We start from the raw sequence: 115,343 nt of genomic DNA, 5'->3' as shown, positions 1-115,343 counted from the left end.
AAACCGCCACTTTCTTGCCCTGTTAGCAGGGCGGATCAGCCAGGAAAGCCAGCATGACGCACAGCCACACTGCCGCCCACGAGCACCGCCACAGTCTGCCGCGCTATCGCCCGGCGCAACCTCGCGCCAATGCCCGCCAGCACATCGTGGTCATGCAATCTGCCGCCGCTTGCGCGCCCTTTGTCGGCGAACTGGAACAGCCGCAGGTCTTGAACGGTGAAAACCCGGACTTTGCCAGGCGCCTGCAACAGGTATTGGCCAGCGCGACGGTCGGCAGCCACCTGTACCTGATGGGCGACGAAGCCTTTATGTGGCGCATCCATGGCCTGGCACGCAACGCAGGCCTGGACGATCAAGAGATCGACTTCACCCAGACCCTTTTCGGCCCTCGCCAGGTGTATTGCGTGCACTGCGGGTTGACTCAGGCTGCCCCCGCAACAGCAGCGCTGACATGCCTTGGCTGCGAGGTGGAGCTGGAGATCCGCGAACACTTTTCCCGGCGCTTAGGCGCGTATATCGGCGTATGCCGCAACCCGGACCAGCCTTATGCCGGAGCCTGCGCATGAGCGCCGCCACGCTCAAGGTGCAGGTCAGCAGCGCCAGAATGCTCACCGAGGCCGTACGCGAATTAACCTTCACGCCTTGCGCAGGCAGCCTGCCCGGCTTCTCGCCCGGCAGCCATGTACAGGTTCATCTGCCACTGGCCCAAGGCACCTTGCGCAATGCGTATTCATTGACCAGCGACCCGGCCGACAACCGCCAGTACCGGATTGCTGTGCGCCTGCAAGAACACTCGCGGGGCGGCTCGCGTTTTTTGCATCAACAGGTTCAGGTCGGCGACACCCTGCAACTCTCGGCCCCGGCCAACCTGTTTGCCCTGCATTCCACCGCCAGCCTGCACATCCTGATCGCCGGGGGCATTGGCATCACCCCGTTCATGGCCTACATCGCGGCACTGGAACAGCAGCACGCTCATTTCGAACTGCATTACGTGTACCGCCCAGGCCAGAGCGATGCCTACCTCCAAGAGTTGCAACAACGCCTCGGCGCCCGCCTGCACTGCTACGCCAGTCGCCCCGACCTGAGCCAAATCCTGCGCGACCGGCCGCTGGGCAGCCATGTGTACAGCTGCGGCCCACAACCGTTGCTCGACGCCGTTCGCCAACAGATCCAAGCCCTTGGCTGGCCCGAAAACCGGGTGCACTGGGAGGCCTTCAGCGCGGCGCAGCCGGGTCAGCCTTTTGATGTGCAACTGCTGCGCAGCCAGCAACGGCTGCACGTCGGCGCCGAGCAAAGCCTGCTTGAAGCCCTGGAAGTCGCCGGGGTCAACGTGCCCAACCTGTGCCGTGGCGGCGTTTGCGGGCACTGCAAAACCCGTCACAGGGGCGGCGCAATCGAACACCGCGACAGTTTTTTGAGCCCCGCAGAGCAGACCGAATTCTTGATGCCTTGCGTCTCTCGCGCCAGCCATTGCGTTTCGCTGGACCTTTAGGAGGAGTCGACCATGACCACCCCATCAAGCCCCGTGCAGAGCTATCGCGACGACTTCAGCTTTCGCAACAGCCCTGCGGCCATCCGCCGTTTCCCCTTTCCCTTCACCGAAGACAGTTACCTGTACTCAGTGAATATCGAACCCGCCACCTCGCGTGATCCGGGCTCGATCTACCAGCACGCCTTCGACATCGACGAACACTACTGCTCCGAAATGGCTGAGCGGGCACTGGTGCTGGACAAAGACCCGCGTCGCTATCTGGTGCTGCCGCACATGCACGTGGCGGCTTGGGATGCGCTGCAATTGCTGATGGAAAACCTCGCCGCCGATTACCCGCACTGGTTTTCGTTGCGCTGCGACGGCAACCATTGGCATTGGCGCAACCGGTTACTGGACATCGACCAGCATTTTATTTTCGGTGACGCCAGCAGCCTGCCCTGCGAGCCGCTGGAATTTATCGGCCGCCAGGTACAAGGCGATTTCGCCCTGCTCGATCAGCGCGACAACGACCTGTTTATGGACGCAGGCATCGTCACCAGCCCGGCCGACTGGTCGCTGGCCTTCGACGCGGGCATGAGCTTCAAACAATGGCATTCGCCCGTGCCGATGGCGCACCAGATGGGCATCTTCGAACGGGCGCTGAAATACTTGCTCAACCTGCAAGCGGGCCAGCCGGTGCGGCGTCTGAACTGGACGCTGACGATCAAGCCGCGCCTGGATTCATCCCCCGAAACCTTTCACGAATGGGGCGCCGACCGCGGCCGCATCACCGCCGACAACGTCGGCCAGCAGGTGCACCTGCGCGTCGAGCTGCAAGTGATGCTGCGCCTGCCACGCAGCAACGCGGTGATGTTCAGCATTCGCACTTACCTCATCAGCCTGCAAGAACTGGTCACCCAGCCCGGCTGGGGTTGCCGCTTGCACCGGGTGCTACGCGACCTGCCCGACCCCATCGCTGACTACAAGGGCATGACCCGTTACCGCCAGACCCTGGTCGAGTGGCTCAGCCAATTCGACCCGCACGCCTGACCCGACCGACTCATTACCGACAAGGACCTTCACATGGCACATTCATGGCGTATTTCTGCACTGGCCGAGCGGCACCGCGCGCTCGGCTCGAACCTCGAAGACTGGAATGGCATGGGCACCGCCTGGACCTATGACAGCGACCTGGCCGATCACCACCAGGCGATCCGCACCCGCGCAGGGTTGATGGACGTGTCGGGGCTGAAAAAAGTCCACTACGTCGGCCCGCATGCCGAAAGCCTTTTGCAATGGGCCACCACTCGCGACATCGCCAAGCTCTATCCCGGCAAGTCGGTGTACGCCTCGATGCTCGACGAAGAAGGCAAGTTCGTCGATGACTGCATCGTTTACCGCACCGGGCCCAATGCGTTCATGGTGGTTCACGGCGCGGGCACCGGCTACGAAATGCTGGTGCGCTCAGCCCAAGGCCGACAAGTGGCGGTGTTGTTCGATGACGACCTGCACGACCTGTCGCTGCAAGGGCCATTGGCAGTCGATTTTCTCGCTGAGCACGTGCCCGGAATTCGCCAACTGCCGTACTTCCATCACCTGCAAACCCGCCTGTTTGACCGCCCGGTGATGATCTCGCGCACCGGCTACACCGGCGAACGCGGCTACGAAATCTTCTGCAAGGCTGTCGATGCGCCAGCGCTGTGGGACGCGATTCTGGAGCACGGCGCAGGCATGGGCATCATCCCGTGCGCCTTCACCGCGCTGGACTGGCTGCGGGTCGAAAGCTCGCTGATGTTCTTCCCCTACGACAACTCGCAGATGTACCCCTTCGCCGACCAAAAGGCCGGGGACACGTTGTGGGAGATGGGCCTGGAATTCACGGTCTCGCCGGACAAACGCGATTTTCGCGGCGCCGAAGAGCACTACCGCCTGCGCGGCAAAGAGCGTTTCAAAATTGCCGGCGTGTTGCTCGAAGGCGTCCGCCCGGCCGAAGCGGGCGACACCCTGTGGCAAGGCGACAAACAGGTCGGGGTGATCACCTGCGGCATGTACTCGCGCTTGACCAAACGCTCCATGGCCATTGCCCGCGTCAACGTTGCCTGCGCCACACCGGGGGTTGCCCTGCACGTGCGCGGCAGCCAGCAGAACGCGGCCGTGAGCCATGCCCTGCCCTTCGACGACCCGCAAAAAACCAAGCGCACGGCCAAAGGCTGAGCCGCCACCACGTTGAGTTACGGAGCCCTCGATGGACACCTCGACCGAACATTACATCCTCAAGATCAACTGCCCGGCGGCGTCCGGCATCGTCGCCGCGATCACCGACTGCCTGGCACGCCAGCAGTGCTACATCAGCGAATTGGCGCAGTTTGACGACGAATTCACCGGGCAGTTTTTCATGCGCGCGGTGTTCCGCTTCAACACCGGCGTGACCGGCGACATTGGTGCCCTGCGTGAGGGGCTGGGCGATCTGGCGGGCGGTTTCGACATGCACTGGCAATTGTTCTGCTCCAGCCAGCCGACCCGCGTGCTGCTGATGGTCAGCAAGTTCGACCACTGCCTGACCGACCTGCTGTACCGCCACCGCAAGGGCGAACTGGACATGCAGATCACCGCCGTGGTCTCCAACCACCTCGATCTGCGGGCCATGGCCGAACGCGAAGGCATTCGCTTCATCTACCTGCCGATCAACAAAGACAGCAAGGAACGCCAGGAAGCCGAGCTGATGCGCATCGTCGAAGACACCCAGACCGACCTGGTGGTGCTCGCGCGCTACATGCAGATTCTGTCCGACAACCTGTGTCGGCAACTGTCGGGCCGCGCGATCAACATCCACCACTCCTTCCTGCCCGGTTTCAAGGGCGCCAAGCCTTATCACCAGGCTTATGACCGGGGCGTCAAATTGATCGGCGCCACCGCCCACTACGTCACCAGCGACCTCGACGAAGGGCCGATCATCGAGCAGGAAATCCAGCGCGTTGACCACACCCACCTGCCCGACTCGCTGGTCGCCATCGGTCGCGACACCGAAACCGTGGCCCTTTCCAAAGCTTTGAAATACCACCTGGAACACCGGGTGTTCATCAACCAGGACAAGACAGTGATCTTTCGCTGAGCCCCTTTGAATGTGAGGCACGATCATGACTTTACGCGTGGCAATTATCGGCGCAGGCCCGTGCGGCATGGCCCAACTGCGAGCCTTTCAGTCGGCCCGTGACCAGGGCGCCGAGATCCCGGAACTGGTGTGTTTCGAGAAGCAAAGCGATTGGGGCGGCATGTGGAACTACACCTGGCGCACCGGTCTGGATGAAAACGGCGAGCCGGTGCACGGCAGCATGTACCGCTACCTGTGGTCGAACGGGCCGAAAGAATGCCTGGAATTCGCCGACTACACCTTTGAAGAGCATTTTGGCCGCCCTATCGCCTCTTACCCGCCACGTGAAGTGCTGTGGGATTACATCAAGGGCCGCGTCGAAAAAGCTGGGGTACGCGACTACATCCGTTTCAACAACGTGGTGCGCCAAGTCACCTTCGACGAAGCCAGCCAACGCTTCAACCTGTCCGCCTACGACTACAACAGCGACACCCTGACCTGCGAACCATTCGACTACGTGATCAACGCCTGCGGCCATTTTTCAACGCCCAAGGTCCCGTATTTCGAAGGTTTCGAGCAGTTCGCCGGGCGCATCCTGCACGCTCATGATTTTCGCGAAGCCCTGGAATTCAAAGGCAAGGACCTGCTGATTGTCGGCAGCAGCTACTCGGCCGAAGACATCGGTTCGCAATGCTACAAATACGGCGCGCGCAGCATCACCAGTTGCTACCGCAGCGCGCCCATGGGCTATGCCTGGCCGGACAACTGGGAAGAAAAACCCCAGCTGCAACGCCTGGAAAACAACCGCGCCTGGTTTGCCGATGGCAGCAGCAAGCACATCGATGCGGTGATTCTGTGCACGGGTTACAAGCATCACTTTCCCTTCTTGCCGGACGAACTGAGCCTCAAGACCGACAACCGGCTGTGGCCGATGAACCTCTACAAAGGCGTGTTCTGGGAGCCCAACCCGCGCCTCATCTACCTTGGCATGCAAGACCAGTGGTACTCGTTCAACATGTTCGACGCCCAGGCCTGGTACGCCCGCGACGTGATTCTGGGGCGCATTCAGTTGCCCGCGCACAGCGAAATGCTCGCTGACAGCCAGCAATGGCACGCCCGCGAACAAACCCTGGAAACCAACCAGCAGATGTTCGAATACCAGGGCGCCTACATCCAGCAATTGGTCGACGCCACCGACTACCCGAACTTCGACATCGCCGCGGTCAATCAAACCTTCCTGCACTGGAAGCACGACAAGGCCGAAAACATCATGGGTTATCGCGACAAGTCGTACCGCTCGCTGATGACCGGCACCCAATCGCCGCCTCACCACACGCCGTGGCTGCATGCGCTGGACGACTCCATGGCGGCCTATCTCGGCGAGCCATCTGCCGCCATCAAGTCAGTCGGCTGACTTTGGGAGCCTCTTGATGAAAGCACCGCGTATTTCCCGCCCCCATGAGCCCGGGCTCTTTGCCCGGGCCCCGAACCTGGAACGCTACCGCGTGGCAGGCGGGGGCCTGACCCTGATCGCCTTGCAACCCGGCGACAGCCTGCAAGTGATCGACCTTGAAGGCCTGCAACCCTGCGAACTGCTGGCGCTGGACACCCGTGGTCGCAGCGCTCTGACGGATTGGGGGCTGCAAGCCAGCGCCTCTGGCATCTACCTGCACACCCGTTTGCGCGAAGCCACGCTGCAAGCGCGGCGCATTGCTCAAGCGCTGGAGAAGCGCGGAGTTGATCCACAGAACCTGTCACACGCTGCCTTACTCTGGGGCGCGGACAGCCCGGCCGGGCACAACCGGTGCTTTATTGCCGACGCTGAACGGCTGGTGATCATCGCCGCCCCCGCAGAACCGACCGCCGTTGATCGCCAATACCGGCCCAGCGAACTGCGGGTAATCGTGACCCGGGCCACGCCTTCGGCTCTGTGGCTGCCTGCGCTGCCCGAGCCGCTGGGTGAACTGCTCGACGAATTCACCCTGCACCCCGGCACGGCGCACAGTTACACCGTCGCCAAGGGCCAGTACGTGCAAGTGCTGGACGTTGCCGGGCGCCAGTGCTCGGACTTCGTGGCCCTGGACCGCCGCGCGCTGGACCGTGGCCTGGAACTGGACCTCGACCAGACCGTGACCCGCACCCTCAATGGCAGCGCGTACCCGACGCCAGGGCTGTTTTCGAAGTTTTTCGACCGTCAGTTCCAACCCATGCTGCAAGTGGTGCAAGACACCGTGGGTCGCCACGACTCCTTCGCCCTGGCCTGCGCGGCACGCTACTACGAAACCCACGGCTATTTTGGGCACGACAACTGCAGCGACAACCTGAGCCGGGTACTTGCCCCGCATGGCGTTCAGCCACGCACCGGTTGGCCGGCGATCAACTTCTTCTTCAACACAGGGATCGATGCCCACCAGCACCTGACTCTGGACGAGCCGTGGTCGCGGCCCGGCGATTACGTGCTGCTGCGGGCCATGACCGACCTGGTATGCGGCAGCACCTCGTGCCCGGACGACATCGACCCGGCCAACGGCTGGAATCCGACCGACATTCATGTCCGCATCTACAGCGAAAAGGAGCGTTTTTCCATCGCCATGAGCACTCGAACCACGGCGGATGCCGACCCAATCCTGACCCGCGAATCTGCGTTCCACTCGCGTACCCGCGCCTTGACCAGCAGTTTTGTCGACTACCGCAACTGGTGGCTGCCCCTGCGTTATGACGGTTACGGCGCCATCGAGGAATACCTCGGTTGCCGCGAACGGGTCGCTGTGATGGACCTGACCGCCCTGCGCAAATTCGACATCCTCGGGCCCGACGCCGAAGCCCTGATGCAGTATTGCCTGACCCGCGACGTGCGGCGCCTGGCCATCGGCCAAGTGGTGTACTCAGCGATGTGCCACGAACACGGTGGCATGCTCGACGACGGCACCCTGCTGCGCCTGGGCCAGGACAATTTTCGCTGGATCTGCGGCGAAGACTACGCCGGGGTCTGGCTGCGCGAACAGGCACTCAAACTGGGCATGAAAGTCTGGATCAAGTCCGCCAGCGAACAGATCCACAACGTGGCGGTGCAAGGCCCCAAAAGCCGCGAACTGTTGCAACAGATGGTCTGGACCCCACCCGGCCAGCCGAGCCTCGAAACCCTGGGCTGGTTCCGCTTTCTGGTGGGGCGTCTGGACGGCTACGACGGCTGCCCGCTGATGATCTCGCGCACCGGCTACACCGGCGAATTGGGCTTTGAGGTCTGGTGCCAGCCCGAGGATGCCGAGCGCGTCTGGGACCGGATCTGGGGGCTGGGCCAGCCTTTGGGCATCGTGCCGCTGGGGCTCGAAGCGCTGGACATGCTGCGCATCGAAGCCGGTCTGATATTTGCCGGTTACGAATTCAGCGACCAGACCGACCCCTTTGAAGCCGGGATTGGCTTTTCGGTGCCGCTGAAAAGCAAAACCGATGACTTTATTGGCCGCGACGCCCTGTTGCGCCGCAGCGCCCACCCCACGCACAGGCTGGTGGGCCTGCAACTGAGCGGCAACGAAGGTGCCCACCACGGCGACCCGGTGTATCGCGGCCGGGCCCAGGTGGGCGTCGTCACCAGCGCCTGCCGCTCACCGTTGCTGGGCAGCAACATCGCCCTGTGCCGGGTCGACGTGGCATGTGCCCAAGCCGGAACTGAATTGGACGTTGGAAAAGTCGATGGCCTGCAGAAGCGCATCAGCGCCACGGTCAGCGCAGCGATCTTCTACGACCCGGACAAAAGCCGGGTTCGCAGCTGATCGACGCACATCACCCCACTTTGACTGCCCCCACTACCACGCAACTCAGACATGGGAATAAGAAGATGGAAGCGACTACGTTCGAGGCCGTACCGCAGGCCGCCCGTTCAGTGGGCAGCCTGCAGCGCAAAATCGATTGGCGGGGAGCGTTCTGGGTGGCCAGCGGCGTGCCCGCGCTGGTGCTGTTCACCATCGGCGCGATTGCCGCCACGGTGGGCAAACCGGCCTGGATTGTGTGGATCGTGTCGATCCTGTTCGGCTTTATCCAAGCCTTTACCTACGCCGAAATTGCCGGGCTGTTCCCGCACAAATCCGGCGGCGCCTCGGTCTACGGCGCCGTGGCCTGGGTGCGTTACAGCAAGCTGATCGCCCCGGTGTCGGTGTGGTGCAACTGGCTGGCCTGGTCGCCGGTACTGTCTATCGGTTCGGGGCTGGCAGCCGGTTACATCCTGACGGCGCTGTTTCCGGCCGATGCGCTGATCAACACCTGGCAACTGACCCTGCTGGACCTGGGCTGGGTCAAAAGTGGGCTGTCGCTGCGCATTAACGCCACGTTCGCCATTGGCCTGCTGATTCTGCTCACCGTGTTCGCCGTGCAGCATGGCGGCATTTTGCGCTCGGCACGCCTGACCCTGGTGCTGGGCGTGACGTCGCTGATCCCGCTGCTGCTGGTGGGCATCGTCCCGCTGTTTACCGGCGATGCCATGCAAGCCAATTTCTTCCCGCTGTTCCCGCTGGCCCACGACGCCGCCGGGCAAGTGATCGACGGCCCGTGGAACATGTCTGGCTGGACACTCATGGCTGGCGGGCTGTTCATGGCCGCCTGGTCGACCTACGGCTTTGAAACCGCGGTGTGCTACACCCGCGAATTCAAGGACCCGAAAAAAGACACCTTCAAGGCGATCTTCTACGCCGGTGTGTTGTGCATCTTCGTCTTCACCCTGGTGCCGCTGGCGTTTCAGGGCAGCCTCGGACTGGGGCAACTGGTGAGCCCGGCAGTCCTCGACGCCAGCGGCGCCGTGGTGACGCCCGCGGTCTACAGCGGCCTGCTCTCTCCGGCCATCTACAGCGGCATGGGCGTCGGCCAGGTCATGGCAGACAGCATCGGCGGTGGCAAGGTGGTAGCCAACATTGTGCTGATCATGCTGGTACTCGCGACCTTGCTGGCGATCATGACCTCCATGTCGGGCTCTTCGCGCACCCTGTACCAGGCCTCAGTCGACGGCTGGCTGCCCAAATACCTGGGCCGCACCAATGAACACGGCGCACCCACGGCGGCAATGTGGACCGACCTGTCGTTCAACCTGCTGCTGTTGCTGATGTCCGACTACGTGTTTGTGTTGGCGGCGTCCAACGTCAGCTACATCATCTTCAACTTTCTCAACCTCAATGCGGGCTGGATTCACCGCATGGACCGCCCCGACTGGGCCCGCCCGTACAAAGCGCCGACCATACTGCTGGCAGCCGGTGGCGTGTTGAGCTTCGTCAATCTGGCGTGCATGGGCCTGGGCGCCGACATCTGGGGCGCGGGCACCCTCATGACCGGGCTGCTGCTGGCGCTGCTGATCCTGCCGGTGTTTTGCTACCGCCACTACGTGCAAGACCACGGGCGCTTCCCCGAAGCGATGCTTAACGACCTGTACATCGAGGCCAACGAAGGACAAAAACGTGCGGGCTGGCTGCCCTACGCCACTTTGATCGCCGGTGTACTCGTGGTGTATGGCTGCCATCAACTGGCTGTCATCTGACCCTTGCTGCTGAATCATCGGGGCGTTGCCTCGATGATCAGGCCCTCTACCAGACCTCAGACAATGGTAAATCAATGAGCATTCAAGCCCGCGTTATAGACGGCAAAGCCCTGTCGGCCCAGGTACTCGACGAAGTACGAGAAGACGTGCACGCCCTAGCTGTGCAGCACATCTACCCGGCGCTGGCGGTGGTGTTGATCGGCCAGGACCCGGCCAGCGAAGTGTATGTGCGCAACAAGCTGCTGCGAGCCAAAGACGTGGGTATTCGCTCTCTGGAACACCGACTCCCCCAAGACATTAGCCAGCAACAGGTACTGCAACTGCTCGCCCGCCTCAACGCCGACCCCAGCGTCAACGGCATCCTGGTGCAACTGCCGCTGCCTGCGCACATCAACGAACAGGCAGTGATTCAGGCCATTGCACCGATCAAGGACGTCGACGGCTTTCACCGTGAAAATGTCGGCGGCCTGGTACAAGGCGGCGACGTACTCACACCCTGCACCCCCAGCGGCTGCATGCGCTTGCTGTATGAAACCTGCGGCGACCTGAGCGGGTTGCACGCCGTGGTCATTGGTCGTTCGAACATCGTTGGCAAACCCATGGCCAGCTTGTTGCTGCAGGCCAACTGCACGGTCAGCGTGGTGCACTCACGCAGCGTCGATGCCCCGGCCTTGTGCCGGATGGCGGACATCGTCGTCGCGGCGGTGGGCAAGCCGCAAATGATCGATGCCTGTTGGCTCAAACCGGGCGCGGTCGTGATCGACGTGGGGATTAATCGGATTGCCACCGCGTCGGGTCATCGGTTGGTGGGGGATGTTGATTATGAGAGTGCCAGCAGCGTGGCCAGCGCCATCACCCCGGTGCCGGGCGGTGTGGGGCCGATGACCATTGCTTACCTGCTCAAAAACACCCTGATCGCCAGCGAACGGCAACGCGCGCAACGCCCGATCAGCTACCCGACAGTAGGCTGAAACACCCTGCGCCCCGTAGCAGTTGCCGAGTAACGCGAGGCCACGTCCGATTGCGCAGCGATCGCAAAACCTGAGAACTGGGTCTGTCTGAATGGCCGCGCTAGGCGGTTTTACGACGACTGCGTCGCCGGACGTGGCCTCGCGTTACTCGGCAACTGCTACGGGTGTGTGGCGCGGCACAAGATCGTGGTTGCCTCTTATCACCCCAATCGTTTAAAAACAGGCGTTCCCGGCGAAAAGGAGTACCCTGCCGTCCGGCTTTTACTTCCCGCCCCAGGAACCCCTATGTTTCCCAACGCTGAACGCTATAACCATTCCACCGAATACGCGAACAAGCTGGTCGATCGCATCGGCCAAACCCCGGCCTGGATTGCCCAGCGCATCGGTGTCACCGAAAAGCGCATGCGTTATATCCTCGCCGGTTCGCGCACGATCAAAGGCGATACCACTGAAATTCTCATGAGTTACGCCGAGCAATTTTGTCTGGAATGTCTGGCCGCTGAAGCCAAAGCCGCGAAAGACCGCGCCCGCTCCAAGGCCGCGACGCCCGCCAGCGACGCTTAAAACAAGCCCATCTGGCCGCCCACCAGCGCACTGAAGTCGTCGTCGACGAACACCAGAATCGCGTCGGCCACCGGTTGTAGTTGACGCGTCAGGTAGTGGTCGTAATCCACGTCAGCCGTGCGGTTTTCCAGCGGCTGCGGGCCCGCCACGGTGATGACGTAGCTGATGCTGCCGCCATTCTGGTACTGGCGTGGCCGCCCCTGCTGGTCGTTGTATTCATCGGCCAGCCGCGCGGCCCGTACATGGGGCGGTACGTTGCGTTCGTAGTCGCTCAATTGGCGACGCAAGCGCTTGCGGTAGATCAGCAGTTCGTCATGCTCGCCCGCCAGGGTGCTGCGCACAAAGTCGCGCACATAGTCTTGATACGGCTCGCGATTGAAGATGCGCAGGTACAGCGCCTGCTGAAACTGTTGAGCCAGCGGCGACCAGTCGCTGCGCACGGTTTCCAGCCCCTTGTAGACCATCTCCCGATGCCCGTCCGTATGCACCACCAAACCTGCGTAGCGCTTTTTGCTGCCTTCTTCGGCGCCACGAATGGTCGGCATCAAGAACCGGTTGTAGTGGGTTTCAAACTGCAATTCCAGCGCGCTGGTGAGCCCGTACTCATCGCGCACGTGGGCTTGCCACCATTGATTGACGTGTTGCACCAGTTCGCGCCCGATACGCGAGGCGTCGGCCTCACTGTGTTCGCTGCGCAACCAGACAAACGTGGAGTCGGTGTCGCCATAGATCACGGTAAAACCCTGCGCTTCGATCAGCGCCCGGGTCTTGAGCATGATTTCGTGTCCACGCAGGGTGATTGACGAGGCCAGCCGGGTGTCGAAGAAACGGCAGCCGCTGGAGCCCAACACCCCATAAAACGCGTTCATGATGATTTTCAGGGCTTGGGACAACGGGGCGTTCGTCTCACGTTTGGCCACTTCTCGCCCGTTGGCAACCCGTTCGATGATGGCCGGCAGACAATGCCGAGTGCGTGAAAACCGCGCCCCGCGAAAACCTGGTACCGAATGTTCAGCGTCAGGCTGGCGCAGGCCTTCGACCAGCCCCAGCGGGTCGATGAGAAAGGTGCGAATGATCGACGGATAGAGGCTTTTGTAGTCGAGCACCAGCACCGATTCGTACAAGCCTGGCTGCGACTCCATGACAAAACCGCCGGGGCTGGCTTGTGGCGGTTTGTCTCCGAGGTTGGGCGCGACAAACCCCTGACGGTGCATCAGCGGCATGTACAAGTGGTAAAACGCCGCCACCGAGCCGCCGCTGCGATCCGCTTCCAGCCCCGTGACCGAGGCGCGCTCCAGCAAAAAGGTCAGCAGCTCAGTCTTTTCGAAGATGCGCGTCACCAACTCGCAGTCCTTGAGGTTGTAGCGCGCCAGTGCGGGCTTGTCCTCGACGAACATGCGGTTGATCTCGTCCATGCGCTGGTACGGGGTGCTGATGTCCTTGCCTTCGCCGAGCAAGGTCTGGGCGACGTTTTCCAGGCTGAACGAGGTAAACGACCACGTTGCTGAACGCAGCGATTCGATGCCGTCGATGATCAAACGCCCTGCGGCGCTGGCAAAGTAATGGTTTTTGCGGGTGCCGTGCTCGCGCCACTGCATTTCGCTGCCCCCGCGCCCCAGCAACAGCGGGATACCCAAGCGCCGGGCATGTTCATGCAAGACCCGCATGTCGAACTGCACCACGTTCCAGCCGATGATCGCATCGGGGTCGTGCACGGCCAGCCATTGGTTGAGGCGTTGCAACAACTCGCCACGGGTGGCGCAGAACTCAAGGTCGAAATCCACCGGTGTGTCGGCTTCGGTCGCCTTGCCAAGCATGTACACCTGACGCTTACCACAACCTTCAAGGGCGATGGAGTACAGGTCGCCCTGAGCACTGGTTTCAATGTCCAGCGACACCAGTTTCAAACGCGGCCGATAGTCAGGGTGCGGTTTCATCTGGGTGTTGAGCAGCAAGCCATCGGCCTGGGGCTGGCCGCTAAAGCTCACCGGCGCGGTGATGAAGCGCTCCATCAAAAAGCGCTCGGGAGGCCGGATGTCGGCCTCAAACACATCAACTCCGGCACGGCGCAGGCGCTGGGCGATGTCGATCAGTTGGGCATGTTGCCTACAGTAAAGACCGAGCACCGGACGCGACTGGAAATCGCACAGCGCCAAATCACGAAACTCGACGTTGCGCTCATCCTTCAATACCACTTGAGCTTGATCACGCTGTGCCACCGGGATAAACGCCACTGAAGTCTGGAGCGGCAGACGCACGTGCTGCGGCCCCTCGTCGGTGGCCAGCCACAGTTCAACTTCGACACCCGACGGTGTGTCACGCCAGTGCCGGGTCAGCACAAAGCCTGGTTTCAAACTCACTTAAGCCGCCTCAGCACGCAAACCGCCGGGTTACAGGCACGTCGCCAACATCGCCAGACGGCGCATCGCCGCGCTGTCAGCCGGCTGCTTGGCGTAATAGCTCAGGGCCGTGCCCGTGCCTTGTGGCACCAGATCGGCAAACGACTCGGCGCCGCGGGTATAAACGGTCAACTGGCCGGGTTTATCGGTGTTGATATACGCACTGGCGTCAACGCCGAACACGCTTTCGTCCTGCCATGAAAACTTGATGCACTCAGCCACCAGCGGGGCCTCTTTAGCCGACGTCAGAACCCGCGTCGGGCTCTTGCTGCGCGCATCATTCATCGCAGGTGATACACAGCCGGCCAGCAAGGCCAGGCTCATGGCGCCGATCAACATTCGCATGGGATGCTCCCTTCAAAAAAGTTGAGCACGATAGCACGCGGGTAGAGCAGATTCATTTTCATCCCGGCGCCCTCTCAAAAGGATTAATCACAGCCGTTCGTCACTCAACGGTAAACCACTGCACAGGCAGAGGATGTGCACTAGGCCACCAGCCCCAACACGTACGACAACCAGCATTAGAAACCCTTTTAAATCGCGTATTCGCTGACATCAGGTTCAGATTGAACAAGCCACTTCTTCAAGGCGCAAACCGAAAAAGGCGCTTTAAATGCACAAAAAACAACAGAAGCATTTATAAAACCTATTTTTTATAACCTTTTGGTTTGTTTTAGGTGATTGCGAGTCGAAATCTCAACTCGTATGATGTCCGTCAACTCAGAGCATCCCCCTTGGGTAATCAATACCCCCATAACAATAATGAAGGGCTAACCCCTGACGCTTCTAAGGACCCTGCCATGAATGCCGAGCACTCACACCACGCATCAAAAGCCCCGGTCGTCACCAGCCTGCAAGTGATTCCGGTCGCAGGCCATGACAGCATGCTGCTCAATCTCAGCGGCGCCCACGGCCCTTTCTTTACCCGCAACATCGTGATTCTCAAAGACAGCAGCGGCAATACCGGCGTCGGCGAAGTGCCGGGCGGCGAGCGTATCCGCGAAACCTTGGAAGACGCCCGCAGCTTGGTGGTGGGCCAGCCCATCGGCAACTACCAGAGCATTCTCAACCAGATGCGCACCACCTTCGCCGCCCGCGACGCAGCAGGCCGGGGCCTGCAAACCTTTGACCTGCGCATCACCATCCACGCAGTAACGGCGATGGAAGCCGCCTTGCTCGACCTGCTCGGTCAGTTCCTTGAAGTTCCAATCGCCGCCTTGCTCGGCGAAGGCCAGCAGCGCGACGCGGTGAAGATGCTGGGTTATCTGTTTTACATCGGCGACCGCCAGCAAACCGACCTGGCGTACCGCAGCGAGGCGGATGCCCATGACTGGTTCCGCTTGCGTCATGAAAAGGCCATGACCCCAGACGCCGTGGTGCGTCTAGCTGAAGCGGCGCAAGCCAAATATGGCTTTAACGACTTCAAGCTCAAGGGCGGCGTACTGCGTGGTGCCGAAGAAATTGAAGCAGTAACAGCCCTGGCTGAACGCTTCCCGAATGCCCGCATCACCCTGGACCCGAATGGCGCGTGGTCGCTGAAAGAGGCCATCGCCTTATGCCGCGACCAGCATCACGTATTGGCCTATGCCGAAGACCCGTGCGGCGCTGAAAACGGCTACTCGGGCCGCGAAGTGATGGCCGAATTCCGGCGCGCCACCGGCCTGCCGACCGCCACCAACATGATCGCCACCGACTGGCGCGAAATGGGCCATGCGATTCAATTGCAATCGGTCGACATCCCGCTGGCCGACCCGCACTTCTGGACCATGCAAGGCTCGGTCCGGGTCGCCCAGATGTGCCACGAGTGGGGCCTGACCTGGGGTTCGCACTCCAACAACCACTTTGATATTTCGCTGGCCATGTTCACCCAGGTGGCCGCCGCCGCGCCGGGCGAAATCACCGCCATTGATACGCACTGGATCTGGCAGGACGGCCAGCGCCTGACCCGCGAGCCGCTGCAAATTGTCGACGGTCACGTCAAGGTACCGGCCAAACCCGGCTTGGGTGTAGAGATTGATATGGACGCCGTGGCCAACGCCCACGAACTTTATAAAGGCATGGGGCTGGGCGCACGGGACGATAGCGTCGCCATGCAGTTCATGATTCCCGGCTGGAAATTCGACAACAAAAAACCCTGTCTGGTGCGCTGAGCTAACCCTTGCGCAGCACTCACGCTTATCTACAAGGACTGAATCAATGTCGACCGTAACAGGCCACAACTTTATCGCGGGCACCCGCAGCGCTGCGGGCACCACCACCCTTCAAAGCCTGGACGCCAGCACGGGTGAAGCGCTGCCGTTTCACTTTCATCAGGCCACATCCGAAGAAGTCGACCGCGCGGCCAATGCCGCCGATGAAGCCTTTGCTGCCTTTCGCCAACTGAGCCCTGAGCGCCGCGCAGAATTTCTGGATGCCATCGCGGATGAAATCGACCAACTGGGCGACGACTTTGTGGCCCTGGTATGCCGCGAAACCGCACTGCCTGCCGGGCGTATTCAAGGTGAACGTGGTCGCACCAGCGGCCAGATGCGTCTGTTCGCCAAAGTACTGCGTCGTGGGGACTTTTTAGGGGCCCGCATTGATCTGGCGCTGCCAGACCGCAAACCACTGCCACGCGTCGATCTGCGTCAATACCGCATTGGCGTAGGGCCGATTGCCGTGTTCGGCGCCAGTAACTTTCCGTTGGCGTTCTCGACAGCCGGTGGCGACACCGCTGCCGCGTTTGCCGCCGGTTGCCCGGTGGTGTTCAAGGCCCACAGCGGGCACATGGCAACGGCTGATCAAGTGGGCTGCGCGATTATCCGCGCCGCTGAAAAGACCGGCATGCCCAAGGGCGTGTTCAACATGATCTTCGGCGCTGGCGTCGGCGAGCCGCTGGTCAAGCATCCGGCCATCCAGGCCGTGGGCTTTACCGGGTCGCTGCACGGCGGTAACGCGCTGAGCAAAATGGCCGCCGAACGCGAACAGCCCATCCCGGTCTTTGCCGAGATGTCGAGCATCAACCCGGTCATCGTCTTGCCTCAAGCCCTGGCAGCGCGCGGCGCGGCCGTGGCCAAGGATCTGGCGGCCTCTGTCACCTTGGGTGGCGGTCAGTTCTGCACCAATCCCGGGCTGGTTATCGGGGTACGTTCGCCTGAGTTCTCGGTATTTGTCGAGCAGTTAACCCAGCACATGAGCGAACAGGCGCCGCAGACCCTGCTCAACGCTGGCGGGCTGCGCAATTACGCCAAGGGCATAGAGCACCTGATCAAGCACGCCGGTATTACCCACCTCACCGGTAACAGCCAGTCGGGCACGCAAGCACAGCCGCAACTGTTCAAGGCCGATGTCAGCTTGCTGCTGAACAAAGACCCGCTGCTGCAAGAAGAAGTCTTCGGCCCGGCAACCATCCTCATCGAAGTCGAAGATGACGCTCAGCTAAAAGCCGCATTGCTGGCCTTGCGCGGGCAACTGACCGCAACCCTGATCGGCGAACCAGCCGACCTTGCGCACTATCAATGGCTGGTGCCGATTCTTGAACAAAAGGTTGGGCGGATTCTGGTCAACGGCTACCCGACTGGCGTTGAGGTGTGTGACGCCATGGTGCACGGCGGCCCGTACCCGGCGACCTCGGACGCACGCGGCACGTCGGTGGGTTCGCTGGCCATTGATCGGTTCCTGCGCCCCGTGTGTTACCAGAACTACCCCGACGCCCTGTTACCCGAGGCGTTGCAGAACAGTAACCCGCTGGGCTTGCAGCGTTTGGTAAATGGCGAGTGGAGTTCGCAGGCGATTGATTGATCGCCCATAGGGACGAGGCTAATGCTTTGTGAGAGCAGTCTTTGGCAGCTCTCACAAGGACTCGCCAAAATAGGATCCAATCTCAAATTTCAGGCAAAAAAAAGCCCAAGTAGCTGATGGAAACTTGGGGCTTAAAAATGCATAAACCGTGGTAGGTGAACGCAGGGCGATAATATCCCAGTGTTACAACAGGTAACAAGAAATTTTGCATGTTTTTTTATGGACCCGTACTGATCCAGGTCATGTAAAGCGTCCTTTTGTACATGACGCTGAAATTCTGTAGCCGCTGACGCAGGCTGCGATAAGGCCCGAAGGACTTTCAATCCCGGGGTCGCTACGCAACCCATCACAGCCTGCGGCAGCGGCTACACAGCTCAACGCGAAAAGTTAGCCCGCAGTGCGTCCAGTCCGCCTTGATAAACGCCTTGAAACAGTGCTTGCGCCTCTGCCTCGCTGATCCCGGCCGGGGTAAAACGCCCGGACCAGGTCACACGCGAAGCATCACCGTGCGCTTCAACCAGCAAGGTGGCCAGGTAATCAGTCACCGGAAACGGGCCTTCGGTGATCGAATAGCAGTAGGTTTTACCGGCGTTATCGAACCCCTCAAGCCGCTCGACAATGACCGTGCCGTCCTCGGTCTGTAAGCGACGCAGACGACCACCCTCGCCCGCCTCGCTTTTGACAATCATCGGGAGCCAATCCGGCAGCGAATTGAAGCCACCCACCAATTGCCACACCTGATCGGCCGAAGCCGGAATATCAATAACCGCGGATGCCGATGCCATGCTTTATTCCTCTGTGAATGATCTGTCGTTGCCGGTTCACTGAAACCCGAACAATGCCCGAGGCGTAGCCACCTGCAACGGGTGCACTACCTTAGCGTATTCCCACACCAACCGCTCTAGACCATAGCTTTGCTGCTAAAGCGTTGCCGTAGAAGGCTCGCGAAAGCCTGGCAGCGCCGTATCGCGACTACGCCGGGACGACGCGATACTTTTGTTAAATCTGCCCTTGGAATTTTTACACACGCCCGGCAATCAATACTTTCTCTCGCCCCATGTTCACCGCTACCCTTACCGGCTCGCAGGCCCGAATACGCACAGGATTTCAATGGACACTTCTTCACACCCACTTGCCGCAGAGGCCGGACAGGAAAAAACCGGTAACGGCGGACGCGTTCAGGTCATCGACCGTTCGATTGTGCTGCTCAGAACGCTGGCCCGGCTCAAGCACGGTGCTTCCGCCCTGGACTTGGCCAAACTGACCGGCATTGATCGCACCACCATCCATCGCCTGCTGAAAACCCTGAACCACTGGAATCTGATCGAGTCGCAGGGCGGTACGTATCGGATCGGCGCTGAGTCGCTGATTTATTCGTCGGCTTATCTCAACCGCCTCAACCTGCGCAAGATCGCCCTGCCCTTTACCATTGAGTTGCAACGCGTGATCGGTGAACGGCAAGCGATTGTGTCGCTGTCAATTCCGGTGGGTGACGAGGTGGTGTTGATCGAACGGATGTGGACACCCTCCACGCCGCTGAATGTGATTGTCGATCTGGCAGATCAGTTTCCTATCGACGGCAGCCCCAGCGGGCGCGCCATTCTGGCGACTTACAGTGCAGAACAAGCCCGAAACCTGCTGGGTGAAGAACGCTGGCAACTGGTCGATCCCACACTGCAAAAAATCCGTGACGAACAAGACTTTGCCTTCGGCCACGAAGAGTTCAAACCCGGCTTGCACTCGGTTGCGTATCCGATTCGCCCCGCCAACGGTTGCGCGGTCGGCGCGCTGGTGATCGCCGGGCTGGACATGGAAGACCAAACCCATCCGGGCTCCGCACTGGCCAGCCATTTACGCCGCACATGCCAGAGCATTGCCGCGCAAATGGCCCCCAACTAAGCCGTCACTCGCTCAACCCAACTGCTCGAGCAGCCGGTTGAGCTGGATCTTGCCGTAGTGCGAACGCGGCAACGTGGCCACGAAATACACCTGACGCGGCACTTTGAAGCGCGACAGCAGTTGCTGACAATGGCTTTGCAGTTGCTCGCCACAGGCTTCAGTGCCGGGCTTGAGCACCACCGCCGCGCACACCCGCTCGCCCCACTCCAGATCCGCCAGACCAAAGACATGGGCATCCGCCACCTGCGGATGCGCCAACAGGCACTCGATGACTTCGCCCGGCTGGATGCTTTTACCCCCACTGCGGATGATTTCCTTGCTGCGGCCCATGACCTGCAAGTGGCCATCGGCGCGGATTCGCCCCAGGTCGCCGCTGCGCAACCAACCATCCTGCAGCACGTTGGCGCTCAACTCCGGCTGTTGCCAATAACCCGCCATCAGTTGCGGCCCGGCCAACATGATTTCGCCCATGCCCTGATCATCAGGGCGGTCAATGCGCAACCCGGCGGCAAACACCGGGCGCCCGACCAGCCCTTCGGCACTTTCACCGTTGCGTCGTAATTGCCCCATGTGTGCGGCCGACAAATAGCAGGTCCAGGGCGCTTCGGTCATGCCGTACAGCACACTCAAACGCGGGCCGAACAACTGGCAGGCATCGTCCAGCACCGACGGTGCAATGGCGGCGGCACCAATGTCGATGCTCTTCAAGGTGCTCAGGTCCGGCTCGGCCAGACTCGGCTCGCGCAGTACGCGCAACAACTGCGTTGGCACCAGCGAGCTGAATGCGGCCCGGTGTTGCTGCAACTGCGACACAAAGGTCGAGGCCTCAAAACGCTCGACCAGGGTCAGTTGCCCCCCGCTGAGCAGGTGCGCCAGCAGCGCAACCGCCGCAATCGGCCACAGCGGGCGCACGTTGAGCAACACATCGCCGGGCAACGCCGCACGGGCCATGACAATGTTTTGCAGCACCGCACACAGGCTGGCGTGGGTGTGCATCACCGCCTTGGGCGCTCCGGTGGTGCCGCCGGTGTAGTTCAGCGACGCCAGCCCCGTGCGCGCTTGTGCATCGCGCGCCGGTGCATCGGCCGGGCGCTGCACGCGGACTTCGTCCAGGGCTAAACAGACCACGCCCTGCTCGATCAGCGTTGCCGCGACACGGGAATGACCGGTACCAAACAGCAGCACACGTGCCCCGGCATCCTTGATCTGCGCCAACAACTCACTCGGTGCCAGCGACGGATCCAATGGCACGCGGACCCGTCCATGGGCCATGCAGCCGTAATCGGCCAGCAAATAATCCAGGCTGGTATCGGCTAACAGAGCGACCCGCTCGCCCTTCCCCACACCCAGCTCTTCCAGCCCGGCGCCGAAGTCATCAAGGGCATGATTGAGTTCGGCAAAGGTCAACTCACGCTGGCTGCGCAGGTCTTTGATCGCCAGCGCCTGCGGCCACTTGCAGGCCGCCTGGGTAAACAGTGTGCTGATGTCCATGTTCACCACCCACTGAGGACAATACGGCCATTGACCTGCCGGTTTTCGAGCAAGGCATGGGCCTGAGCCACTTCGGTAAAAGGCAGGACGCGGTCGATCAGAGGCCGTACTTGCCCGGCTGCGATCATCGCCAGCGCACTGCGCAAGTCTTCCAGGGTGGCGCTGCCAGACCCCAGCAGGCTCAAGCGGCGACCAATCAATAACCCCGGCGACACCGGCACTGTGCCGGGCTGCACATTGCCCAGCACCACCACGCGCCCCCCCATGGCCATGCTGCGCAGGGTGTCGTGCAAGGTGTGCCCCAGATTTTCCATGGCCACATCGACGCCTTGGCGCCCGGTCAGTTGCCAGACCGCCGCGCTGTAACCTTCGCTGCCCGCCACCACCACGTCATGGGCGCCCAACGAACGCAGAAATTCCACTTTGTCGGCGCTGCCGGTCACCGCAATCACCCGCGCCCCGAGCGAACGTGCCAGTTGCAACTGGTGGGCACCCAGGCCGCCGCTGGCGCCATTGATCAGTACCGTTTCGCCCGGTTTTAGCTGCGCCTGAGACACCAAAGCCCGCACGCTTGTGGCGATTGGGCAGCAGGCCAATGCGGCATCGGTATAGGCCAAACCGTCCGGCAATAACACGGCAGATGCCGCTGGCACGCGCAGAAACTCGGCATACGCGCCTTCGGTGTCGACCGAAGGCAAGCCCAATGCGCGGCACAGATCCTGGCGCCCACGCAGGCAGTCACGGCACTGGCCGCAGAAACGGCGCTGATAAATCACCACCCGGCTGCCGACCTTCAGGTGGTGCACCTGCGCGCCTACCTCGATGACTTCACCCGCCACTTCATGGCCCAGCACCACACCGGTGTGCGCCCCCGGCAACTTGCCCGCGCGGTGCATCAGGTCGTGATGGCAAACCCCCGCCGCCTCAATGCGCACCAGCACTTCATGAGCGTCGGGTTGCGGGGTCGGCACTGTCTCAAGCTGCAACTGCTCGGGGCCGCCGAAATCCTTTAGAACGATTGCTTTCATCTTTTATAACCATATGGAAGTACATAAGAATATGTTCATATAACAAACACATTGTTTGTATTGTGCACATGATTTAAGTTTTGCTCACTTTGACGCAGAGCTCAAGTGGCAATGCGTTTTCCTTTAAACGACCCTGAATCGAAGCCATGACTGTCGAGTACGAAATTGTTGAAGACGGCGTTTTACTGGTCACCCTCAACCGCCCGGAACGTTTGAACGCCCTGAACGGCGAGGCCAAGCTCGCGCTGGGACAGGTGTGGCAGCGCGCACAAGATGACCCGGCAGTGCGCGCCATCGTGCTGCGCGGCGCAGGTGAACGGGCGTTTTGCGCCGGTTCCGACCTCAAGGAAATTGCCGCCACCGGCGAGACCGTCAGCACCCAGGTGCTGGCCAACGCCCTGCCCGGTGTCGGTACGCCTTTGAGCAAACCGGTGGTCGCCGCGTTACAGGGACACACCTTGGGTCTGGGCATCAGCCTGGCGATCCATTGCGATTTTCGGATTGCCCGGCACGACACCCGCTTCAGCTTTCCAGAAGTGGGCCACGGCATGCTCTCGGGCTTCAGCACCATCACCCTGCCCAGCCTGATCGGTGAAGCGGCCGCGCTGGACATCATGCTCAGCGCCCGCCCGTTCGATGCCGCGCAGGCACTGCAACTGGGGCTGGTCAACGAAGTGGTCGACGATGCGATTGCCGCCGCGCTCGACCTGGCCCGTCGCCTGGCCGCCCATGACACGCGGGCCATGCAGTGGACCAAGCGCTTGTTGCTGGCCGACCGCAATAACCGCCTGCAACAGCACCTGGCCCAGATCGACGAAGCTCGAACCGATGTAATGCGACCTCACTGACAGTTCTGTTCTCAACACTTACTCGCCACCACGACCTGTCAGGAACACCCACCACCAGGAATGGAAGCGGGCGCCAATCATTGTTGGAGCCTCACCATGTTTCGCCCACAAAACAGTTTTCGCCCCAAGCTGAGCCTGCTCACTGTCGGGATTCTCGGCCTGTGCGCCAGCCACCACGCGCTTGCCGATGAGCCCACCACGCCCTCGCTGCAAACGGTGGTCGTGACCGGCGCCCGTGACGGCGGTCGCACCGTGGCCAAAAGCCTGGCACCGATTGACGTGATCAGCGCCGATGACCTGATGCGCTCCGGCAAACAGAACCTGCGCGATGCACTGGCCGCCGCCGTGCCGTCCTATACCAACGCGGCTGGCTTTACCGGCGGCACCGGCTTGTCGGTGAAATCCGCGACCCTGCGCGGGTTGGGCGGCAACCATGTACTGGTGCTGGTGAACGGCAAGCGCCGCCACACCACCTCGCTGATTTTCGTCCAGACTGCCGCCACGGCCAGCGGCCAGTCACCCACCGACCTGGACCTGATCCCGATTGCGGCGGTCGACCATATCGAAGTGCTGCGTGACGGCGCAGCGGCGCAATACGGCTCGGACGCCATCGCCGGGGTGATCAACATCATCCTCAAAAGCAACAGCTCAGGCGGCAGCGGTAGCGCCCTGTACGGCCAGTTCAAGGACCGGGTCGGCGGCAAGGGCAATTTCGGTGCTCGCGGCCAGGCCTCGGTCAACCAGGGTTTTGAACTGCCCAACGATGGCTTTTTCAGCCTGAGTGCCGACCTCGGTATTCAAGACAACTCCAACGTGGCTGGCGCGGTGCCAGACCGGACCCGCATCTACTTCCCGGTCAACGGCCAACCTGACCCACGGGAAAACGGCGAAAGCCGCTACCGCCAGATCATGGGTCAGCCGCGTTCGCAGACCTACAACCTTGGCTACAACATGGAGATGGCGCTCAACCCGGACTACACGTTGTATTCCTTCTCGACCGCCAGCCATCGCAACTCCGAAAGCTGGGGCACCTACCGCACCGCCAACTCGCCGCAGAACATTGCCTCGGTGTACCCCGACGGTTTCTCGCCACGCTTCGTGGTCGAAGAAGATGACTTCCAGACCGTGGTCGGCCTGCGCAACGACAACCTCCTGGGTTGGAAGTGGGACCTGAGCACCAGCTATGGCCAGGACAACGCGAATATCCGCAACGAGAAGTCGATCAACCCGTCTTACGGCCCGGACAGCCCGCGCAACATGGACGGCGGCAACCTGATTGCCAGCCAGTGGACCAACAACCTGGACCTGACCCGCGCGTTCGACACCGGCCTGTTCGACAAACCGCTGAACGTGTCGACCGGCCTTGAGTTTCGCCGTGAAGGCTTCGAAATCGAGGCGGGTGAACAGGCGTCTTATGGTGACGGCGGCTACGTGTTCCCGGTCGGCAGCCCGTTGGCAGGCCAGCGCCCCAACCCCGGCGCACCGGGCCTGACCGGTTTTACCCCGTCTGATGCGCACAACTACTCGCGCACCAACACCGCAGGCTACGTCGACTTCAGTCAGAGCCTGACCGAGAAGTGGGACGCCAGCGTGGCCGGTCGTTTTGAGCACTACAGCGACTTCGGCGACACCACCAGCGGCAAGTTCTCGACCCGCTATGCCTTCACTCCGCAATTTGCGATGCGCGGCACAGTCAGCAACGGCTTCCGTGCGCCCTCCTTGCAGCAGGAGTATTACTCCTCATCGCTGACCGCCTGGCGCACCAACACCCTCACCGGCCAGTTGGAACAGAACGTGACTCGCTACGTCACCGTTGACGATGCGGCCGGTCAGGCCTTGGGCGCCAAAGCGCTGAAGCCTGAAAAATCGATGAACTACAGCGTCGGTTTTGTCGCCACCCCGACCTCGGACTTGGACATCACCGTCGACCTGTACCAGATCGACATCAACAACCGCATCCTGCAAACCAGCAACCTGCAAGGCACCGCCGTGTCCAATCTGCTGGCGAGCAAAGGTCTGGACCCGAACCAGATCGTCTCGTACTTCGGCAACCTGGCGGACACCCGCACCCGGGGCATCGATCTGGTGGCTGACTACCGCTATGACTTCGGCCAATACGGCAAGGTCAAGTGGACCCTGCTCAGCAACCAGAGCTTGCAGACCGTGCGCAAGGTCAAGGAGCCCGCAGCCCTGGCGGGCACCGGCGTAACGGCCGTGGGCCGCGACAAGATCGGCAACCTGACCACCGCGTACCCGAAAAACGTCACCTCGCTGAACACCGCATGGCAGCTGGGCAACTTCGACGTCAACCTCAAAGAAACCCACTACACCAGCGTGACCGGCCTCAACCAGGTCTCACCTAGCCGCGATGAAAAAATCGATGCTGCCTTTATTACCAACCTGAGCGTGGGTTACTGGGTGAGCGATGCGGTGAAACTCACCGTGGGCGGCGAAAACATCTTCAACCGCCGTCCGCAACAGCTCAACGACGAAGCCAAGAAGTATTACTTCTCGCCGACCGATAACCCGACCTATAGCTGGTATTCACCCTATGGGCTGGACGGCGCGTACTACTTCGCCAAAGTCGACGTGAGCTGGTAATTGACCATGAGCCAGCCCATTGCCTCGCCCGTCACTCAACCCGTATCGCATGTGGCCGAGGGCTTCGATCATGCGCTGTACCGCAAGCTCGCCTGGCGGATCATGCCCTTTTTGTTTCTGTGTTTTGTGCTCAATTGGCTGGACCGGGTCAACATCGGCTTCGCCCACTTGCGCTTCAAAACCGACCTGAACATCAGTGATGCCACGTTCGGCATCATTGTCGGGGTGTTTTCCATCGGCTATTTGCTGTTCGAGATCCCCAGCAATTTGTTGCTGGAAAAGATCGGTGCGAAGAAGACCATGACCCGCATCATGATCCTCTGGGGGCTGGTCACCGTGGCCACCGCCTTCGCCCAGACACCCGCGCAGTTCTATGTACTGCGCGTGTTGCTGGGTGCAGCGGAAGCCGGGTTTTTCCCTGGGGTGATCCTGTACCTGACCTACTGGTTTCCAGCCAGTCACCGGGCACGGATCACTTCGCGGTTCATCATGGCGATTGCGGTGTGCGGGATCATCGGCGGGCCGCTGTCGACCTCGATCATGAGCCATTTCGATGCCGTGGCCGGGTTCCACGGCTGGCAGTGGCTGTTCGTGCTCACCGGTCTGCCGCCGATTCTGGCCGGCCTGTTTGCCTGGTACTGGCTCGACGATCGTCCGGCCGATGCACGCTGGCTCAGCCACGATGAAAAACAGCGCATCGAGCAGGCCCTGGCGGCAGAGCGCGGGCGCCGCCAACCCGGCGGCCATCAGCATTTTCTGGGGGCTCTCAAAGACCGCAAGGTCTGGTTTATCGTCCTGGCCTACTGCCTGACGATCATGAGTACCGGCAACGTCACCAACATTTGGGCGCCGTCGATCATCCGCGATTCGGGCATCAGCAGCCTGAGTCAGCTGGGGTTGCTGTCTGCCCTGCCCTACATCGTCGCGGTGGGGGTGATGTTGCTGGTGTGTCGCCACTCCGACCAACAGCAAGAGCGCCGCTGGCACTTCACCGTGCCCGGTCTTCTGGCCGCGCTGGCCATGCTGATTTTGCCGCAATGCCTGTCCAACTCCACGGCGACCGTCGCGGCCATGATCTTGATGACCACCGGCTACCTGAGCGCCACGGCGGTGTTCTGGACCATCCCCACGTACTACCTGTCGGATCGGGCAAAGGCGGCGGGCCTGGCCATGGTCAATTGCTGCGGGCAGATCAGCAGCCTGCTGACCCCGATCATGATCGGCCAGATCAAAACCTCGACCGGCGACATTCGCCTGGCCCTGTACATCGTGGCGGCCATGGTCGCCAGCGGGGCCTTGATCCTGTTCTTCGGCGTGCCGCGCACCGCGTTGCGCGACGCCTCTTCAACCTTGGAAAAAACACATGACTGACTACGTCGCCCTGGCCACCGAACTGGCTGCGCAGATCCAACCCGGCGCTGCGCAACGCGATGCCGAGCGCACCTTGCCCCATGAACACATCGAGCTGATCCGCCAATCGGGCCTGGGCGCAGCACGGGTGCCCGCCGAACTGGGCGGTGGAGACATCAGCCAAGTGGATGTCGCGCGGATTTTTATCACCTTGGCCAAGGCCGACCCGTGCGTGGCCCAGGCTATTTTTCCGCACTTCGCCACCGTCGAGCACCTGCGCCTGATCGCCAACCCTGAACAACAGACACGCTACCTGGGCGCCTTTGTCGACCGTCAGCTGTCATCCGGCGCCATTGCCGAGCGCAGCGGTACCTTCCGCGGCGAGATCCATACTCGGCTGGAACGTCGCGGCGAACAATTGATCCTCAACGGCAGCAAGTTTTACAGCACTGGCTGCCTGTTTGCCGACGTGCTGAAAATCCAGGCCGTGGACGAAGCCGGGGCGGCGCTGTACGTCATGCTCCCGGCCACGACGCCGGGCATCACCTTGCTCGATGACTGGGACGGCATGGGCCAACGCACCACGGCCAGCGGCAGCACCTTGCTGGAAAACGTGCAGGTGGCGCCCGAGCAAGTCATCCCCTTGAGCCCGTGGTATCAACGGCGCAATTACATTGGCGCCAGTGCACAGCTAATTCACTGCTCAATCGATATCGGAATTGGCCTGGCGGCGCTGGACGATGCCGTGCAGTGGGCCCGCAACGGCTCACGCCCGGTGCGTGAAAGCGGCGTGCAGCGGGCCAGCGATGATCCGTACATTTTGCACACCATCGGCGACCTCGCAGCCCGCATCCATGGCGCCGAAGCGCTGGTAGAAAAAGCCGCGGCCGCAGTCGATTTTGCGGCGCGCAGCCAATTGCAGGGTCTGCTGCAAGGCGATGAGCTGGAAGCGGTATTGGTGAAAGCGTCGATAGAAGTGGCCGAAGCCAAAATCGCCTCCACCCGTGCGGCGTTGCATGTGTGCGAGCGCCTGTATGAAGTCGGCGGCGCAGCAACCACCCAAAGCCTGCACAACTTCGACCGGCACTGGCGCAATGCGCGCACCCACACCACCCATGATTCACTGGCGTACAAATACAAGGCGATTGGCGAGTTCTTGCTGAATGGGCGTCATCCGCCGATTGCGTTTACTTATTAAAAATACTGGCTTGGGAGATTCAATGGTGTGCAGCAAGCCGATTTCGTAGCAGTTGCCGAGCCTGCGAGGCTACGTCCGGCTGCGCAGCAGTCGTAAAATCAAGCACTGCGGTGTGTCAGTTGAACCCTGCACTTAGGGTTTACGATCGCTTCGCAACCGGACGTAGCCTCGCAGGCTCGGCAACTGCTACGAGTTCGTGCGCCATAGGCTTTGCTGGGGTGAGCGATCTGGATTTCATAAAAGAGCGTCTCTACAGGTTGATCTCCAGTCGTTTAAGCCGCGAGGCCAGTGTGGTGGGTTTGATCCCCAGCAACTGCGCCGCACCCTCCTTGCCAAACAATTTGCCCTGGCAGGCCTGTAGCGCGGCCAAGGTGTTGTCACGTTCCAGGTTGCGCATTTGCTCATCAGTGAGAATGACCGGGGCCGCTGCCGTTGCACCGCGTGATGGGTGACTGGGCGTCAGGTCATCGGGCAGGTCGATCGTCAGGCGACCGTCCTGGGAGGTGATCAAGGCGCGCTCGATGACGTTTTGCAATTCGCGGATGTTGCCCGGCCACGCGTAGCGTTGCAGGCGTTCCATGTCCACCGCGCGCAGCCGCCGCCCCGGCAGGTTGAGGCGTTTGCCGATTTCCTTGATGAAATGCATGGCCAGCGGCGCAATGTCGATCGGCCGTTCACGCAGGGCCGGGGACTGCAACGGGAACACGTTCAGGCGAAAATACAGGTCTTCACGAAAGCGTTTGGCCTGCACTTCTTCGCGCAAGTTGCGATTGGTCGCCGCCACGATCCGCACATCCACCTTGCGCGTACGCTCTTCGCCGACCCGCTCGAATTGCCCTTCCTGAAGCACGCGCAACAGCTTGCTCTGCAAATCCAGAGGGATTTCGCCAATCTCGTCCAGAAACAGGGTGCCGCCGTCCGCCAATTCGAATCGACCCACCCGATCACGCACGGCGCCGGTGAACGCGCCACGTATATGCCCGAAAAACTCGCTCTCAAACAGCTCCGCCGGGATCGCCGCGCAGTTAACCCGAATCAGCGGGTGCGCATTGCGCTTGCTCGCCTGATGGATGGCGCGGGCAATCAACTCTTTACCGGTGCCCGACTCCCCGTGGATGAGCACGCTGGCATCGGTCGGCGCAACCACATCGATCTGTTTGATGATTTTGCGGATCGGTTCGCTTTGGCCGACGATCTCGCGGTAGTTGTGTTCGATGTGAATCTCTTCTTGCAGATAAGCGTTCTGCTCCTCAAGCCGAACCTTGAGCTGCTTGAGCTCGTCGAGCGCATTTTGCAGTTGCAGCTCGGTGGTACGCCGCTCAGTGATGTCGCGAAACACCACCACGGCGCCGACCACCCGGCTGTCCGCGATCACTGGCGTGCTGGTGAACTCCACCGGAAACGAACTGCCGTCGCGGCGCCAGAACAATTCCTGGTGACCTTCATGCACCACACCATCGCGAACCGCTCGATAAATCGGGCAGTCTTCAACCTCGTAATGAGAGCCATCAGGGTGGCTGTGATGGTGAATGCGGTGGATGTTTTTGCCGATCATTTCCTTGGCTTCCCACCCCAGCATGCGTGCCCCCGCCGGATTGACGAAGGTGGCCAGGCCTTGGTGATCAATGCTGTAGATGCCATCGCCCACGGCACTGAGCAGCAGTTGATTATCGCGTTCGGTTTCTTGAAACAGATTGAGGATATTGCGCCATTCGATCAAGCCGCCGCGCATGGCGCGCTCGGTCTGCGCCTGATCGCGCTGGTAGCGCTGACGGCTCTGCTCGCGCAGCACCAGAATGATCTGTAACTGCCCCTTGATGCTGAGCGTGGTGCCGGTGATGTCCAGTTCAATGCGCTCGCCGCTTTTGCAGTTGCAACTCAGCTCATTAGTCCAACCCTTGCCCTTCTCCAGCACCGCCTGACTGAACACCACCAGATCCGCCAGTTGATGACCGAACAGCTTGCTGACCGGCAGTTGCAACAGCTCCTGGCGGGTGTAGCCCAGCAGTTGGCACACAGCGATGTTGAGGTCGCCAAAACGGTCGCCGTAAGGGTCGAGCAAGGCAATGGCGTCCGCGCAATGCTCGAACACCATGTGCCGGGACGAATAAGCCAGGTCCGCCCAGCCGACTAAAGAATCGCCATCAGTCATTACGAGATCTCGCTCAAGCCCCTACGAATAATCGTAGTTCTACGGGAGTTCGTAATAATCAAACAGGCTCAGTTATCACCAAAAAAACCGGATCAGAATTACCGATTCTTTTAAATCAATCACTTAGCGTTTAATCCATTTAAAGATTAATTTCTGGCACGCGCTTCGCTCTAGTCCTCTTGCAACCGAGACGCCGAACCCGGCCCTCAATCACCGCACGATCACTGGAGATGACGATATGCCTAACGTGGACATTGCCCACTATCAAGACGGCGACTTTTTGGTCAACTACGAAGAGAAGGTCTTCGAAGACGTCAAGGCCGAACCGGGCGAAAAAGCCCTGTTGACCTTCCACACCATCGCTTTCGAAGGCTCGATCGGTCTGGTCAATCTTCTCCAGGCCAAACGCCTGCTGCGCAAAGGCTTTGAAACCAAAATTCTGCTGTACGGCCCCGGTGTACAACTGGGCGTGCAACGCGGCTTCCCGACCTTGGGGGCCGAAGCGTTCCCTGGGCATTTGGCCGTGAATAACCAGATCAAGGCCTTTATGTCAGAAGGCGGCGAAGTCTACGCCTGCCGCTTCGCCCTGCAGGCGTTGTATGGCCAAACCGAAAAGGCGCTGATCGAAGGCATTCGGCCTATCAACCCGCTGGACGTGATGGACCTGCGCCTGCTGATGCGCCGCGAGGGCGCCATGATCATCGACACCTGGACCGCCTGACCCACACCGCACGGGGGCTGCACTGCCAGCCCTCGCACCTGACCGGTTTGTCCCGCATCTATTGTTGAGGCTCTGATATGCCTGTAATACGCGCCGCCGCCGTGCAATTCAGCCCCGTGCTCTACTCGCGCCAGGCTACCGTCGACAAACTCTGCCGCCAGTTGCTGGCGCTGGGCCGCGAAGGCGTGCAGTTTGCAGTCTTCCCGGAAACCGTGGTGCCTTACTACCCCTATTTTTCCTTCGTGCAGCCGCCGTTCGCCATGGGCAAACAGCACCTCAAACTGCTCGAAGAGTCGGTCATCGTGCCCAGTGACGTCACCCGTCAAATCGGTGAAGCCTGCCGCGAAGCCAATATCGTGGCCTGCATCGGCGTTAACGAACGCGATGGCGGCACGATTTATAACGTCCAATTGCTGTTTGACGCTGACGGCACGCTGATCCAGCACCGCCGCAAAATCACCCCCACTTACCACGAGCGCATGGTCTGGGGTCAGGGCGACGGCTCGGGTCTGCGCGCCACCGACAGTGCCGTGGGCCGCATCGGCGCACTGGCCTGTTGGGAGCACTACAACCCGCTGGCCCGCTACGCGTTGATGGCCGACGGTGAACAGATCCACGCGGCGATGTTCCCAGGTTCTCTGGTGGGGCCGATTTTCGCCGAACAAATGGAAGTCACCATTCGCCACCACGCCTTGGAAAGCGGCTGCTTCGTTGTCAATGCCACCGCCTGGCTTGACGCACACCAACAAGCGCAAATCATGGCCGACACCGGTTGCGCCATCGAGCCGATCTCTGGCGGCTGCTTCAGCGCCATCGTCTCGCCAGAAGGCAAGCTCCTGGCGCACATGACTGAAGGCGAAGGCGTGATCATCGCCGACCTGGACTTTGCCTTGATCGACAAACGCAAACGTATGATGGATTCAGTCGGCCATTACAGCCGCCCCGAACTGCTCAGTTTATTGATCGACCGCCGCCCTGCCCTCCACGTGCATGAACGCCGCGAGGTGGCCGAGCATGAATAGCCCAGTGATGACCAGCCAACTGCTGGCCGAATTGCAATGCCACGGCGTTCGCTGGCAAGGCGCCGATGGCCTGAGCCGCAAGGGCGGCGCTGGGCCTTCGGACCACAAGGCGCTCAGCCTGGGCCTGCACACAGCAATGGTGCCGATGCTCAATCGCGCATCCCTCGACTCGCCTTACAGCGCGGTGCCTGACGCCACGGGCGAGCAGGCGTTGATCTTTCGTGAAGGCCTGCAAGTGGGCCACGTGCAACTGCCCGGCGTGCCGAATTTTTATGCCTTGAACACCGCTGACGGCACGCCCTACTGGAAGATCGCCACGCTGCACAGCAAAGACGTGCTGGCGACCACGGTTTTGCAGCACTGCATCCGCATGAACGAAGCCGCCACCGCGTGCCAGTTTTGCGCAATAGATCAGTCATTGGCGGCAGGCAAAACCATCGCTCGCAAACGTCCGGCGCAGTTGGCTGAAGTGGCCAAGGCGGCTGTGGAACTGGACGGCGTCAAACACATGGTGATGACCACCGGCACCCCGCAAACCCCAGACCGTGGGGCAGCGATTCTGTGCGAGTCAGCCGCCGCCGTGACTGGCGCTGTCGACCTGCCGATTCAGGCCCAGTGCGAACCCCCGGACGATGACATCTGGTTTGCCCGCCTCAAAGACAGCGGCGTGGTGTCGCTGGGCATGCACCTTGAGGCCGTCACCGACGCCGTGCGCCAGCGCATCATGCCGGGCAAGGCGCAAGTCCCGTTGCAGCGCTACTTCAGCGCCTTTGAGGCTGCGGTCAAAGTGTTCGGTCACGGCCAGGTCAGCACCTACATCCTCGCCGGGCTGGGCGACAGCGAAGAGGCTATTGCCCAGATCAGCGAGCAGGTGGCCGCGCTGGGCGTGTACCCGTTCGTGGTGCCCTTTGTGCCCATCGACGGCACGCCCCTGGCCCATCACGCCAAACCCGACAGCGCCTTTATGCAACGCCTGTACCCGCGCATCGGCGCCAGCTTGCGCCGCCACGGGCTGCATTCAGACAAGATCAACGCCGGCTGCGCCAAATGCGGCGCCTGCTCGGCCCTGAAAAACCACGAGTGACAGGAGCCCGATCATGGCTGAGCACGCTTTTGCCCTGACTGCCGACACCTTTGCTGACTTCCTGGCCGATGACCTGTTGGTTAAACCAGCGACCGAGGCGTGGGAACGCAGTGGCTACTACGCCTTGCGCCGCGCGGTATTTTCCGATGAACAACGCCTGATGGAACAGGACAAGGATGAGCGCGACTTTCAAGCCATCCCGATTGTCGCGGTGGCCCATCACTGCGGAATGCCGGAACAGGTGATCGGCGCCGTGCGCATCTACACCTGTGAGCCGGGCGTATGGTACGGCGGACGCCTGTGCGTCGAGCGCGCCTACCGCCGTCACGGCATGATCGGCAAGGCGCTGGTCAACGAAGCCGTGTCACGGGCCATCGATCTGGGCTGCCAGACCTTTCTGGCCACCGTGCAAACGTCTAACGAAAGCTATTTCCACAGCCTGCACTGGGTCAGCCTCGAACCGATCGAGTTGCTGGGCCAGCCCCATGTGCTGATGCAGGCACACCTGAGCCACTACCCGTTTATGCCGCGTCAAGTGGCCTTGTCGCGCCGCCGGGGCCTTCGCCATGAGCACTGACCTGCGCGCGATGCTCGAACGCCTGAAAAACACCCCGGCGATGCGCTCCAAACAAGCGATCCAGCACCCGGCCCGCACCTTGCACAATCAGGCCCGCACCCGCGATGCGCTGTACGCCTTGCCCGGTGACGACACGGCGGCCATTCGCTGCGGTGATCAATACCAGTTGCTGGCCATTGAAGGCATGCTCCCCGCCTTTGTCGAGCAAGCGCCATGGTTCGCCGGGTGGTCGGCGGTGATGGCCAACGTCAGCGACATCACCGCCATGGGCGGCCGCGCAACTGCCGTGGTCAATGCCTATTGGCACCATGACCTTGACGCTGCCGAACAGGTGCTGGCGGGCATTCGCGATGCGTGCCAGGCGTATGGGCTGATTCTGGCGGGCGGCCATACCAGCCAGGCCACCGACAACCCTGCCGCGCTGGCAGTGGCGATCACCGGTTGGGCACGCAGCCTGCTGTCGACCCTGCACGTCGAACCCGGTCAGTGCCTGGCCATGGCGGTCGATCTCAACGGTCAGTGGCATGGCAACGCGCCCTACTGGAAAGCCTTCGAAAATGTGCCGGGCGAACACCTGCGGGCCAAGCTGGAAGTCATCCCGCGTCTGGCCGAAGCCGGTCTGTTGCTGGCCGCCAAAGACATCAGTAATGCCGGGCTGCTGGGCACGCTGTTGATGCTGCTCGAACCCACCGGCTGCGGCGCGCAGCTTGATCTTCAGCACCTGCCGCACCCCGTCGATGCGCCTCTGGAACGTTGGCTGCAAGCCTTTCCCAGCTACGGCTTTTTACTGACGCTCAACCCTCAAGACTTGCCCGCCGTACAGGCCGCCTTTGCGCTGGAAGACCTGCACTGCACCGCCATCGGCCATATCGACAACAGCGCACGCCTGCACGTCAGCCTAGACCGGCAATGTCACGAATTCTGGAACCTGCACCAACAGCCTTTTACCGGCTTCAGCTACCCCGAGGAGCACTGACATGCTCGCCGTTACGATTCGCCTGCGCTGGCCAAACGGCCAGGAAACCCACACTTATTCACCCTCGACCACCCTTTATGAACACCTGGAGGCAGGCACGTCGTATCCCATGGCCGAGTTTTTGCGCCGTGCTGAAACAGGCCTGAACGCGGCCTCTGAACGGGTCAAGCAGGTCAAAGGTTTCTATTGCAGCTCCGCGATGGACAGCCTCGGCAACTTGCAACGCATGGCCCAAGGCTTCAGCGGTACCGAGGCCCGCGTTGAAGTGCTCGACATCAAGAACCAAGGCTCCGGCCAGGTCAGTTACGCCAGCTTCGGCGATCTATAAACCGCCCCTTCAATGAGGACCCCAGCATGACCCACTACAGCGCAATTATTGTCGGCGGCGGCCAGGCCGGACTGTCGGCCAGTTACTACTTGCAGCAATTGGACATCGACCATCTGGTGCTGGAAAAGCACACCCTGACCCACACCTGGCGCAACCAGCGCTGGGACGCGTTCTGTCTGGTCACACCCAACTGGCAATGCGCCCTGCCCGGCTACCCGTATGCCGGTGATGACCCGCACGGGTTCATGAAAAAGGACCAGATCATTGCCTACCTCGACGGTTTCATTGCCAAGGTCAATGCGCCGGTACGTGAAGGCGTCACGGTGCAACGCATGACCGCCCGCGCCGAAGGTGGCTACCAGCTCAACACCAGCGCAGGCGACTTCAGCGCCGATCAGGTGATTGTCGCCAGCGGCGGTTACCACACGCCGATCATTCCGCGCCTGGCCGAGCGCCTGCCGGTTGAAATCAAACAAATCCACTCAGAGCAATATCGCAATCCCCAAGCGCTGCCGCAGGGTGCGGTGTTGGTCGTAGGGTCGGGCCAGTCGGGCGCACAAATTGCCGAAGATTTGCACCTGGCCGGGCGCAACGTGTTTCTGGCGGTCGGTGATGCGCCGCGCTGTGCGCGCTTCTATCGCGGCAAGGACGTTGTCGATTGGCTGGCCGACATGGGTTACTACGACATTGGCGTCGATACCCACCCGCTGCGTGAAGGGGTACGCGACAACACCAACCACTACGTGACCGGACGCGACGGCGGGCGTGACATCGACCTGCGACGCTTCGCGCAAGAAGGCATGACGCTGTTTGGCCGCTTGCAGACGTTGCAGGGCAGCGTACTCAGCTTTGCCCCAGACCTGGCGGCCAACCTGGATGCCGCCGATGCGGTCTACAACCGAATCAATGCCAGCATCGACACGTTCATTGCCGAAAAAGGTATCGACGCGCCTGCCGGCGTGCACTACGAAGCCCTGTGGAGACTGGAACACGAAGTGACCGAGCTGGACCTTGCCGACTCAGGCATTACCAGCATCATCTGGTGCATCGGTTTTCAGCCCGACTTTAGCTGGGTCGATGTGCCGGTGTTCAATGGCCGCAGCTACCCGGGCCATCAACGCGGGGTCACCGCCCAAGCAGGCCTGTACTTTCTTGGCCTGCCGTGGCTGCACACCTGGGGTTCGGGGCGTTTCAGCGGTATTGCCCGAGATGCCGAATACGTGGCCGGGCAATTGGCTAGCCGGTCCAGACGCTGAAACACGTGTGGGAGCCTGGCTTGCCAGCGATGCAGACGATGCGGTTTTTCTGTTAAACCGCGCCTATACCCTCGCGGGCAAGCCCGCTCCCACAAAAATACGACCCATTATTTGAAGAAGTTGCTCGGTGTTTTACCGAACTGTTTTTTGAACATGGTGGTGAATGCACTTGGGCTGTCGTACCCCAGCGCCCCGGCGACATCGATGATTTTTTCACCGATGGCAATCCGCTCCAGCGCCAGCAGTAGCCGGGATTGCTGGCGCCATTGGCCAAACGTCATGCCGGTTTCCTTGTGAAACAGCCGCTGGATGGTTTTTTCATCCAGCGCCAGACGCGCGCTCCAGTGCGCAAGGGTTGAGCCGTCGCTCGGGTCGCGCTGCAACACGGCACAAATAGTCTGAATGCGCGGATCAAGCGGCTGCGGCAGGTGCAACGGCAAGACCGGCAGGATGGCCAGTTCGTCCAGAATCAGGTTCATGATCCGCTCGCCTCGCGACTGGATCTCGTAAGGCGCGGTGATCTCGATCGAGGCCTTGATCAACTCGCTCAGCAGCGCCGAAACACTCACCGCACGGGTCTCGATGGGCAACTGCGCCACCACGTCGGGCCGCACAAACACACTGCGCATTTTCAGCGGGCCCACGCAACGAATCGAATGCACCTGGCCACAGGGCATCCAGATCCCGCGACTCGGCGGCACGGTCCACTGGCTCATCGCCGAATGCACCACCATCACCCCTTCAATGGCATACAGCAACTGATGCTTGGTGTGCGAGTGAGGCGCGATCACCCAGTCAGCCGGGTAATCGGTCGCGCTGCTTCTGACTGGCCAGACCGCTTGATCGACCTCAAGCAGAAATTCTTTCAACGGTTTGATGGTGTTTCCCTTTTTGAGAGAGTGACTGCCCGAATTGCGCGAGACAGGCAATTTCGCGAAATCTAGGATAGCCGCTGCTTTGCTGCTGTGCACCCCAACGTCCCTGTTTCCCTGATCGGAAGAACGTCGATGTCAACCATAAGTACGACCCCTTCGGCCACCGCAAACCCCAGCCCCAGCGCTTCGGTGGCCAGTCAAACCAGCCCGCTGGTCATGCGCGTGATCGCTGCCTGCGCCTTTGCTCACCTGATCAACGACCTGATCCAGGCCGTGCTGCCCTCCATCTACCCGATGCTAAAAGCCAGCTACGGCTTGAGCTTCACGCAAATCGGCCTGATCACGCTGACCTTCCAGCTAACGGCATCCTTGCTGCAACCCGGCGTCGGCTACTACACCGACCGTCACCCCAAGCCCTGGCTGCTGCCCGCCGGAATGGTGTGCACCTTGATCGGGATTTTGATGCTGGCATTTGTCGGCACCTTTACTGCCATTCTGGTGGCCTCGGCCTTGGTGGGGATCGGCTCCTCGACCTTCCACCCCGAAACGTCGCGAGTGGCACGCCTGGCCTCTGGCGGGCGCTACGGCCTGGCACAATCGACGTTCCAGGTCGGCGGTAACGCCGGCAGCGCGTTTGGCCCGCTGCTGGCCGCGGCCATTGTCATCCCCTACGGTCAGGGCAACGTCGCATGGTTCGGCCTGTTTGCAGTGTTGGCCATCGGGATCCTGTACGGCTTGAGCCGCTGGTATCGCCAGCACCTCAACCTGTTCAAGCTCAAGCAAGGCACTGTGGCCACCCACGGCCTGTCCAAACAACGGGTAACGGCCGCACTGGTGGTGCTGGCCATGCTGGTGTTCTCCAAATACTTCTACATGACCAGTTTCACCAGCTACTTCACCTTCTTCCTGATCGAGAAATTCGACCTGTCGGTGGCCTCCTCCCAGCTCTACCTGTTCCTGTTCTTAGGTGCAGTGGCGGCGGGCACCTTCTTCGGCGGCCCGATTGGCGACAGAATCGGCCGTAAAGCCGTGATCTGGTTCTCGATCCTGGGCGCTGCGCCGTTCAGCCTCGCACTGCCGTATGTCGACCTGTTCTGGACCGGCATCCTGAGCATGATCATCGGCTTCATCCTGGCTTCCGCGTTCTCCGCCATCGTGGTGTATGCGCAAGAATTGGTGCCAGGCAATGTCGGCATGATCGCAGGTGTGTTCTTTGGCTTGATGTTCGGCTTCGGCGGCATCGGTGCTGCACTGCTGGGGCATCTGGCAGACATTCACGGCATTGAGTATGTGTACGCGCTGTGTTCGTACCTGCCGTTGCTGGGGGTTTTGACCATCTTGCTGCCGTCTACCAAAGGGGTTTGAAGCGTACATAACCCTCTGTAGGAGCGAGCTTGTCTCGCGATCTTTTAATCTTTAAAAACAAAAGATCACGAGACAAGCTCGCTCCTACAGCATCACTCGCCACTCATCCAGCAGGCTGTCGAACATGGCCTGCGCTGCCGCCGATAACTCATGTCCCGGTTTGGTCAGTACACCCATTGCCCGCTCCACGATCGGTTCGTGCAAGGTGATGCAATGCGCACCCAGTTCGCGCATCTGTTTGACGCACAAGGCCGGAACCACGCTCACCCCCAACCCGCTGGCGACCATGCGCCCGACGGTGGCCAGTTGATGACTCTCGAACTCCACCGGCAATTTCATGTGCCGCGCCTGTAGGTGCTCTTCCAGCAGCACGCGCACCGCAGACGGTCGTTGCAGGGTGATGAAGGGCTGTTCGAGCAGGGTTTTCCAGTCGATGATCGAACGCCCGGCCAGTTCGGAGTCGGCTGGCACCACGGCCACAAAACGGTCCATGTACAACGCCGTAAAGGTCAATGACGAACCTGGCGCCGGTTCAAACGCCACACCCAACTCCACCTGTCGCTCACGGACCATTTCCAGCACTTGCTCGTTGATGACGTCGTTAACCGTGACATTGAGCTTGGGATAGCGCACGCGAAAATTTTTGAGGATGGGCGGCAACAGGTTGCAGGCAAACGAGGGGATGGCCGCCAACGTCACGCGACCACGCTGCAACGTGAACAGTTGGCGCATTTCATCTTCGACGTTGTCCCAGTCAGCCACCAATCGCCGGGCCCGTGGCAGCAACGCATCCCCTTCAGGGGTCAGGGCGACGTTACGCGTGGTGCGAGTAAACAAGCGCCCGCCCAGGCCTTCTTCCAAGGCCTTGATGGTCAGGCTCAAGGCTGACTGCGATAAATGCAGGCGCTCGCACGCCACGGCGAAGCTCAGGCTTTGCGCTACCGCCAGAAAAGCGCGAATCTGTTTCACGGTCATGGGCGAGGTCTCCCGTTAAATTGTTTCGATTTATCTATCAATCAACCTTAAAAATCAACTTAACAAATCAATCCAGCGGAGTAACACTCGCTGCATACGGCTAACCACCACTCTCCAAGAATAAAAGAGGTGCATATGGCAGGTTTTGATAAACGCGTAGCGTCCTACGAGGAAGCGCTGGCAGGGCTTGAAGATGGCATGACCGTGATTTCAGGCGGCTTTGGCCTGTGCGGGATCCCGGAAAACCTGATCAACGAGATCAAGCGCAAAGGCACCCGCGACCTGACCGTGGTGTCGAACAACTGTGGCGTGGATGGATTTGGCCTGGGCATCCTGCTCGAAGACCGCCAGATCAGCAAAGTCGTCGCCTCGTATGTCGGTGAAAACGCGCTGTTCGAGAAGCAGTTGCTCAGCGGCGAAATTGAAGTCGTACTCACCCCGCAAGGCACGCTGGCCGAAAAAATGCGCGCTGGCGGGGCTGGCATCCCGGCGTTCTTTACCGCTACCGGCGTCGGTACCCCCGTGGCAGACGGCAAGGAAACCCGCGAATTCAAGGGCCGTACTTACCTGATGGAAGAGTCCATCACGGGCGACTTCGCCATCGTCAAAGGCTGGAAAGCCGACCATTTCGGCAACGTGATCTACCGCCACACCGCGCAGAATTTCAACCCGCTGGCGGCCACGGCGGGCAAGATCACCGTGGTTGAAGTCGAAGAAATTGTCGAACCCGGCGAGCTGGATCCGGCGCAGATCCATACCCCTGGCATCTACGTCGACCGGGTCATTTGCGGCACGTTTGAAAAACGTATCGAACAGCTCACTGAGCGCCCTTGATGATGGTGTGGGCAAGCCCACTCCCACAGGTAATACGTATCGCCCAAGCCTTAAGCTCTTGATTCAGAGCACGGAGAACAATAATGGCTCTTACCCGCGAACAAATGGCTCAGCGCGTCGCCCGCGAAATGCAAGACGGCTTCTATGTGAACCTCGGCATCGGCATTCCGACCCTGGTCGCCAACTACATTCCCGAAGGCATGGAAGTCATGCTGCAATCGGAAAACGGTCTGCTCGGCATGGGGCCTTTCCCGCGTGTGGGTGAGGCCGACGCCGACATGATCAACGCTGGCAAGCAAACCGTCACCGCCCGCACTGGCGCGTCGATTTTCTCTTCCGCCGAGTCATTCGCGATGATTCGCGGCGGCCACATCGACCTCACCGTGCTCGGCGCGTTTGAAGTCGATGTACACGGCAACATCGCCTCCTGGATGATCCCCGGCAAACTGGTCAAGGGCATGGGCGGCGCGATGGACCTGGTGGCCGGTGCCGAGAACATCATCGTCACCATGACCCATGCCTCCAAAGACGGCGAGTCGAAACTGCTGTCGCGTTGCAGCTTGCCGCTGACCGGCGCCGGGTGTATCAAGCGTGTGCTGACCGACCTGGCCTACCTGGAAATCCAGGACGGCGCGTTCATCCTCAAAGAGCGCGCGCCCGGCGTCAGCGTTGAAGAAATCGTCAGCAAGACTGCCGGCAAGTTGATCGTTCCGGACCACGTTCCGGAAATGCAATTCGCCTGAACCGCCACTTTTAAGGAGAAATGTGATGCAAGAAGTCGTCATTGTCGCCGCCACGCGCACTGCCGTTGGTAGTTTTCAGGGCTCGCTGGCCAATATTCCAGCCACTGAACTCGGCGCCGCCGTCATTCGTCAACTGCTGGAAAAAACCGGCCTCAAGGGCGAGCAGATTGATGAAGTGATCCTCGGTCAGGTGCTGACCGCAGGTTGCGGGCAAAACCCGGCACGTCAGGCCTCGATCCTCGCAGGCCTGCCCCACGCCGTACCCGCGCTGACCTTGAATAAACTGTGCGGTTCAGGCCTCAAAGCGTTGCATCTGGCGACCCAGGCGATTCGTTGCGGCGATGCCGAGGTGATCATCGCCGGTGGCATGGAAAGCATGAGCCTGGCGCCGTACGTGCTGCCCGCCGCCCGCACCGGTTTGCGCATGGGCAACGCCAAACTGCTCGACAGCATGCTGCACGACGGCCTGATGGACGCGTTCAACGACTACCACATGGGCATCACGGCCGAGAACCTGGTGGACAAGTACCATCTGACCCGTGAACAACAGGACACCTTCGCCTCCGCCTCGCAACAAAAAGCCATCGCAGCCATTGAATCCGGGCGTTTTGCTGACGAAATCACCCCGATCCTGATTCCTCAGCGCAAAGGCGACCCGGTAACGTTCAAGGTTGACGAACAGCCGCGTGACGGCATCACCGCCGAAGCCTTGAGCAAACTCAAGCCTGCGTTCAAAAAGGATGGCAGCGTCACGGCTGGCAACTCGTCCACCCTCAATGACGGCGCCGCTGCCGTGGTGCTGATGAGCGCCGACAAGGCCAAAGCCCTTGGCCTGCCTGTGCTGGCCCGGATCGCCGGTTACGCCAACGCCGGTGTCGACCCGGCAATCATGGGCATCGGCCCGGTCTCGGCAACCCGTACCTGCTTGAAAAAAGCCGGCTGGAGCCTCGACGACCTGGACCTGATCGAAGCCAACGAAGCCTTCGCTGCGCAAGCACTGGCGGTGAGCAAAGAGCTGGAATGGGACATGGACAAGGTCAACGTCAATGGCGGCGCCATTGCCTTGGGCCACCCGATTGGTGCGTCGGGTTGCCGCGTCCTGGTGACGTTGCTGCACGAAATGATCAAGCGTGACGCCAAAAAAGGCCTCGCCACCTTGTGCATCGGCGGCGGTCAAGGCGTGGCCCTGGCCATCGAGCGCGACTAAAAGGTTCCAACAGCTCGCGTGCGGATCCACGACATCGGCGCGCGAGCTGCTCCGAAAGCCCTACCCCGCATAACCGAACGCAGATACCTATCTACACAGCCTAATGGTCGGTAATCCTGACAATCAGCTCGCTGCCGATCCATCCAGCCAGCAGCTCACCGGCCCGGCCGATGCCCTCTTCTTCGCCCAGGCGCTCGACTAAAAACTCGCACAATCCGGCAAAACTGCCCTCTGCTTGCACGTGCAGCAGCGCCTGCCGTTCCAGTGCATCGACTTGACGCAGGCGCGAGGTGAACTGGCGACGCCACACTAGCAGCCCGCCAGCCTCGGCCAGCATCTGCGCTTCAGGCAGCGGGCTTTGCTGCCACAAGGCACACCAGATCGCCTCGGCGTTGGTGGTCAGCACGTGACTGCGCAGCGACGGCGTAAGTTGCAGCCGCGCCGTGTCCCAATCCACCGAGGCCAGTGCCTCCATGCGCACGGCCACGGCATCGGCACTGACAAACGCCTCACTCAGCGACCACTCAATCCATGCCAGTTCATGCACGTCCGGGTTGTGGGGGAACAGCTCGTTCAAGGTCTGATAAAAACCTTCGGGATAGGTGTCCAGCGTCCAGGCGTGTGGCGGGTGATGGTCGATATGGGTAATGCTGGCCCTCAAAAAGGCCTCATCGCCGAGCCAGCGGCGCAGGTTTGGAAATGCACCTTCAAGACACCCCACCAACTGTGCACGGTAGTTGTTCTGATACACCGCCAGACCCGCGGTGTTGTTGCCCAGCAACTGGGCGGACTCATCCGAGGCACCAACCAGCCAGGCCTGAAATGTGTGCTGCAAACGGGCAAGGTTCATGCTCGCACCTGCGAGCGATGGTTGGCCTCGCTGGCCCCGAGCGCACGGGCGATCGACAGCTCGTCCAGCAGGTCGGCCAAGGGCGGAATCTCATCATCGCGCTCAATCAGGGTGGCCACTGGGCCCAGCATCGCAATGGCCTTGGCGTACAAATGCCAGACGCCCGAACAAACTGGGCTGTCGTGGCTGTCGATCAACAATTGCGGCCCCTGACTGTGGCCCGCGAGGTGAATCTGGCGCACCCGTTCAGCTGGAATTCCGTCCAGAAACGCCAACGCATCAAAACCATGATTGCTGGCACTGACGAACACATTGTTGACGTCCAGCAACAGCTCGCAGCCAGTGCGGCGGGACATTTCGGCAATAAATTCCCACTCACTCATGGAGGCGTCAGCAAAGGCCAGATAACTGGACGGATTTTCAAACAACATCGTACGGCCCAACACCTCTTGGGCCCTGTCGATATTGGCGCACACCAGGTCCAGCGCTTCGTCGGTGTAAGGCAGCGGCAACAAATCGTGGGAATTGAATCCGCCCGTACGCGACCAGCTCAGGTGGTCGGACACAAACAGCGGCTCAATCTCGTCCACCAATGACTTGAGGCGCTTGAGGTACTCGCTGTCCAGGCCTTCGGCGGTGCCGATCGACATGGACACACCGTGCAACGCCACCGGGTGCCGCTCACGGATCTGGCGCAGGATATGCCGGGGCTGGCCGCCTGCAACCATAAAATTCTCGGAGATTACTTCAACAAAATCGACAGCGACCGACGTGTCGAGGAACGCGCTGTAATGCTCCTTGCGCAACCCCAGGCCATAGCCCGAAAAACGAGGAGTGGATGTCGCCATGTGATGTGCTCCAGTGCATCGCTATGTCGTTGAACGCATCCCCCTGTAGGAGCGAGCTTGTCTCGCGATCTTTTGATCTTTAAAAAAATCGAGAGACAAGCTCGCTCCTACACGGGATCGGGGTTACTTCGGCTCAGTCAGGGTGCCGCCAGCCTTCAGGCATTCGGACGGGGTTTTGACGATGACGCCCTGACCTTTACAGCTATTGAGGCCCTTGCAGTCATTTTTTGAGGTGGCGCACAAGCTTTCGCCCTTGCAGCTGTTAACGCCGTAGCAACGGCCAGGCTTTTCTTGCTGGTCAGAGGCGCTGGCCGCCGTGGCGAAGGACGCCGACGCCATGGCGATCAGGGCGGCAGCAGTGGCGAGGCTCAAGCGGGCTTTGATGGAAGTGCTCATGGTTGTAGCTCCTTAACGGGCATCAGGGGTGTGGATTATTTGATAACGGAAGCAGCGTCTTCGATGACCTTGGCCACAGCCTCGGGCTGGGAGATGTACGCCAGGTGGCTGCCTTTCAGTTCAGTGACGTTGGAACCGGCGCGCCGGTACATCCAGCGCTGCAAATCAGGGCTCAAGACACGGTCTTCGGTGGTGACCACGGCGAAGGTCGGCTTCTTGTGCCAGGCGGCATCCCAAAGGGTTCCGCCGAACAGAGCGGTGGTGGCAGGCACTTGCGAAGCCGCCATGAAATCGGTGCGATTGGTGGTCAAGTCAGCGGCAAAATCGTCGTGGAACTTGCTGCGATCAACAAACAAGTGGCCGTCACGGCTCTGCTTGATATCATTGCTCGGCTCAGGCATGGAACTCAGCAACTGGGACATGTTCTCGCCCACTTCGGGCTGCAAGGCCGAGACATAAACCAGCGCCCGGACCTTGTCGCGATCACCGGCAATCGAGATCACCCCTCCGCCGGAGCTGTGCCCCACCAGCACCACCGGCCCCACCTGTTGCTCAAGCACTTCGCGGGCTTCGGCCACATCGGCGGCGAGGCTTTCATGCCCCTGATGCACCACAGTCACCTTGTAGCCTTGGTGAATCAGGATGTCGTGCACCACTCGCCAGCCGGAGCCATCGACAAAGGAGCCGGGCACAATCACCACATTCTTGCCGGTGCCAGGCAACGGCTTGGCGGTGTCCGCCGCCGAAGCCAGCAAGGGAGCAGTCAGCGCCATGGCGATGACCAAACTAGAGAAAACACGCATAAAGACACTCCAGATCATTATTGTTAACGGATTAAACGCGACGGCGACGCAACAGGTTGTCCAGTGACCAAGCCCCGCCGCCGTAGGCCAGCAGCGGCAGCAACAATCCCGCCCAAGTCAAGTGGACCGGCCAGGCATCGGGGTAAACGAACACCTCAATCACCAGGGTCATGCCCAACAGCGCAGCGGCAGCCGGGCGGGTCAGCAGGCCCAATACCAGCAACAGCGGAAACACATGCTCGGCGTAAGCCGCCGCATGCGCCGCCCATTCCGGCGGGATCAAGGGCAAAGCGTATTCAGAGCGAAACAAGGTGTAGGTCGACTGTTTGAGCTGCAAAAAACCGGTGACTTTGGTACGGCCCGAGAGGAAAAACACCGAAGCGATACCGACACGGGCCACGAGCAACAGCAGCGCCTCAGGCAACAACCGCTTGAGCACCGCAGGGACCGAAGCAATCATGGGTGTTCCGTCAGGCTGCCGTAGCCTTTAGGGGTTTTGATCTGGGTGCAGGTGCCTTTGTCCACCAGGATCCAGGCGTTGCCTTGATAGTCGGCAGTGGCCGTACCGGCACACGATGTGCCTTTGCCAGCGGCGCAATCGTTGGCACCGGCCAGAGACACCCCGAAGCACTTCTCTTGAGGCTTGGCATCATCGGCCTGCGCAGAAGCAGCAAAGGCACCGAGGGACAACGCGAGGGTGGCGGCGAGAGCGGCGTAATGACGCTTCATTGTTAGATCTCCTGGCTTATCTGAATGTGCCCGCAGCGCACGTTCAGGTGAGTGATCACGTGCGCTATCGGGTAGACAGATTTAAAGCCAGGCGTGTATCGGGTCTGTGTCGCGGTCGAGCGTTAATTACCGAACGATGTATCAACGGGGGGCTGGTACACAATCGGATACATAAGCGCTGGATGTCAGCCTACGCTGGCGAGCGCCATGGGCCCTGAAAAACAGCACACCAACGTTGCATTTTGTTGACCAAAAATGAAAAAGACACCCCGTTGCAGGCGTTGATATAACCATGTTACATACGCGCACCACTTGCTATGGACAGCCCTGATGTTCGACTCGACCTCGACTCTAAAAGCCTTTGGCGCCAGCCTTTTATTGATGACCGGCGTGGTTCAGGCAGCACCGGTTATTTCTCAAGAACCCGATTGGGCCGTGGCTGTGCAAGTGCTGCTGTCTGCGGGCTTGTGTCAGAATCGGCTGGTCGAAGCCGACCGCGCTAAATGCTACAGAGACAACAGCCAGCAAGCCTGCCGATACGCCCCCGAAGGCGTCGAAAAAGAAAACTGCATTACCGAATACGCTTACAACCGAGTGCCGCAAAAAACCGGTATGCCTTCGCAAAAGCCACTCGTGATGTCGCCCTTCAAAACAGACGAAAATCAACTGAACAATGCTTCATCGGCAAAGGCCGGTTCGCTGCCGGTTGAGAGCGCCCCAGACGAGCTGGACTCGAAAATAAAGTTCTTCTTGCATGACAAAGAAAAATCTTCGGTTGTTCAGTAAACGCACTCAACACCCTTAAGGACTAGACATGTCATTGATTTCGCAGCGCGTAGAACTCGCCCGCAATGGTGCCAACGATAAAGTCATTTGCCGAATGGCATCCGGCTGGGCAGTGATGGGCGACGTGCAATTTCTGCCGGGTTACTGCCTGTTGTTGCCAGACCCGGTGGTTGCCAGCCTCAACGATTTGGACACACAAGCCCGCGCAACCTACCTGCTCGACATGGCCCGCATCGGTGATGCGGTGTTGCAGGCAACCGGGGCGCTGCGCATGAACTACGAAATCCTGGGTAATTCAGAGCCTGAATTGCATTGCCATATTTTTCCCCGCTACGCGTCGGAGCCCGAGCAAAAACGCAAGATGCCCGCCTGGTTTTATGACTGGAAAACAGCCGTTGCTTACGCCGAAGACACCCACGGGGATTTACGCAAGAAAATTGCTCAGTTACTGGCCACCCCTAGCGGGAACGCCTGATTAAAAAACAGATTGATTAGACCTTGGTGGGTTAACGCTAGATAACAATGTAATCGTTGTGCTGGGTCACACCGCCGTGCTCGCCTTCGACCAAATGAATGTAGCGCCCGCCTACCTGATCAATCGGCAAGCAGTCATCCACATCCATCAGTACATCGGTGTGGGATTGTTTCCAGTGCTTGAGCATGTGTTGCTGGCCCTTGGACTTGGCTTCTTTTTTGTCGCGGGCAACCACCAGCACATAATGATGTGCCTCGCCAAAGGCGTGCGGCTCATAGCCGCCAAGATTGATGAAGTACAAACGCGGCGTGCCTGGCGAAGGTGCCAGCGGGCTCAGTTCGACCTTCCAGCGTTCAACGCCGTCAACGCGCATCCATGAATCGATATGCAGGCCTGCAGAGTTGCCAAACCAGCCTTGTCGCAGCTGTGGATGGGCCGCTTCCAGGCTGTCAGCAATGGCAAAGACCACGTCATGGACTTCGATTTTGGCCCGGGGATGCTTGCCCCCCAGCATGACAACAAACAGCATTTCACCCCTCCAGACAGGCGCAACCAAGGCGCTATAGTACTTGGCTGCGCCAATCTATGGGAGTTGCCGCAGGGGGCTCAATCCAGAACGATCTCGTCTTTGATGGCCCAGGCTTGCTGCAACGGCGCCGGGTCGATCCAGCTATCGACATCGAAATCCTTGTCGATGAAACCTTCGGCCAGCAAGAAGTCTTTCTGGCGACGCAAGCCCTCGACGTAGATCGGCGACAGTTTAGGCTCGAACGACAGATGCAGTTTGTTGCCGAACGCCAGCAACACGCTGTCTGCGTCGGTGCCGGTTTCGGCGGCGATGGTCGTCACAACTTCTTGCGGATGGTCCTTGGCCCATTCGTAGGTCTTGAGCAGTACTGCCAGGTAGCGAACGACAATTTCCGGGGAGTCGATGAGGGTCTGGCGGTCGACGGTAATCGGTCGTGGCGAGCCGGCACTCAGGCGTAGCAGCGGGTCTTCTTGCTCGTTGATATTGATGATCGGGCGCAAGCCCTGAGCCAATGCCCGAGCACTGCCCGCGCCTTTGATAAAAATCGCGTCGACGGTGCCGTTGAGCAACGCCAACGTCGGGATGGCGTGATGGTCTTCGCGGGTTTTGGAGACTTCCTTGAGGTCCCATTCGGGCGCAGCAATATCGACAAACTCAACGCTGTCGCGGGGCACACCGCCCAATTGCAACGCGGTCAGCAAGCCACGCAAACCTTCGGCGCGGCCAACGTCTACCAAGTCACTGGCGGCCTTGCGCACCACACCAAGCTTGCGCCCGCGCAGGTCGGCAGCGGTCTGAATGTCGCTGTCGCCACGCACAAACACCTGTTGTTCTTCATCGACCCAGGTGATGCCGACCACCACTGTGTCCTGACCCAGGGCACGGGCCCAGATCGGCGGGACGTTACCGCCTTCGCGAAAGCTGCCCGCCAGGCTGTGACGGAAATGCGATTCACGGACCGCGCGGTCCTCGGAGGCGCGGATCGAGTCCAGCGTGATGCCCTGACGGGCAAACTCGTTCTGCAACCAGCGCTTGTGCTGAGCGATGCCCGACGTGGTTGGCACCGGGCAACGGGTGTACCAGATGGCGCTCGGCTGGGCGCTCGCGGGTGTTTCAGGCAATGCTTTGAGCAGTGCTTCAGACATGGTTCAACTCCTGAGTGGGTTCGCTCGGCGAAAGTGCCTGGCGATGAGCAAGCAAGTCCGACAGGCAGTCAGGTGGTTGTTGGAATCAGTTGTTCGGTGTCCGCTTTGGCGGCTCGCGGTGGTTTGGTGCGCACCAGGCTCAGTTCAACCACGGTGTCATGCAGGGCCAGTTTGGGTTTGGCCGGCTCGATGCGAATACCGTCGTGCAACGCCACGGTGCAGGCCAGTTTGACTTCACCGTCGATGCGCATCGCGCACAGCTTGCACAACCCGCGACGGCACGACAGCGAGTAACCCAGGTTGGGCTCAAACTCGCGCTGGGCGAACTGCAATGCGGTGCTGACCGAAGCGCCTTCCCAGCTATCGATACCCAAACCAAGGCCCGCCGGGGGCGGCAACTGGATGTCCAGCTGGCGAAATTCGCCATCACGAAACAAGGTCAGGTGCATCAGCATTCGGGGCTCCTCGGATAAACAGCGTTATGGTCGCGCCACCAGCGCAAACGTTACGGGTGTGGTATTGCGCTTTAATCCACCCGCTGCAAAATGCACCAATGAATGGCTCAACACGCCGCTATCGGCCTGTTTGTTGTCGTGACGCTGATGCGCGCCAATTGAATGATCACGCCCGACCGCCCCCAGCAAAGCCGACTCGATCACGCTAAATGCAGCCTGACACTCCAGCGCATCGCTCCAGTCACGGTTCCACATCCGGTCGCGGGTACGGCAGGCCAACTGTGGCAATACATTGCTTTTGAGCCCTGCCAATTGCGTCAGTCCTTGTTCCAGTGCACTCGCCGTGCGCACCGGCCCAAGGGCACGCTCGGCCAATTGCGCAAGGCTTTCCTTGAGTTCAAACGGCGCCACGCCCTTGCTGCGCTCAAAGGGCGCAACCGTCACTGCCAGTGCCGCATCCTGGTTATCTGCCCGGCGATCCAATGCCCGCCGCTGCCGTGCATCAGTCGCAGCCGCCTGGCCTGCGATGCGCCCTTGCACCAGCACTTGCGCACCCGCATTGCCAGACAAACGATTGGCGCCGTGCATGGCCCCGGTGACTTCGCCGCAGGCAAACAACCCCGGCACGCCGGTGGCCGTACCCGCATCGACCCGCACCCCGCCCAATGAAAAATGCGCAGCCGGGGCCACTTCGATGGCGTAGCCCTGCTTGATCCGCTCCACCAGCGGCGTCATGTCAAACCCTTCCCATTGCCACTCAGCACTGATCGAACGCGAGGTCGCCGGGAAGTTGTCGATGATGTCGTTGGGCAAGTGTTTCCACGACAGGTACACCCCGCCGTTCGGGCTCCCGCGTCCTTCATACACTTCCGTCGCGCACGCCGCCGAGACCATGTCGCGAGTGGCCAGCTCCATGCGTTTCGGGTCCCAGCGCGCCATAAAACGTTCGCCAAAGCGGTTCATCAGCCAGGCATGCACACCACTTTGCGGCCCCAAAATCCATGGGAACTGCAAGCCGCGCCAGATTGCCGGAGCGGCCAGGCAGCACGGCAAAAACTGCATCATTTCCATATCAATCAAGGTTGCGCCCGCTTCCACTGCCATCCGCTGCCCTTCCCCGGACAGCTCCTCAGGCGCCGTGCGCAAACTCCAGTTGGACGTCGCCCCGCCAGTGGCCAGTACCGTGCTGTGTCCATAAATACTGTCGACACTGCCCGTACGCCGGTCCAGGCCGAGCACACCGACCACTGCGCCTTCGCGCTTGAGTAATTGCGTGGACTGGAAGTCTTCGCGAAAGCTCACCCCCGCCTGCTGAGCGATACGGGTCAAGGCGCGCTGCATGTCGATGCCGCTGATGTGCACACCGCGCCCGCTGCTATGCCCCGGCGCACGCCGATTAACGCTGAACTTGATGCCCCAGTCGATCAGCCGCTGCATTTCGGCCCCGATGCCGGTGACCATGCTCTGCACCAACTGTTGGTCGTTAAGCCAGGAACCCGCGGCAATCGTGTCGTGCAAAAAGCGCTCCTCGGTGTCGCTGGCATCGGCCTCCACCCCAATTGCCCGCAAGCTCTCACCGGCAATGGAAACGCCGCCCCCCGAGGTGATGGTTGCGCCACTGCGGCCAACCAGCCCCTTGTTCACCACCAACACCGAAGCGCCAGCCTGACGAGCGTGAAATGCCGCCACCAAGCCTGCTGCTCCGCCGCCAAGTACGATGACGTCCCACGTCACCGCCGACTCAGCCATAAACCCATGCCTCAAGGTCGTAATCGTCATCGATAAAGCCTTCTGCGAGCAAAAATGCCTTAAACGAATCAATCGCCTGCAAGCCTTGAGCGTCAATCGAAGTGCTGAATTTGACATGCAGATCCGGGCCAAACGCGCCGTGTACGGCCTCCTCGGAAATACCGATTTCTTGCGCAACAAAGCGCCGGGTTTCATCAGGATTACGCGCCGCCCATTGCGCGGCCTCATCCACGGCATCCAGCAGCGACTGCACCAGGTCCGGGCGTTCGCGAGCGAGCGTGCCATCCACCGTCAGCAAGCGCGGCGTACCGTTATTGATACGGATTGCCGGGTCGGGATGGCTACCGGTCTCGCTGAGAATCACTGCACCGAACTGATGGGCCAGGCTCAAACCCTCGGCGCCCTTGACGAAAAACGCATCGATCTCGCCCTTGATCAATTGGCTGATTTCGTTGGCATACGGCAAGCGGCGCACCAGCTCTGGCGGATAACCCGGTGTGGTTGCGCCCAACTGCGGAGCGCGGGTGGCGACGTCGACAAACTGCACCGACTCCCGATCAATGCCAGCCACTTGCAAGGTTGAGAGCAACCCCTTGAGTGCGGTGGCACGCTGAAAATCAATAATGCCCGGTGGCTGACGCGGAACGCCCAGCCGCTTGCCCACTAGCTCTGCCACATTGCGCACGCCGGAAGACGGCAGGGTGATCACCGCCTGGAATTCGTCGATCCAGTTAATGCCGATCAACCGGGTATCGCGGCCGCTGGCACGGGCATGGATCGGCGGGATGTTGCCACCCTGGCGAAAGGACCAGGGTTGCGAGTGATCGAAGTGGCTCGCACGGACCTTTTCATCCGGCGAACTTTGCAGTGACTGAATGCCAACCGACTTCTGCGCCAGCGCAGACTCCAGAAAGCCTAATTTCACCGCGAGCCCCAAAGGGGTCGGCGTCGGGCAACGGGTGTACCACAGGTTCAGATCAGTCATAACAGTCCGCCATTCAATTAAAAAAAGACACAGAAGTTCGTATCGCCCACTAACCAAAGGCGACGTTCTTAACTATCAATAAGAGAATAATGGCGGACGTGGTCGCACGACATTGATTAAAGCGCTGCAACTTCTTATTGGCAGCCGTGGTTTAAAAAACGCCCCGTACGAGGTGTTGCGAGTGTAAAGGAAAGTTATTTAAGCCACATAGATCATTACGTTCTGAGTTTATGACTGCGCACTGATTGACAGGGACAAGTGCATTGCGCAGATTACGTCGCTTTTTACCCCACCTCTGGCCCGCAACCTATTCTGGATACAGCCGATTTATGTCTGCACTTTCGTTGTGGCTGAATAATTTTACGCCCCTGCAATCCGCGCATACCCGAACTTACCTTGCAGGCCAATCGGTCTCGATGATTGGTATCTGGTTACAGCAAACAGCAATGGCGTTGCTGGTGTATCAATTGTCGGGCGGCCAGGCGTTTGCGCTGGGGGTGAGCGCCTTGTGTTCGAGCCTGCCGATTTTGATGTTCAGCATGTTTACCGGCGCTCTGGCTGACCGTTATGACCGGCGCAAACTGCTGATCGGCTGTCATCTGGTGGAGATTGTACTGACGCTGGTGATTGCCTCAATGATCCAGGCCGGGCAGGCAGAACTGGTGCATATCTTCTTCTTTGCCTTTCTGATGGGTTGCGTCAACTCGGTGTATTTTCCGACCCAGCAGGCGTTTCTGTTTGACCTGGCGGGCATGGATAACATCCGCAAGCTGATCAGCATCAACTCGATGATCCTGAATGTCTGCCGAACCTTGGGGCCGACTCTGGCCGGTTACCTGGTGGCTCAGATCGGTATGTCGGCGGCTTTCTGGGCCAATGGCATGTCGTATTGGGTGGTGATTTTCTCGCTGATGTCGCTGCATGCGGTGCGTCAAGGGCGGCCAAATACCGGGCAGAAGGTTTCGCTGGGGGAAGCGGTGGCGCACATTCGGCATACCCTGACCTTGCGCAATATCTATATTTGTTGCGCGACCTTGACCATGTTTGGGCTCGGCAGCCTGGCGTTGTTGCCTGCGGTGGCCCATGGCGATCCACAATTGACCGGGCTGTTGCTGGGAGCGGCGGCGGCCGGGTCGCTGGTGTATGCGTTTTTTCTGTCGCCGGTGATCAGTCATATTCAGCGTATGGGCCTGACGTTGTCGCTGACCCTGGTATGGATGGGAAGTTGGCTGGTGGTTTCGGCGCTGACCGAGGTGCTTTATGTGCAGTTGCTGGCGTTGTTTATGTTTGGGCTGGCCACTTCGCAGGCGATGGTGACGTGTACCAGCATGGTGCAGATTTTGTCGCCGGTGGCGATGCGCGGCCGCTTGATGGGGCTGTTCAGTATTATCGGGTTTGGGTTGCAGCCGTTGGCGACGCTGGTGGCGGGGTTTATGGCTGATCGGGTGGGTGTGGCGACGACGATTGCTTTGTGGGGTTTGGTGGCGGTTACGATTGCGTGTGGGCTTTTGGTTCAATCGCAATGGCGGGGATGGACTTTGGTGAAGGGCTGAATGTGCCACTGCTACGGGGCGGCAGCGTTTTGTGTACATATCCATTTGATGCTTAACGGCCTTCTACGGGTTTCGCCCTTACGGCGAGGCACTTTTGTCAAACAGCCACAAAAGTCCCCAAAAAGGCCTTGCTCCCACGTACGGCCTTCGCTTCGCTCAGGTTCCCTGATCTTCGGTGGGAGACTCTATGGTGTATAGCAAGCCGATTTCGTAGCAGTTGCCGAGCACCGCGAGGCTACGTCCGATGGCGAAGCGATCGTAAACCCTACGTGCAGGGTACAACTGATACCCCGCGGTGCTTGATTTTACGACTGCTGCGCAGCCGGACGTAGCCTCGCGGTGCTCGGCAACTGCTACGAGATTTGCACGCGCCATAGATCTGTGGGAGTTGCCGGAGGCTGCGCTCTTTTGTCTTAAACCCGCGATTTACGCCCGGCAAACGGGTGGCTCGGATCGTTGTAGCCCGGTGTCGAGGAGTGCCCGGTGATGACGAGGTCGTCAATAAAGGCTTCGTCTTCAGCTGTAAACGCGTAGTTGAGCGCCGGGACGTAGTCGTTCCATTGTTCTTCGGTACGCGGCCCGGCAATGGCTGAGGTGATGAGTCTGTTGTTGAGTACCCACGCCAGCGCGAACTGCCCAGGGGTGATGCCACGTGCCTCGGCGTGGTCTTTGACGCGCTGCACCAAATTCAATGACTCTGGACGCCATTCGGTCTGGTGCAGGCGTTTGTCGTTACGACCCGCACGGGTGCCTTCGGACGGCGGCTGGCTCGGGTCGTATTTGGCAGTCAATACGCCACGTGCCAATGGGCTGTAGGACACAACGCCAATCCCGTAGTACTCGGCAGCCGGCAGGTGTTCGTTCTCGATCTGGCGGTTGGCCAGGTTGTACAGCGGCTGGCTGGCCGCCGGACGTTCGATGCCCAGCAAGTCGGCGTGGCGGCTGAATTCGGCCAGTTTCCAGCCGCGGTGGTTCGACAACCCATAAGAACGAATCTTGCCCGCGCGGATCAAATCCGACAGCGCCCGCAGGGTTTCTTCGACCGGGGTGGTGTGGTCTTCGCGGTGCAGGTAAAACAGGTCGATGTAGTCGGTATTGAGGCGCTTGAGGCTGGCATCGACGGACTGGATGACGTTGTGCCGCGAAGCACCCCGGTCATTCGGACCCAGCGCGCCAGGGTTGGGGTTGACGAATTTGGTCGACAACACCCATTGCGAACGACGCTCGGCGATCAGTCGGCCGACGGTTTCTTCCGAGGCGCCGCCGTTGTAGCCGTTGGCGGTGTCGATGAAGTTGATGCCTTGCTCATACGCCCGGTCGACGATACGTTTGGCCACGGCGGCGTCGGTCTGGCCGCCAAACATCATGGTGCCCAGGGTGATGGGCGAGACTTTGATGCCGTTGCGGCCCAGGTTGCGGTACTCGATAGCGCTCATGTTCACTCCCCTAATGGTCTTTTCATTGACTAGATCGCGAAACGCGACAACAGCATGGCCACTGGCAGGTCCTGCCAGGCCGAATTCGTGTAGGGCACCGACTCTTCGTCGCTGACCGGGTAACGCGGCACCGGCACCGAGCCGATGAGTTTTTTGGTGTAGTCGTGGCGGGCGTGTTTCCAGATTCCGTCATGGGCGCCCTCTTCGACAATTTTGCCGTCGTGCATCACCAGCACCCGGTCAGCCATGTACTTGACCACTGACAGATCGTGCGAGATGAACAGGTAGGACAAGCCGAATTCGTCTTTGAGATCTGCGAGCAGGTTAAGGATCTGCGCGCGCACCGAAACATCCAGCGAAGACACCGCTTCGTCGAGGATCACCAACGATGGGCGCAAGATCAACGCACGAGCAATGCCGATGCGCTGACGCTGGCCGCCGGAAAATTCGTGCGGGTACTTCCACACCGCCGCTAACGGCAAGCCGACCCGGGCGATGATTTCCAGAATGCGCTGGCTGCGCTGCTGCGCTTCTTTGATGCCGTGGTTTTTCAGGACCCCGTCGAGAATGCGGTACACGCTGTGTTTGGGGTTCAGTGAACCGTACGGGTCCTGAAAGACCATCTGCATAAAGGGTCGGTGACTGCGCAGCTGTTTCTCGCTCAATGCCGAAATATCGGTGCCATTGAGCAGGATTTCGCCGGAACTGGCGCGAATCAGGCCCAAGATGGTTTTGCTCAAGGTCGACTTGCCGCACCCGGACTCCCCTACCAACCCCAGGGTTTCACCCGGCTGAATCTGGAACGACACGTCATCGACCGCCGCCACCAGGCCCTGACGGGTTTTGTATTCGGTGCGCAGGTTGCGAACGTCCAAAATCGGCTGGTGTGCCGCGTCCAGTACCGGCTCATGGGCCTTGGCCGTGCGCGGATAACTGTGCAGTTCAAACTGGATAGCCCCGCCTTCACTGCGCCGCACGTTGATTTCCGGCAGCGAGGCGTTGGCGTAATGCGAATCGCTGTCCAGGCGCAGCGAGGCGCCCAGCAGGCCTTGTGTATAAGGATGCTGCGGCGCAGTGAAGATCGCTTCGGTGCTGCCACTTTCCACGATCAGGCCGTCGTACATCACTGCCACGCGATCGGCCCATTGCCCCACCACACCGAGGTCGTGGGTGATCAGCAGCAGGCCCATTGCGTACTCTTCGCTCAACTCCTTGAGCAATTGCAGGATGTGCGCCTGCACGGTCACGTCGAGCGCAGTGGTCGGCTCGTCCGCAATCAGTAATCGCGGCTTGCAGGCTACGGCAATGGCGATCATGACCCGCTGACGCTGGCCACCGGACAAGTTGTGCGCGAAGTCATCCAGACGCGCTTCTGCGTTAGGAATACGGACTTTCTTGAGCAATGCCAGCGACTCGGCACGGGCGTCCTTGCGCGACAGGCCGCGATGGCGGCGCAGCACTTCACCGATCTGTTCGCCAATGCTCAGCACCGGGTTCAGTGAGGTCATGGGGTCTTGAAAAACCATCGAAATATCGTTGCCGCGCAGGCTGCGCATCAACGGATCACTGATAGCGGACAGGTCCTGCCCATCAAAATCAACGCGCCCACTGAGTTCGGCGCGACCGCCCAGCAGGCGCATGATCGCCATGGCGGTGGTCGACTTTCCGCACCCCGACTCCCCCACCAACGCCAGGGTTTCCCCCCGAGCCACCTCAAAACTCACGCCTTTTACGGCGTGGTATTGGCCATAGTTGACCCGCAAGTCCGAGACGTTAAGCAATATGTGGCGATGATCATCGACGTTAACTACAGCATTCATGCGGTTCTCCCGCGCAGTCGTGGGTTCAAGGCACTGATCAAGGCGTCACCTACCAAATTGAGACTAAAAACCGTGATCACCAGCGCCAGCCCTGGAATAGCGGTGAGGTACAACGCGCTGCGCAACATGTCGCGACCGCTGCCAATCATGCTGCCCCAGCTGATGTTGTTCGGGTCGCCTACGCCTAAAAACGAAAGGGACGACTCGGTGAGGATCGCCGACGCGACGATCACCGAGGCGGTGATGATGATCGGCGGCAACGCATTGGGGAGCACTTCACGAAAGATGATCCACCCCGTGCTGTAGCCAACACTGCGCGCAGCCAGTACGAAGTCGGCACCCAGCAATGCCCGAAATTCGGCACGGACCAGTCGCGCAACCGTGTCCCAAGAGGTCAGACCGATGACCACCGCGATGATGCCTACGGTTGACTGGGTGATGGAGACCACGACCACGACCAGCAAAAACGAGGGCGTGGTCTGGAATATTTCGATCAACCACGTCAGCACCCGGTCGACCCGGCCGCCGAAATAACCTGCCAGCGCCCCGATCAGGGTGCCGATCAACACACTGACCAGCGCTGCCGTGATCCCCACCAGCAGTGAAACCCGTGCCCCATGCACGATGCCCGCCGCCAGATCACGTCCCAGTGCGTCGGTCCCCAAAGGGAATTCCCAGTCTTCACCGGGCGACAGCAGCGGCTGCCCGACCATGTCCAGCGGGTCACCGGGGTACCAATAGTTGGCGCTCAGGGCCATGAGCACAATAAACAGCAGCACCGACAGGCCCAGCACCGCACCCGGCGAATGCAATAACGCGCGAGCGACGGGCCAATGGCTGCGAGGCGCTTGCAGTAAATCGTCAGTGTGTACCTGCGGGCGCTGGCCGCCAGGCGCCCAGCGCCCCAGCAGCACACTGCCCAGCTGCTGACGCCAACCACTGAGCGTGGGGCGCGATAAGTCCAGCGACGTGCTTGGGGTATCAAGACTCATGCTTCAACCTCCCTTCAATCGGGCGGCGATGCGCGGGTCCAGCCGCATGTGCAACCAGTCCACCAGCAAATTGGCAATGATCACGATAAACGAGGACATCAACAGGATGCCCAGCAACACTTTGTATTCACGGGCTTGCACCGCTTCCAGGGTCAGGCGGCCGATGCCCGGCCAGCCGAATACGGTTTCAGCTACCGCCGCCCCGCCCAACAGCCCCCCCAAATGCGCGCCCGCCACGGTGGTCAGCGGCAGCAACGCATTGCGCAGCACATGGCGCCAGGTAATGCGCCACGGCGACAGGCCTTTAGCTCGGGCAGTGCGCACATAGTCCTGGGTCAGTACATCGAGGACCGACGCGCGAGTCAGACGGGCGTAAATAGCAACGAAGAAACTGGCCAAGGTCAGCGCGGGCAATATCGCGTACTGCAACTTGTCGACCCATTTGTCGATCCCGGTCAGGCCCGCGCCGATGGTGCCGTCGCCACCCGCAGGCAGCCAGTCGAGCTTGACTGCGAACAGGACAATGGCCATCAGCCCGATCCAGAAGCCGGGCGTCGAATACAGCACAAACACCACCGAAGACAGCAGCCGATCCGGCCACTTGCCTGCCCACAACGCCATGATCACGCCGAGGCTGACCCCCACGCCGACCGAGATGAACAGTGCCAGGCCCATCAGCAGCAAGGTGTTGGGCAAACGCTGGCTAATGACCTCAAGCACCGGGATGCCATAACGCGGCGAGTCCCCCAGGCTCAGTTGCGACAACTGGCCGATATAGTCACCAAACTGGGCCAGCGACGATTTGTCCAGACCGTATTGCTGACGCAGCAACTGGGTGGTTTCGGCCGTGGCCGACCCTGCTTCGGCAACCAGCGCGTCCACCGCATCACCGGGCACCATCTGCAGCAAAATAAAATTGAGAACAATCACCCCCGCGGCTGTCGGCAAGGCGCGAAACAAGGGCCCTCGAAACCCCGATTTCACGAGTCGGGTTAAACGCTGATAAAGAGTGCTGGTCAGCATTGAGTTCTCTGCAAAAACAATCAATTGAAAGGGGTGTTTATTTAACGGCCAACACTAATACAGCAAATCGCGCACGCTAACACCGACAAAAAAGTTCTAAACTTATTATCACGTCGGCTATTAAACCTGCACTTAACGTTATAACTAAGGGCCTTGAATATGATTAAAACTATCCGCTAGGCTCGCGTCACTGTTTTGAAACCAACAGAACAGCCCTTCATTGAACACATTCATAAAGTGCCTCTTTTAGTTCTAACCATAGAACTGAATGTCGTGCGTCTTCTTATTACTTGTTTTGCGAAAGGTGCTGCATGTCGATTTCCAGAAGGCTGTTTATCAAGGATTCCATCATTCTGACGGCGGGTGCCGGTCTGTTGAGCCAGGCATCCGGGGTATTCGCCGCCGTCGACGGCAAACAGACCCTTGTGGTGTCGCAATTCCCTGAACCTTCCATCCTGACCAACGCGCTGACCACCGATGGCACGATCTACACCGTGACCAGCAAGGTGTTCGACGGCCTGCTGTCGTATAACGCCCAGCGCCAGCCCGTGCCACGCCTGGCCACCGATTGGCAGGTCAGTGATGACGGCCTGGTCTACACCTTCAACCTGCGCCCCGGCGTGACCTGGCATGACGGCCAACCGTTCACCTCTGCGGACGTGGCGTTCACCCTGGAAAACATCTGGCGCACGTTCAACTCACGGGGCATCACCACCTTCGCCCCGGTCAGCACAGTTCAAACCCCGACGCCGTTGCAGGTGGTACTGACACTGTCGACCCCAGCCCCATACTTGCTCAGTGCGCTGTCGTCGACCGATGCCCAGGTATTGCCCAAGCATTTGTATGCCGACGGCAACCCGCTGACCAACCCGTACAACATCAAGCCCATCGGCACCGGGCCGTTCAAGTTCGAGCGCTGGGATCGCGGTGTGTCGATCAATCTGGTGCGCAACGAGCAGTATTGGGACGCGGGCAAGCCTCATCTGGACGCGTTGATCTTCCGTGTCATCCCCGACCTGACCGCCGCCTCGGCCGCCCTGGAAACCCAAGCCGTGCAACTGGCCTCGGTGGCCCTGAGCAACGTCAAGCGTCTGCGCGGCATCAGCCAGTTGCAGGTCAGTGAAATCAGCGCGCCCTACTCGCCCGGCCTGGTCGGCTTTGAGTTCAACCTGGAGAAACCGGTGTTCCAGGACGTGCGCGTGCGCCAGGCATTTGCGCACGCCATCGACCGCGACTTTGTGATCAAGAATATCTACTTCGGCTTTGCTCAACCGGCGTACAGCACCATTCCACCGGGCATGAGCGACTTCTACAACGACAACGTGCCGCGCTACCCTTTCGACCTGAAAAAAGCCGAAGCCCTGCTCGAAGAAGCCGGCCTTAAAAAAGACGCCAACGGCATTCGCCTGACGATTTTCAACGACCCCAACCCCGCCAGTGAAACCCTGCAAATCGCCCATTACCTGCGCAGCAATCTGGCCAAGATCGGGGTCAAGCTGGTGATCCGTTCGCAGGACTTCCCCGAATACGTGAACCGTGTCTACACCCGACGCGACTTTGACACCACCTTGATCACCGCTACAGCAGGCCCGGACCCGGTGATGGGCACGCAGCGTTTCTACCATTCAAGCAACTTCAAACCCGGCATCGCGTTCTCCAACGGCGCCCGCTATGCCAACAAACGGGTCGATGAACTGCTCGACCTGGGCCAGTCCGAGGTCGACCCGGTGAAACGCAAAGCCTGGTACGACGAATTCCAGCAGATCGTGCTGACGGACCTGCCGAAGATCCCCATCGTCTCGCCCACCGTGGTGGTGGTGACGCAGAAGCAACTGAAAGACTTTTTCAACTCATCAGAAGCGCTGTACGGCAACTTCGCCGATGCCCGTTATCAAGCGTAGCGCCGCGTAATTCCCCTAACAGAAACAAAAAGGACTGTTCCATGACCGATGCACTGCTCGACCTTCAACCGCCGGTGATTGCTCATATCATCCGCAGCGACCAGGAGGCCGTGGACGTCGCCGAACATCTGGCGGCCAGATTCAAGCTCAATGCCCAACGCCGCGATGTCGAACGCCTGTTGCCCTGGCAAGAGCTGGAAGACTGCGCACTGAGCGGGCTGCTGGCCATCCGTGTGCCCCGCGAGTACGGTGGCGCTTATGTTTCATACCTGACCCTGACCCGCGTGGTGGCCGCCATTGGCGAGGCCGACGCCTCCATCGGGCAACTGCTGCTAAGCATTATCCTGGCTTCCAGCGTGATCGAGGCGGTGGGCCGCGAAGAACAGAAACAGCTGTTTTTCGGCAAGATCCTGCAGGGCTATCGCTGGGGCAACGGACACGCCGAAGGTGGCAGCCTGCCCGCTGGCACCACACGCACCCGGATCACCCGCGAAGGCGATCATTACCGGGTCAACGGGTCCAAGGCCTACTCCACCGGCGCGCTGTTTTCACAGCTGATTTCCATTGGTTGTGTCGACGAGGACGGCCTGTCGAAAACCGCCGTGCTGGACCGCCATGCGCCAGGGCTGACGATCATTGATGACTGGGACGGTTTCGGCCAGCGCACCACCGCCAGCGGCACTTTGCTGCTGGACAACGTGCGGGTTGAACACAGCCACGTTTTGAACTCGGAACTGGGCAAGAGCACCGCCAATACCTATGGCATTCCCGATTTGTTTCACAGCGCGCTCGACTTGGGAATCGCCCGTGCCGCGTTCAAGGACACACTCGATTATGTCCGCGAACACGCCCGCCCTTACCTGCGCACCGGGGTCGAAGCCGTGTCGCAAGACCCGTATGTACTGGCCATCATCGGCGACCTGCACACCCGCATTCATGCCGGCGAAGCGGTGCTGGAACGCGCCGCCTTGACGTTCGACGAGGTGACCGCGGAACAGGGGCCAGGGCCATCAGAAAAAGTCTCTTCAGCGTTGGCGACGGCAAAAATCCTCACCACCGAAGCCGCACTGCTGGCCAGCAATACGTTGTTCCAGCTCGGTGGCGCCAGTTCAACGCGCCTCGAATACGGTTTCGACCGCCATTGGCGCAACGCCCGGACCCACACCGTGCACGACCCGGTGGCCTGGAAATTCAACCTGATCGGCAAGTATCACCTGCTGGGCTGATCACCCCGATTCCATCACTGACCCAGGAGACAACGCTCCCCCAAAACGTCTACCGATTTAAAGAGCGGCATCAGCCGCCACACTGCCCACACACTTGCCAGGCTTAAACCAGCCAGCGTCGACTCACTACTGCACACACTTAATAAAATGCAGAGGCAATACCAGGCAAACACACATGTCCACACTCCACTCCCGTCGTCATACCCTCGGTGTCGTATTCTCCATGGGCGCCGCCACTTTCGCCCCCATTGACACCGCCAAAGCAGAAACCGATTACGAAAAAGACCGACTGCAAACCGTGGTGGTGACCGGTTCGCGCGTCGAGACCACCGCCCTCAAAGCCTTGTCACCGGTGCAATTGATCAAAGGCGAAACCCTGCGTGAAACCGGCGCCACCGATCTGCGCCGCGCGCTGTCACTGGTCAGCCCGTCCTATATCAATATCAACAGCAACGGCGGTGCCCTGTCGAAGAACGTCGGCGGCTCATCGCTGCGCGGTTTGTCGGGTAATCAGGTACTGGTGCTGGTCAATGGCAAGCGACGCCACGGCACGTCGATGATCAACAACAGCGGGGGCGCGACACTGGGCTCCTCCGCCGCGGATCTGGGGTTGATCCCCCTGTCGGCGGTCGAGCGGGTTGAAGTGCTGACCGATGGCGCCGCTGCCCAATATGGCTCGGACGCCATCGCCGGGGTGATCAACGTGATCCTCAAATCGGCAGCCTCCGGCGGCTCGGCAGACGTGTCCTATGGCGAGTACAACCACGACGTGTCCAAAGTCGGCGGCTTGGGCGATGCGGGTGCCACCTACACCGGCGGCCTGAACTCGGGGTTCGCGCTGGGCGAAAACGGCGGTTTCCTGAACCTTAGCCTGTCGTACCTCAACACCGGCGACAGCCACACCGTTGGCCCATGGAAAGCCCCGACCCAAGCCATCTGGCAAATTTATGCGGCGCCCAACGATCCGCGTGAAGCCACCGCCAACCGCAACGTGCCGGAAAACTACGAGGTGGTGCCGATCCAGGAAAGCACCAGCTTCGCCTACAACCTCGGCTTGCCCCTGAACGACAACCTTGAGCTGTATTCCTTCGCCACCTACAGCCCGCGCAGGTCGGAGGCCAAAGGTTCGTTCCGTTCGGAAACCAACGCCACTTCCAACGTCATCACTACGCCCGGTGGCTACAGCTCACGTCTGCAAACCAAAGAAGAGGACATGCAGGTCAACCTCGGCATCAAAGCCGAAGACATCCTCGGTTGGCACTGGGACGCGGGCCTGAGCTACGGCCAGAACCGCGCCGACATCAACATTCTCAACACCACCAACCCGTCGTTCGGGGCCTTGCTACCCCTGCAAAACCTGCACGCAGGCGACCTTAAATTTGCCGAAAGCATCGCCTCACTGACGGCCCAGCGCGCCTTTGACACCGGCTTTTTTGCCGACCCGCTGAACGTCACGGTCGGTACCGAGTACCGTTACGACAGCCTGTCACTGGGCTCGGGCGAGTATTACTCGTATGCGGGCGGCGGCTTCCGTTACCCGGACGATTACCCGGCGGTCAACCTGCGCGGCAAACTGGCGGGGGCCGGTTCGGCGTTCCTGACCGGCTTCAGCCCGCAGTTTGAATTTGACGAATCGCGGCATAACACTGCGTTTTTCGTCGACTTCGCGCAGCAGATCACCGAGAAATGGGACAGCGGCCTGGCGGTGCGTTACGAGGACTACTCAGACTTCGGTTCGGCGGTCGCGGGCAAGTTTTCCAACCGCTACCAGTTCAACGACGTCATCGCCGCACGCGGCACATTGAGCAATGGTTTTCGTGCACCGTCTCTGGCCGAGCAAAACTACCAAAGTGCCACGGTACAACCGGTCAACGACCCGATCACCAACACCTCGTACATCTCGTATTACTACGACACCCTACGTCCCGACTCACCGGCAGCCAAGGCACTGGGCGCCAAGGAGCTCAAGCCGGAAAAATCCACCAACATCAGCTTCGGCCTGGTCTTTACCCCCACCGATCGCCTCTCGGCCTCGGTGGACGTGTACCAGATCAACATTCGTGACCGGATCTTCCTCACCGGCGCTTTCAACGGTTTCAACAACGCAGCGGTGGCCAAAGCACTGACCGACGCGGGCCTGACCAGCCAGCAGCAAGTGCGTTACTTCACCAACTTCGGTGATACCCAAACCCGTGGTGTCGAATTCAAGCTCGACTATGACATCGACTACGAACGCTATGGCAAGGCGCATTGGGGGCTGAGCTATGCGCGCAACAAAACTGAAGTCCAGCGCGTCAACGACCCGGCCGTGCTGAAAAATGCCGGACTCAGCCTGCTGGACCGCGAGCGCATCACCCTGCTCGAAGAAGCGCTGCCGCAAAACATTGCCCGTGCCTCGCTGGACTGGCAACTGGGCAAGTTCATAGTGCAACTGACCGAGCATTACTACTCGAAAACCCGCGCGGTGAACAACGTGCTCAATCGCGCTCAGGACTCCACCACCAGCGACTCGTTCATCACCGATGCGGCCGTCAGCTACCTGGTGACCGACAACCTGAAAGCCACCCTCGGCGCGAACAACGTGTTCAACAAACGCCCACCCAACCAACCTGACACGCTGGCCTCGACCATCAACCATGAAGACCCTTACGCCAACCGCAACACGCCTTATGGCATTGGCGGCGGCTTCTACTACGCGCGCCTGAGCTACGACTGGTAACCCTCCACCGTACGGCTCCCCACTGCGGGGAGCCTCACCTCAAAGGTTTTGCTCATGTTTAATCGACGCACGTTTCTCGGGTATTCGCTGGCCTCCACGGCGGCAGTCGGGTTGTTGGGGCAGCGCTTGAGTTACGGCAATACACCGGGCGGCACGCTGATCATCGCGCAGAACCCGGAGCCCACCGTTCTGACCACCGGCCTGACCACCGCGCCAGCGACGCAACTGATTTCACCGAAAATATTTGATGGCCTGCTGTACCTCAGCCCTACCAATGGTCCGCAACCGCAACTGGCCGAAAGCTGGAGCGTGAGCCCTGATGGCTTGCAGGTGACCTTCAAACTGCGCCCCGGTGTGCTGTGGCATGACGGTCAGCCGTTCACCTCTCAAGACGTGGCGTTTTCAGTGATGGAAGTCTGGAAAAAATACAGCTCGCGCGGGCGTTCGGCGTTTCCCAATGTGCAAAGCGTTGACACCCCGGACCCGCTGACAGCGGTGTGGAACCTGTCGCGGCCCACGCCTTATCTGCTCAGCGCCCTCAACGCCCGAGATTCTCAAGTGTTGCCGCGTCACCTCTACGCGGGCACCGACATCCTCAACAACCCGGCCAACATCGCCCCCATCGGCACCGGACCGTTTCGGGTCAAGGAATGGGTGCGCGGCAACTACCTGACCCTGGAGCGCAACCCTGCTTACTGGCAAGCAGGCAAACCGCTGCTCAACCACGTGATCTACCGCTTCATGTCCGACCCGTCTTCAGTGTCAGCGGCACTGGAAACCGGTTCTGTGCACGTGGCGTATGCCGACACCTTGTCCAACAGCGAAATCAAGCGTCTGAAAAATAATCCCGCGCTGAGCATTCATGATCGCCTCAACACCTACGGCGGCACCGGGATCATGGCGTTCGAGTTCAACCTGCAACGCCCGCAATTCCAGGACGTACGCGTGCGCCAGGCATTTGCGCATGCCATCGACAAAGATTTCATCCTCAAGCACATCCTGCTGGAGCAAGGCACCACCGCCGACTCACCGATCCCGAAAAACTTCCCGCAGTTCTACAGCGCCGACGTGCCGCACTACCCGTTCGACCTCAAGCGCGCGGCTGCGCTACTGGATGAAGCCGGGTTAAAGCCGGACCAGAATGGTATCCGCCTGCGAATCAAAAACGACCCCAACCCGTCGGCGGCCTACCAACAGACCGCGAATTTCCTGCGCAGCAGCTTTGCCAAAATTGGCGTGAAACTGGAGATCCGCAATCAGGACTACGCGCAATACATCGACCGCATCTATGGCCGTTACGACTTCGACACCACCCTGTCACCCGCCTCTACTGCGCCCGATCCGGCGATTGGCCTGCAACGCTTTTACTGGTCGAAGAACATTCAGTCGGGCGTTGCGTACTCCAACGCCACACACTATTCGAGCCCGCAGGTCGACGCGCTGCTGGAGCAGGCGCAAATCGATAACGACCCCAAACGCCGTTGGGAGCTGTACCACCAAGTGCAGCAAAAAGTGCTGGAAGACTTGCCGCGCATTCCGATTGTTTCCAGCGAGGATGCATTACTGGCAAGCATTGCCGTGCACAACCTGACCGACTCCACAGGGGGCGGGTTCATTGGCAATTTGAGTAATGTTTCAGTGGGTTAAATGCTGACGTTGTAGGAGCGAGCTTGCCTCGCGATCTTTTAAAAGATCAAAAGATCGCGAGGCAAGCTCGCTCCTACACTGGGGTTGTGGGTTAGCGGGGCACCAGTTGGCGCAAGGCATTGGCTTTGACCAGTAGCTCCAGCAATTGGCGTACGTCGCCGGGCGCTATGTGTGGCATTTGCTCGGCAAGGGTCTGAAGGTTGAAGGCGGTGGTACGTTGTTGTAACCATTGGATGGCAGTCAGCAGCGCAGCCGGAATTTCGCTGTCGAAGGTGATGCGTGAACGCCAGTCCTGATCCAGCGCACTCACTTGCAGGCGAATGCGCGATTGGGCACTGGCCACTGCGTTCAGGCGCGAACCGGGCACCCGCAACAAGTGGGTACTGTCCACCGGCGGCGCTGTACTCCAGCTCAGAATTGGCTGTTCAGCACCTTGGCTCAAGCGGGTCGCCAGTTCATTAAGCAACGGTTTTAAAGCGCTGCGGTGTGCCTGCGTTGAGCCATACAGCGGCAATCGCCAACGTACATCGCCGAGCAGCCAAGGCTGTAACCAGCCGAGCAAGGCCTCGGCCAGCACCTGCGGGCGTATGACAATGCTCAGTGATAGCGAGGGTTCCTGCGCTTCGGTGCGGTGCCAGGTGCCGCGCGGCAGGTACAGCACCGAGCCGGGTTGCAGGTCGAAGGCTTGAAACGTCGCGCCGTCGGGGTCAGGAAACCCCTTGCGCGCTTGTTCGTAGAGGTTTTCGACGGCCACCATGTCCGGGCCAAATTGCGCGCCGTAAGGCAACGGGATTTCGCTCATCGGCGCGACGTGGAAGGTTTTGCGCCCCAGTAGCTGAAGGGAGATGACGTCTTCGGCATCGTAATGGCACGACACGCCGTCATCTCCCGCCGAGGCAAATGCACTGAGCCGGGCACAGCCCGGTGCAACACCGAGTTCTCGTTCCAGTGCGCGCAAAAATTCCGTCGCGCCGTTCAGCACTGGCTCAACGTCCTGCAGAAAAACGGTGAGCCCCAATTGCAGCAAACTGGCGGCGTTGGCACGGCTGTCGAAGGTCTGCGGCGAACGCAAGCCGCGCCCAAACGACAGCGGCCCTCGGTAGGCATCTGCCAATTGATCAGGTTGTTGCAGCAAGGACTGGCAAAACAGCTCTGGCAGCCGGGTCAATGGGCCGTGCTGGACCCGGATTGTCGACGGCCAGGCTGCGCCCTGCTCCGTAAAACGCTGGGCGCCGAACAGCTGTTGCAGCAGGCTGGTTTCAGGCATGCCGGGCCACGGCTGCACGCACCAGCGGGATCACATCGCGGCCAAAGGTCAGGGTGTCGGGTACCGGGTCGAAACCGCGGATCAGGAATTTATCGACGCCCAGTTTGTGGTACTCCAACAAGGCGTCGGCCACTTGTTGCGGGGTGCCCACCAACGCTGTGGAGTTGCCGTGCGCGCCGGTGACGGCTGCAAATTCGGTCCATAAGCGTTGGTCCAGCACTGCGCCTTGAGCGGCTGCATCGCGCAAACGCTGTGAGCCAACGTTTTGGTGCAATGCGGGGGCGGCCGGGTATTTGGCTTTGGCGGCCGCCAACAGTTCACGGCTGCGGGCCCATGCGGCTTCTTCGGTATCGGCGACTAAGGGACGGAAAGCCAGAAGGAATTTGATCTGGTCTTCGCGCCCGTATTTGGCCGCTGCCTTGCGCACGTTGGCGATGGTTTCGGCGGTTTGCGCCAGGGACTCACCCCACAGCGCATAGACTTCGGCATGCTGGCCGGCCACGTCGAAGGCGGCTTGCGAGGAGCCGCCAAAGAAGATCGGAACTCCGTTGGTTTGCCAGGGTTTGACGGTGGAATGTGCGCCTTTGAAGCGGTAGTAATCACCCTGATGATCGAACGGGCGGTCGCTGTGCCAGACCTTTTTCACCACCGTCAGGTATTCGGCGGTGCGCGCGTAACGTTCGTCGTGGGCTAGGAAGTCGCCGTCGCGCTGTTGGTCTTCGTCGGTGCCGCCGCTGATGATGTGTACGGCCAGGCGGCCTTCGCTGAATTGGTCGAGGGTGGCCAGTTGCCTCGCGGCGACGGTCGGAGCGACGAAGCCTGGGCGGTGCGCGAGCATGACGCCCAGGCGTTCGGTGTTGTGCAGTACAAAGGCGGCGATTTGGCTGTTGTCGGGCCAGGTGGCGAAGCTGCCGATCAGCAGGCGGTCGAAGCCGTTGGCTTCGGCGGTGTGGGCGAGGTGCTTGATGTAGGTTTTGTCGATGATCGGGCCGGTGGCTTCGATGAGTTCTGCGCCGCTGCGGCTGCTGGTGTGGCCTATGAATTCGAGGCTCATGGTTTTCTCCTGGTTGGCATTGTTCTGGTTTTGTAGTCGCTGCCGAAGGCTGCGATCTGGCGCGTAGCGGCAGCGCTTTTCTGGATTTCTGTGTGCATATCCATTTGGTGCTTAACGGCTTTTTACGGGTTTCGCCCTTACGGCGAGGCACTTTTGTCAAACAGCCACAAAAGTTCCCAAAAAGGCCTTGCCCCTGCGTACGGCCTTCGCTTCGCGAAGGTTCCCTCGCTCCGGTCCCGCTCCGTGGGCACGCCGCGACGGGCCTTCCATGGCCCGGCGCGGCTCTCCCGGCATCCTTGCCGGTCGACCCACTCCGCGAAACCTACACTCGGCCTGCCGAAAGGGGCGGGTAGATCAAAAGCAAAAGCCAGATCAAAAGCAAAAGCCAGATCAAAAGCCTGCGCTATAGCCTTAGTCCTGCTTGTTTGAGTAAGGGCAGTATCCGTTCGCCAAAATGTGCCAGGTCGACGGCGAAGTCGTGGAAGTTGAGTTGTACGCCGTCGATGCCGGCGGCTTTGAGCGCTGTGAGTTGTTGGACGACTTGTTCGGGGGTGCCGATGATTTCGATGTTGCCGCCCAGTCCAAGTCCGGTGTTGCGGGTGCCTTCTGCTCGGCCGCGCCAGGCGTGGGCGTCGCTGGCGTAGGCGCTGGGGCTGCCGAATGCGCCGGGGACTTTGTTGCCGATGATGGCTTCGAGGTAGTCGCGGGTTTCTTGTTCGGTGTCGCGGCTGACGATGATCGGGTTGATGACGGTGCGTACTTCTCGACCAAACTGGCGTGCACGCGTTTTGATTTTCTGTATGTGGGCCGGGATGTCTTCGAGGGTCTCGCGGATGCCAGCGCCCGATGAGTTGGTGATGAATACGAGGTCGGATTGGCTGGCTGCAAAGTCGATGCCAGCCTCGGAACCGGTCGCGGTGACGAGTACCGGACGCCCGTACGCAGGTTTGGGGGTGATGTAGCCGTCTTTGATTTTCCAGCCGTGACGGCCTTCGTAGGTGAAGTTTTCGTTGCTGTTCCACAAGGTGTTGAGCACGTCAAACAGTTCGCCCGCCAATTGATAGCGCTCGTCGTGTTCGACTTGTGGACGGCCGAACATTTCATGCTCGATGGGTCGGTGGCCCGTGACGATGTTGATACCCCAACGGCCCTTGGCGATGTGGTCCAGGGTGGCGCCGTATTTGGCGAGGTGCAGCGGGTGCAACGGGCCGTACAGCACGTGAATGGTCGAGATCAGCAATATGCTGTGGGTGATGGCTGCCATGGCGCCGAGGGCGATGAAGGAGTCCAGCGAGGCTTCGCCGTCGTAGCCGCCCTTGGGCAGCCACTGGGTACGGCTAAAGGCCAGTTCAAAGCCCAGCGCTTCGGCTTGCTGGACGATTTTGGCGTTGTAATCAAACGTCCAGGTGTTGGACGTCGGGTGGTTGCTGACCCGAATGTCTTGCATGTTGAGGAACACCCCCAGCAGCAAGGGCTGTTTGAGCGCTTTGCTCAAGGGGCTGTCGGCAAAGTCTTGCGGTGCCGGGAAGGCAGCGCGCTCAAAGGTGTGATTGACGTGGGGCTGAGCCATTTCGATATCCTTCTCCAGGCGAAGTAAAGGCTGGCGCGCAGCCGCTGAAGAGCGGGCGCGCCAGGGCGCTTACCAGAAATAGTCGAGGCGTGCGTAGTAGTACGCGCCATCCACGCCGTAGGGTGAGTACCAGCTGTAGGCCGGGTCATCGACGGGCATGAAGTAGTAAAGCTTGGCTTGTTCGCTGAGTTGTTCTGGGCGTTTGTTGAAGATGTTCAAGCCACCCACCGAGACCTTGAACTGGTCGCTGATGTTGTAGGCCACGTCCAGGTCGGTGATGTAGGCCGGTTTGACCTTCTCATCTCGGTTGGCGTTGTAGTAGCTCTTGCCGGTGACAGCCGAGAAGCGCGACTCCTTGATCGCCACTTCAAAGTCGTCAATGAACCAGGTGTGCGACAGCGAGGTTTTGTTTTTCGGGAAGGCGCTGGTCAAGTTGCCCTGTTTGTCGCGCCCGAGCACTTCCACTCCGGTGCCCGCCAGCGAGTCCGGCTCGTTGATGCTGCGAATTTCTTGCAGGCTTTGGGTGCTGGTCAGGGTCCACTTGCCACGGCCATAGGGGCCATATTCAGCACGGTAATCCGCCACCAGGTCGATACCGCGGGTACGGGTGTCGGCGAGGTTGCCGTAGTAGGCGACGCTCTGGTTGGTACTCAACCCGGCCTGGGTCAGCAAGGCTGCAATGTTCGGATCATTGACCCCGCTCAGCGCGCTGGTCTGGAGGATGCGGTCCTTGATGTCGATCTGGTAGAGGTCGACGGTGATGTCGAGGTTCTTCAACGGCGTGGCGACAAAGCCAAGGCTGTAGTTAAGCGACTTTTCCGGCTTCAGGTCTTTGGAACCCAAGGCGACAGCTGCGGCTGAACCCGGCGGCGCATAAGTGGTGATGGTCTGACTGAGCACGCCAGTAATCGGGTTGGCGCTCCAGGCCGAGGTGCTGGATGAGAAGTGCTGCTGTTGCAACGATGGCGCACGGAAGCCGTTGTTGACCGCGCCGCGTATGGCAAAGGTCGGGGTCAGTTGATAACGGGTCGACAGCTTGCCGCTGGCGGTGTCGCCAACGTCACTGTAATGCTCGAAACGCCCGGCCACGCTCAGTTCCCAGTCACTCGTCAACTTCTGGGTGAAGTCCACATAGCCTGCGGTGTTGCTGCGATCCCAACTGCCGGCTGCCTCGGGGCTGAAGCCGCCCCACCCGGCCGACCCGGAACTCGGACGCTTGCCAGCGTTGGGCGAACCCGCCGGGTAGATGTAGCCGCCGTCCGCATAGGAGGCGTATTCACCCTTGCGGATCTGATAACTGTCGATCCGGTATTCAAGGCCGCTGGCCACGTGCAGCGGGCTGTCAAACCAGCCGGTGTCAAACGAACGGGTGATGTCGAGGTTGTTGGTCCACTGGCTGAAAATCGCTTCGCCGTTGTCGATGTCGGTCGGGCTGGCCGGACCAAACGAGGCGTTCAGCGAGTCGTCGTTGTGGTAGTGCACATCATTGCGGCCATAACTGGTCGAAGCGTCCCAGTCCCAGCCCAGTACATCTTTGCCTTTAAGGCCGAACACGCTTTGATAGTCGTCCTCGACTGAACGGAACTTGGGCAGGAAGCCATCCGGGTAGATCTCAGGAATGTTCTGCGCCGAGTTGGCCGTTCGATAGGTGCCAAAGCCGGTGGAGTCGCGATGGCTGAAGGTGGTGAACGAGTAGAAGTCCAGCGCGTCGTTGAGCGGCAGTTCCGCGTTATAGGCAAAGTTGTAGGTCTGGGCGCGCGGCTGGCCCATGATCTGCCGGTTGCGGCTTTCGCTGAATTCGCGCGGGTCGTCGCCCGAATAGATTTTGGTCCGGTCGGGAACCGCACCCGCGACGTTGCTGGTTTCCTGGATTTTGACGTCACCGCTGACGTTGAAAAAACCGTCGTTCGGCAGTTCAAACCCTTGGTTGAAGAGTGTTTGGCCGGTAGCGCCAAAGTTGCCCTTGTGCCCCACCCGCTCGCCGTATTGGCCGTATATCGCGCTGGCCTGGCCACCACTTTTATTGCTCTTGAGGATGATGTTGATCACCCCGGCGATGGCATCCGAGCCATACAACGCCGCCGCACCGTCACGCAGCACTTCGATGTGATCAACCGCGCTGACCGGGATCAGGTCAAGGTCGACCGGCGATTGACCGTTAGAGGTCGAAGACGACTGGTGAAAGATTTGCGCCGTGTTGTGCCGCCGCTTACCGTTGACCAACACCAATACCGAGTTGCCGCCCAGGCCGCGCAAGGTGGCCGATTTGACGGCAATCCCGGTGGCGCCGGTAAAACCCGCGTCGTTGGTATAGGAAGGCACTTGTGCGGCGAGGGCATCACGCAAATTCTGTTTGCCGGATCGGGCCAGGTCGTCAGCGCTGATCACATCAATCGGTGCCAGGCTTTGCGCTACGGTGCGCGATTCGGCCCGAGAACCGGTGACCACAACCGTTTCCAGTGAGTTGTCACTTTTGCCGCTGTGCTCGGTACTGCGCACGGGGTCATCGGCGAGCGCCGCTGTACTGCCGAACAATGACATGACACCGATGGACACCATCACACTGAGCGACGAACGAGGGGTATTTAAACGAACATTCATGAACTACCTGCAAACAATCAATTTATTGCTGGCGTGGTGGACGTTCCTGGCCATCTAACAAGGATTAGGAGATGCGGTACCTGGTAAGGGCGTGCGCGCTATTAACAACGGGCCATCACGAAGACAGCACTAATGGCTTACAGCAAGTACAACTTAAAACACCAGCCCTTCGCGAAGATGAGTGGTTGTTTCATTGATATAAAAGTCACCCACTACGCGGGTTTTGTGCAACAACGGATTATGATTCAAGACGGTTCTAATATTTCGCCAATGCCGGTCAAAGTTATATTTTCGCGACGTGGCCGAACCACCGCCTACTTCAAACATCACTTCAGCAGAGCGTAACGCCAGTTTGGCCACCACCACTTGCATTTGTGCATTGCTGATCGAGGCGTCGAGCAATTGTTGGTCCAGTGCCGGGTCGGCATTCAACAGGGCCTGAGAACTGTCATCGAGAATACGTGCCGTGTGGGCAATCAGCGCATCCACGGCGTAAACGTTGGCCGCGATTTCACCGACCACCTGCTGCACGAACTGATCGTCACGCGCCACCTCGGCCGGGCTGTGCATGGCGGCCCGCGCCTGTTTGCGCACATAACCCAGGGCGTCTTCACGGATATTGCGCACCACGCCCGCCGCACAGGCCGCCAAGTGCAATTGGCGCAAGGTTGAGCAATGACGGCCGACATCGGCGTTGTGGCTGCGGATTTTCAGTTCGCTGGCGAACACCTGCACGTTGTCCAGCAACACCCCGCCGCTGGCCGTCAGGCGCTGGCCCATGCCGTCCCAGTCGTCGAGTACGTTGATCCCGGCACGGCCAGCGGGCAGCAGCACAGAAATCATCTGGCCCTCGTCGTTGGTCGCTGAAAAGGACAGAAAATCCGAATAGGCAGAGCCGGTGGCGTACCATTTTTTACCGTTTAAACGGTAGTCATCACCCTCCCGGGTCAAACGCGTGAGGATAGTGCCCAGCGGCGCGCCGACTTCGGTGTGAGCCCCGGCAAACAGTTTGCCGTCGAGGATTTTGTTGACGTAATCGCGTTTCTCGGCGCTGTCCGGGCTGTGAATGACCGCTTCGGTGAAGTTGAAATGCGAGCGCAATGCATGGGCGACGTTGGGGTCGGCGCTGGCCAGCGCGGCGATCACTTCGATGTAGTCGCTGACACTGCCGCCCGGCCCGCCCAGAGCCTGTGGAATGCGCAAGGCACCCAATCCGGCTTCGCGGATCAAACGGAAGGCAGTAAACGGCAACTCACGTTCCAGGTCACGTTGCGAGGCGCCTTGGGCAATCTCTTCGACCAGGGCCGGAACCCGCCCCAACACGGTGTGCAGGCCTGCAGAAGAGCGGACATTAATAGTTTGATTAAGCGTCACACTTGCCTCAACTAACGAGCGTATTAAAGTGTTCTGCCCATTTAGAGCAGAGCTTATAACTTTTTGTATTTTACGGAACTTTACCCAAACCACGGGTTTGGCTGGAGGCCGACAGTAATCATCCCTCGCCCGTCCGTCAATCATTGCTACTTGGCTCGCGTATACCTTTTTTATCTATGCTTAGAAACGCAAAGCGCATAACAATAGAACTTTTTCATTTGTTGACAAAGGTTATAAGCACCCCGTTAATAGCGGCGCACTTAACGGGCTAACACAATGAAAATTCTTCGGGCATTAAACGCTGCATTCTGGCGTGCGCTGTTGCATACCTTGCCGACCCTGTTCGGTATTCTTTTAATCAACTTTCTATTACTGCAACTGGCGCCCGGCGATGCCGCCGATGTGATGGCCGGTGAATCGGGGTCGGCCACTCAGGAAAGCCTGGCAGCGCTGCGCAGTCAATTTGGGCTGGACCAGTCCATCGCATTGCAGTTGTGGCATTACCTGAGCAACCTCGCGCACTTTAATCTGGGGTACTCGCCGCGTTATGGCTCGTCGGTCGAAACCCTGATTTCCCAACGCCTGGGCACCACGTTGACCCTGATGCTGCTGGCGCTGTTTTTCTCGCTGCTGCTGGGCATTGCGCTGGGCATGTTGATGGCCCACTGGCAGGGTCGCTGGCCAGATCGCGTGTTGTCGGTGTGCTCGCAATTTTTCTATTCAGTGCCGGGGTTCTGGATCGGCCTGATGCTGATCGTGGTGTTCTCGGTCAAGCTCGGCTGGCTGCCCACCGGCGGCGCGGGCACCATTGGCGCCGACCTGCACGGCTGGCCGGCGCTGCTCGACACCTTGCGCTACATGGCCCTGCCAGCCAGTTCTCTGGCGCTGATCTATATCGCTATTTATGCGCGCCTGACCCGCGCCTCGATGCTCGAAGCCGGGGCCCAGGACTACGTGCGCACTGCCACGGCCAAGGGGCTTTCGCCGTGGGTCATTACCTTTAAACATGTGCTGCGCAACGCCTTGCTGCCGATCACCACCCTGGCAGGCCTGCACTTGGGCGGCATGCTCGGGGGCGCGGTGGTGATCGAAACCGTGTTCAGCCTGCCCGGCCTCGGGCGGCTGGCCTACGACGCCGTCATGGCCCGTGACTACAACGTGTTACTGGGCATTTTGCTGATCTCGTCCTTGCTGGTGATCGTCACCAATGTGCTGGTGGACGTGTTGCAAAGCTGGCTCGACCCGCGCATCAGGAGTCGTCGATGAGCACGCCACGCAGTGCGGCCCTGCGCCGCTTTATGCGCAACCCGACGGCGATGGGCGGGCTGCTTTTCCTGCTGATAATCGCCGCGCTCGCCTTGCTGGCCCCGCTGCTCTACCCCGGCGATCCGCTGGCGATGGAGGCTGACGCGCTGCTGTGGCCGGGTCAGGACTGGCACTACCCGCTGGGCACCGATGCGCTGGGCCGCGACTTGATGGCCGGGGTGGTGCATGGCGGGCGCGTGTCACTGCAAGTCGGGGTGCTCGCCAGTCTGTTCGGGGTGGTGCTGGGCCTGAGCATCGGCGCGCTGGCCGGTTACTTCGGCGGGCGTGTCGACTATGGCCTGCAACGCCTGATCGAGATTTTCCAGACCATGCCCAGCTTTGTATTGCTGGTGGCCTTGGTCGCAATTGCCCAACCCTCGGTGCCGACCCTGATTTTCGCCATCGGGATCATTTCCTGGCCCACCGTCGCCCGGCTGGTTCGCGCCGAAGTGCGCTCGATCCGTGAGCGCGAATACATCCTCGCGGCCCGCAGCGTCGGCTACACACACCTGCGCATCATCGTCTGCGAAGTACTGCCAAACATCCTGCCGACACTGATCGTGACCGCATCAATTATGGTCGCCTCGGCAGTGTTGATGGAGTCGGCGCTGTCGTTCATGGGCCTTGGCGACCCCAATCAGGTGAGCTGGGGCAGCATGATCGGCAGCGGGCGAGAACAAATCCGCACCGCTTGGTACCTGACCGCCATTCCCGGCCTGGCGATTTTCCTCACGGTGCTTGCATTCAACCTGCTGGGCGACGGCCTGACCGACGCCTTGAACCCCACACTGGCCCAAGGCCGACATTAACCCAGGAATTTATCCCATGGACTATCGCTATCTGGGCCGCAGCGCCCTCAAGGTTTCACCGCTGACATTGGGCAGCATGATGTTCGGCGGCCCGACCGATGAGACGACGTCGCAGCGCATCATCGCCAAGGCCCAGGATCAGGGCATCAATTTTATCGACACCGCCGACGTTTACCATGACGGCAAGTCCGAAGAGGTGGTGGGTCGGGCGATCCGCGACCAGCGCCAGCACTGGGTGCTGGCCACCAAGTTCGGCTATTCGCGCGCCGGGCGGCCTAACGTGGGCGGGCAATCGCGCAAGTGGATCATTCAATCGGTGGAAGACAGCCTGCGCCGCCTGGGCACCGACTACATCGACATTCTGTATTTCCACCACGCGACCTTCGACGCGCCGCTGGGTGAGGGCGTGCGTGCCATCGCCGACTTGATCAAGCAAGGCAAACTGCGGCATTTCGGGGTATCGAACTTCCGTGGCTGGCGCATTGCCGAAGTCGCGCAACTGGCCGACGAACTGGGCATTGACCGCCCGGTGGCCAGTCAGCCGCTGTACAACATCGTCAACCGCACCGCCGAAGCCGAGCAGATCCCGGCAGCCAACCATTTCGGCCTTGGTGTGGTCACCTACAGCCCGCTGGCCCGTGGCGTGCTGACGGGTAAATACCAGCCCGACGTAAAACCGGACGCCGACTCGCGGGTCGGGCGCAGCGACAAGCGCGTGCTCGAAACCGAATGGCGGCCGGAGTCGCTGGTGGTGGCTCAGCGCATTCAGGAACACCTGTCCGGGCGCGACATCACCCCGGCCGATTTCGCCCTGGCCTGGGTGCTCAACAACCGTCAGGTGACCTCGGCCATCGCCGGGCCGCGCACCGAAGCGCAGTGGGATGATTACCTGCGCGCGCTGAACGTGAAGATCACCGCCGAGGACGAAGCCTTCATCGACCAACTGGTCAGCCCCGGCCACACCTCAACGCTGGGCTTTACCGACCCGGGTCACCCGGTAGAAGGCCGAACCCCTCGTTAACCATTCATCTAAGAACTGCACACGCCCCCCCCTGTAGGAGCGAGCTTGCCTCGCGATCTTTTGATCGTTTAAAAGATCGCGAGGCAAGCTCGCTCCTACACGTTAAGTCTTGCCTGCGGACACTCCCATGACCCTGACCCGACGCCAGCTACTGGCTTACACCAGCGCCACCGCTGCCCTGCTGCAACTGACACCACGTTTTTCGTATGCCGACGACACGCCGGTACGTGGTGGCACGCTGAAACTGCACATCGCCATCGAGCCGCCAATTTTGGTCAACCTGACGCATACCGCAGGGGCCGCGGTGTATATCACCGGCAAGGTCACCGAAGGTTTGCTCAACTACGACATGGACCTCAAACCCCTGCCGCAGTTGGCCACCGCCTGGACTGTGAGTGAGGATGGCCTGGCCTACACCTTCAGCCTGCGCCAGGACGTGAAATGGCATGACGGCCAGGATTTCAGCGCCGATGACGTGGTGTTCTCGCTCAATACCCTGAAAAACTCGAACCCGCGTGGCCGGGCAACGTTCGCCAATGTGGCAAGCATTACGGCAATCAACCCGCATTTGGTGCAACTCACACTCAGCAAACCGGCGCCGTACCTGCTGACGGCGTTGGCTGCCTGCGAGTCGCCCATTGTCGCCAAGCACGTGTATGGCGAAGCCCGCCCCGAAACGCACCCCAACGCCAGCGCGCCGATTGGCACAGGGCCGTTTGTGTTCAAGGAATGGGTCCGTGGCAGCCATGTGATTCTTGAGCGCAACCCCAACTACTGGGATGCGCCCAAGCCTTATCTGGACCGAATCATCGTGCGCTTTATCGCCGACTCGGCAGCCACCGTGGCTGCGCTGGAAGCCGGAGAAATCGACATCTCCACCGGCGGCGTACCGCTCAGCGATATTGAGCGGATCAAGATCAATCCGCGCCTGAGCATCGAAGACCGTAGCGAGCCGTACATCAACGGCATCACCCGCGTTGAGTTCAACCTCGACAACCCGTACCTGAAACAGCACGCCGTGCGCGTTGCCATCGCTCACGCGATCAACCTCGAATTCATCCGCAAGACCATCTTTCTGGGCTATGGCCAGCCGCTGTACGGGCCGATCAGCCCGGACATGAAAAACTTCTACGCCCACGACCTGCCGCGCTATGCCTTTGACGTAGCCAAGGCCAACCAACTGCTCGACGACGCCGGTTTAGCCCGTGATGCCCAAGGCGTGCGCTTCAAACTGACCCTCGACCCGCTGCCTGGCCCGGAAACCTATCGACGCACCGCCGATTACATCAAACAGGCGCTGGCCAAGATCGGCATCCAGGTGACCTTGCGCTCCCAGGACTTTGCCACCTACGTCAAGCGCGTCTACACCGACCGCGACTTCGACTTCACCCTCAATGGCATGAGCAACCTGTTCGACCCCACCGTAGGCGTGCAGCGCCTGTACTGGTCGAAAAACTTCCAGCCCGGCGTGCCCTTCTCCAATGGCGCGCACTACAACAACCCGCAGGTCGATCAACTGCTCGAAGCGGCAGCGGTGGAAACCGACGTACAGAAGCGTTTCGCGCTGTTCGCCGAGTTCCAGAAAACCGTGGTTGAAGACTTGCCCGACTTGGGCATATCGACCTTGGTCAACCCGATTGTGTATGACAAACGGGTCAAGCAATTCTTCGTCGGGGCGCAGGGATTGGTAAGCAATGCGGCCGAGATTTTTATCGCATCATGACCCCGTAGTCGCTGACGAGGAACGAAGCGTTAAACGCCTTCTGTGGCGGGTTGCCCAGCGATGGTCTTGGGCTTTGCCGATTCTTGCCCCTGACGTAAACGCAACGCCGCCAGTGCAGCCACCACCAGCACCACGGCGATGACTTTCAAGCCATTCATGGCATTGCCGGTGCTCATTTCGATGGCGCCCATGACCGACGGCCCGACAAATCCGCCCAGCAACCCGCACGCGTTGACGAAGCCCAAGCCACCGGCCAATGCCACGCCTTTGAGCCGTGAAGCCGGATACAGAAAGATGATCGACTGCACCACAAAGAACATCACCGCCGACAGGCAGAAGCCCATCAGGCTGAACACCGGCCCGGACACCGCGGCAATGCCCAGCCCTGCGGCCATGGTCAGCAAACCTGCGACCAGCATGCTTCGGGCTCGCCGGGCGGTGGTTGCATAACGTGGCAAGAACACCGCGCCCACTGCCGCCGCTATCCACGGCAACGAGGTGAGTAACCCGACGCTCATGGTGCTCATTTCACCATATCGGCTGATGATGCTCGGCAGAAAGAAGATCACCGTATAGACCGTTATCTGATGGCAGAAGTAGACAAAAATGGCCAACAGGATTTGCGGCGTCAGGCACTGTTTAAACGAGTGGCCACTCTTGCCGGCGCCCTCCTCTGACTCCTGCGCGATGCGCTGCTCAATGCCCCGCGCCTCTTCGGCCGAGAGCCACGGCGCTTTGCTTGGACGGTCTGGCAATTTGCGCCATACGACCCACGCGAATGCGACAGCGGGCAGGCCTTCGAGCATGAACATCCACTGCCAGCCGTGCCAGCCCAGCATGCCGTCCATGCGCATCAAGGCTGCGCCCAGCGGACCGCCAATGATGTTGGCAAAACACACGCCCAGCAGAAAATATCCGGTCGCCCGCGCCCGCTGTTCACGGTTGAACCAATAGGTCAGGTACAGCATCACACCGGGGAACAAACCCGCTTCGGCAATGCCCAGCAACAGGCGCAAGACATAGAACGACGTCTCACCTTGGACAAACGCCATGGCCGCTGAAATCAAGCCCCAGGTCACCATGATCCGGGCAATCCAGAAGCGCGCTCCCACTTTGTGCATGATCAGGTTGCTGGGTATTTCCGACAGTGAATAGGTCAGGAAAAACAGCCCCGCTCCCAGGCCATAAGCCGCCGCCGAAATACCCAGGTCAACGTCCAATTGGTGCTTGGCCAGGGCAATGTTGGTGCGATCGAGAAAGCTCAATACATAAGCGGCAATCAACAACGGCATCAATTTGACGAACATCAGTTTGTTCAGCACCCGCTCATCGCGAGGTGCAGCTTGATTACGCATGGTGTTATCCCTTTTTTGTTGTTGTGCGGGATGGACATGGCCGCGCGATGGCGCGGCCTGCTCGCGATTTAGAAATTGACGTTGTAACGGCCCTTGAGATCGAGAATCTCGCGCGCTTCGTCCGGCGTGGCCACGCGCCCGCCCAAGGCTTCGATCACGGTGCGGATACGCCGTACCTGATCGGCATTGGACGTCGCAAGTTTGCCGGGGCCGTCCCACAGCGAATCTTCCAGCCCGACCCGGGCATTGCTGCCCATCGACAGGCCCATGGTTGCCAGTGGGATTTGCCCGCGCCCGGCACCGAGAATCGACCATACGTAGTCTTCGCCAAACAGGCGGTCAGCCGTGCGACGCATGTGCGCCAGGTCTTCTGGGTGGCCGCCAATCCCGCCCCGCAGACCAAAGACCGACTGGATGAACAGCGGCGGCTTGATCAGTCCGCGCTCCATGAAGTGGGCCGCGGTGTACAGGTGGCCAATGTCATAGCACTCGACTTCAAACCGGGTGCGGTTTGCGGCGCATGAATTGAGGATATGGGCAATGTCACGGAAGGTATTACGGAAGATTCGGTCGTCACTTTCTTCCAGATACGGGCGCTCCCACTCATGCTTGAACTCGGTAAAGCGGTTGAGCATTTCGTACAAGCCGAAGTTCATCGAACCCATGTTCAGCGAGGCCAGCTCCGGCTGAAATTGCAGCACCGGTTGCAGGCGTTCCTCGACGCCCATGGTCGGCGCGCCGCCGGTGGTGAGGTTGATCACCACGTCGCTGGCCGCCTTGATCTGCGGCAGAAACTCGGCAAATAGCGCCGGGTCCTGGCTGGGGCGGCCGTCGACAGGGTCACGGGCATGCAAGTGAACAATGGCGGCGCCAGCCTCGGCAGCCCCAATCGCGGCCTCGGCAATTTCTTGCGCAGTAACGGGCAAATAGGGCGACATCGAAGGCGTGTGAATAGCCCCGGTGACGGCGCAGGTGATGATGACAGGACGTTTTTTGGACATGACGATTCTCCGACTTTTATTCTTATGAAAAAAAATCCCGGGTGTTTCGGTGTGTGCGTCGTTGGCGACCAGCGCCAGTTGCTACGTCAGCGGCTTACAGGTACTCGACGTTACCGTCGACACTGATGGCCTGGCCGGTCACATTGCGTGCGGCAGGTGAACAGAGAAACAACGCCATGGCCGCCACGTCTTCGGCGCTGACCATACGTTTAAGGGAGATTTTGTTGAGGTATTGCTGGCGCATGTCGGCTTCTGGCACGCCGACCTGCTCGGCGCGGGCGCGGATCACGCCGTCCATGCGCGGCCCTTCGACAATGCCGGGCAACAGGGCGTTGACACGAATGTCACTTTCACCCAACTCCGATGCCAGCGACTTCATGAGGCCGACAATCGCCCATTTGGTGGCGGCATAAGGCGTGCGCCAGGCATAGCCGAGGCGGCCCGCCACCGAGGCGATATGCAGCAAATGAGCCTGTGGCGATTCTTTGAGCAACGGCACAGCATGGTGCGCGAAGCGATATTGCGCCGTGAGGTTGATCGTGATGGTGGCCTGCCAGTCAGCATCGCTGATGGCGTCAATACCCCCGGTAGGCCCAGCGATACCGGCGTTGTTGACCAGTACATCGAGGCCACCAAAATGCTCACGCTGAACCTTGAAGACCGCCTCGATTTGCGCCGCGTCACTGACATCGGCACGGGTCGCAACCGTGCCAGGGTATTTGTCGCGGAACGCCGTCAAGGCAGGCTCGCTCACATCACACACATGCACCTGAGCACCGGCCTCCAGATACGCTGCCGCCAACACCTCACCGATCCCGGCAGCCCCGCCAGAAATCAACACGCGCAAACCGGGATAAGGCTGCAACCGTTGTAAGACACTCATGCACGTTTTCCTCCAGAAACAGACGACCGCGAAGGGCCGTTCTTGACGAGCAGACGCGCCAGTGAATCGGCGGCCTGCATGATGTCATCGGTCACTGCGGCGCGAGCACCGGCGCCATCGCGGGCGGTCAACGCCTCGACGATGCGGGTGTGGGCTTCCATCGAGCGCTGCAAGTGAGCTTTATCGGGGGCGACCAGGGCAAAACAGGGGCCCATGTGCAGCCAGAAATTCTCCACGGCGGCCATGGTCAACTCGGCTCGGGCCACCGCATAAATGCGTCGGTGAAAAGCGAAGTTGGTCCACAGATAACGGGACACATCCACTTGATCTGCCGCAGCTTGCATTTGCTGGCACAGGTCGGAAATGTCAGCGAGGTCGTTTTTTTCCAGCAGCAGAACGGCCTTTTCTGCCAGCAACCCTTCGAGGGCAACCCGCGCATCACGAATTTCGCGCAGGCGGTCGACCGTCATCAGGCGCACTCGCAAACGCGAAGTCTCGGTGACTTCAAAGGCATTTTCGGCACTGAGGCGTTGCAGGGCTTCGCGCACTGGCATGGGACTGGAGCCGAGGGCTTCGGCCAGACCACGGATGGTCAGCTTTTGGCCTGGCTGAAAGCGACCACTCATCAAGGCTTCGCGGATTTGGCGGTACACCTGATCTTGCAGGGTATCGCGAGAAACCTGGCGCAAGGCTGGGAGCGGGACTGAGCCGTGTGTCATGAGTCAAACCTGTGTTGTCGTTCTTATGGGCCTCAATATGTGATCACAAATCAAATATGTCAAATAATTTCCCTACAAAGTTCACAGCGAATGCTTACGTGGAACACAGAAAAGACTTACTCGGACATCACCACCATGACTTCAGCATCGGCACCGTTTTCAGCCTCAGAGAGGTAGATATGACCGATGCCGCTGTTGAAATAGGCCGTCTCGCGCGCACCGATGCTGACTGATTCTCCGGTTTCAAACTGGATGCGCACACGCCCGGAAAGCACGAGCGCAAATTCTTGTCCGGAGTGGCGGATGTAGTCTTCGAACTGACTCATCTCGCGGGCAAATACCCTCACATACATCGGCGCCATGCTGCGCCCGGGAAAGTCCCCCGCCATGGGGTGGTAGTCGTAGTTGCCGGTGCTGTAACCCGCTGCGCTATCGAGTGCGGTGCTGACCACGGTGGGTTGCACCGCCTCGCCCTGCTCGCGGTCGGGGTTGAACAATTGGGCGATGTCTACGCCCAATACCCGGGCGGCGGCGGCCAGCTTTTCGTAGCTGACCGAGACTTGCGCCAATTCCATTTTCGATAAGGTCGAAAGCGCGACACCGGAACGCTCGGACAGTTGTTTGAGGGTCAATTTCTGGCTTTTTCGTATGGCCCGCAAACGAGCGCCAACCTGCGTACGGTCAATCAACGGATGGGAATGGCCTGGGGAGTTCGAGGCGGAAGGGACGTGATCAGCGCTCATGCGGACTCTCTATCGAGCGAAAGGAGGTGTCTGGAACGGTATCCAGATAAGGGCTGGAATATTACCTCACGCAGAAGGGTTGACTGTTAAATTCTCATATCCTACATTTCTCGCATATGAGAATTTAAAGACGCCTATCAGGGCGCTTCTCGATGGAGAGAGATCGGCATGCACGACAGCGAATGTTTTGACTACGTCATCATCGGCGGCGGTATTGCTGGAGCATCGCTGGCCTGGCGGCTCGCCGCACATGCCAGTGTTGCCGTGCTGGAACGCGAAACACAGCCGGGCTACCACTCCACCGGGCGCTCGGCAGCCATGTTTATGGAAGCCTACGGCACGCCGCAGATTCAGGCGTTGACCCGCGCCAGTCGCGCTTTCTACGAACAACCACCCGAGGGCTTCACAGAGCATGCGTTGCTGGCGCCGCGCGGTTGCCTGTATGTCGCCAGTCATGAGCAGCAGGCATTGCTCAAGCACACCTTTGAAGCCAGCCATGACCACGCCGCCAATCTGGCGTTGATTGATACCGAGCAGGCACTGGCACTGGTGCCTTGCCTGCGCCCGGACGTGATCGCGGGCGCCCTGCTCGAAACAGCCGCCCGCGATCTGGATGTGCACGCGCTGCACCAGGGTTTTCTGCGGGCCATGCGCCGCGCCGGTGGCGTGTTGCAGTGCAACGCTGAGTTGAGTTCGGCCACCCGCGAAGGCGGTTATTGGCAGGTGTTACTGACTGACGGGCACCAGTTGCGCGCACGCAATCTGGTCAACGCTGCCGGTGCGTGGGCCGATCAGGTCGCCCTGCAATGCGGTGTGCCGCCTGTTGGTTTGCAACCGTGTCGGCGTACGGCATTCACCTTCGACGGCCCGTCAGGCATGGATTTCTCGCAATGGCCCGCAGTGATCGGGATTGATGAACGCTTTTATTTCAAGCCGGACGCCGGTCAGTTGCTGGGCTCGCCTGCCAACGCCGACCCGGTCCCGGCGCACGATGTGATGCCCGAGGAACTGGACATCGCCACCGGGATTTATCACATCGAACACGCCACCACCTTGAGCATCCGCAGACCGCGTCATAGCTGGGCAGGTCTGCGCTCATTCGTCAGCGACGGCGACCTGGTGGTCGGCTGGGACAATCACCGCGAAGGTTTCTACTGGCTGGCTGCTCAAGGTGGCTACGGAATTCAGTCGGCCGCCGGGGTCTCGCAACTGGCCAGCGCGCAGTTGCTCGGCCAACCCTTGCCTGAAGCATTGCGCTGCCAGGGCGTCGAGCCTGAGCGGCTGAGCCCTGCCCGTTTGCGTTAATCCGATCACACCAAGAGGTTCTCCCATGTCTGAGCGTCTACAGCGTTACCCGAGCCACCTGCCCTACCCGTTTTCCAAAGCGATTCGGGTCGGCGATTTTCTGTTTCTGTCCGGGCAAGTGCCCATGAGCCCTGAAGGTGAAGTGGTACGCGGCGACATTCGCGTGCAGACCGAAGCCGTGATGACACGCATCAGCGAGACCTTGGCCGAATGCGGCGTGGGGTTTGATCAAGTGGTCAAGGCCACGGTGTGGCTGTCGGACATGCAACATTTCGCCGGTTTCAACGAGGTCTACTCACGTCACTTCAACAACGGTTTCCCGGTGCGCTCCACCGTTGGCGCCCAGCTCGCGCTGGGGGTTGATGTCGAAGTCGAAGTTCAGGCCTGGCTCGGCGCCAGCTGAACCAACGCGCCAACTATCAATGCGCTGCCCCGCAGGTCGCCGGTGAGCACCTGCTCCAAGCATAAAAATAAAGAGAGGGAAGTCGTCATGAAAGAAAGTCTGAAAATCGCCGGTGCGTTTGTGGGCGTGATAGTGGGTGCTGGTTTCGCTTCCGGTCGCGAGCTGTTGTTGATGTTTGTCGGGTTCGGCGTGTGGGGTCTGGTGGGCGCAGTCGTCAGTGCAGCACTCTTCACCTTTCTCGGTATGGCGCTGGCGGGCATGGGCAGCCGCTTGCACGCGACCTCGCACAAAGATGTGGTCTATGCACTGTGCGGACGCTTTCTGGGGTCCTTTGTCGACCTGATGATTACCTTCTTCATGTTTGCAGTCACGGTCGTCATGCTGGCGGGCGGCGGCGCCTTGCTGGAACAACAATTCGGCATTCCGGCGATTGCTGGCAGCGTGATCGTGACGCTGATCGTGGTCGCCGTGGTGTGCCTGGACGTGCACAAGGTCATCGGCATGATCGGCGCCGCCACGCCCTTTCTGATTCTCGCAGCCGTTGGCGTGGCGCTGTATGGCGTGGCCACCCGCGATCAAAGCTTCGATGATCTCAACCAACTGGCCAGCCAGCAGGCGTCCGGGGCCAGCCACTGGTTGCTGGGGGCCTTGTTGTACGTCTCGTACAACATCGTTGCCGGGGTGCCGATACTGGCGATCATGGGCGGCGCTGCCAAATCCGAAAAACAGGCCGTGCTGGGCGGCATCCTCGGTGGCGCAATACTGGGTTTGCTGATGCTGGTCATGAGCCTGGGGCTGCTTTCACGCCTGGACACGGTGGCCGATCTGCCGATGCCGATGCTGTCGATTGCCACTGAAGCCTCGCCGGTGCTGGGCCTGATCATGGCCGTGATCATTTTTTGCATGATCCTCAACACCGCCGTCGGCACGCTCTATTCCTTTTGTGCGCGCTTGCTGCCAGCGGGCACACGGACGTTCCGCATGGGCTCTGTCGCGGCCGGGGTCGTTGCCTTTATCGGCAGCCTGGTGGGGTTTATCAGCTTGGTGGGCCAGGTGTATCCGCTGTTCGGTTACCTGGGTTTCCTGCTGATTGGCGCCGTGGTGATTGGCTGGTTCCGAACGCGCCGACTCGTGACCGCCTGACTGTTTAGCCAGACCCGCAGCGGGCAGAAAACGCTTATTTTTTGCCCGCTGTTCTAAACAAAGGCAAGGCCAGAAACAGCAGCCCGCCGCCCAGAAGACTGGTGCCAAAACTGGCATGCCCGGCAACGATCATCCCCAGCCCCGCAACAACCCCTGCGCAACCGACGATTCGAATATTTTTATCTGGCGATTTCAATTCCATTCTTTAAGCACTCCCTTTGCGATTGCTGAACAGCCTAGCAAAACATGGCGCTGCCTCGCCAGAGCAGGTGCAGGCTGCAATCTTTTGGCCTTTGAAAGATAGCGCCTGCAAGCGCCAGGATGAGCCTAGCCGCCGACCACCTATACGTCACCCAGCTTTCAACCAGCTACGGCCCGGCGCGCCTGAGTGAGTTGTTCTATACCTCTTTCTATCTAAGTCCATGGCTAAGTTTGCCCGCTGAGAGTGACATTGCTAGCATGGCAACCGAATCGGCGTTCATTCTAAGTATTTTTTGCCTAATACCAGGATATGAAACACTCTTGCCATTTCCCATGAGTTCCGGATGAACCAATTTAAATGATGAATTCAGACGTTTCTCTCTAATTCTAACCAAGCCTTTAAAAATATCGCCATCACGAGTACCATTAGCTATTGAATTTAAATTACTAGACAACGCCATCAAGGCATTACTTGCTTCATCTATAGGCGTGTCGACCCCCACCCCCGCAAACCCCATATCTACATATAAAAAATCATGCGTTCCTTGATAGTGGGAAAGCTCATGAATAATCGTTGCTGCGGATTTTAGTACATGATCACCCTCTAGCCTTGCCATATTCATAAAAACTCTGCGCTCTGAATCTCCTGTATAAACAAAAGCTCGCACGACGGGCCTTGTTCCATATTTTTCAGCTTTTAGGGTTTTAGAGAGGGGTTTTACGAAGACAAACGACTCCATATCCGCATCATTCCGAATAGCCGTCAAATGGTCATCAACACCCTTATAAACACTTTCAAGATAAGCCATTGTTTCCGGGTCCTCCCCTGAGATAACACTATTCATTATTGTCATACTCTCGGGAGTTACATCAGCGCTGGCTGTATAAGCTCTCACTATATCAAGTGCTTCTTTAACGGCTATGTGCGCCAGTTCGACAGCGTTTATCGCACGCTCTGCGTAGGCCGGACTTATCTCTCTGAGTTTTACAAGTCCGCGGCTTGAAATTTTATAATTACATTTGGCAGCTTCTTCATACTCATCATTCACTCCCCAGCAGCAAAGTCCTGATAAGTCATAAAAACCCACTGGGTTATTTCGTACAAAACAGTACAGATTCAATCCATCAGCATCCCCTGACGGATCCGGATTAATCCACCGCTGCAACCACGGCGCGTAATAACGGAGTCCGTAATAATACAACCCGGTCGCATCCCGTTCTTTACCCGAGTATCGAATGACTTTGTAGCGGCCTTCAATTGCACTTTTCGCTGCCCACCAGGCCGTACCGCCGTAGGGGTAGTAACTTTCCTGACTTAACAACTCGCCGGCTTGATCCAGTTCCAGCGTGCTGCTGCCCAAATGGTCACTCAAGCTGTAACGCAATTGATCATTATCAATGCCTCTGCGACGGCCTGCCTCCCAGTGCAACAAACGCACGCCATTGCGCCCCGCTTGGGCGATCACTACGTGCAATCGCTCGCCTGTCGTGCGGGTGCGGATCTCAAGCCCCGGCAGATAAAGCACTTCACTGATGTGCTCGCCACCACGGGTTTTGGCGCGACGCACTTTGCGCGCACGCTGCCCGCCGCCGTCATAGACGTAGGTTTCACTGTCGTCGTCCCGGCCATCCGGCGCGTCGCGCTGCACTTGGGTGACTAGCTGCAACTGATTGCGACTGTCCCACTGCATAAGTTGACCCGGTACCAAGGCTTGTTGATTGCCGTTGGTATCAAAGGCGTTGGCAAAATCTATTGGTGAATCGTCCTTGAACAGGCTGCGATTGCTGCGTGTGTCGACGACCATTTCGCGGGTGTAAGCATTGCCAGCCCCTGCATCGTGCTTGAGTTGAGTCAGGTTGCCGCCGCTGTCGTAGCTATAGGTCTGGCTGTAATTGCGCCAACAGCTCTCATCTATCGCGCCAAAGATCTCCAGCCTTGGCAGGCTCGGGCCGATGGTCTGACTGGCGTTTTCACGACCGGTAGCGCGGGTTAATTGATAGAGCGTGTCATAGGCATACGTACTGACGGCCTGAATACGCTGCCCAGCAAACCATTGCACCGGCTGGGTCAGGTCTTCAATGTGCACGATATTGCCTACCGGATCGTACTGGTAGTTCAAGTCTTGCAGTGTTTTGCCCGTCGAGGTTTTGGCCTTCAGGTTTGATAGCAGGCCGCCCTGCGGGGAGTAATACGCCGTGGTAGTGACGTCATTGCCTGCCTGCTCAATTTCTACGTGGCCAAAAGCGTTGTAGGTCGTGCTTTTGAGTAGCGCGACGCCGTCAAGCCAGGACGCAAAGGGCTGGCCCGCAATATCAAACTCAAAACGCTGCACATGTTCAAGCGCATCGATTTGCTCGATGACCGCGCCCAGCGCATCGTGCCGCCAGTGGGTGGTGTACGGGTTGCCTTCCAGATCTTTTTCAGACTCAGGCCAGTGAGATGGCGTCAGCACTGCGCAGAATTGACGTGCCTCGCTCAGCGGCTGTCCGGTGAGTGCAAATGCCTCATGCCACAGACTGCCCGCCTGATCATCGTGTCGAAGCAGTTGCCCGCAGCGGTTGTGACGGGCGCTTTCCTCGTCGACGCCCGCATAGGTAAAACGCTCCACACACAGCGACAGCTCATGCTCAAACACACTCACCGGTCGCAGGTGTTCATCGTAGGCATAGCTGCGATGGGTATCGCGCCCATCCCAGCTCTCACGCAGCAGCCCGGCAGCGTCATGACACGCGAGTCGCCAGCCAGCATCCACACTCTCTGTCAACAGCACTTGGCCACTGAGGCTATAGCGTGTGGATTGGTTGGGTTGAGCCCCGGCTTCACTCTCACTCAGCTCAAGCAAACGCGGGTCCCATTGCTGAGCCAGTTGCCCCCGAGCATTGAACACTTGGCGCTGGACTCGCTCTGCGATAACCGCCTCAACTTCCCGTCGATGGTAGGCAATGCCACGCACAGACAAACCGCGTGGATCAAAGACCGTGAGTGAAGGTGTGTGTTGATGCAGGGAACTGGTCATGAGCAATCTTCAAAGTAAGAGGTAGGACTCGGTCGTTGAAAAAGGTCGCGTGCGATTTATGTATGAGCCAATTAATGGCGTAAAGCCAATCCTGTTTTGAATTTGACGAAGAGCGATGCGTCACTTCGCCGGCAGCTTGAGCTGTCTCAGTATAGGTGCACGAGTGGGTCAATAATGTGGCTACGAACCACGTGATGTGGTTTTGTCTCAGTTCATATGACTTGAAAAGGACCATTAATTACGCGTGGGGACGATCATCATTGTGCGTCGCTACACCTATCTCTTGCTGCTTGATTGCCCTAATCGCTGCAACTAGATTTAGTCGCATAACCGAGACAATAGTTTGTCCAAGGACGAAAATTTTCTGTCCAAATTGATTAATGACCGAAGCTCATACACATGGCCCGAACTCATCACCCCCGCTCCGGCGTTTCGGCTATTCCCAAATAGAAGGGACTGGCAGCCGTGTTAATAACATGACTAACCAAATGCAATACAAGAGCGACTACAGCTCAATCGAAGCCAGCACTGAAAATAACTGCCTGTACGGCAAACTCCAGTTCATTCGCCCTCTGGTCAATTACGAAGGCCAGGCAGTCGCCAAGCTTGAAGCGGCATTTCATGAAGCAGTGGATGACTACCTGCAAACCTGCCAGGAGCTCGGGCACAACCCGAAAATATCCTGCAAAGGCTCATTCAATATACGGGCTGGGCATGATCTGCACTTGGCCGCAGACTTAGGCTCTGTACGAAATGTATCTACGCTCGGTTATGCGGCGTTGAAAACAAGCTCGGAATGCTCATTTACAGCCCGTAAACTCCGCTTCCTCGCCTGTTTTCGCCTTGCCTGACCTTCACTCGAAAACAATTCGTACAAACCCTAGTAGTCAGTCGCAAGAACGTGACGTTCAATGACCTCACTCGTCAGGCGTTAGCGAGTACCTGGAGCGATGCACCTAGCCTCAGCACCACTCTGGGGGCGAGCAGGCTGTTTCTTGCCGCGCCTCTGAGAACGCCTTCAGCTGCGTGGATTCGTACGCCAGTGCCCCTAAAGGAACTGGATGCGCTGAAGGCAAAAAAATTCCGGCTCACTCGCATTGACAGTCTTGCAAACTATGACAGGCTTGCCTGCCCTGCTGCTTGACTCTTCCGGAGATTTTCCCGTTGGTTTCAATAAATGATTGGCTCAGTTTCACCTTTATTGCCCTGATCGTGACACTCACTCCCGGGCCTGCGGTCATCATGTCGCTGTCCAATTCCGTGAGCCATGGCCCGTGGCGCGCCATGATCGGCTCTCTTGGCAACGCGATCGGACTGCTGATTATTGCCTCGGCGACCAGTGCCGGACTGGGGGCGCTGCTGATAGCGTCGGCCACAGCTTTTCTAGTGCTGAAGGTCGCAGGTGCCAGCTATCTCATCTACTTGGGCGTTAAACAGTGGCGCAGCCGTAATCACGCTTTCGATAATGTGCGCTCAGCCCCCGCCGTTGACGTGTCGGCCTGGAAACTGTTCAGCAAAGGCTTTTCGGTGGCGATTACCAACCCCAAGGCGATTCTTTTCTTCGCCGCATTCCTGCCTCAGTTCATTCAGGGCGGCAACTCCAGCCTGAGCTACCTGACCGTTCTGATATTCACGTTTGCCGGTTGCTCGATTGTCGCGCACCTGTTTTACGCCTTGCTGGCCCAGACGCTCAAGGGCTACCTGTCGTCTCCAGCACGCGCAAAAGCACTTAACCGTTTGTTTGGGGTTTCGTTTATGGGGTTGGGCGTAAGTCTTTTGACGATCCGCGGCAAAGTCGCCTAAAGCCTGTTGTCTCTCCCTTCAAATCGCACTGCCGTTAAGCCATGAGCGACTGATCGTCAGTCGCTCATGGCTTAACAGGGTATTCGCCCGAATTATGGACGAACAGCCGTCACTTCGATTTCTACCAGATAGTTCGGATTAGCCAGCCCTGCGACCTGAAACGCAGAACGCGTCGGCAGTTTTGGTTGTGCCTGGGTGCCAAAGAACTGGGTATAGCCTTTCATAAAACCGGCAAAGTCCATCTTCCCGGTTTCAGGCGTGCCCACCAGATACACCTGCATTTTCACCACATCACCCATCGTCAGGTTGATGCTTTTCAACGTGGCCTCAATGTTCTTCAGCACGTTGACCGTTTGCACTTCGGTGTCGCCATAAGCGGCCAGGGTCTTGGGGTCGGCCTTGCTGTCGGCAATGGGCGGCACCACGCCACTGAGATTGACCACGGTCACACCCGGTGGAATTTCCACCGCCAGCGAGATCGGGAAATTCGAGTTCGGCAGCTTGTGGCGAATCACTTCAGCTGCGTTGACCTGAGTCGCCATCAAACCACCCAACAGAGAGGTCAATAGAACGGTGGTGATGATTTTTTTCGACATTGTTTATTCCTTTAGGGGTATGAAAATACAGAGTCCATTGTTGCTTGTTAGGCTTTGTACGACATGTTTCTACGCTCGGCTATGCGGCGTTGAAAACAGACTCGGAATGCTCATTTACAGCCCGTAAACTCTGCTTCCTCGCCTGTTTTCGCCTTGCCTGACCTTCGCTCGAAAACCTTTCGTACAGACCCTAGCGCCGGGTAACGGTTTTAACGTCTTCGACCGTCACCGTATCGGCGTATTGGTTACCAAAGTGAGTGCGCACATAGTTGACCACAGAGGCTATCTGCTGGTCATCCATGTACTTTTGGAAGCCCGGCATGCCGCCCTGCCCGGATGACACCATATAGACCGGATAGACCTTGGCCCCCAGCTTGGGGTTTGCGGCCAGAGCCGGATAAGCACCGGCTCCGTGAGAGCCCTGGCCGTCAGCCATATGGCAGCCCTGACACACCTGATTGAACAGGGCTTCGCCCGTCGCCTCGTCGAATTTACCTGAGGTTGAAAGTATCGGGGCGTCTGCCGCAAATACAGTGGCACTGCTCAGCAGGCTCAACAAAACGGCGGTGGTAATCGTGGTTCGCATGGCTAACTCCCTGTCAGGCTGCTTTCGCACTGGCGATGATGTGGGTATGCAGGCGCTTGATGGCGTCTTGAGACGACAGGATTGCGCCTTCCATCCAGGCTGGAATATAGGAAGCATGTTCACCCGCGAGCACAATTCGACCGTCAATCTGGCACAGGTTTTTGTAGTGCTGCTGGCGGGTTTCTGGCGTCCATAACCCATAGCAACCGTTAGTCCAGGGAACTCGGTGCCAACCGACAGCAATCCCGTTTTCAAATTCGCCAGGGTATTGCGGGTGAATCTGCGTGCCGTACTCAACGGCTTTCTGCACGCGCATTTGCGGGCTCATGGCCGTGAATTCGTAGGCATTCGGCCCCCAGATGTAAGCCCCGAGCAGAACCCCTTTGCCCTGTTTGCCATAGTCGGTGCTCGGGTAACTGATTTTGCTGATCGGCGTGTCGGTGTAAGTGATGCCGCCGTAGATGTGCTCGTCCTGCTCCCAGAAACGACGCTTGAATTGCAAACCGACCTTCACCGAGGACTCGTACGGCACCGCACGAATCGCAGTCATCATCGGGGCGCTGACATCGACCGGCAGTTGCCCAAGAATCGACAGCGGCAACGTGCACACGCACCAATCCGCCTGCTCTTGCTGCGCCCCGCCGCTGCCATCACTGTTTTGATACGTCACAGTCACGCCTTTGTCGTTTTGCTGGATGCGCGTGACCTTGGCGTTGTAATGAATCAGGTCATTGACCTGTTTCTGGAACGCCTGGGCAATCATGTCCATGCCACCAACCGGCTGGAAAATACTGCTCTGGAATTCGTATTCCTGGCCGCTGGCAATGCTTTGCCACAGATTGGAATCGAACAACGCCTTGCAATCGATAGGCTCTGACGGGACCGCCTCGGGCATCAGGCCGCCGCCATCATCCACTGCAAAACCGCGGCGAAGACTGGTCTCCAATGATTTTTTATAGGCATTGCCGGCATCCAGCGCCCCCCATTTGCGCATGACCTCCAGCAAGCGTTCGCGGTCTTCTTGTGTCAGCGCCTGATCAAGGCCGTGCTGATTGACCGCCTTGCTCAACAGCTCGGCAACGTGCCCCTGAAAGTCGGCCTGCACCTCGCGGTAACGTTGTGGCTTACCACCAAACGCCTTGGTGGAATGGACCATTGCGTTGTAGTTGACCTGAATGAAAGGCTCCAGCGCGACGCCGAATTTGTGACAGTAATCGAGCACGGCATGGTGATGGTAAGGAATGCGCCACGGCCCGGGGTTGAGGTACAAGCCTTTATCAAACTCACAGTGCTGAGTCGCACCGCCCAACTCGGTAAAACGATCCCCTCCGCGCAAGGTCCAGCAGCGCCCGCCGGGCTTGGCATTAAATTCCAGCACCTTGACCTGATACCCGGCCTTGCGCAGTTCGTAGGCAGCGGTCATGCCCGCAAGCCCAGCGCCCAGAATCAAGACCCGGGTGCCCTTGGGTGCACCGCTCAAGGCAAAGTTGCGCTCATAATTTGATTCAGCGGCAAAGCCCAACGAGCTCATTGCCTGATACATCGCAGCGGCTCCCGCTGTCACTCCGATCCAGTTCAATACCTTGCGACGGCTCACCACCATTGCTTTCTCTTGCATGATCAGTCCTTTGAATCGAAGGGAAATACGCAGTCCAACACTGATGAACAACCCCCCGTTAGAAGCGTCGCCCGATCACAGAGATGCCTGCGCCCGGTGATGAGCTAGAGCAAGCGGTATGCCATTAATTTAGAAAGGGGGAAAAAGCCAAACATGTAGGAATTTTCATAAAAATACGTATGCGAATGCCTCTGGCTGGATCATTCGCGACTATTTTGGTGCGCACACAATGCCCCATCTGCGGGCAGACGCTTGGCGTGTGAACCTGATGGGCGCAGGGTCAACGCCCACGAGAGCGCGCTTACGCCCAGCCCTCAAGTCGTAATGTGGCCCGTACCAGTCGCTGCTCCTCGTTTTCAATTTCCTTGAGGTTTTCGCAGATGCTCTGGATGTGCGCGATAGCCGCCTTGCGCGCCTGCTCCGGCAGGCGTCCGGTCACGGCGTTGTAAAGCCGCGCGTGTTGGCGATCAATTTGGCGCTTCTGCGGCTCGCGGTGGTAGAGGTTGTTGACCGAGGCAAACACTGTGTTGAGCAGCAAGTCGGTCAGCGAACGCAGGGTTTGCACCAACACCGGGTTGTGCGAGGCCTCGCAGATCGCCAGATGAAAGGCATGATCAAAACGGGCATGCTCACTCGCTTCCAGCGAACGGCTATGCGCATCGAGCAAGGCCTGATAACTGCGAGTGATCAGTACAAAATCGGCGTCAGTGCCGCGCAATGCGGCCAGACGCGCTGACTCCCCTTCCAGCAAGCTGCGAACTTCGAACAAATCATAGAGTGTGCGCGGCTGCGAGCTGAACAAGTGCATCAGTGGCGACGCGCCCGCATGGCCTGAAAGGTCGGCCACAAAGGACCCTTTGCCCTGCTCGGTATGGATGATGCCGCGAGCGCGCAGCAACTTGAGCCCCTCACGAAGGGCTGTGCGCGACACGCCGAGTTTTTCGGTCAGACGGCGTTCCGAGGGCAGCAATTGCCCGGTCTTGAGTACGCCATCGACGATCAGGCGCTCAATGCGTTCGCTCACCACGTCGGCCACTTGCGGCTGGCGAGTCGTTTGTACCTTTTGCATGCAGCTCTCCCACTGGTATGACCAGCCAGGCCACCAGAATCATGTCGACTCAGATGCAAACTCAAGCCTTTGTTTTATTGATTATTTTTATTTAAAACAAACAAACAGCGGGGCAAAAACTGGTTCGACCAGCCCAATAATCCATGGACAGTAGAACGCCTCAGGCCAATGATGCAAGTCAGCTGCATCCGGCAACGGACCTCTAATAAAAATAACTGAGCGTCGCCTACCGCCTATGAACATTCTCTACGACGAGCGCGTTGACGGGATTCTGCCCACTGTCGACAAAAGCGCCCTGCTACTGGCCCTGCAAACGCAGTTGCCTGACCTGAAAATCCTGCATGAACCCGAAGAGCTAAAGCCTTACGAGTGCGATGGCCTGTCGGCGTATCGCACCACGCCCATGCTGGTGGTGCTGCCGCATCACATCGACCACGTCCAGAGCGTGCTGCGACTGTGCCATGAACGTCAGGTGCCGGTGGTTGCACGGGGCGCGGGCACGGGCTTGTCCGGAGGGGCATTGCCGCTGGAAAAAGGCCTGCTGCTGGTGATGGCGCGCTTCAATAACATCATCAATATCGATCCGGCCGCACGCACCGCACGGGTTCAGCCGGGGGTGCGCAACCTGGCGATTTCCCAGGCCGCAGCGCCGCTGGGCCTGTATTACGCGCCAGACCCTTCCTCGCAGATTGCCTGTTCAATTGGCGGTAACGTGGCCGAAAACGCCGGGGGCGTGCACTGCCTGAAATACGGGCTGACCGTGCACAACGTGCTCAAGGTCGAGATTTTGACCGTCGACGGCGAACACCTGACCCTGGGCTCTGATGCCCTCGATTCGCCGGGGTTTGACCTGTTGGCGCTGTTCACCGGCTCTGAAGGCATGCTCGGAGTCATCACCGAGGTCACAGTCAAACTGCTGCCCAAGCCGCAAACCGCCAAGGTGCTGCTGGCGGCGTTTGATAGCGTCGAAAAGGCCGGGCGTGCGGTGGGCGACATTATTGGCGCCGGGATCATTCCGGGGGGCCTGGAGATGATGGACAACCTGGCGATTCGCGCCGCTGAAGACTTTATCCACGCCGGCTACCCGGTCGAGGCCGAAGCCATTTTGCTCTGCGAACTCGATGGTGTTGAAGCCGACGTGCACGACGACTGCGAGCGCGTACGCCAGGTGCTGCAACGGGCTGGTGCCACCGAAGTGCGCCAGGCCCGTGATGAAGCCGAACGCGTGCGTTTTTGGGCCGGGCGCAAGAATGCGTTTCCGGCGGTGGGTCGCCTCTCGCCGGATTATTACTGCATGGACGGCACCATTCCGCGCCGCGAACTGCCCGGCGTGCTGCGGGCGATCAGCGCCTTGTCCGCCGAATATGACTTGCGCGTGGCTAACGTTTTTCATGCGGGTGACGGCAACATGCACCCGCTGATCCTGTTCGATGCCAATCAACCCGGCGAGCTTGATCGCGCCGAAGCACTGGGCGGCAAGATCCTCGAATTGTGCGTCAAGGTCGGTGGCAGCATTACCGGCGAACACGGCGTGGGCCGCGAGAAAATCAATCAGATGTGCGCGCAGTTCAATCGCGATGAGTTGACGCTGTTTCATGCCGTCAAAGCCGCGTTCGACCCTAGCGGCCTGCTTAACCCCGGCAAAAATATCCCCACCCTGCACCGCTGCGCCGAGTTTGGCGCGATGCACGTGCACATGGGTCAGATGCCCTTCCCTGAACTGGAGCGTTTCTGATGCGCAACCCACTGGATAGGGATAACAGCCTAGCGCTGCTGGACCAGGTCAATCAGGCCCTGACAAACGCCACGCCACTGCGCATTCAGGGCGCCAACAGCAAGGCATTTCTGGGTCGCCCGATGCTGGGTGAAGTCCTCGACACTCGCGCCCATCGAGGCATTGTCAGCTACGACCCGACCGAGCTGGTGATCACCGCCCGTTGCGGCACGCCCTTGGCCGAGTTACACGACGTACTGGACGCGGCGCAGCAAATGCTGCCCTGCGAGCCGCCGTCCTTCGGGGCTGGCGCCACGGTCGGCGGCATGATCGCCAGCGGGCTGTCCGGGCCACGCCGCCCATGGGCCGGGGCCGTTCGCGATTACGTGTTGGGCACCCGCGTGATCACCGGCCACGGCAAGCATTTGCGGTTTGGCGGTGAAGTGATGAAAAACGTCGCGGGTTACGACCTGTCGCGCTTGATGGCCGCCAGTTATGGCGCGCTGGGCGTGATCACTGAAGTGTCGCTCAAAGTCCTGCCCAAACCGCGCCAGTGCTTGAGCATCAGTCTGGAGATCGACACTGATCGCGCCCTGCTGCGCCTTGCGCAATGGGGCCAGCAGCCGCTGCCGATCAGCGCTGCCTGCCACGACGGGCAGCGCCTGCACCTGCGGCTTGAGGGGGGCGAAAGCTCGGTGGCCGCCGCCCATGACCGACTGGGCGGCGAGTTGCTCGACGCTTCGTACTGGGCTGAGCTGAATGAGCAGCGCTTGAGTTTCTTTGAGGAGGGCCCGCCCCTTTGGCGCCTGTCCTTGCCCAACAACACCCCGCCTTTGTCGCTGCCCGGCCACCAATTGATTGATTGGGGCGGCGCCCAGCGCTGGCTCAAGTCCGACGCCGAAGCTGCCTTTATCCGTAGGGTCGTCGAAGAAGTCGGCGGGCACGTGACCTGCTACCGCCACGGCCTGATCGACAGTCCGTTCCAGCCATTGCCAGCAGCACTGATGCGCTACCACCGCACCCTGAAGCAACAACTCGACCCCAAGGGTATCTTCAACCCCGGGCGCCTGTACGCGGAGCTTTGAGCCATGCAAACCATCTTGAGCCAACAGGCCCGCCAACTGCCGCGCGCCGAAGAAGCCGAAAGTATCCTGCGCTCCTGCGTGCACTGCGGTTTTTGCAATGCCACCTGCCCGACTTACCAATTGCTGGGCGATGAACTGGACGGTCCGCGGGGCCGCATTTACCTGATCAAGCAAGTGCTGGAGGGCAACGAAGTCACCCAGAAAACCCAACAGCATCTGGATCGCTGCCTGTCGTGCCGCAACTGCGAAACCACCTGCCCTTCAGGCGTCGATTATCACAATTTGCTGGACATTGGCCGGGCGGTGGTCGATGCGGCGGTTGCCCGGCCCCTCGGCCAGCGCCTGTTACGCGAGGGGTTGCGCGCAGTGGTGCCCAGCCCCGGGCTGTTCAAAGGTTTGGTCGGCAGCGGCCAGATGCTCCGCGCCTTGCTGCCCAACACCTTGCAATCCAAATTGCCGCACGACGTGCCGCCCGCCAAGGCACGACCGACCCGCCGCCACGCCCGGCATGTGCTGATGCTTGAAGGCTGCGTGCAGCCGAGCCTGTCCCCCAACACCAACGCGGCGACCGCACGGGTGCTGGATCGACTGGGGATCAGCGTCACGCCAAGCCGCGAAGCCGGTTGTTGCGGCGCCGTGGATTATCACCTCGATGCGCAGGCCGCAGGCCTGAACCGCGCCCGCCGCAACATCGACGCTTGGTGGCCAAGCATTGAACAAGGCGCCGAAGCGATTGTGCAAACCGCCAGCGGCTGTGGCGCCTTTATCAAAGAATACGGGCACTTGCTCAATGCTGACCCGGCATATGCCGACAAGGCCAAAACGGTCAGTGCGCTGGCCAGGGATCTGGTTGAGGTGTTGCGCGACGAGCCGCTGGAAACACTCGGCGTCCACAGCAGCCAGCGGCTGGCGTTCCATTGCCCGTGCACCTTGCAGCACGCACAAAAACTGGGGGGCGCAGTGGAGTCGATTCTGACCCGCCTGGGATTTAGCCTCACCGCCGTTGCCGACAGCCATCTGTGCTGTGGCTCAGCAGGCACCTATTCATTGACCCAACCCGAACTGTCCCGACAATTGCGCGACAACAAGCTGAACGCGCTGGAAAACGGGCATCCTGACGTCATTATCACGGCCAATATCGGCTGCCAATCACACCTCAACAGTGCGGATCGAACCCCCGTGCAGCACTGGATCGAGCTGGTTGAAGCGGCATTACCCCACTAAAGACTGGAGAACCCCATGAAAAGCAAAGCCGTACTGAGCCAGACCGAAGTCCAGCACATCCTCGCCGCTGCTCGCGCCGAAGCCCAGAACAATCAGTGGGCCGTGAGCATCGCGATCGTCGATGACGGCGGCCACCCTTTGGCGCTTGAGCGACTCGATGGTTGCGCCCCGATCAGCGCCTACATCGCCACCGAAAAGGCCCGCACCTCGGCCCTGGGTCGGCGCGAGTCCAAGGGCTATGAAGAGATGGTCAATGGCGGCCGCCAGGCCTTTTTGTCGGCGCCGCTGCTGACCTCCCTGGAGGGCGGCGTTCCGATCATTTTCGACGGCCAGGTGATCGGCGCGATTGGCGTGTCTGGAGTGACCTCCGTACAGGATGCCCAAGTGGCCAAAGTTGGCGCGCAGAGCCTCAATTAAACAGAACGGATGGAGAGAAAAAGTGACTGATTTCGTTGACTGTCACGGCCTTAAGGTCGCCCCTGTGCTGCAACACTTCATAGACTCAGACGTGCTGCCCGGAACGGGCCTGGACGCGCAGCTGTTTTGGCGTGGCTTTGCCGAACTGGTACATGAACTGGCACCCCTCAACCGTGCATTGCTGGCTGAGCGTGATCGCCTGCAAGTCGAGCTCGACACCTGGCACCGCGCACATCCAGGGCCGGTGACCGACATGGCGGCCTATCGCACATTCCTGGCGGGCATCGGCTACCTGCAACCTCAGCCGGATCACGTCAAGGTCGACACCGATAACGTCGACACCGAAATCAGTGTGCAGGCCGGGCCGCAACTGGTGGTACCCGCCGTCAATGCCCGTTACGCACTGAATGCCGCCAACGCCCGCTGGGGTTCGTTGTACGACGCACTGTATGGCACCGATGCAATCCCTGACGATGACGGCGCCCAAGCGGGTCGCGCTTACAACCCGGTGCGCGGGGCCAGAGTCATCGCCTTTGCGCGGGCGCTTCTGGATCAGGCGTTCCCACTGAGCAAGGGTTCGCATGCCAATGCTGCGCGTTACCAGATCGAAGATAAAACCCTGTCCGTCATCCTCAAAGACGGTAGCCAGATTGGCCTGTCGGATGCCACGCAATACATCGGCTATCAAGGCCCGCTCGCCGACCCGACCGCAATTTTGCTGAAGAACAACGACCTGCACGTGGAGATACAGATTGATCGCCAAAGCGTGATTGGCCAGTCTGATGCGGCAGGCGTGAAAGACCTGCTGATCGAAGCGGCGCTCTCGACCATCATCGATTGCGAAGACTCGGTGGCCGCCGTAGACGCCGATGACAAGGTGCAGGTGTACCGCAACTGGCTGGGCTTGATGAAGGGCGACCTTCAGGAAGACCTGGTAAAAAATGGCAACACCATCACTCGACGCCTCAACCCGGATCGCGAGTACACCGCCGCAGACGGCACTTTGCTGAAGCTGCCTGGGCGTTCGCTGCTGTTTATTCGCAACGTCGGGCACCTGATGACCAACCCGGCGATTCTCGACAATCAGGGCCTGGAAATTCCCGAAGGCATTCTGGACGGCGTAGTGACCAGCCTGATCGCCGTGCATGACCTGCAACGTCGCGGCAACTCACGCACCGGCAGCGTGTACATCGTCAAACCAAAAATGCATGGCCCTGCTGAAGTCAGCTTTGCCGAGCAGTTGTTCAGTCGCATCGAAGACCTGCTGCACCTCGAACGTCACACCCTGAAAATGGGGATCATGGACGAAGAGCGGCGTACCAGCGTCAACCTTAAAGCCTGCATCGGCGCCGCGTCGTCGCGGGTTGCCTTCATCAACACCGGCTTCCTCGACCGCACCGGTGACGAGATGCACAGCGCCATGCAAGCGGGGCCGATGCTGCGCAAGGGCGACATGAAAAGCACGCCCTGGATCAACGCCTACGAGCGCAACAACGTACTGGTTGGTTTGGACTGCAACCTGCGCGGCCGGGCACAGATCGGCAAAGGCATGTGGGCCATGCCGGACCGGATGGCCGACATGCTGCAACAGAAAATCGCCCACCCCAAAGCCGGTGCGAACACCGCGTGGGTACCCTCACCGACCGCCGCGACCCTGCATGCGCTGCATTACCACCAGGTCTCGGTGCGCGACGTGCAGCAAACACTCGAACAGACCCGCTACGCGGACGTCAGCCCATCGCTGCTGGAAGGCTTGCTCAGCGTGCCGGTGGTGAGTGAGGCCGCATGGTCGGCGGATGAGGTTCGTCAAGAAGTCGAGAACAATACGCAAGGCCTGCTGGGGTATGTGGTGCGCTGGGTCGAACAAGGCATTGGCTGTTCCAAGGTGCCCGACATCCACAACGTGGGGCTGATGGAAGACCGCGCGACGTTGCGCATTTCCAGCCAGCACATTGCCAACTGGCTGCTGCACGGCGTGATCACCCGCGAGCAAACCGTAGAGATCCTGCAACGCATGGCACGGGTGGTCGACCAGCAAAACGCCGATGACCCGCACTATTCGCCCATGGCAGCGGACTTTGAACAGTCGGTTGCGTTTCAGGCGGCCTGTGCATTGGTGTTTGAAGGGGGCGCGCAGCCTAATGGGTATACCGAGCCGCTGCTGCATAAGTTTCGGCTGGCGTATAAGCCGTTGAACTAGGTTTTTCGCAGCGATTCAAGGCCTGTGGGAGTGGGCTTGCCAGCGATTGGGGGACGACGCGGCTCGTTGGCATATCCATTCGATGCGCAACGGCTTTCTACGGGTTCCGGCCTTACGCCGTGTCACTTTGCTAAGAGCGGCAAAGTAACCAAAACGCTCTTGCCCCTACCCCTCGGTGCCTCGCTCTGGCTCGGCATGCCCTCACCACAGGTATTGCTCCGTGGGCCCGCCGCGATCGGCCATCCCTGGCCGTGTCGCGGCTAACCCGGCGTCCTGCCGGGTTACCCACTGCGCAATACCTGCGTTCGGCCAGCGTGGTTTAAGGGGGCCCCTAAGATCAAAAAACAGATCAAAAGCCCGAACGCGCCTATAAGCTCTCAATACCCGCATCCACCGGCAGTACCACGCCTGTGATGCCACTGGCAGCTGATGAGCACAAGAAGTAGCCCGCCTCGGCCACTTCTTCGGCGCTGACCAGTCGCTTGAGTGCGTTGCGCTCGGCCATCGTTTGTAACGCTTGTTGTGTCGCTGTGTCGTGGTTCGGCTGGCGAGCCGCGACACGCCCCAGCAACGCCTGGGTCGCGACCGGGCCGGGGGCAATGGCGTTGACTCGTACCCCATGCGGTCCGAGGTCGCGGGCAGCAGCACGCATGATCCCGAGCACGGCGTGTTTGGAGGCGCTGTAGGCCATTTGCTGGCCATGGGCGAATCGGCCGTTGATCGATGACATCAACAACGCCACCCCACGACTGGCCTTCAGTGCTTGCGCACTCGCCGCCAAGGTGAACGCCACGCCACGCACGTTGATGGCTTGGGTTTTGTCCCACTCATCAACTGACAATGTTTGCGTGCTGCGCCACGGCGGCACCCACCCGGCATTGGCGATGCACACGTCAAGCCGTTCACTTTGCGCGAGGATGTGAGCCACCGCACGCTGCAAGTCTTCGGCGTTGGTGACGTCACAAGGGATGAAGTCCTGGGTGTTTTCATCCGCCGAGCCCGGCAGGTCGGCGCAGTACACGCGCGCACCCGCCTGTCGAAAGCGCTGGGCAAAGGCCATGCCCAGCCCACCCGTGCCGCCGGTGATCAGTACGACCTGTTCAGTCATGTCAGCACTCCGCAGTTCAGCCATTACTGGCACAGGAAAGGTCGGTAATCGATGTCCAGCGGTACCGGCTTGTCCTGCACCAGGCTGGCAATGATCCGCGCAATGATCGGCCCGGCCGTGAAGCCCATCCACGGGAAGAAGTTCATGAAGAATCCGGGTGAGCCCGGCACTTCACCCAAGATCGGTCGCCAGTCGTCGGTGCCGTTGACCACCGCTGCCCACGTGCGGATCACGCGCAGCGGGCCGAGCGCTGGCACGGTTTGCAGGGCCAGCGCCATGTTCTGCGCCAGTGAATCGGGGTCGGTCACGGGATGCCCACGCCCATGCCAGCGCGCAGGCCAACCACCGCCGATCAGCACCGAGCCGATAGCGTTCTGCTTGAGGGTGAGTTTTTCTCCGGCCGAGTACACCAGATGCGGGATAATTGGCCCGGTCTGCTCGGTCACTGCCACTTGGATCGCAAAACCCTGCACGTCGGTCTTGATGCCGAGCATCGCCGCAATGCGCCCGGCATCCGCACCGGCGGCATTGACGATGCGCCGCGCGATCAATTGCTCATCGGCCAGTTGCACGCGGTAATTGTGTTGGCCGCGTTCGACACCCAGCACTTCGCAATGACGGCGAAATTTAACCCCCAGGCGCTTGGCTGCATCGGCATAAGCCAAGGTGGCAATCAGCGGGCTGGCCTTGCCCTCGATGGGACAAAACGCGCCACCGAGCACGCGGTCCGACAAGTACGGTGCCAACTGACGCACCGCCGCCTGGTCGAGCAGGTTGATCTCCAGACCGTGCTCACGCTCCAGGCTGGCTTTGGCCTCTATTTCGCGCAATTGCTGCTCGCTGGTGGCCACCAGCAGGCCGCCTTTGGTCGAGACTTCGAGGTCGACACCCAGTTCGTTCGGCAACGCGTGCCACATGGCAATGGAGCGCGCCATCAGCGCGATGCTCGGCGCAAAACGCCGGGCCCACTCCGGGCCTTTATTGACGAACGGATCGTGAGGGATCTGTGCGTGCAAGCTGCCCGCATTCGAGCCCGATGCTTGGGTGTTGAGTTCTGAACGCTCCAATACCAGTACATCGACGCCATCTTTGGCCAGGTAATAGGCTGTGGCGCAACCGGCCAGGCCGCCGCCGATCACGATTACATCGGCCATGGGAAGTACTCCGAATCATCACTCATGTGGCCTTCACCTCAGTACGCGCCTGACGTCGAGCAAGAAAAAAACCATGTGACTGCGCCAGCAGCTCATGGGCATCGGGCACCTGCAATTGCAGGGCCGCGTGGTAGGCGAAGTTGGGATCATCCAGCAATGCCCGACCCAATGCCACCAGGTCCGCGGCGCCCTCTTCAATCACTTGATTGGCCTGATGCGCTTCGGTGATCAGCCCTACGGCCATGGTCGGGACACGCGCTTGCGCACGAATCTGCGCGGCATAGGGCACTTGATGCCCCGGCGTGGCGACGGTGGCTGAGCGTGCGACCGGGCCAAGAATCCCGCCCGCCGAACAATCCACCAAATCAACCCCTTCAGCCGCCAGCAACGCGGCCAGGCGTACCGTATCATCAATGCTGATCCCGCCCTCGCCGTCATCCACACACGAAGCGCGATACCACACTGGCATACTCGCGGGCACCACCGCCCGAACCCCGCGCACGACTTCCAGCGCCAGCCGCGCGCGGTTGGCAAAGCTGCCACCGTAGGCGTCGGTGCGCAGGTTGGCCAACGGCGAAAAAAACGAATGAATCAGATAACCGTGCGCACCGTGAATCTCGACGAAATCCAGCCCCGCCTCCACCGCACGTCGTGCACCCGCCGCGAAGCCTTCGATGACCCGTGCAATGTCATCGAGGCTGGCGACTTTAGGTGTCGGCCAGTCAACGGTGTGCGCCAATGCCGAAGGCGCGAGGATTTGCCACGCCGGATCCGGACTCTCATACGTCAAGGGTCCGTTGCCCAGCCATGGCACCGCCGAACTGGCTTTGCGCCCCGCATGGGCCAACTGCACGCCCAGCGGTACGCCGTGTTGGTGATAAAGCTCGGCGATGCGCCGCAGGCCAGCAATTTGCTCGTCACTCCAGATGCCCAGGCAGCCGGGGCTGATGCGCCCCTCGCGCACCACCGCCGTGGCCTCCAGCAGTGCACCGCCAACCCCGCCCAGCGCAAACCGGGCGTGATGGGCAAAGTGCCAATCGTTGATCAGGCCTTCAACAGCCTGGTACTGACACATGGGCGACACCACCAGACGATTGCGAAAATGCACCCCGCGAGATTCGAACGGCGTGAACAACGGTGGACGGCTCATCCTGGCTCCCTGTTTATTTGGCTGCCTGGGCGGCAACGTAGCTGTTGATGTCATCAATGATGCTGACGATCCGCGTACGACGCTCCACACCTTCCTGGCCGAGATCAGCGAACTGAGTCAACGGTGCACGCACATCCCCCACCGGATACCCCTGCGACGCCGCCAATGCCTTGGAGTAGCACTGATGGCCGTAGGTTGGGTGACCTTCGGCAATGATGTGATCGAAGCTGCTGATCATCGCTTGGATCTTGCTGGCCTCTTGCAATTTGCCTTCAACCAGCGCGTCCCAGAGGCGTGTCGAGGCGTGCGGGATGTAGTTGGCGTACGGGTTCACATAGCCCACCGCGCCGAGCAAAAAGCTCTCGACCGGGCGCTCGCCAGCAAACACATTCATCACCCCTTGCGTGCCTTCGACGATGTCGTAGATACGCCCGACATCCATGCTCGCTTCCTTGATGTAACGCACGTTGTCGAACGCCTTGGTCATGCGCGCCACCAGGGCGGCAGACATGTCGACATTGGTGGTCACCGGGTTGTTGTAGAGCATGATCGGCAGCGAGGTCGACTCGGAAATTGCCTTGTAGTAATTGAAGATTTCGTCTTCGGTCGGGGTGTAGTAATACGGCGGCGCAATCATGAAACCGTCAGCGCCCAACGCTTCGGCTTCACGGGTATAGCGCACGGCATTGGGCGTGTAGGCGTCCATGGTCCCGACGAGTACATCGATACGGCCGTTGACCAGTTTGACCGTGGTTTCGATGTACTGGGTGCGCTCGTCATCCGAGATGGTCAGGAACTCGCCCGTGGTGCCGAGAATGATGATGCCCGGCGAACCGGAGCTGATTTGCCATTCGATAAACGCGGCCAGTGCCTTGTAGTCGATCTGACTGCCATCAGCGGTAAAAGGCGTAACGGTTACGCCGTAGCTGCCGCGAAATTCTTTGCTCATGCTTGACTCCGATCTTCGTACGATTGTGCGCGGGCATGTTTTATGTTCGCGCTAATTGTCAATTAATGACGTTTTAACTGCCTAATCGAGCAGAAAAGCCTTATTCAAAACGACAGAACCCTGAACATCTGCGAACAGATGTTAGCATGGCGAACATTAGTTCGCGCTAGCGCTGATTTATTTTTTCCAGCGAACCCGCCAGCTCAGCAATGGTGACCGGCTTGACCGGTAAACGCGGGGCAAAACCGGATAGTTCGCCGCGTTGAGTTCCATTGAGGGCGCAGACTTTTTCATCGAGCGTCGCTGCGCAATAACGGCCTTGGCAACGCCCCATGCCGATCCGCGTATGGCGCTTGATTGCACCCACCGTGCTGATGCCGTCATCCAGCGCCTGTTGCAACGTGGCAAAACTGACTTCTTCACAGCGACACACCAAACAGCCTTGCTTCGTTTGCGTGTTGAGCGCGGGCGGTTTGGGATCGGCCTTGTACAGCGTCCACAAAGCTTTTTGAAACGCCCGCTGGCGCTTGAGTTCGGCCTCGGCTTCGCAGCCACTTTCGTGCAATTCGCCACTGGGCTGGAAGCCGCAAGCCATAGCGGCTTCCAGCCCCACGATGCGCCCTTCGGCCAGCGCGGCTTTGGCCCCGCCCAGCCCAGTGCAATCACCCAGCGCAAACACACCCTCGATATCGGTCTGGCCACGGCGGTCACGGCGAGTCACCAACTGGCGGCGCTGCTCGTCGTAATCGTGGCTGCACCCCAAGGCCCGCAACAGCTCATTGGCCGGTTCGAAGCCATACCCCAGACACACGCAATCGACGTCGAACACCTCCGGCAACAGTTGGCCGTCGGTGCCGCACACGTTGACGCGCAATGTGTCGCCCTGCGCCTCAATAGCGCTGACCACCGCCCGGTGGATCATTCGCCCCTTGGCGCGTTGCAATGCCCGCCGATACGCCAGTCCGTCAAGCATCAAGCCCGGCGCGGCAATCAGCATGCGCAACACACTGCCCAAGGTTGCCACGCCCGGCGCGGCCGCCGCTTCGACCACCGCCACCACCTGCGCCCCGCCCGCCTGCAACTCGGCAGCCAGTTGCAGGTTTAAAGGCCCATTCCCGGCGATCAATACACGCTTGCCCGGTAAACGCCGGGCCGTGCGCCATAAGGTTTGCGCCGCCCCCGTGGTCATGACCCCCGGCAAGGTCCAGCCCGGCACATGCCAGCCACGTTCATAAGCTCCGGTGGCAATCACCGTGCAACGCGGTTTCCAGCGCTGGGTGTGGCCGTTGATCGCCACCCCGTATTCACCGGGCTCAAAGGCCCCCCAGACCAACGCATCGCCGATCAACACCACACCCGCAGCCTTGACCTCGGCGATCAGGCTCGCGCCCTCTCGGTGCTGACGATCAGGCGCAGCGATGTCCGGGCCCATAACGCTGACCTGCTTGTAATACTGGCCCCCGGCAATGCTCCGCTCATCCAGCACCACCACGCTAGCCCCCGCTTGCCGCGCAGCCAGCGCCGCCGCCAGACCGCCCGGCCCGGCACCAATCACCAGAACATCCGGGGTGCGTACCGGGATCGGCTCGATCACCACCGTTTGCGCCACGTCCAGCGGCAACGGCGAGTTACCCACGCTGCGCTTGACGCTGATCGGCGCCACGACCTTGGTCATGCAGGCCCGCTGATTGGGCTGGCCATCGATCTCGACCAGGCATTCCTGGCACACCCCCATCCCACAAAAAATCCCCCGGCAGGCACCACTGCGGGTTTCCCGAAAATGCCGCACACCGCCAGCGATCAGCGCCGCCGCCAATGACTCGCCGTGACGGGCCGTGAACTCGGCGCCTTCGAAGGTGATCGCAATCTCTTTCATCCCGCGCCTCCTTAAACCCGTGTAACGCCTCAGTGGCGCAAGATCTTGCCGACGAATTCACGCGTGCGGGCTTCGACCGGGGCCTCGAAGATCTGCTTCGGCGTACCGATTTCGACGACCTGGCCCTTGTCCATCATCACGATGCGCGTCGACACCTCCCGCACGAAAGACATCTCGTGGGAAACCAGCAACATGGTGATCCCTTCTCTGGCCAGCGCGCGCACGGTGTCGAGCACTTCGTTGACCAGCTCCGGATCGAGTGCCGCCGTCACTTCGTCCAGCAACAGAATCTGCGGGCGCAGCGCCAGCGCTCGGGCAATCGCCACGCGCTGCTGCTGACCGCCAGACAACTCGTCCGGGTAGGCGTGGTATTTCTCGCCCAGACCGACCTTGGTCAGCAGTGCCTTGGCCTCGACTTCAACGTCGGCCAGCGGGCGCTTTTTGACCTTGGTCGGCGCCACCGTGACGTTGCGCAACACGTCCATGTTCTGGAACAGGTTGTATTGCTGAAAGACGATGGCCATTTTGTCCCGCGCTGCACGCAGGCTTTTTTTCGACACGTAATCGAGCGGCTCATCATCAATCAGCACCTGCCCGGAGGTGGGCGGCAGCAGGCCCATCAACACGCGCAGCAAGGTACTTTTGCCTGAACCGGACGGCCCGATCAGGCTAATGACTTCACCGCGATCGACTGACAAGTTGACGTTTTGCAGGACCGGAATGTGCGCGTACGCGCTCGACAGATTTACGACGTTTAGGTGAGCCAAGACGTTTCTCCAGATGAGCGCCCAGTCGACTGAGTGGGTAAGACAACGCGAAATAAGCAGCCAGGATCACGCCGTACACCAGGAACGGCGAATAGCCCCGATTCATCAATACTTTGCCGGCGAACGTCAGCTCGACGACCCCCATCTGCGACGCCAGTGAGGTGTCCTTGATGAACATCACCATGAAGGCGAACGCGGGCGGCAGAATGACTTTCCAGGACTGTGGCAACAGCACCATGAACAGCGTTCGGCTAAAGCCAAAGTTCATCACTTGCGCCGCTTCAAGCTGCTGGCGAGGCACCGATTCGAGCCCGGCCCGGATGATCTCCGAGAGGAACGCGGTCGCCACCAGGCAAACCGAAACGGTCGCAATCGCCGAGAGTGAAATGTTGGAGCCAAGGCCTTGCGAGGCGTACATCACGATAAACAGGATCACCAGAAACGGGATGCGCCGGAACACTTCGACATAGACCGTCACGACCAGTCGAAACAGCATCAGCCACTTGCTGGTGGTACTGCGGATGACCGTGATCGCAAAACCTGCGACTGCTCCGACGGAACAACCGATTACCGTCATCATCAGCGTACGGCCCATGGCTTCGAGAACGAAAACCAGGGTGTACCAGGTGAAGAATCGCGGAGCCTGGGAAATGATCAGATCGAACATCAGAACACCTTGATTTTTGCGCGAAACAGGTGACGGCCAACCAGCCCCAAGGCAATCGACGCAATAAAGGTCAATGCCACGTAGATCGCCGCCACCACCGAGAAGGTTTCAATGGTTCGCAGGTTGGCGGTCGAGATATTGATGGCCCGGCCAGTCAGTTCCTCGACCCCGAAAATGGCGCCGATGGAGCTGCCCAGCACCAGCCAGACAAAGAAGTTGCACAGCGGCGCGTAAATGGTCTTGGCAATGTGCGGCAAGATCACGTAACGCACGGTTTGCAACCCGGACATGCCCAGGGTCACGGCGGTTTCGATCTCGGCTTTGCGCACCGATTCGACCCCCGAACGCAGGATGTCAATCAGGTAGGCACCCGAGTTGAGCGTCAGGCCAATCAGCACGGCCGTCATCGGGTCCAGCACAATGCCGACATCCGGCAAGGCATAGAACAGGAAGAAGATCTGCACCAGTGCCGGGGTGTTGGTGAACAACGTGATGTAGACGCTGACGATGGAGCGCAGCAGGCGCCCGCCATGCAACTTGGCCATGGCACCCGCCAGACCGATCGCCGACCCGAGCCAGAACGAAATAAACGCGATTTCCAGCGTCAGTACCGCCCCGCCCAACAAGTAGGGGAGTTTCTCGATCACGTTGGAGAACTGAAAGGTGTAGTCCACGAGGCTATCCGTTTTTTTACGCCACCCCCTGTCCAACCATCAGGCTGCGCAGGGGGCTGACGGGAGTTAAAAGTACGGGTTGGCGTCCACAGGTTTGAGCATCGGTGAGCCGTATGCTTTCTGCCACGCGGTATTGACGAAGCCGTTGCTGTGCATCTCATAGAGCACGACGTTCAGGTAGTCGCGCAGCCCCGTGCTGTTTTTGGCCACCCCGATACAGTCGTAACCCACCGAAATCGGGTCCTTGAGGACACGCCAGTTAACATTGGGATAGTTCTTGGTGAAGTTCATGAAGAAGTCGATGTTCTCGACAATTGCATCGCCACGCCCCTGGGCCACTGCACGTACGGTGTCAGCAATGGTTTCGACCAACAGGACGTTGGCCTTGGGCAGCTCTTTTTTCAGGTAGTCGACTGACCAGTTGCCGCGCATGTTGACCAGCTTGACGTCCGGGTTATCAAGCTGCTTCCAGTTATCAACCTTGAGTTTGTCGGTGGTCAGCACCGCCATTGTTTCGGTGTGCAGCGGCACGGTGAAATCGATCAATTTGGCGCGCTCGGAGTTACGCGTCAGGGCGCCCAGCGAAATGTCGATACGGTCTGATTGCAAAAACGGCACACGCTGCGCGCTTTCGGTCGGCACAAACTCAGTCTTGACGTTGAGGTTGCGGGCAATTTCGTTGGCAGCGTCGATGTCGAAGCCCACCAGTTCGTTCTTGTCGTTGTAAGAACTCATCGGCGGGAAGTTCGGGTTAACCCCGACACGCAAGGTGCCGCTCTGGATGATTGCATCGAGGCTGCGTGCTTGCACGGCGCCGGACACGGCCGCCACAGCGACGGCCAGCGAGAGAATGACAGCTTTCATTTTAAGCATGTGAAACTCCTGAGTGGTTGACAGGCGACGCCAGCGCGGGCTGGAATCTCAATGTCTGACTTCATTGCATCTGTGTCAATAAATTTATTCTCCATACGAACAATTAACCGCATGGCGCACTTTAAGGATTCGATAAAAGCGATCAACGCACGTAACTGGCGCCGTTTACATCCAGCGTTGCACCACTCAGGTGCTTCGATCGGCCGCTGGCCAGGAACGCCACTAACGCTGCGATATCGTCGGGTGGCACCCATTCCCCCATGGCCAGTTGCGCAGTCACTTGCGCCTCACCTCCCTGGGTTTGGGCGAACGATTCAGACATCTGCGTGCGCACCACGCCTGGCGCCACGATATAAGCAACAATCCCCTGCTTGGCATAAGCACGCGCCACCGTCTGGGTCATCGAGCGCACGGCAGCCTTGGAAGCGGCGTAAGCGATGGTGTCGGGGTTAGTGACGCCGCGCTGCGCAGCCCAGCTGGAAATCGTGATCAGAATGCCCCCACCATTGGCCTGAAAATGCTTCACTGCGCGCCGGATCAGCCGTGCTGGCGCCAGCACATTAACGCTGAGGGTCTCCTCCCAGACGCCGTCCCAGGTTTGATCATCCACTGCGAACCCGCCGTGCCAGCGCATGATTGCCGCGTTATTGACGAAACCATCAATACGTCCCTGCCAGGCTTGCGCCTGATCCCACAGCTGCTCGACAGCGGCCAAGTCATGCAGGTCGGCCTGCAAAAACAGCTTGTTGGCTTGGGGCACAGTGGCGAGCGCCTGCTCAGCCCCGTTGCGGTCACCGCCGTAATGCGCAATAACGCGCGCGCCGGCCTCACCCAGGGCCGTCGCAATCGCTGCGCCGATACCTTTGGATGCGCCTGTCACAAGCAACGTCTTACCTTTAAGGTCAAACATTCGAGACTCCACGAAGTAGCCCTTGCATCGACAATGCCAACGCGCAGGCAAAAGTGCTTCTGGTCGAATTACCGACCGCCGAAATCCAGGTGAAATAACGCGCAGCCGTTACCGGCATGCAAACGTCGAGACAGGGCCCAAAGGGCGAGAGGAGGCGCAGACGCAAAGACCCGCGCAGGTGCAACGTTCATAAGTGCTACTCCATCGTTTAATGTTTTTTGTTATCGATGTGGCAGGTAACTTATCGCACAATTGTGCGCATTGCAAACTAGTGTTCGCAATGTTTTCGAAGGAATTTGTAACAGTACTTCAAGCGAAATGGCAGGCAAAAAAAATGCGCTCGATCCGTCGATCAGAGCGCAGCTTATTCAGTGGCGGCCCGGCAAAAACGCTAGCCTTGCAACGCCTGAGTAATATTTTTTGAAGCTTCCAGCAGCTCGGAAAGAATCCGTGTGCTCATGTCTTGCAGGGTCACACGCTCAGTGGGGCAAGGCACATTAAGTGCCGCCACCACCCGCCCCTCGCGATCACGAATCGGCACCGAGATGGAACGCAGGCTGATCTCCAGTTCTTGATCGACAATCGACCAGCCGCGCAAACGGGTTTCATTGATCAGCTCTCGCAGCTTCACCTTGGACGTCACGGTGTGCTGGGTGAATTTGGTCAACGTGGTCTTGTCCAGGTACTCCTGCAACTCGGCCTCTGGCAGTGCCGCGAGCAACACCCGCCCAGTCGAAACAGAATGCGCCGGTGAACGGCTGCCAATCGAAATGCTGATATTGACCACCCGCGTCGAGTTGGCCCGCGCCACGTAAATCACTCCATCACCATCCAGCACGGCAGCGAAGCAGGACTCCTGCAAGCGGTCGGACAAGGCGCTCATGATCGGCTGCGCGACATCCCAGATGTTCATCGAGGACAAGGCAGAAAAGCCGATCTCGAGGATCTTCGGCTTGAGGCTGAAATACTTGCCATCGGTCTCGGCATAGCCTTCGCGCACCAGGGTCAGCAGAAACCGCCGCGCAGTCGCCCGGCTCATGCCGCTGGCTTCAGCGACTTCGCTGAGCGTGCGGCGTGGCGTGTGCCGAGTGAAGGTCTTGATGACCTCAAGACCACGGGCAAAAGATCCCACGTAATCGCGATCACGGTTCTCTAAATCGTCGATCGGAGCGTCTGTATCGAGCATTTTTGACACCATTCCTTGAGAAAGTCTGTGCGACGTGCGCACAGAAGTTTAGGCCGGAATATATCAGCTCACCTGAGCAACGCATACGTATTTTAGTTCGGTGAACTCCTCGATGGCATGGTGCGACCCTTCACGGCCAATGCCCGATGACTTCACGCCGCCGAACGGAGCACCCTCATAAGAAGTGGCGCCGGTATTAACCCCGACAATCCCTACTTCCAGCGCCTCACTGACTCGCCACACACGCGCGTTATCTCGGGTAAAGAAATACGCCGCGAGGCCAAACTCAGTGTCATTGGCAGCCGCAATGACTTCAGCTTCTGTTTCAAAACGAAACACCGGCGCCACCGGACCAAAGGTTTCTTCCACCGCAATGCGCATCTGCGCGGTGACATCCGCAAGCACTGTCGGCTCGAAAAAGGTTTGGCCCAAGGCATGACGATGCCCCCCGGTGACGATCCGCGCACCCAGTGCCAGCGCATCATCGATGTGCTGCTGGACTTTACGCACCGCGGCTTCGTCGATCAGCGGCCCTTGCTGAACGCCCTCGGCCTGTCCGTCCCCCACTTTCAATGCCGCCACCGCTGCCGCGAAACGCTCGACAAAGCGGTCATGAATCCCACTCTGTACATAGATGCGGTTGGCGCAAACGCAGGTCTGGCCCATGTTGCGGAATTTTGAGGCGATGGCGCCGCTGACGGCAATGTCGATGTCAGCGTCATCAAAAATGATCAACGGCGCATTACCGCCCAACTCCAGCGCGACTTTTTTAATGGTCCCGGCCGCTTTGGCCATCAATGAACGGCCCACCTCGGTAGACCCGGTGAAGGTGACTTTACGCACCAGCGGATGGGTCGACAGCTCGTCACCGACCTCCCCGGCCGCACCCGTCACCACACTGAATACTCCGGCAGGCAGCCCGGCACGCTGACCCAACTCGGCCAGCGCCAACGCCGAAAACGGGGTCGCGCTGGCAGGTTTGAGCACCATGCTGCAACCGGCCGCAATCGCCGGACCGGCCTTGCGCGGGATCATCGCCATCGGGAAGTTCCACGGCGTGATCGCCGCGCACACGCCGATTGGCTGGCGCAGTACCAGCAAACGCTGGCCCGGCTGGGCCGCAGGCATGACTTCGCCATAAACCCGCTTGGCCTCTTCGGCGAACCACTCGAAAAACGCCGCGCCGTACAGGATCTCACCCTTGGCTTCGGCCAACGGCTTGCCTTGTTCCGCGGTCAGGATCAACGCCAGGTCATCGACGTTTTCAACAATCAGCTCGTACCAGCGCTTGACTATTTTTGCCCGCTCGCTGGCCGTACGCGCCGCCCACAACCGAAACGCCTGCTCCGCCCCTTCAATGGCCTCGACAGTCTCTTTGCGCCCAGCTTTAGGCACTCGGCCTACTAACTCACCGGTACTGGGGTTAGTCACCTCAATCCAGCCACAGTCCTGGGGAACCGACCATGCACCATTGACGAAGATCGCTTGCTTGAGCAGTGAAGGGTCTTTCAAGTTCAGCATGATTTGTTTCCTCGTTGCGGAATTAAGGTGTAGATTTATGTTCGCACAACGCCCATATCACCGCAATGCGCACAAATAATCAACCAAACACCAGGCTTGCCACAGGAGAAACCATGGACCCACATACTCCAACGACCGATCTGCATGACTTGGACCGGCGTTATTTTCTGCACCCGTTTACCGCGCTCGCCGAGCACGAACGCAACGGCCCCCTGGTGATGACCAAGGGCGAAGGCGTCTGGCTGGAAGACAGCCACGGGCGGCGCTACATCGATTCGATGGCGGGCCTGTGGTGCGTCAACGTCGGG

At 59.8% G+C, this 115,343-nt stretch carries 101 protein-coding genes (1 of these 101 cut by a window edge); 50 read left to right on the top strand and 51 right to left on the bottom strand.

Translation table 11 applies throughout. The features are described 5' to 3' along the window. The first annotated feature begins 53 nt into the window (after positions 1-53). The 10 genes from RHM56_RS10220 (at position 54) to RHM56_RS10175 (ending at position 11,618) form a co-directional block, all read left to right on the top strand. Positions 54-566: a dimethylamine monooxygenase subunit DmmA family protein gene (locus tag RHM56_RS10220; RefSeq protein WP_322241047.1), complete on the top strand. Its 513-nt coding sequence runs from the start codon at positions 54-56 to the stop codon at positions 564-566. Next, positions 563-1,492: a PDR/VanB family oxidoreductase gene (locus tag RHM56_RS10215; RefSeq protein ID WP_322241046.1), complete on the top strand. Its 930-nt coding sequence runs from the start codon at positions 563-565 to the stop codon at positions 1,490-1,492. Before RHM56_RS10220 ends, RHM56_RS10215 begins: the two co-directional genes overlap by 4 nt. A 12-nt stretch (positions 1,493-1,504) precedes the next feature. Further along, positions 1,505-2,521: a DUF3445 domain-containing protein gene (locus RHM56_RS10210; RefSeq protein WP_322241045.1), complete on the top strand. Its 1,017-nt coding sequence runs from the start codon at positions 1,505-1,507 to the stop codon at positions 2,519-2,521. Positions 2,522-2,554: 33 nt separating this feature from the next. Further along, a complete protein-coding gene (locus RHM56_RS10205; RefSeq protein WP_322241044.1) occupies positions 2,555-3,685 on the top strand; it encodes an aminomethyltransferase family protein in 1,131 nt (376 codons plus the stop codon). A 31-nt stretch (positions 3,686-3,716) separates the two neighbouring features. After that, positions 3,717-4,583: a formyltetrahydrofolate deformylase gene (gene purU / locus RHM56_RS10200; RefSeq protein WP_322241043.1), complete on the top strand. Its 867-nt coding sequence runs from the start codon at positions 3,717-3,719 to the stop codon at positions 4,581-4,583. Positions 4,584-4,608: 25 nt separating this feature from the next. Continuing rightward, positions 4,609-5,976: an NAD(P)/FAD-dependent oxidoreductase gene (locus RHM56_RS10195; protein ID WP_322241042.1), complete on the top strand. Its 1,368-nt coding sequence runs from the start codon at positions 4,609-4,611 to the stop codon at positions 5,974-5,976. Positions 5,977-5,992: 16 nt separating this feature from the next. Next, positions 5,993-8,335: a DUF1989 domain-containing protein gene (locus tag RHM56_RS10190; RefSeq protein ID WP_322241041.1), complete on the top strand. Its 2,343-nt coding sequence runs from the start codon at positions 5,993-5,995 to the stop codon at positions 8,333-8,335. A gap of 65 nt (positions 8,336-8,400) precedes the next feature. Then, positions 8,401-10,083 (top strand): APC family permease, encoded by a 1,683-nt coding sequence (locus RHM56_RS10185; protein WP_322241040.1) that lies wholly within the window; start codon positions 8,401-8,403, stop codon positions 10,081-10,083. A 74-nt stretch (positions 10,084-10,157) separates the two neighbouring features. Further along, positions 10,158-11,054 (top strand): bifunctional methylenetetrahydrofolate dehydrogenase/methenyltetrahydrofolate cyclohydrolase FolD, encoded by an 897-nt coding sequence (locus RHM56_RS10180; protein WP_322241039.1) that lies wholly within the window; start codon positions 10,158-10,160, stop codon positions 11,052-11,054. 285 nt (positions 11,055-11,339) lie between these two features. Further along, a complete protein-coding gene (locus tag RHM56_RS10175) occupies positions 11,340-11,618 on the top strand; it encodes a hypothetical protein (RefSeq protein ID WP_019408293.1) in 279 nt (92 codons plus the stop codon). On the opposite strand, the gene RHM56_RS10170 is transcribed toward RHM56_RS10175, so the two are convergent. Further along, complete coding sequence (locus RHM56_RS10170) at positions 11,615-13,978, bottom strand: DNA polymerase II (protein WP_322241038.1); 2,364 nt, start codon at positions 13,976-13,978, stop codon at positions 11,615-11,617. The two genes, RHM56_RS10175 and RHM56_RS10170, sit on opposite strands and share 4 nt — an antisense overlap. A gap of 30 nt (positions 13,979-14,008) precedes the next feature. Then, on the bottom strand, positions 14,009-14,362 hold the full coding sequence (locus RHM56_RS10165) for a hypothetical protein (protein WP_322241037.1): 354 nt from the start codon (positions 14,360-14,362) through the stop codon (positions 14,009-14,011). Between the two features lie 455 nt (positions 14,363-14,817). Here RHM56_RS10165 and gudD point away from each other — a divergent pair, with 455 nt between their 5' ends. Together gudD and RHM56_RS10155 are read left to right on the top strand one after the other, a co-directional pair. Then, positions 14,818-16,167: a glucarate dehydratase gene (gene gudD, locus RHM56_RS10160; protein WP_322241036.1), complete on the top strand. Its 1,350-nt coding sequence runs from the start codon at positions 14,818-14,820 to the stop codon at positions 16,165-16,167. Positions 16,168-16,213: 46 nt separating this feature from the next. Next, positions 16,214-17,797 (top strand): aldehyde dehydrogenase (NADP(+)), encoded by a 1,584-nt coding sequence (locus RHM56_RS10155; protein ID WP_322241035.1) that lies wholly within the window; start codon positions 16,214-16,216, stop codon positions 17,795-17,797. A 374-nt stretch (positions 17,798-18,171) separates the two neighbouring features. On the opposite strand, the gene RHM56_RS10150 is transcribed toward RHM56_RS10155, so the two are convergent. Then, complete coding sequence (locus RHM56_RS10150) at positions 18,172-18,582, bottom strand: SRPBCC family protein (RefSeq protein WP_322241034.1); 411 nt, start codon at positions 18,580-18,582, stop codon at positions 18,172-18,174. Positions 18,583-18,907: 325 nt separating this feature from the next. Between RHM56_RS10150 and RHM56_RS10145 the strand changes: the two genes are divergently transcribed. Next, positions 18,908-19,696 carry an IclR family transcriptional regulator gene (locus RHM56_RS10145; RefSeq protein WP_322241033.1) on the top strand — a complete coding sequence of 263 codons (789 nt, stop codon included), beginning with the start codon at positions 18,908-18,910 and terminating at the stop codon, positions 19,694-19,696. A gap of 12 nt (positions 19,697-19,708) precedes the next feature. Here RHM56_RS10145 and RHM56_RS10140 read toward each other — a convergent pair whose 3' ends face one another. Then, positions 19,709-21,187 carry a class I adenylate-forming enzyme family protein gene (locus RHM56_RS10140; RefSeq protein WP_322241032.1) on the bottom strand — a complete coding sequence of 493 codons (1,479 nt, stop codon included), beginning with the start codon at positions 21,185-21,187 and terminating at the stop codon, positions 19,709-19,711. A 2-nt stretch (positions 21,188-21,189) separates the two neighbouring features. Then, a complete protein-coding gene (locus RHM56_RS10135; RefSeq protein WP_322241031.1) occupies positions 21,190-22,215 on the bottom strand; it encodes an alcohol dehydrogenase catalytic domain-containing protein in 1,026 nt (341 codons plus the stop codon). A gap of 146 nt (positions 22,216-22,361) precedes the next feature. On the opposite strand from RHM56_RS10135, the gene RHM56_RS10130 reads away from it, so the two are divergent. From RHM56_RS10130 to RHM56_RS10115, 4 genes are all read left to right on the top strand, one after another. Then, positions 22,362-23,063 (top strand): enoyl-CoA hydratase/isomerase family protein, encoded by a 702-nt coding sequence (locus tag RHM56_RS10130; RefSeq protein WP_322241030.1) that lies wholly within the window; start codon positions 22,362-22,364, stop codon positions 23,061-23,063. 96 nt (positions 23,064-23,159) lie between these two features. Then, a complete protein-coding gene (locus RHM56_RS10125) occupies positions 23,160-25,664 on the top strand; it encodes a TonB-dependent receptor (RefSeq protein ID WP_322241029.1) in 2,505 nt (834 codons plus the stop codon). 6 nt (positions 25,665-25,670) lie between these two features. After that, on the top strand, positions 25,671-27,035 hold the full coding sequence (locus RHM56_RS10120) for an MFS transporter (RefSeq protein WP_322241028.1): 1,365 nt from the start codon (positions 25,671-25,673) through the stop codon (positions 27,033-27,035). Then, positions 27,028-28,212 carry an acyl-CoA dehydrogenase family protein gene (locus RHM56_RS10115; protein ID WP_322241027.1) on the top strand — a complete coding sequence of 395 codons (1,185 nt, stop codon included), beginning with the start codon at positions 27,028-27,030 and terminating at the stop codon, positions 28,210-28,212. The genes RHM56_RS10120 and RHM56_RS10115 overlap by 8 nt, the downstream gene beginning before the upstream one ends. Before the next feature lie 250 nt (positions 28,213-28,462). Here RHM56_RS10115 and RHM56_RS10110 read toward each other — a convergent pair whose 3' ends face one another. Next, the gene (locus tag RHM56_RS10110; protein WP_322241026.1) at positions 28,463-30,364 is read right to left on the bottom strand and encodes a sigma 54-interacting transcriptional regulator; all 1,902 of its coding nucleotides are present in this window, start codon (positions 30,362-30,364) and stop codon (positions 28,463-28,465) included. Between the two features lie 238 nt (positions 30,365-30,602). On the opposite strand from RHM56_RS10110, the gene RHM56_RS10105 reads away from it, so the two are divergent. The 7 genes from RHM56_RS10105 to RHM56_RS10075 all read left to right on the top strand — a co-directional run bounded on the left by RHM56_RS10105 (position 30,603) and on the right by RHM56_RS10075 (position 36,328). Continuing rightward, positions 30,603-31,085, top strand: coding sequence for an MSMEG_0572/Sll0783 family nitrogen starvation response protein (locus tag RHM56_RS10105; RefSeq protein ID WP_322241025.1), 483 nt, complete (start codon positions 30,603-30,605; stop codon positions 31,083-31,085). A 77-nt stretch (positions 31,086-31,162) separates the two neighbouring features. Beyond that, positions 31,163-32,107, top strand: coding sequence for a Nit6803 family nitrilase (locus RHM56_RS10100; protein ID WP_322241024.1), 945 nt, complete (start codon positions 31,163-31,165; stop codon positions 32,105-32,107). Between the two features lie 4 nt (positions 32,108-32,111). Next, positions 32,112-33,191 (top strand): MSMEG_0568 family radical SAM protein, encoded by a 1,080-nt coding sequence (locus RHM56_RS10095; RefSeq protein WP_322241743.1) that lies wholly within the window; start codon positions 32,112-32,114, stop codon positions 33,189-33,191. Between the two features lie 13 nt (positions 33,192-33,204). After that, the gene (locus tag RHM56_RS10090; RefSeq protein ID WP_322241023.1) at positions 33,205-33,768 is read left to right on the top strand and encodes an MSMEG_0567/Sll0786 family nitrogen starvation N-acetyltransferase; all 564 of its coding nucleotides are present in this window, start codon (positions 33,205-33,207) and stop codon (positions 33,766-33,768) included. Beyond that, the gene (locus RHM56_RS10085) at positions 33,758-34,744 is read left to right on the top strand and encodes a sll0787 family AIR synthase-like protein (RefSeq protein WP_322241022.1); all 987 of its coding nucleotides are present in this window, start codon (positions 33,758-33,760) and stop codon (positions 34,742-34,744) included. Before RHM56_RS10090 ends, RHM56_RS10085 begins: the two co-directional genes overlap by 11 nt. A gap of 1 nt (position 34,745) precedes the next feature. Beyond that, positions 34,746-35,072 (top strand): MSMEG_0570 family nitrogen starvation response protein, encoded by a 327-nt coding sequence (locus RHM56_RS10080; protein ID WP_322241021.1) that lies wholly within the window; start codon positions 34,746-34,748, stop codon positions 35,070-35,072. Between the two features lie 26 nt (positions 35,073-35,098). Further along, on the top strand, positions 35,099-36,328 hold the full coding sequence (locus RHM56_RS10075; protein ID WP_322241020.1) for an MSMEG_0569 family flavin-dependent oxidoreductase: 1,230 nt from the start codon (positions 35,099-35,101) through the stop codon (positions 36,326-36,328). 107 nt (positions 36,329-36,435) lie between these two features. On the opposite strand, the gene RHM56_RS10070 is transcribed toward RHM56_RS10075, so the two are convergent. Continuing rightward, the gene (locus RHM56_RS10070; protein WP_322241742.1) at positions 36,436-37,257 is read right to left on the bottom strand and encodes a helix-turn-helix transcriptional regulator; all 822 of its coding nucleotides are present in this window, start codon (positions 37,255-37,257) and stop codon (positions 36,436-36,438) included. A gap of 78 nt (positions 37,258-37,335) precedes the next feature. On the opposite strand from RHM56_RS10070, the gene RHM56_RS10065 reads away from it, so the two are divergent. After that, positions 37,336-38,568 carry an MFS transporter gene (locus RHM56_RS10065; RefSeq protein ID WP_322241019.1) on the top strand — a complete coding sequence of 411 codons (1,233 nt, stop codon included), beginning with the start codon at positions 37,336-37,338 and terminating at the stop codon, positions 38,566-38,568. A gap of 84 nt (positions 38,569-38,652) precedes the next feature. On the opposite strand, the gene RHM56_RS10060 is transcribed toward RHM56_RS10065, so the two are convergent. Further along, on the bottom strand, positions 38,653-39,543 hold the full coding sequence (locus RHM56_RS10060; protein ID WP_322241018.1) for a LysR family transcriptional regulator: 891 nt from the start codon (positions 39,541-39,543) through the stop codon (positions 38,653-38,655). Positions 39,544-39,678: 135 nt separating this feature from the next. Here RHM56_RS10060 and RHM56_RS10055 point away from each other — a divergent pair, with 135 nt between their 5' ends. The 3 genes from RHM56_RS10055 to RHM56_RS10045 all read left to right on the top strand — a co-directional run bounded on the left by RHM56_RS10055 (position 39,679) and on the right by RHM56_RS10045 (position 42,327). Next, entirely contained in the window at positions 39,679-40,377 is a 699-nt protein-coding gene (locus RHM56_RS10055; RefSeq protein ID WP_322241017.1) for a CoA transferase subunit A, read from the top strand. Positions 40,378-40,460: 83 nt separating this feature from the next. Then, the gene (locus RHM56_RS10050; protein ID WP_322241016.1) at positions 40,461-41,120 is read left to right on the top strand and encodes a CoA transferase subunit B; all 660 of its coding nucleotides are present in this window, start codon (positions 40,461-40,463) and stop codon (positions 41,118-41,120) included. A gap of 25 nt (positions 41,121-41,145) precedes the next feature. Then, the gene (locus RHM56_RS10045) at positions 41,146-42,327 is read left to right on the top strand and encodes an acetyl-CoA C-acetyltransferase (protein WP_322241015.1); all 1,182 of its coding nucleotides are present in this window, start codon (positions 41,146-41,148) and stop codon (positions 42,325-42,327) included. Between the two features lie 100 nt (positions 42,328-42,427). Here RHM56_RS10045 and RHM56_RS10040 read toward each other — a convergent pair whose 3' ends face one another. From RHM56_RS10040 to RHM56_RS10015, 6 genes are all read right to left on the bottom strand, one after another. Continuing rightward, the gene (locus RHM56_RS10040) at positions 42,428-43,177 is read right to left on the bottom strand and encodes a DNA-binding domain-containing protein (protein ID WP_322241014.1); all 750 of its coding nucleotides are present in this window, start codon (positions 43,175-43,177) and stop codon (positions 42,428-42,430) included. Then, positions 43,174-44,025: a DUF692 domain-containing protein gene (locus tag RHM56_RS10035; protein ID WP_322241013.1), complete on the bottom strand. Its 852-nt coding sequence runs from the start codon at positions 44,023-44,025 to the stop codon at positions 43,174-43,176. Before RHM56_RS10035 ends, RHM56_RS10040 begins: the two co-directional genes overlap by 4 nt. 123 nt (positions 44,026-44,148) lie before the next feature. Further along, complete coding sequence (locus tag RHM56_RS10030; protein WP_322241012.1) at positions 44,149-44,421, bottom strand: hypothetical protein; 273 nt, start codon at positions 44,419-44,421, stop codon at positions 44,149-44,151. A 35-nt stretch (positions 44,422-44,456) separates the two neighbouring features. Beyond that, complete coding sequence (locus tag RHM56_RS10025; protein WP_322241011.1) at positions 44,457-45,224, bottom strand: alpha/beta hydrolase; 768 nt, start codon at positions 45,222-45,224, stop codon at positions 44,457-44,459. A 31-nt stretch (positions 45,225-45,255) separates the two neighbouring features. After that, positions 45,256-45,684, bottom strand: a complete 429-nt coding sequence (locus tag RHM56_RS10020; RefSeq protein ID WP_322241010.1) for a DoxX family protein — start codon at positions 45,682-45,684, stop codon at positions 45,256-45,258. After that, a complete protein-coding gene (locus RHM56_RS10015; protein WP_322241009.1) occupies positions 45,681-45,953 on the bottom strand; it encodes a DUF2282 domain-containing protein in 273 nt (90 codons plus the stop codon). The genes RHM56_RS10020 and RHM56_RS10015 overlap by 4 nt, the downstream gene beginning before the upstream one ends. A 330-nt stretch (positions 45,954-46,283) precedes the next feature. Here RHM56_RS10015 and RHM56_RS10010 point away from each other — a divergent pair, with 330 nt between their 5' ends. Both RHM56_RS10010 and RHM56_RS10005 read left to right on the top strand, forming a co-directional pair. Beyond that, positions 46,284-46,739, top strand: coding sequence for a hypothetical protein (locus RHM56_RS10010; RefSeq protein ID WP_322241008.1), 456 nt, complete (start codon positions 46,284-46,286; stop codon positions 46,737-46,739). Between the two features lie 28 nt (positions 46,740-46,767). Next, positions 46,768-47,214 (top strand): HIT family protein, encoded by a 447-nt coding sequence (locus RHM56_RS10005; protein WP_322241007.1) that lies wholly within the window; start codon positions 46,768-46,770, stop codon positions 47,212-47,214. A gap of 37 nt (positions 47,215-47,251) precedes the next feature. Here RHM56_RS10005 and RHM56_RS10000 read toward each other — a convergent pair whose 3' ends face one another. The 5 genes from RHM56_RS10000 to RHM56_RS09980 all read right to left on the bottom strand — a co-directional run bounded on the left by RHM56_RS10000 (position 47,252) and on the right by RHM56_RS09980 (position 52,077). Next, a complete protein-coding gene (locus RHM56_RS10000; protein WP_322241006.1) occupies positions 47,252-47,743 on the bottom strand; it encodes a DUF1543 domain-containing protein in 492 nt (163 codons plus the stop codon). Between the two features lie 77 nt (positions 47,744-47,820). After that, positions 47,821-48,888, bottom strand: coding sequence for an ABC transporter substrate-binding protein (locus tag RHM56_RS09995; RefSeq protein WP_322241005.1), 1,068 nt, complete (start codon positions 48,886-48,888; stop codon positions 47,821-47,823). A gap of 68 nt (positions 48,889-48,956) precedes the next feature. Continuing rightward, a complete protein-coding gene (locus tag RHM56_RS09990) occupies positions 48,957-49,343 on the bottom strand; it encodes a 2Fe-2S iron-sulfur cluster-binding protein (RefSeq protein WP_322241004.1) in 387 nt (128 codons plus the stop codon). Positions 49,344-49,367: 24 nt separating this feature from the next. Further along, positions 49,368-51,122: an FAD-dependent oxidoreductase gene (locus RHM56_RS09985; RefSeq protein ID WP_322241003.1), complete on the bottom strand. Its 1,755-nt coding sequence runs from the start codon at positions 51,120-51,122 to the stop codon at positions 49,368-49,370. Further along, entirely contained in the window at positions 51,085-52,077 is a 993-nt protein-coding gene (locus tag RHM56_RS09980; protein ID WP_322241002.1) for an ABC transporter substrate-binding protein, read from the bottom strand. The genes RHM56_RS09985 and RHM56_RS09980 overlap by 38 nt, the downstream gene beginning before the upstream one ends. Positions 52,078-52,406: 329 nt before the next feature. On the opposite strand from RHM56_RS09980, the gene RHM56_RS09975 reads away from it, so the two are divergent. Next, complete coding sequence (locus RHM56_RS09975) at positions 52,407-53,630, top strand: MFS transporter (protein WP_322241001.1); 1,224 nt, start codon at positions 52,407-52,409, stop codon at positions 53,628-53,630. A 413-nt stretch (positions 53,631-54,043) separates the two neighbouring features. Here RHM56_RS09975 and RHM56_RS09970 read toward each other — a convergent pair whose 3' ends face one another. The 4 genes from RHM56_RS09970 to RHM56_RS09955 are packed head-to-tail and all read right to left on the bottom strand — an operon-like array spanning position 54,044 to position 58,901. Then, positions 54,044-55,066: an aldo/keto reductase gene (locus tag RHM56_RS09970; RefSeq protein WP_322241000.1), complete on the bottom strand. Its 1,023-nt coding sequence runs from the start codon at positions 55,064-55,066 to the stop codon at positions 54,044-54,046. Positions 55,067-55,095: 29 nt separating this feature from the next. After that, positions 55,096-56,886, bottom strand: coding sequence for an ABC transporter ATP-binding protein (locus RHM56_RS09965; RefSeq protein WP_322240999.1), 1,791 nt, complete (start codon positions 56,884-56,886; stop codon positions 55,096-55,098). Continuing rightward, a complete protein-coding gene (locus RHM56_RS09960; protein ID WP_322240998.1) occupies positions 56,883-57,878 on the bottom strand; it encodes an ABC transporter permease in 996 nt (331 codons plus the stop codon). Before RHM56_RS09960 ends, RHM56_RS09965 begins: the two co-directional genes overlap by 4 nt. Before the next feature lie 3 nt (positions 57,879-57,881). Further along, on the bottom strand, positions 57,882-58,901 hold the full coding sequence (locus RHM56_RS09955; protein WP_322240997.1) for an ABC transporter permease: 1,020 nt from the start codon (positions 58,899-58,901) through the stop codon (positions 57,882-57,884). A 311-nt stretch (positions 58,902-59,212) separates the two neighbouring features. Here RHM56_RS09955 and RHM56_RS09950 point away from each other — a divergent pair, with 311 nt between their 5' ends. The 4 genes from RHM56_RS09950 to RHM56_RS09935 all read left to right on the top strand — a co-directional run bounded on the left by RHM56_RS09950 (position 59,213) and on the right by RHM56_RS09935 (position 66,394). Next, positions 59,213-60,802: an ABC transporter substrate-binding protein gene (locus tag RHM56_RS09950; RefSeq protein ID WP_322240996.1), complete on the top strand. Its 1,590-nt coding sequence runs from the start codon at positions 59,213-59,215 to the stop codon at positions 60,800-60,802. 41 nt (positions 60,803-60,843) lie between these two features. Beyond that, positions 60,844-62,028 (top strand): SfnB family sulfur acquisition oxidoreductase, encoded by a 1,185-nt coding sequence (locus tag RHM56_RS09945; RefSeq protein ID WP_322240995.1) that lies wholly within the window; start codon positions 60,844-60,846, stop codon positions 62,026-62,028. Between the two features lie 175 nt (positions 62,029-62,203). Then, entirely contained in the window at positions 62,204-64,747 is a 2,544-nt protein-coding gene (locus tag RHM56_RS09940; RefSeq protein ID WP_322240993.1) for a TonB-dependent receptor, read from the top strand. A 54-nt stretch (positions 64,748-64,801) separates the two neighbouring features. Then, positions 64,802-66,394, top strand: a complete 1,593-nt coding sequence (locus RHM56_RS09935) for an ABC transporter substrate-binding protein (protein ID WP_322240990.1) — start codon at positions 64,802-64,804, stop codon at positions 66,392-66,394. Between the two features lie 91 nt (positions 66,395-66,485). Here RHM56_RS09935 and RHM56_RS09930 read toward each other — a convergent pair whose 3' ends face one another. The 5 genes from RHM56_RS09930 to RHM56_RS09910 form a co-directional block, all read right to left on the bottom strand. Continuing rightward, entirely contained in the window at positions 66,486-67,661 is a 1,176-nt protein-coding gene (locus RHM56_RS09930) for a JmjC domain-containing protein (RefSeq protein ID WP_322240988.1), read from the bottom strand. Beyond that, a complete protein-coding gene (locus RHM56_RS09925; protein WP_322240985.1) occupies positions 67,654-68,715 on the bottom strand; it encodes an LLM class flavin-dependent oxidoreductase in 1,062 nt (353 codons plus the stop codon). Before RHM56_RS09925 ends, RHM56_RS09930 begins: the two co-directional genes overlap by 8 nt. Positions 68,716-69,118: 403 nt before the next feature. Then, positions 69,119-70,285, bottom strand: a complete 1,167-nt coding sequence (locus tag RHM56_RS09920) for an LLM class flavin-dependent oxidoreductase (protein ID WP_322240984.1) — start codon at positions 70,283-70,285, stop codon at positions 69,119-69,121. Positions 70,286-70,354: 69 nt separating this feature from the next. After that, the gene (locus RHM56_RS09915; protein WP_322240982.1) at positions 70,355-72,886 is read right to left on the bottom strand and encodes a TonB-dependent receptor; all 2,532 of its coding nucleotides are present in this window, start codon (positions 72,884-72,886) and stop codon (positions 70,355-70,357) included. A gap of 153 nt (positions 72,887-73,039) precedes the next feature. Beyond that, positions 73,040-74,260 (bottom strand): acyl-CoA dehydrogenase family protein, encoded by a 1,221-nt coding sequence (locus tag RHM56_RS09910; protein WP_322240980.1) that lies wholly within the window; start codon positions 74,258-74,260, stop codon positions 73,040-73,042. 276 nt (positions 74,261-74,536) lie between these two features. On the opposite strand from RHM56_RS09910, the gene RHM56_RS09905 reads away from it, so the two are divergent. The 4 genes from RHM56_RS09905 (at position 74,537) to RHM56_RS09890 (ending at position 79,118) form a co-directional block, all read left to right on the top strand. Continuing rightward, complete coding sequence (locus RHM56_RS09905; RefSeq protein WP_322240978.1) at positions 74,537-75,526, top strand: ABC transporter permease; 990 nt, start codon at positions 74,537-74,539, stop codon at positions 75,524-75,526. Then, entirely contained in the window at positions 75,523-76,374 is an 852-nt protein-coding gene (locus RHM56_RS09900; protein ID WP_322240976.1) for an ABC transporter permease, read from the top strand. The genes RHM56_RS09905 and RHM56_RS09900 overlap by 4 nt, the downstream gene beginning before the upstream one ends. 16 nt (positions 76,375-76,390) lie before the next feature. After that, a complete protein-coding gene (locus RHM56_RS09895; RefSeq protein WP_322240974.1) occupies positions 76,391-77,395 on the top strand; it encodes an aldo/keto reductase in 1,005 nt (334 codons plus the stop codon). Positions 77,396-77,522: 127 nt separating this feature from the next. Further along, a complete protein-coding gene (locus RHM56_RS09890; RefSeq protein WP_322240972.1) occupies positions 77,523-79,118 on the top strand; it encodes an ABC transporter substrate-binding protein in 1,596 nt (531 codons plus the stop codon). A 29-nt stretch (positions 79,119-79,147) separates the two neighbouring features. Here the strand turns inward: RHM56_RS09890 and RHM56_RS09885 are convergent, their stop codons facing one another. The 5 genes from RHM56_RS09885 to RHM56_RS09865 form a co-directional block, all read right to left on the bottom strand. Beyond that, positions 79,148-80,473, bottom strand: coding sequence for an MFS transporter (locus RHM56_RS09885; protein ID WP_322240970.1), 1,326 nt, complete (start codon positions 80,471-80,473; stop codon positions 79,148-79,150). Between the two features lie 68 nt (positions 80,474-80,541). Then, positions 80,542-81,474, bottom strand: coding sequence for a 3-keto-5-aminohexanoate cleavage protein (locus RHM56_RS09880; protein WP_322240968.1), 933 nt, complete (start codon positions 81,472-81,474; stop codon positions 80,542-80,544). A gap of 94 nt (positions 81,475-81,568) precedes the next feature. Further along, positions 81,569-82,357 (bottom strand): SDR family oxidoreductase, encoded by a 789-nt coding sequence (locus RHM56_RS09875; RefSeq protein WP_322240966.1) that lies wholly within the window; start codon positions 82,355-82,357, stop codon positions 81,569-81,571. Next, entirely contained in the window at positions 82,354-83,076 is a 723-nt protein-coding gene (locus tag RHM56_RS09870) for a GntR family transcriptional regulator (protein ID WP_322240965.1), read from the bottom strand. The genes RHM56_RS09875 and RHM56_RS09870 overlap by 4 nt, the downstream gene beginning before the upstream one ends. 116 nt (positions 83,077-83,192) lie before the next feature. Continuing rightward, complete coding sequence (locus RHM56_RS09865; RefSeq protein ID WP_322240964.1) at positions 83,193-83,819, bottom strand: XRE family transcriptional regulator; 627 nt, start codon at positions 83,817-83,819, stop codon at positions 83,193-83,195. A gap of 168 nt (positions 83,820-83,987) precedes the next feature. On the opposite strand from RHM56_RS09865, the gene RHM56_RS09860 reads away from it, so the two are divergent. The 3 genes from RHM56_RS09860 (at position 83,988) to RHM56_RS09850 (ending at position 86,670) form a co-directional block, all read left to right on the top strand. Next, on the top strand, positions 83,988-85,124 hold the full coding sequence (locus RHM56_RS09860) for an FAD-dependent oxidoreductase (protein ID WP_322240962.1): 1,137 nt from the start codon (positions 83,988-83,990) through the stop codon (positions 85,122-85,124). A gap of 25 nt (positions 85,125-85,149) precedes the next feature. Then, complete coding sequence (locus RHM56_RS09855; RefSeq protein WP_322240960.1) at positions 85,150-85,527, top strand: Rid family hydrolase; 378 nt, start codon at positions 85,150-85,152, stop codon at positions 85,525-85,527. Positions 85,528-85,614: 87 nt separating this feature from the next. After that, positions 85,615-86,670 carry a hypothetical protein gene (locus tag RHM56_RS09850; protein ID WP_322240958.1) on the top strand — a complete coding sequence of 352 codons (1,056 nt, stop codon included), beginning with the start codon at positions 85,615-85,617 and terminating at the stop codon, positions 86,668-86,670. A gap of 34 nt (positions 86,671-86,704) precedes the next feature. On the opposite strand, the gene RHM56_RS09845 is transcribed toward RHM56_RS09850, so the two are convergent. Together RHM56_RS09845 and RHM56_RS09840 are read right to left on the bottom strand one after the other, a co-directional pair. Beyond that, positions 86,705-86,872 (bottom strand): hypothetical protein, encoded by a 168-nt coding sequence (locus RHM56_RS09845; protein ID WP_322240956.1) that lies wholly within the window; start codon positions 86,870-86,872, stop codon positions 86,705-86,707. A gap of 208 nt (positions 86,873-87,080) precedes the next feature. After that, positions 87,081-89,888 (bottom strand): RHS repeat-associated core domain-containing protein, encoded by a 2,808-nt coding sequence (locus RHM56_RS09840; protein WP_322240954.1) that lies wholly within the window; start codon positions 89,886-89,888, stop codon positions 87,081-87,083. A gap of 476 nt (positions 89,889-90,364) precedes the next feature. On the opposite strand from RHM56_RS09840, the gene RHM56_RS09835 reads away from it, so the two are divergent. After that, positions 90,365-90,739, top strand: a complete 375-nt coding sequence (locus RHM56_RS09835) for a type II toxin-antitoxin system HicB family antitoxin (protein WP_322240952.1) — start codon at positions 90,365-90,367, stop codon at positions 90,737-90,739. Positions 90,740-91,052: 313 nt separating this feature from the next. Continuing rightward, complete coding sequence (locus RHM56_RS09830) at positions 91,053-91,691, top strand: LysE family translocator (protein WP_322240950.1); 639 nt, start codon at positions 91,053-91,055, stop codon at positions 91,689-91,691. Positions 91,692-91,783: 92 nt separating this feature from the next. Here RHM56_RS09830 and RHM56_RS09825 read toward each other — a convergent pair whose 3' ends face one another. From RHM56_RS09825 to glcC, 4 genes are all read right to left on the bottom strand, one after another. Next, entirely contained in the window at positions 91,784-92,287 is a 504-nt protein-coding gene (locus tag RHM56_RS09825; RefSeq protein ID WP_322240948.1) for a RidA family protein, read from the bottom strand. A gap of 190 nt (positions 92,288-92,477) precedes the next feature. Beyond that, positions 92,478-92,873, bottom strand: coding sequence for a cytochrome c (locus RHM56_RS09820; protein WP_322240946.1), 396 nt, complete (start codon positions 92,871-92,873; stop codon positions 92,478-92,480). 13 nt (positions 92,874-92,886) lie between these two features. Continuing rightward, positions 92,887-94,416 (bottom strand): flavin monoamine oxidase family protein, encoded by a 1,530-nt coding sequence (locus tag RHM56_RS09815; RefSeq protein ID WP_322241741.1) that lies wholly within the window; start codon positions 94,414-94,416, stop codon positions 92,887-92,889. Positions 94,417-94,792: 376 nt separating this feature from the next. Then, positions 94,793-95,560, bottom strand: a complete 768-nt coding sequence (gene glcC, locus RHM56_RS09810; RefSeq protein WP_322240944.1) for a transcriptional regulator GlcC — start codon at positions 95,558-95,560, stop codon at positions 94,793-94,795. A 235-nt stretch (positions 95,561-95,795) separates the two neighbouring features. Between glcC and glcD the strand changes: the two genes are divergently transcribed. Genes glcD through RHM56_RS09785 form a run of 5 tightly spaced genes read left to right on the top strand, consistent with a single transcriptional unit; the run spans position 95,796 to position 102,200 of the window. After that, positions 95,796-97,295 (top strand): glycolate oxidase subunit GlcD, encoded by a 1,500-nt coding sequence (gene glcD / locus RHM56_RS09805; protein ID WP_322240942.1) that lies wholly within the window; start codon positions 95,796-95,798, stop codon positions 97,293-97,295. Further along, positions 97,295-98,359 (top strand): glycolate oxidase subunit GlcE, encoded by a 1,065-nt coding sequence (glcE, locus tag RHM56_RS09800; RefSeq protein ID WP_322240940.1) that lies wholly within the window; start codon positions 97,295-97,297, stop codon positions 98,357-98,359. Before glcD ends, glcE begins: the two co-directional genes overlap by 1 nt. 3 nt (positions 98,360-98,362) lie before the next feature. After that, positions 98,363-99,583, top strand: a complete 1,221-nt coding sequence (gene glcF, locus RHM56_RS09795; protein WP_322240938.1) for a glycolate oxidase subunit GlcF — start codon at positions 98,363-98,365, stop codon at positions 99,581-99,583. A 15-nt stretch (positions 99,584-99,598) separates the two neighbouring features. After that, positions 99,599-100,000, top strand: coding sequence for a heme-binding protein (locus tag RHM56_RS09790; RefSeq protein WP_322240936.1), 402 nt, complete (start codon positions 99,599-99,601; stop codon positions 99,998-100,000). A gap of 22 nt (positions 100,001-100,022) precedes the next feature. Continuing rightward, complete coding sequence (locus RHM56_RS09785; protein ID WP_322240934.1) at positions 100,023-102,200, top strand: malate synthase G; 2,178 nt, start codon at positions 100,023-100,025, stop codon at positions 102,198-102,200. 367 nt (positions 102,201-102,567) lie between these two features. Here the strand turns inward: RHM56_RS09785 and RHM56_RS09780 are convergent, their stop codons facing one another. The 12 genes from RHM56_RS09780 to RHM56_RS09725 all read right to left on the bottom strand — a co-directional run bounded on the left by RHM56_RS09780 (position 102,568) and on the right by RHM56_RS09725 (position 115,032). Further along, positions 102,568-103,308 carry an SDR family oxidoreductase gene (locus tag RHM56_RS09780; protein WP_322240932.1) on the bottom strand — a complete coding sequence of 247 codons (741 nt, stop codon included), beginning with the start codon at positions 103,306-103,308 and terminating at the stop codon, positions 102,568-102,570. 23 nt (positions 103,309-103,331) lie between these two features. Beyond that, a complete protein-coding gene (locus tag RHM56_RS09775) occupies positions 103,332-104,462 on the bottom strand; it encodes an FAD-dependent oxidoreductase (protein ID WP_322240930.1) in 1,131 nt (376 codons plus the stop codon). A gap of 22 nt (positions 104,463-104,484) precedes the next feature. Then, entirely contained in the window at positions 104,485-105,612 is a 1,128-nt protein-coding gene (locus RHM56_RS09770; protein WP_322240928.1) for an NADH:flavin oxidoreductase/NADH oxidase, read from the bottom strand. A gap of 13 nt (positions 105,613-105,625) precedes the next feature. Further along, complete coding sequence (locus RHM56_RS09765; RefSeq protein WP_322240926.1) at positions 105,626-106,561, bottom strand: dihydrodipicolinate synthase family protein; 936 nt, start codon at positions 106,559-106,561, stop codon at positions 105,626-105,628. 166 nt (positions 106,562-106,727) lie between these two features. After that, on the bottom strand, positions 106,728-108,437 hold the full coding sequence (locus RHM56_RS09760; RefSeq protein WP_322240924.1) for an FAD-dependent oxidoreductase: 1,710 nt from the start codon (positions 108,435-108,437) through the stop codon (positions 106,728-106,730). 29 nt (positions 108,438-108,466) lie between these two features. Beyond that, positions 108,467-109,204 (bottom strand): amino acid ABC transporter ATP-binding protein, encoded by a 738-nt coding sequence (locus tag RHM56_RS09755; RefSeq protein WP_416194896.1) that lies wholly within the window; start codon positions 109,202-109,204, stop codon positions 108,467-108,469. Next, entirely contained in the window at positions 109,116-109,871 is a 756-nt protein-coding gene (locus RHM56_RS09750; protein WP_322240920.1) for an amino acid ABC transporter permease, read from the bottom strand. The genes RHM56_RS09755 and RHM56_RS09750 overlap by 89 nt, the downstream gene beginning before the upstream one ends. After that, entirely contained in the window at positions 109,871-110,545 is a 675-nt protein-coding gene (locus RHM56_RS09745; protein WP_322240918.1) for an amino acid ABC transporter permease, read from the bottom strand. The genes RHM56_RS09750 and RHM56_RS09745 overlap by 1 nt, the downstream gene beginning before the upstream one ends. Before the next feature lie 66 nt (positions 110,546-110,611). After that, entirely contained in the window at positions 110,612-111,418 is an 807-nt protein-coding gene (locus RHM56_RS09740; protein ID WP_322240916.1) for a transporter substrate-binding domain-containing protein, read from the bottom strand. Between the two features lie 142 nt (positions 111,419-111,560). After that, on the bottom strand, positions 111,561-112,328 hold the full coding sequence (locus tag RHM56_RS09735; protein ID WP_322240914.1) for an SDR family oxidoreductase: 768 nt from the start codon (positions 112,326-112,328) through the stop codon (positions 111,561-111,563). Between the two features lie 391 nt (positions 112,329-112,719). Beyond that, positions 112,720-113,514 (bottom strand): IclR family transcriptional regulator domain-containing protein, encoded by a 795-nt coding sequence (locus RHM56_RS09730; protein ID WP_322240912.1) that lies wholly within the window; start codon positions 113,512-113,514, stop codon positions 112,720-112,722. 63 nt (positions 113,515-113,577) lie between these two features. After that, on the bottom strand, positions 113,578-115,032 hold the full coding sequence (locus RHM56_RS09725; protein WP_322241740.1) for an NAD-dependent succinate-semialdehyde dehydrogenase: 1,455 nt from the start codon (positions 115,030-115,032) through the stop codon (positions 113,578-113,580). Between the two features lie 116 nt (positions 115,033-115,148). Between RHM56_RS09725 and RHM56_RS09720 the strand changes: the two genes are divergently transcribed. Next, positions 115,149-115,343, top strand: partial view of an aminotransferase gene (locus RHM56_RS09720; RefSeq protein ID WP_322240910.1) — the 5' portion only. Its footprint extends 1,209 nt past the window's final position; the window shows 195 of its 1,404 coding nt (coding positions 1-195); it begins with the start codon at positions 115,149-115,151; its stop codon lies beyond the right edge, outside the window.

Origin of the sequence: Pseudomonas sp. CCC3.1, assembly GCF_034347405.1 — a bacterium.
Taxonomy (GTDB): Bacteria; Pseudomonadota; Gammaproteobacteria; order Pseudomonadales; family Pseudomonadaceae; genus Aquipseudomonas.
This window is presented reverse-complemented; position numbering and strand designations above follow the sequence as displayed.

Bases quoted from the DNA above. Each gene is read 5' to 3' on its own strand.
- RHM56_RS10075 (WP_322241020.1), top strand. From the start codon at position 35,099: ATGACCCACTACAGCGCAATTATTGTCGGCGGCGGCCAGGCCGGACTG.
- RHM56_RS10210 (WP_322241045.1), top strand. From the start codon at position 1,505: ATGACCACCCCATCAAGCCCCGTGCAGAGCTATCGCGACGACTTCAGC.
- RHM56_RS10010 (WP_322241008.1), top strand. From the start codon at position 46,284: ATGTTCGACTCGACCTCGACTCTAAAAGCCTTTGGCGCCAGCCTTTTA.
- RHM56_RS09915 (WP_322240982.1), bottom strand. From the start codon at position 72,886: ATGAATGTTCGTTTAAATACCCCTCGTTCGTCGCTCAGTGTGATGGTG.
- RHM56_RS10145 (WP_322241033.1), top strand. From the start codon at position 18,908: ATGGACACTTCTTCACACCCACTTGCCGCAGAGGCCGGACAGGAAAAA.
- RHM56_RS09885 (WP_322240970.1), bottom strand. From the start codon at position 80,473: ATGCGTAATCAAGCTGCACCTCGCGATGAGCGGGTGCTGAACAAACTG.
- RHM56_RS09895 (WP_322240974.1), top strand. From the start codon at position 76,391: ATGGACTATCGCTATCTGGGCCGCAGCGCCCTCAAGGTTTCACCGCTG.
- RHM56_RS09765 (WP_322240926.1), bottom strand. From the start codon at position 106,561: ATGAGCAAAGAATTTCGCGGCAGCTACGGCGTAACCGTTACGCCTTTT.
- RHM56_RS09890 (WP_322240972.1), top strand. From the start codon at position 77,523: ATGACCCTGACCCGACGCCAGCTACTGGCTTACACCAGCGCCACCGCT.
- RHM56_RS10120 (WP_322241028.1), top strand. From the start codon at position 25,671: ATGAGCCAGCCCATTGCCTCGCCCGTCACTCAACCCGTATCGCATGTG.
- RHM56_RS10000 (WP_322241006.1), bottom strand. From the start codon at position 47,743: ATGCTGTTTGTTGTCATGCTGGGGGGCAAGCATCCCCGGGCCAAAATC.
- RHM56_RS10105 (WP_322241025.1), top strand. From the start codon at position 30,603: ATGCCTAACGTGGACATTGCCCACTATCAAGACGGCGACTTTTTGGTC.
- RHM56_RS10060 (WP_322241018.1), bottom strand. From the start codon at position 39,543: ATGACCGTGAAACAGATTCGCGCTTTTCTGGCGGTAGCGCAAAGCCTG.
- RHM56_RS09955 (WP_322240997.1), bottom strand. From the start codon at position 58,901: ATGCTGACCAGCACTCTTTATCAGCGTTTAACCCGACTCGTGAAATCG.
- glcE (WP_322240940.1), top strand. From the start codon at position 97,295: ATGCGCAACCCACTGGATAGGGATAACAGCCTAGCGCTGCTGGACCAG.
- RHM56_RS10100 (WP_322241024.1), top strand. From the start codon at position 31,163: ATGCCTGTAATACGCGCCGCCGCCGTGCAATTCAGCCCCGTGCTCTAC.
- RHM56_RS09980 (WP_322241002.1), bottom strand. From the start codon at position 52,077: ATGACTGATCTGAACCTGTGGTACACCCGTTGCCCGACGCCGACCCCT.
- RHM56_RS09730 (WP_322240912.1), bottom strand. From the start codon at position 113,514: ATGCTCGATACAGACGCTCCGATCGACGATTTAGAGAACCGTGATCGC.
- RHM56_RS10185 (WP_322241040.1), top strand. From the start codon at position 8,401: ATGGAAGCGACTACGTTCGAGGCCGTACCGCAGGCCGCCCGTTCAGTG.
- RHM56_RS09930 (WP_322240988.1), bottom strand. From the start codon at position 67,661: ATGCCTGAAACCAGCCTGCTGCAACAGCTGTTCGGCGCCCAGCGTTTT.
- RHM56_RS09935 (WP_322240990.1), top strand. From the start codon at position 64,802: ATGTTTAATCGACGCACGTTTCTCGGGTATTCGCTGGCCTCCACGGCG.
- RHM56_RS10005 (WP_322241007.1), top strand. From the start codon at position 46,768: ATGTCATTGATTTCGCAGCGCGTAGAACTCGCCCGCAATGGTGCCAAC.
- RHM56_RS09815 (WP_322241741.1), bottom strand. From the start codon at position 94,416: ATGTATCAGGCAATGAGCTCGTTGGGCTTTGCCGCTGAATCAAATTAT.
- RHM56_RS10215 (WP_322241046.1), top strand. From the start codon at position 563: ATGAGCGCCGCCACGCTCAAGGTGCAGGTCAGCAGCGCCAGAATGCTC.
- RHM56_RS10155 (WP_322241035.1), top strand. From the start codon at position 16,214: ATGTCGACCGTAACAGGCCACAACTTTATCGCGGGCACCCGCAGCGCT.
- RHM56_RS10190 (WP_322241041.1), top strand. From the start codon at position 5,993: ATGAAAGCACCGCGTATTTCCCGCCCCCATGAGCCCGGGCTCTTTGCC.
- RHM56_RS09990 (WP_322241004.1), bottom strand. From the start codon at position 49,343: ATGCTGATGCACCTGACCTTGTTTCGTGATGGCGAATTTCGCCAGCTG.
- gudD (WP_322241036.1), top strand. From the start codon at position 14,818: ATGAATGCCGAGCACTCACACCACGCATCAAAAGCCCCGGTCGTCACC.
- RHM56_RS10030 (WP_322241012.1), bottom strand. From the start codon at position 44,421: ATGAGCACTTCCATCAAAGCCCGCTTGAGCCTCGCCACTGCTGCCGCC.
- RHM56_RS09840 (WP_322240954.1), bottom strand. From the start codon at position 89,888: ATGACCAGTTCCCTGCATCAACACACACCTTCACTCACGGTCTTTGAT.
- RHM56_RS09880 (WP_322240968.1), bottom strand. From the start codon at position 81,474: ATGTCCAAAAAACGTCCTGTCATCATCACCTGCGCCGTCACCGGGGCT.
- RHM56_RS09925 (WP_322240985.1), bottom strand. From the start codon at position 68,715: ATGAGCCTCGAATTCATAGGCCACACCAGCAGCCGCAGCGGCGCAGAA.
- RHM56_RS09760 (WP_322240924.1), bottom strand. From the start codon at position 108,437: ATGAAAGAGATTGCGATCACCTTCGAAGGCGCCGAGTTCACGGCCCGT.
- RHM56_RS09750 (WP_322240920.1), bottom strand. From the start codon at position 109,871: ATGTTCGATCTGATCATTTCCCAGGCTCCGCGATTCTTCACCTGGTAC.
- RHM56_RS10080 (WP_322241021.1), top strand. From the start codon at position 34,746: ATGCTCGCCGTTACGATTCGCCTGCGCTGGCCAAACGGCCAGGAAACC.
- RHM56_RS09855 (WP_322240960.1), top strand. From the start codon at position 85,150: ATGTCTGAGCGTCTACAGCGTTACCCGAGCCACCTGCCCTACCCGTTT.
- RHM56_RS09920 (WP_322240984.1), bottom strand. From the start codon at position 70,285: ATGGCTCAGCCCCACGTCAATCACACCTTTGAGCGCGCTGCCTTCCCG.
- RHM56_RS10180 (WP_322241039.1), top strand. From the start codon at position 10,158: ATGAGCATTCAAGCCCGCGTTATAGACGGCAAAGCCCTGTCGGCCCAG.
- RHM56_RS10175 (WP_019408293.1), top strand. From the start codon at position 11,340: ATGTTTCCCAACGCTGAACGCTATAACCATTCCACCGAATACGCGAAC.
- RHM56_RS10130 (WP_322241030.1), top strand. From the start codon at position 22,362: ATGACTGTCGAGTACGAAATTGTTGAAGACGGCGTTTTACTGGTCACC.
- RHM56_RS09825 (WP_322240948.1), bottom strand. From the start codon at position 92,287: ATGTCGAAAAAAATCATCACCACCGTTCTATTGACCTCTCTGTTGGGT.
- RHM56_RS09900 (WP_322240976.1), top strand. From the start codon at position 75,523: ATGAGCACGCCACGCAGTGCGGCCCTGCGCCGCTTTATGCGCAACCCG.
- RHM56_RS10045 (WP_322241015.1), top strand. From the start codon at position 41,146: ATGCAAGAAGTCGTCATTGTCGCCGCCACGCGCACTGCCGTTGGTAGT.
- RHM56_RS10205 (WP_322241044.1), top strand. From the start codon at position 2,555: ATGGCACATTCATGGCGTATTTCTGCACTGGCCGAGCGGCACCGCGCG.
- RHM56_RS09870 (WP_322240965.1), bottom strand. From the start codon at position 83,076: ATGACACACGGCTCAGTCCCGCTCCCAGCCTTGCGCCAGGTTTCTCGC.
- glcD (WP_322240942.1), top strand. From the start codon at position 95,796: ATGAACATTCTCTACGACGAGCGCGTTGACGGGATTCTGCCCACTGTC.
- RHM56_RS09975 (WP_322241001.1), top strand. From the start codon at position 52,407: ATGTCTGCACTTTCGTTGTGGCTGAATAATTTTACGCCCCTGCAATCC.
- RHM56_RS09950 (WP_322240996.1), top strand. From the start codon at position 59,213: ATGTCGATTTCCAGAAGGCTGTTTATCAAGGATTCCATCATTCTGACG.
- RHM56_RS10195 (WP_322241042.1), top strand. From the start codon at position 4,609: ATGACTTTACGCGTGGCAATTATCGGCGCAGGCCCGTGCGGCATGGCC.
- RHM56_RS09865 (WP_322240964.1), bottom strand. From the start codon at position 83,819: ATGAGCGCTGATCACGTCCCTTCCGCCTCGAACTCCCCAGGCCATTCC.
- RHM56_RS10085 (WP_322241022.1), top strand. From the start codon at position 33,758: ATGAGCACTGACCTGCGCGCGATGCTCGAACGCCTGAAAAACACCCCG.
- RHM56_RS09905 (WP_322240978.1), top strand. From the start codon at position 74,537: ATGAAAATTCTTCGGGCATTAAACGCTGCATTCTGGCGTGCGCTGTTG.
- RHM56_RS09940 (WP_322240993.1), top strand. From the start codon at position 62,204: ATGTCCACACTCCACTCCCGTCGTCATACCCTCGGTGTCGTATTCTCC.
- RHM56_RS10125 (WP_322241029.1), top strand. From the start codon at position 23,160: ATGTTTCGCCCACAAAACAGTTTTCGCCCCAAGCTGAGCCTGCTCACT.
- RHM56_RS10220 (WP_322241047.1), top strand. From the start codon at position 54: ATGACGCACAGCCACACTGCCGCCCACGAGCACCGCCACAGTCTGCCG.
- RHM56_RS09875 (WP_322240966.1), bottom strand. From the start codon at position 82,357: ATGAGTGTCTTACAACGGTTGCAGCCTTATCCCGGTTTGCGCGTGTTG.
- RHM56_RS10115 (WP_322241027.1), top strand. From the start codon at position 27,028: ATGACTGACTACGTCGCCCTGGCCACCGAACTGGCTGCGCAGATCCAA.
- glcF (WP_322240938.1), top strand. From the start codon at position 98,363: ATGCAAACCATCTTGAGCCAACAGGCCCGCCAACTGCCGCGCGCCGAA.
- RHM56_RS09770 (WP_322240928.1), bottom strand. From the start codon at position 105,612: ATGAGCCGTCCACCGTTGTTCACGCCGTTCGAATCTCGCGGGGTGCAT.
- RHM56_RS10065 (WP_322241019.1), top strand. From the start codon at position 37,336: ATGTCAACCATAAGTACGACCCCTTCGGCCACCGCAAACCCCAGCCCC.
- RHM56_RS10140 (WP_322241032.1), bottom strand. From the start codon at position 21,187: ATGGACATCAGCACACTGTTTACCCAGGCGGCCTGCAAGTGGCCGCAG.
- RHM56_RS10150 (WP_322241034.1), bottom strand. From the start codon at position 18,582: ATGGCATCGGCATCCGCGGTTATTGATATTCCGGCTTCGGCCGATCAG.
- RHM56_RS09970 (WP_322241000.1), bottom strand. From the start codon at position 55,066: ATGAGCGCTATCGAGTACCGCAACCTGGGCCGCAACGGCATCAAAGTC.
- RHM56_RS09735 (WP_322240914.1), bottom strand. From the start codon at position 112,328: ATGTTTGACCTTAAAGGTAAGACGTTGCTTGTGACAGGCGCATCCAAA.
- RHM56_RS10050 (WP_322241016.1), top strand. From the start codon at position 40,461: ATGGCTCTTACCCGCGAACAAATGGCTCAGCGCGTCGCCCGCGAAATG.
- RHM56_RS09850 (WP_322240958.1), top strand. From the start codon at position 85,615: ATGAAAGAAAGTCTGAAAATCGCCGGTGCGTTTGTGGGCGTGATAGTG.
- RHM56_RS09995 (WP_322241005.1), bottom strand. From the start codon at position 48,888: ATGTCTGAAGCACTGCTCAAAGCATTGCCTGAAACACCCGCGAGCGCC.
- RHM56_RS09775 (WP_322240930.1), bottom strand. From the start codon at position 104,462: ATGGCCGATGTAATCGTGATCGGCGGCGGCCTGGCCGGTTGCGCCACA.
- RHM56_RS10055 (WP_322241017.1), top strand. From the start codon at position 39,679: ATGGCAGGTTTTGATAAACGCGTAGCGTCCTACGAGGAAGCGCTGGCA.
- RHM56_RS10020 (WP_322241010.1), bottom strand. From the start codon at position 45,684: ATGATTGCTTCGGTCCCTGCGGTGCTCAAGCGGTTGTTGCCTGAGGCG.
- RHM56_RS10165 (WP_322241037.1), bottom strand. From the start codon at position 14,362: ATGCGAATGTTGATCGGCGCCATGAGCCTGGCCTTGCTGGCCGGCTGT.
- RHM56_RS10110 (WP_322241026.1), bottom strand. From the start codon at position 30,364: ATGACTGATGGCGATTCTTTAGTCGGCTGGGCGGACCTGGCTTATTCG.
- RHM56_RS09860 (WP_322240962.1), top strand. From the start codon at position 83,988: ATGCACGACAGCGAATGTTTTGACTACGTCATCATCGGCGGCGGTATT.
- glcC (WP_322240944.1), bottom strand. From the start codon at position 95,560: ATGCAAAAGGTACAAACGACTCGCCAGCCGCAAGTGGCCGACGTGGTG.
- RHM56_RS09835 (WP_322240952.1), top strand. From the start codon at position 90,365: ATGACTAACCAAATGCAATACAAGAGCGACTACAGCTCAATCGAAGCC.
- purU (WP_322241043.1), top strand. From the start codon at position 3,717: ATGGACACCTCGACCGAACATTACATCCTCAAGATCAACTGCCCGGCG.
- RHM56_RS09985 (WP_322241003.1), bottom strand. From the start codon at position 51,122: ATGACGATTACGACCTTGAGGCATGGGTTTATGGCTGAGTCGGCGGTG.
- RHM56_RS09845 (WP_322240956.1), bottom strand. From the start codon at position 86,872: ATGGAATTGAAATCGCCAGATAAAAATATTCGAATCGTCGGTTGCGCA.
- RHM56_RS09780 (WP_322240932.1), bottom strand. From the start codon at position 103,308: ATGACTGAACAGGTCGTACTGATCACCGGCGGCACGGGTGGGCTGGGC.
- RHM56_RS10135 (WP_322241031.1), bottom strand. From the start codon at position 22,215: ATGAAAGCAATCGTTCTAAAGGATTTCGGCGGCCCCGAGCAGTTGCAG.
- RHM56_RS09965 (WP_322240999.1), bottom strand. From the start codon at position 56,886: ATGAATGCTGTAGTTAACGTCGATGATCATCGCCACATATTGCTTAAC.
- RHM56_RS10040 (WP_322241014.1), bottom strand. From the start codon at position 43,177: ATGAACCTTGCCCGTTTGCAGCACACATTTCAGGCCTGGCTGGTTGGT.
- RHM56_RS09945 (WP_322240995.1), top strand. From the start codon at position 60,844: ATGACCGATGCACTGCTCGACCTTCAACCGCCGGTGATTGCTCATATC.
- RHM56_RS10090 (WP_322241023.1), top strand. From the start codon at position 33,205: ATGGCTGAGCACGCTTTTGCCCTGACTGCCGACACCTTTGCTGACTTC.
- RHM56_RS09820 (WP_322240946.1), bottom strand. From the start codon at position 92,873: ATGCGAACCACGATTACCACCGCCGTTTTGTTGAGCCTGCTGAGCAGT.
- RHM56_RS09790 (WP_322240936.1), top strand. From the start codon at position 99,599: ATGAAAAGCAAAGCCGTACTGAGCCAGACCGAAGTCCAGCACATCCTC.
- RHM56_RS09960 (WP_322240998.1), bottom strand. From the start codon at position 57,878: ATGAGTCTTGATACCCCAAGCACGTCGCTGGACTTATCGCGCCCCACG.
- RHM56_RS10035 (WP_322241013.1), bottom strand. From the start codon at position 44,025: ATGGCGACATCCACTCCTCGTTTTTCGGGCTATGGCCTGGGGTTGCGC.
- RHM56_RS10025 (WP_322241011.1), bottom strand. From the start codon at position 45,224: ATGCGTGTTTTCTCTAGTTTGGTCATCGCCATGGCGCTGACTGCTCCC.
- RHM56_RS09740 (WP_322240916.1), bottom strand. From the start codon at position 111,418: ATGCTTAAAATGAAAGCTGTCATTCTCTCGCTGGCCGTCGCTGTGGCG.
- RHM56_RS10015 (WP_322241009.1), bottom strand. From the start codon at position 45,953: ATGAAGCGTCATTACGCCGCTCTCGCCGCCACCCTCGCGTTGTCCCTC.